The following is a 115,343-nucleotide window of genomic DNA, read 5'->3' as shown; positions in this document are numbered from 1 at the left end:
TGTCGTGGGCGATGGCGGTCGTGCCGAGCAACGCGGCCGCGAGAATGAATGCTTTGAGTGTCGTACGCATGTCCGCCCCCTGTAGGCGAAGATCGATGGAGGCCCAGCCTAAGAACCGCGTCCAGGCCGCGTCCAAGCAATTCGGGGACCAAAGCGGGAACGAATCGGTGCGAACTTGTCGGGCGACACGATCGCGATGTGACTTTATTAGCGGTTTGTTTGTTCGTCATCGCCGCCGACCGCGAAACGTTCCCGCCGCGTCCCGATTCGGTCCCTGAACGTTCCTCGCAAATCGACGCGCGCCGACGCTAAATGACGACGTCGCCGACGCGGTGTCGGCCCGGTCAACGCCGGGCTCGTCCACTGGAAGGACGCACCGCGATCGCGTCGACAGGGCGCGTCGGCATGCGCATCGGGCACGCTCAGTCCCGTTCGCATGCCGACGCGGCCGATCCATCGGCCCGCGCAGGGGCGAGGCGGATCGGCGATGACGATGAACTTCGCGGCCCCCGCGATCGCGCGCGCACGTCCCGCGACTCCAGGCGAGTCTCACGGGCGGGAATGCAGGCAGCGATCCGGTCGGGCCGGTGATGAGGCATAGGGACATGCCGCCCGCCCCGCGTCGGCCACGGACGGTCCGGCGCGGTCGCTGGCGCTGCGCGCAACGCGCGGCGCAGGCGGGTGCGGTCGGTCCGACGGGGGAGCCAACGGGCTGGACGCAGCGGGCTATGGCGGGTCAGGCCGCCATAGCCCGCGTTTGGATCGGTGAGGGGTTCGGCGGGCGAGGGCGGGATTGGAGGGCGGAGGCCGGCGAGCGCCGCAACCGACGGCGATGCCTCAGTGCGACAGCCGCGAACGCAATTGGACGACATCCGCCTGCCAGGCGGCGTAGTCCTCGGTCTCTTCCCATAACTCGCGCAGCTCCGACTCCGGGCCGAGCACGCGGTCGATGGCGCGCAGCGCATCGGCGATGAGCGCGGTATCCGGCGAAGGCTTGCGGTGCGCGATCCAGCGGGTCAGCGTTTCCTGCTTGCGCGCCGCGGCCGAGGGGCGGCCGATCGCGGCGGCGATCAGTTCGCAGGCGGCCAACGCCGTCGAGGCTTCCGGTGCTTCCAGATAATCGTCCGCGTCGAGCGCGGCCGCGATCGTCTCGCGCACCAAGGCCAGGCTTTGGTGGTCCGACAGATCGGCCAGCCAGTCCGCCGCATCGTCGTTGTCGAACGTGCTAATGCCCCAAGCGCCCATCGATTCGCTCCTGCTGATGAAATACGCGAGCCGCCCGGGGGCGCTCGATGTGCTGCCTGGTGTTGCCTGCTGCCGACGATGCGCCCGGCTTATTCCAAGTCCGGAGCCCGGGCGATCAACGACAGCTCGTCGTGCTTGAAACCGTTCGGGTAGTGCACCAGCCCGCCGAAGTCGGTTTCGACCAGTACGCCGCGTTCGAGGTAGGACCATTCGGCTTGCGGGAACTTCGCCGAGTATTCGCCGCGGTCGATCAGGGCCACGATCGTGCCGCGATTGAGTTCGTAGGACAGGACCTGGTCGCCGATCCTGACGTCGAGTCCGTCGCTGTATCGCACCATGGCGGCTCCCATGTCGAAACCTTCCGATCAGCGTTCGCCGAACAGCGCCTTCACCGAAGGCCGGCTCAACACGATCAGGCTGAACACGCCCAGCGCGGTGCCCAGCGGCACCGACAGGCAGGAAATGCAGGCGACGACCATGCACAGCGTGCGGCTGCGGCGCTGGCCGAGGCGGCGCGCGGCGATGAAGGTCAGGCTGCCGCCGATGATCGCCACCAGGAACAGCGCCACCGCGAAGCCGATCAGAACATAGCCGCCGACCTCGTCGCCGGGTTGGCTATGCACGCTGCCGTTGAGGATCGCCGCGCCCATGAAGACGTACAGGAAGGCGACCAGCAGCGGCAGCAGATACAGCGCGGCGAACACGTAGTACAGGATGCTCAGCGTCTTGAGTTGCGAGGCGTCCTGCGGGTTTTCGACTGCCGATGCGGCTGGAACCTGATTCATGGATGGATCTCCTGGGTGGGATGGTGCGGCCGCATTCCGCGCTTGCGGCGACATGGGCGGATCAATCGCGCGCGGCGAACAGCGCCTGCACCGACGGACGCGCCAGGACGATGAAGGTGAACACGCCGAGCAAGGTGCCGAGCGGCACCGACAGACAGCTCAGGCCGGCGACGACCTGGCAGAAGCGAGCGCTGCGGCGTTCGCGCAAACGCCGCGCGGCCATGAACTGCAGCACCGCGCAGACCGCGCTGAAAACGAAGCCGGCCAGGATCATGAGCAGCGCGATCCCGGCCGCCATCGGGGTGTCGCCGGTCGAGGCGGCCGGGCCCGCCGGCTGCCGGGCCGCGATCAGGACGATGGCCCCGATGAACACAACGCCCAGCAACAGCATGAAGGCGTTGAGCCCGCCCAACACGTAATAAAGGATGCTGAGCGTATGCAACTGCGAGGCATCCGCCGCATCGGTCGCGGCGTCGGGGCTGCCGGCGGTGGTGGCTGTGGGATCGAACTCGGACATACCTTCCCCTGGTCTTGGTCGGATCTTGATCGAACACCCCGATCGCGGGCCGGCCGGCGGCGTCAGCGCCGCGCGCGCGGCCAGGCGGCGAGCGCGCCCAGTGTCGCAAGAAACATGTCGGTGTGGGCGTCCCAGACGTCGCCTTGCTGGCCGTTGTAGGACTCGGCGGCTTCCGGCGACATGGTCAGAGCGATCGCCCATTCGATCCATTCGTAGATCAGGCTGGTGCACATGATCGCGGCCACCGCGAGCACGAAGGCCTGGCGCGGCGACAGCGCCGGCCAGCGCTGGCGCAGGTACTCGCGCACCGCCGGGGCGAAGCAGACGCCGTAGAGGAAATGGATCAGCCGGTCGAAGTGGTTGCGTTCGAAGCCGAGCGCGCGATCCAGTGACCAGCCGCCGGTCAGCGACTGGATCCACTGGTCGTAGGGCACGTAGGAATACAGCCAGCGCGCGGCGATGCAGTGCGCGACCATGAAGGCGCAGATCGCGACGTAATGCCCGTCGCGCAGCGGCCAGCGGCGGTCGTGGCGCCACAGCCACAGCAGGCCGAGCACGGTCAGCACGCTGTGCATGCCCTGCTCGAACGGGCTGGTCGGGCCGATCCAGGTCAGGGCGAACACCGCCAGCACCACGGTCAGGGCGAATTTCTTGGCGACGCTCATGCGTCCTGCCGGCGTTGCGGTCATCGGGTCCGGGTTCTGCGAAGTGAGATGCATCGCACGCTACCCGAGCGCTGCAGAGAAAGAAACCGCAATGCAGTCCGCAAAAAAAACGGCGGGCCTTGGCCCGCCGTTCGGTGTGTTGCGCGTGCTCGGCTCAGCCGATGTGCACGCGCTCGCCTTCGGAGTGAGCGACGACTTCGCCGATGCGCCAATGGGCCAGGCCCAGGCGCTGCAGGTCGCGTTCGGTCGCCGCGACCGCTTCATCCGGCACCACCAGCACGAAGCCGATGCCGCAGTTGAAGGTGCGCCACATTTCCTCGCGCGGCACCGCGCCTTCGCGCTGCAGCCAGTCGAACACCGGCGGCAGGGTCCAGGTGGCGGTGCGGATGTCGAGGCCCAGGCCGTCGGGGATCACGCGGATGATGTTCTCGGTCAGGCCGCCGCCGGTGATGTGGGCCATGGCGTGGATCCGGTGCTCGCCGCCGTTGGCGCGCAGCAGTTCCAGCACCGGCTTGACGTACAGCGCGGTGGGTTCCATCAGCGCATCGATCAGGCGCACGCCGCCGACGGCGACGTCGCCGGGGCGGCCGGCGCGATCGAAGATGCGGCGGATCAGCGAATACCCGTTGGAGTGCGGGCCGCTCGAGGCGATGCCGATCAGCACGTCGCCGCGGCGCACGCGCGCGCCGTCGAGCAACTGCGACTTCTCGACCGCGCCGACGGTGAAGCCGGCCAGGTCGTATTCGCCCGGCGGATACATGTCGGGCATTTCCGCGGTCTCGCCGCCGATCAGCGCGCAACCGGCCAGTTCGCAGCCCTTGGCGATGCCGCCGACCACGGCCACGGTGGTGTCGACATCGAGCTTGCCGGTGGCGAAGTAATCGAGGAAGAACAGCGGCTCGGCGCCCTGCACCAGCACGTCGTTGACGCACATGCCGACCAGGTCGATGCCGATGGTGTCGTGGCGGTTGAGCTGCTGGGCGAGCTTGAGCTTGGTGCCGACGCCGTCGGTGCCCGAGACCAGGACCGGCTCGCGGTACTTGCCGGACAGATCGAACAAGGCGCCGAAGCCACCCAGGCCGCCCATCACCTCGGGCCGGAAGCTGCGCTTGACCAAGGGCTTGATGCGTTCGACGACCTGATTGCCGGCGTCGATGTCGACGCCCGCGTCGCGGTAGGTCAGCGGCTTGGGGGAGGTGTCGGAAGGAGATGCGGTCACGGCGGCCCCGGCGGTCGCGGAAGGAAACGTGGGATTTTAGCAGCCATGGGGCGTCCGAACCGGTTTGACCTGCAGCCGCCGCGCGCCAAGGCTGCGAGGGGGCTCCGGCGGCGTTGCCTGAACCGGTCCGTTCAGGCGCGCGAATGGACGTGCAGGCGCCACTACGGCAACATTTCGGACCTTGAGCACCGTCGGCGGAGCGCACCCGCGACCGCCGGACCGAAGCAGGAGGCGAGGGTGGGCGAGGGCACGGCCTTCGCCCGCGGTGGTGGGCCAGCGCTGCGATGCCTGGCCCGCAGCCCGGCTCGCGCCTGCAACGGCGAGCGGGACGCCGGTTTTTCTACATACAGTTAAGGATGGCGATGGTTCGGGCAATCCGGAGTTTTGTGGTCGCAGCGCTGATGCTGGCGAGCTTTGCCGCCGCCGCGCAGCGCGTCGAGGGCGACCGCGCCGAGGCGGCGGGCCCGTTCTCGGCCGAGGTCCAGGTCAACGGCCAGGGCGAAGCCGAGCGCAACGGTGCCATGGCGCGTGCCCTGGCCCAGGTGCTGGGCAAGATGTCCGGCGACCGCGCCGCGGCCAGCCGGCCGGGCGTCGGCCAGGAGCTGCGCCGGGCCAAGGACTACGTCACCGGCTACGACTACCGCCAGGACGAGGGCGTGTCGCGCTCGACCGGCGCGCCGACCTTCCAGACCACCCTGGTGGTCAATTTCGACCAGGCCAAGGTCGAAACCCTGGCCTCGACCCTCGGCCTGCCGATCTGGCCGCAGCCGCGTCCCAAGCCGGTGCTGTGGATGGCGATCGACGACGGCAGCGGCCCGCGTCTGGTCGGCCTGCCCCAGGTCAATGCCGCCCGTTCGGCGCTGAACCGCGCGATCGACCGCGGCTACCGCCTTGGCCTGCCGAGCGGCAACGCCGCCGAACAGGCCAGCGTCGGCGCCATCTGGCGCGGCGACGCCGCGGCGGTGGCCCGCGCTTCGGCGCGCTACAGCCCGCCGATGCAGCTGATCGGCAAGGTTTACCGGGTCAAGACCGGCGGCTGGAAGGGCGACTGGACCTTCGTCGACGGCGGCAAGGTGCTGGGCAGCTGGTCCAACACCGATCCCGATGCGCGCAAGGTCATGGCCGGCGGCGCCGACGGCGCGGCCGACGCGCTGATGAAGCGCTACGCCAAGCGCAGCGCGGCCGGTCCGGCCGGCGTCTACCGGGTGGTGTTCACCAACCTGCACAGCGCCGACGACTACATCCGCCTGTCCGGCTACCTGCAGGGGCTGGCGGTGATCCGCAAGATGACTCCGGTGCGCGCCACGCCCGACAGCGTCGAGTTCGATCTCGACCTGATCTCCGGCCTGTCCGGCCTCAAGCGCATGGCCGATAGCGGCGACACCCTCGAAGCACTGGAAGGCCTCGAAGGCCAGCCGCCCGTGTACCGGCTGCGCTGACATGGAACGCGCCCCGTTGGAAGACATCGCCCTGTTCCTGCGCCGCCTGCAATGGACGGCGCTCGGCGTCGGCGCATGTTGGTTGTTGTGGGTGCTCGCGCCGGTGCTGACGCCGTTCGTGATCGCGGCCATGCTCGGTTGGCTCGGCGACCCCTGGGTCGACCGGCTCGAACGCACCGGCCGCTCGCGCAACGTCGCCGTGTCGCTGGTGTTCGGCCTGATGGCGTTGCTGGTGATCCTGGTGCTGGTGCTGCTGGTGCCGCTGATCGAACGCCAGATCTCGACCTTGATCGTGTCGTTGCCGCGCTACCGCGAGTGGTTCACCGCCACCGCGATTCCGTGGCTGGAACAGCGCAGCGGCTTCGAGATCAGCAGTTGGCTCGACCTCAACCACCTGATCGAGCTGGTGCGCAGCAACTGGGAGCGCGCCGGCGGCGTCGCCACCACGTTGCTCGGCTATCTGTCGCGTTCGGGCTTCGCGATCATGGGCCTGATCGCCAACATCGCCCTGTTGCCGGTGCTGACCTTCTTCTTCCTGCGCGACTGGGACGTCCTGGTCGAGCGCGTCGCCTCGCTGATCCCGCGCGACCACCTCGCCACCGCGAGCCGCCTGGCCAAGGAGTCCAGCGACGTGCTCGGCGCGTTCCTGCGCGGCCAGTTCCTGGTGATGCTGGCGCTCGGCGTGATGTACGGGCTCGGCCTGTGGGCGGTCGGCCTGGACCTGGGCATCCTGATCGGCATCATCGCCGGCCTGCTGACCTTCGTTCCGTATCTCGGCCCGGCCAGCGGCATCATCCTCGGCGTGATCGCCGCGCTGGTGCAGTACGGCGACTGGAAATACGTGGCCGGCGTGCTGGCGGTGTTCGGCGTCGGCCAGGTGGTCGAAAGCTATTGGCTGACGCCCAAGCTAGTCGGCGATCGCATCGGCCTGCACCCGGTCGCGGTGATCTTCGCCGTGCTCGCCGGCGGCACCCTGTTCGGCTTCCTCGGCATGCTGCTGGCCTTGCCGGTCGCCGCCGTCGCCAACGTGCTGTTGCGTTACGCGCAGGAGCGTTACACCCATAGCCGCCTGTATGCGGGCGATCACCCGACCATCCTGCTCGACCCGGCGATCGTGCCGGTCGTGCCGAAGGCCGCGGCCGAGCCCGCGGCGAACAACAACGCGGAGCAAGCCGACCGCGCGGAGCGCGAAACGCAGTGAGCGTCCCGCAGTTGCCGCTGGCCCTGCGCTATCCGCCGGACCAGCGTTTGGATACCTATGTCGACGCGCCCGAAGGCGCGATCGCGCAGTTGCGCGCCCTGGCCACGCAGACCCAGGAGACCGCCGGCTATATCGACCCGACCGGCGCCGATTGGGTATATCTGGCCGGCCCGGCCGGGGTGGGCAAGACCCACCTGCTGCTGGGCGCCTGCGCCGCCGCCGAATCGGCCGGCCGTCGCGCCGCCTATCTGCCCTTGATGGCGGCCGCCGGGCGCCTGCGCGATGCGCTGTACGCCCTCGAAGGCAACGACCTGCTGGCGCTGGACGGCATCGAGGCGATCGCCGGCGATCGCGACGACGAGATCGCCTTGTTCGACACCCACAACCGCGCGCGCGCCGCCGGTGCCTCGTTGATCTATGCCGCGCGCGACAACCCCGACGAACTCCCCTTGAGCCTGCCCGACCTGCGCTCGCGCCTGTCGCAGTGCACCCGCATCGTGCTGACCCCGCTCGACGACGCCGGCCGCGGCGAAGTGCTGCGCCAACGCGCCCAGCGCCGCGGCCTGGCCCTGGACGAAGCCGCGCTGGATTGGCTGCTCAAGCGAGTCGACCGCGACCTGGGCGGCCTGACCGCCCTGCTCGACAAACTCGACCGCGCCTCGCTCGCCGCGCAGCGGCGAATCACCGTGCCGTTCTTGCGGCAGACCTTGGGCGCCGAATAGGGCGCTGCCTTGGGTTGGGCGCGGCTGGCGATGATTTCCGACTCGCTCCGGCCCGATTCGCTCCGATCCGGGAACCCACTGTCGGTTGCGGTTTCGTTTGAATCACATGCGAAGTTGCATCGCGACTGAGCGCGCGTGTTTTGCTTTGCGTCTGCGTCTGCGTCTGCGTCTGCGTCTGCGTCTGCGTCTGCGGTTAGCTTGCTGTTGCTGTTGCTGTGCGTCGCTTGGCACTCGCGAAGGCAACAGAAGACCCGAAGGGCGGCCCGCAGGGATGCGGGCCGTTTTTCATCGGGACAAGGATGTCCCGTATGAAAAATCCCTGCGTATGCATCGCTCGTGCGGGCTTGTGATTCAAAAAGAAGCATTTTTCTTTGGTTACCTTTCTTTTGTTGCTTATGACAAAAGAAAGTAACCCGCCGCTTTAGTGGCGGAAGCTTTTGGCGTTTGATCCTGATCTTGCTTGGTTGATTCGCCGCAAGACCGAAACCACGCGGTCGCGGCTTGCGCCGCTCCTACCCTGACGGGCTGCTGCCGGCATCGACGCGAGATGGTTGCAACCACCGCTAAGGCGCCGGCCGCATCGCCGACGCCGGCATACGGCCGCCAGACACGGCTCAACCCAACAACGCCTCGTACAACGCCCGATCCGCGCCGGAGAAACAACAAAACACCGCCTCCTCGATCGTCGCATCGGCATGCGCCCGCACCGTGTCGATGGCGATTCGCGCGGCCGCATCGGCCGGGTAGCCGAAGATGCCGGTGCTGATGCAGGGAAAGGCGACGCTCGCCAACCCATGCCGCGCCGCCACCGCCAGCGAATTGCGATAACACGCGGCCAATAGCTCGGGCTCGCCGTGCTCGCCGCCGCGCCAGACCGGGCCGACGGTGTGGATGATGTGACGTGCCGGCAATCGATAACCGCGGGTGAGTTTGGCTTCGCCGGTCTTGCAGCCGCCCAGCAGCCGGCATTCGGACACCAGCTCCGGGCCGGCCGCGCGATGGATCGCACCGTCGACGCCGCCACCGCCGAGCAAAGAGGAGTTGGCGGCGTTGACGATCGCGTCGACGCTCAGGCGGGTGATGTCGCCCTGGATCGCCTGCAGCCGCATGGCTTCAAGCCTGGGCCGGCCAGTCGATGAACTCCGGCGCGACCGCGTCGGTCAGCCACACGCCGTTTTCGGATTGGAAGAAGCTCAGGCCGCGTGCGTGCATATCGCCGGCGCGAATCGACAGCACCAGGGCCTTGCCGTGGCGGCTGCCGACCTTGGTCGCGGTGTCCGGGTCGGACGACAGATGCACGTGCTGGCGGCTTTGCTTGACCAGACCAATGTTTCGGATCGACTTGGCGAAGCGGGTCGCGGTGCCGTGGTAGAGGACCGCCGGCGGCTCCAGCGCGGTCAGCGCCAGGTCGACCTCGATCGAGTGCCCCTGGTTGGCGCGGATGCGGGTGCCGTCGGCGCTGATCGCGAAGCGCTGCTTGTCGTTGTCGCGCACGACTTCGTCGATCAGCGCGCGCGTCACCGGCTTGCCGCCGGCATTGGCCAGGCGGATCAGTTCGTCGATGTCGGCCCAGCCGTTGTCGTCCAGGCTCAGGCCGATGGCTTCGGGTTCGTGGCGCAGCACCAGGCTGAGGAACTTGCTGGTCTTGGTGAGGTGTACGGCGGTCATGGGATTCCAGTTCGCAGGGATGAGTGGCTGCGGTGGTTCAGGCCGCGCGGTAAGTTCGGGTGGTGCGTTCAGTAGTGCGCCGCCGCGGTCAGCGCGGCGTCGAGTTGCTGCAGTCGTTCCGGTGTGCCGACGTCGGTCCAGCGGCCGCCGTGATGCGATCCGCTCAAGCGGCCGGCCTCGGCGGCGGCACGCAGCAGCGGCACGGTGCTGAAACGCGGCGGCTGCAGTTGCGCGCCGGCGGCATCGCCGAGTCGCGCGCGCCAATCGTCGAACAAAGACGAACGATACAGGCCGATGCCGGAATAGGTCAGGCGCGGTTCGCCGTGGTTGTGCAGGCGTCCGTCGTCGAGGCGGAAATCGCCATGCGGATGCTGCGGCGGATTATCGACCAGCAACAGATGCGCATCGCCGTCGAATTCGCGCGGCAATGCGGCGAAGTCGTAGTCGGTCCAGATGTCGCCGTTGGCGACCAGGAACGGCGCTTGCGGGCTGGTGTTTTCCTGCAGCAGCGACAACGCATGCAGCATGCCGCCGCCGGTTTCCAGCGGGGTCTGCCCTTCGTAGGAATAGCGCAGGCGCAGGCCCCAGCGTGCGCCGTCGCCGAGTGTCTCGGGGAACTGCGGCGCGAGCCAGCTGGTGTTGACCACGACCTCGTCGATGCCGAGCGCGGCGAATTTTTCCAGGTGCCATTCGATCAGGCGCTTGCCGCCCGCGCTCAACAAAGGCTTGGGTGTGTGCAGGGTCAGCGGGCGCATGCGCTCGCCGAGACCGGCGGCGAAGATCAGCGCCTTCATGCCGGGTCGGCCGCAGTGAGGGCCGGGCGCACGTAGCGTTCGACGATGTCGGCCAGCGGCGCGAGTTCCGGGTAACGCGACAGGACCACGTCGAGGTAGCCGAGGAAGCGCGGCGCGTCGGCCAGGTACTTCGGCTTGCCGTCGCGATGGTGCAGGCGCGCGAACAGGCCGAGGATCTTGATATGGCGCTGCAGGCCGGCGAAGTCGGCGTCGCGGCGGAACCGCGCGAACTCCGGCAGCGGGATGCCGGCGGCGGTGGCGCGCGCGTGATAGCGCGCGAGCCAGGCCTCGACGCGCGCTTCCGGCCAACTCAGGAAGGCGTCGCGGAACAGGCTGATCGGGTCGTAGGCGATCGGCCCGCGCAGCGCACCCTGGAAATCGATCACCGCCACCCCGCCGGGCACCGGCATCAGGTTGCGCGGCATGAAATCGCGGTGCACGAAGATCTGAGTCTGGGCGAGCACGTTGTCGAGGATGCGGCGATAAGCCAGGTCGAGCTGTTCCAGGTCCTCGCAGCTCAACTCGATGCCGAGATGGCGGCCGAGGAACCATTCGTCGAACAGACGCAGTTCGCGGGCGAGGAAGGCCTCGTCGTAAGGCGGCAAGTCGTCGGGGCAGGGCAGGGCCTGGATCTTCAGCAACTCAGTGAAGGCGTCGTCGAACAGCGCGTCGGCGTTGTTCTCGTCGATCACCTGCAGATAAGTGTCGCGGCCGAGGTCTTCGAGCAGCAGGAAACCGTGTTCGAGATCCTGGGCCCGTACCTCCGGCACGCGCACGCCGCCAGCGAGCAGGACCTCGCGCATGCGCAGCCAAGGGCGCGCGTCCTCGAGCTCGGGCGGGGAGTCCATGACGATGACGGTGCCCGATGCGGCGCCGTCGGCGGCGGTGGTGGCGCCGCGCCAGTAGCTGCGGAAACCGGCGTCGAACGAAGCGCGTACGAGTTCGAGGCGGTCGTCGCCGGTCGCGGCGCGGGCCCACTCCAGGCGGGCGAGGTCGCGATCGGTAGGGTGGGACTGGGTCATGCCTGCTCCGCGCGGCGGGTGCCGCAAGCGCACAGGGTAAACGTCCGCGGTCCGGGGGTGAATCCGTGTGGCCTTCCATTACCAGCGGCGGCACAGCCGACCGCGCAGCTTCAAGCCCCTCTTCGCTGCTGGCGACCGCAGGAAGTGCAGAGCAGGGAGGGGCTGAGGGCTCCGGCCTCGTCGCCGCACCATCCCACAAAGATGTAGGGCGAAGCCCACGCCGCCGTCTTCCGGATGCAGTCGCCACCGCTGCTTCCGGCGTCTCGCCGTCGTGAGCCCCGCCCTACGGGTGCCCGGTTACCGCTAATGCTCGTTACTGAATAGAAGAAGCGCGGGGCGGGGCCGGCGCGAAAGCCGATCCCGACGCGGCGGCACGTGCGCGCCAGAGGGCCGCGCTCGGCTCCGCCCCGCCTGTTGCTCAAGCCGCGACCGACTCCTCCCGATCCAGGGAAGCCAGCCACTCGTCGTCGGACCCTTCGGCCACGCCTTCGAACAAGAAGGTCGACAGATAACGCTCGCCGGTGTCCGGCAGCATCGCCAGCAGCACCGAACCTTCCGGCGCCTGTTCGGCGACCTGCAGGGCGGCGGCGACGGTCGCGCCGGCGGAGATGCCGACGAATACGCCTTCCTCGGCGGCCAGACGGCGCGCGGTGTCGCGCGCGACAACATCGTCGACCGGACGGATTTCGTCGGCGATGCCGCGATCGAGCACGCCCGGTACGAAGTCCGGGGTCCAGCCCTGGATCTTGTGCGGCTGCCAGGCGTTGCCGCTCAACAGCGAGGCGCCGGCGGGCTCGGAGGTGACGATCTTCAGGTCGGGGCGCGCCAGCTTCAGCACCTGGCCGGCGCCGCTGAGGGTGCCGCCGGTGCCCCAGCCGGTGACGAAATAGTCGAGCCGCTTGCCGGCGAAGTCGCGCAGGATTTCCGGGCCGGTGGTGTTGCGGTGGTAGGCCGGGTTGGCCGGGTTGTCGAACTGGCGGGCGAGGAACCAGCCGTGTTTCTCGGCCAGTTCGGCGGCCTTGCGGACCATGCCGGTGCCGCGCTCGGCGGCCGGGGTCAGGACCACTTTCGCGCCATACGCGCGCATCAGCTTGCGGCGCTCGATCGAGAAGGTTTCGGTCATCACCGCCACGAACGGATAGCCGCGCGCGGCGGCGACCATCGCCAGGGCGATGCCGGTATTGCCCGAGGTCGCCTCGACGATGGTCTGGCCCGGCTTCAACGCGCCGCTGCGCTCGGCGTCGAGCACGATCGCCAGCGCGAGACGATCCTTGACCGAACCCCCGGGGTTGAAGGATTCGACCTTCGCATACAGCGTCACGTGCTTCGGCGCGATGCGGTGCAGTTTGACGATCGGCGTGTTGCCGATGGTGTCGAGGATGTTGTCGTACAGGGGCATGAGGAGTTCCCGTGGCGTGGGTGCGAATGAGGGGCGGTCAGGCGGCTACGGCGTAGCTTTCGGCCGGCACCGGCGCCGGCATCTCAGTCAGCGGCGCCTCGCCGAACCAGTGCAGGCGTTCGGCCAGCGCCGCGACTTCGCCGACGATCAGCAAGGCCGGCGACTGCACGCGGTGCGATTGCGCGCGTTCGGCCAATTCGGCCAGCGTGCCGGTGACCACGCGCTGTTCCGGGCGCGAGCCGTTTTCGATCAGGGCGAATGGCGTGCTGGCGGCGCGGCCGTGTTCGATCAGTTTGTCGCGCAATACGTCGAGCCCGGACACGCCCATGTAGACCGCGAGCGTCTGTTTTTCCTGGGCGAGCGCGCGCCAGTCGAGGCCGTCGTTGGCGTCCTTGAGGTGGGCAGTGACCAGGCGCAGCGACTGCGCATGCTCGCGATGGGTCAGCGGAATGCCGGCGTAAGCGCCGCAGGCCAGCGCGGCGGTGATGCCGGGCACGACTTCGAAGGCGATGCCGTGATCGCGCAGCACTTCGAGTTCTTCGCCGCCGCGTCCGAACACGAACGGGTCGCCGCCTTTGAGCCGCACCACGCGCTTGCCGGCGCGGGCGTGCTCGAGCATCAGATCGTGGATGCGTTCCTGGGTGCTGTGATGGTTCGCCGGCGACAGCGTGCCGGCGAGCGGCTTGCCGACGTCGATCAGCTCGGCGTCGCGGCGCGCCAGTTGCAGCACCTGCGGGCTGACCAGGCGATCGTGCAGGATCACGTCGGCCTCGTTGAGCACGCGCAGGCCGCGCAGGGTCAGCAGGCCCGGATCGCCGGGGCCGGCGCCGACCAGGGCGACCGAACCGGTTTGCGCGGCGGCCGGGTCGGATTCGACCAGCGCGGCGCCGAATGCGCGTTGCGCTTGTTCGCCGCGGCCCTGGCGCAGCAGCGAGGGAATCGGGCCCGACAGCACGCGGTCGAAGAAGCGACGGCGCGCACCGAGTTCGGGATAGTGCTTGCGGATGCGCTCGCGTTCGCGCGACAGCAGCTGCGCGAGTGCGCCGAGCGATTCGTCGAGTTGGGTTTCCAGAGTTTCGCGCAGATGGCGCGACAGCATCGGCACGCCGCCGCCGCTGGAGATCGCGATCTGCACCGGGCCGCGGACCACGCGCGCCGGGACGTGGAAGCTGGAGGCCTCGACATCGTCGACGACGTTGACCCAGACCCGGCGCGCTTCGCCGGCTTCGGCGACGGCGCGGTTGACCCCGGCATCGTCGGTGGCGGCGATCGCCAACCAGGCGCCGTCCAGCCACTGCGCGACGAACGGCCCCGGCACGTGTTCGATGCGGCCCTCGGCGACCCAGGCCGCCAGGGCCGGGGCCAGTTCGGGTGCGCCGACCCGGACCCGCGCCCCGGCTTCGAGCAGCGCCGCGGCCTTGCGCAGCGCCACCGTCCCGCCACCGACTACGAGCACGGTGCGTCCGCGCAGGTCGGCAAACACAGGGAACAGGGGGCTGGTCATGGCGGCGGGGCGACGATCCGGGGACGATGGGACGACCCTACGGCGCCCGGACCGGGGCCGGAAATGACGTCGCCGCCTTTGCACATGCCGTCACGGCATGAGGCCCGGCCAGGCCGCCCAGGGGGCTGGACAAGGCGACCATACGCCGAATACGCTATAAATCGTTATATCCGAATAGAGAGATAAAGACGTGGGCGCGATCCGCAAACGAATGTCCCGGCCGCACGACCCGGTCCGCCACGGCGCGGGCTGTTGTCGTCGCCTGTGCCGACATTCCGCCGCCGATCTCCCTCTTTTACGGATAGCCACGCCATGACCCTGACCCAGCTCCGCTACCTGGTCGCCATCGCCGACTCGGGCCTCAACATCACCCTGGCCGCCGAGCGCGTCCACGCGACCCAGCCGGGTTTGTCCAAGCAGCTCAAGCAGCTCGAAGACGAACTGGGTTTTTTATTGTTCGTGCGCAAGGGCCGCAGCCTGGAAGCGATCGCGCCGGCCGGCGAGCGCGTGCTCGAGCACGCGCGCCGCATTCTCGAAGAAGCCAGCAACATCCGCGCCTACGCCGCCAACGAGCGCGGCCAGCACGCCGGCCGCCTGGTGCTGTCGACCACCCACACCCAGGCGCGTTACGTGTTGCCGCCGGTGATCGCCCAGGTCAAGCGCGATTTCCCGCAGGTCAGCGTGCATTTGCAGGCGGCCGCCGACGGCGAAGTGCTGTCGCACCTGTCGCACGGCAACGCCGACCTGGCGGTGATCAGCACTGCAGGCGCCGCGCCCGAGGGTGGGCTGGCCGTGCCGCTGTTCCGTTGGCGCCGAGTGGTGCTGGTGCCGCGCACGCACGCGCTGGCCAAGCTCGATCGCGCGCCGACTTTGGCCGAACTGGCCGCGCATCCGTTGATCAGCTACGAATCCTCGACCCGCCCGGAATCCTCGCTGCGCCGCGCCTTCACCGCCGGCGGCCAGGAGCCGCAATTGGCGATGACCGCGCGCGACGCCGACCTGATCAAGACTTATGTGCGCGCCGGCCTCGGCGTCGGCGTGTTGGCCGAGATGGCGGTGACCTCGCGCGACGACGACCTGAAGGCGCTGATCGCGCCCGAGGCGTTCCCGGAGTGCATCACCTGGGCGGTGATTCCGCGAGCGCGGGTGTTGCGCGATTACGCGCTGGAGCTGTTGCACGGCCTTGCGCCGCAGATCGACCGCCGCGACCTGCGCCGCGTGCTCGAAGGCAACCTGGAACCGCAGTGGCCGAAGGCCCCGACCTGGACCGAGCTGACGCAGCCGATCAGCTCGTAAGCGGTCTGCGAGTCGTTCGACGAGTCGTTGCCGAGCTTCGGCCGTTGTGTCGTTGCTGGGACAGAGCAAATCCCCTTCGATCTCTCTTTCCAAAGGGGAGGCTCGTCAGGACGGCATTCGAGTGTGGGAGAGAGGCGAAAGCTCGCCAAGTTCCTCAGGATATCCCGCAAGCATTCCCCCCTTCGGAGAGGGGGGGATTTGCTTTCGGCTACGCGCGCTGCGAAATAGCCGTCAAGCCGCCTGATTCTCCGCCACCGGCTCGCTGTCGAAGTGCAGGCCGCATTCGCGCTTGAGGCCGAAGAAGCGGGTGTCCTCATCGCGCATTCCCGGTTCGAGGCGGCGTGTGGTGTGGATGTCGCCGATCGACACATAGCCGTCGTGCCACAGCGGGTGATACGGCAGGTCGTGCGTATGCAGATACTGCCAGATGTCGCGGTCGCTCCAGTCGGCCAGCGGATGCAGTTTCCAGCGGCCGTCGCGCAACTGCAGGAACTCGATATTGGCGCGGCTGCCCGACTGGCTGCGGCGCAGGCCGGCGATCCAGGTACGCACGCCGAGGTCGTTGAGCGCGCGCTGCATCGGCTCGACCTTGCGCAGACGGTTATAGCGCTCGATGCCGTCCAGGCCCTGTTCCCACAAACGGCCGAAACGCGCTTCCATCCAGGCCACGCCGATCTGCGGGCGATAGACCTTGAGGTTGAGCTTGAGCCGCTCGCCGAGTTCGTCGATGAAGCGGTAGGTCTCCGGGAACAGATAGCCGGTGTCGACCACGATCACCGGGATCTGCGGCGCCTGGCGGGTAACCATGTGTAGCGACACCGCCGATTGGGCGCCGAAGCTCGACGACAGTGCATGTTCGCCGGCGGTGTTTTCCAGGGCCCAGGCGACGCGTTGCTCGGCGCTCTGTGTCGCCAGCCAGGCGTTGAGTTCGGCCAGCGCGCGCGGCGATTCGGCGGCGGTGACGGGATCGGTCGGAGCGCTCATGCGTAGGCCTCTGCAACCAGTGCGATCGGAATACCGGTGGGGGTGGGATAGGGGATCGACACGACCTGGTTGCGTACCAGGTAGTCGCCGAAACCTTCGTCGTCGTTGCGTCCGCTCGCGTAGGCGGCGAACAGGGGGTCGAGCGCGGCGAGGATCTCCGGCTCGGCGATGTTTTCGCGGTACAGGGTGTTCAGGCGCTGGCCGCGGTGGTCGGCGCCGAGCATCAGGTTGTAGCGGCCCGGCGCTTTGCCGACCAGGGCGATCTCGCCGAGATAGGGACGCGAGCAACCGTTCGCGCAGCCGCTGATGCGCAGGTTGATCGACGCATCGGGGATCGCATGGCGCGCCAGCAGGGCTTCGACGTGACTGAGGAAGTCCGGTAGGTAGCGTTCCGCCTCGGCGAAGGCCAAGCCGCAGGTCGGCAGCGCCACGCAGGCCAGGGCGTTGCGGCGCAGCGGGCTGGCCTGGCGATAGGCGTCGAGACCGTGCTGAGCGACCAGCGCGTCGACCTGCGCCCGCAGCGCCGACGGCACGCCGGCGATCACCAGGTTCTGGTTCGGGGTCATGCGGAACTCGGCGCCGTCATGGCCGCTGAGCAGCTGCGCGATCGCGCGCAGGCCGCTGAGGTGGGTCAGCTCGGGGCCGTGGCCGTCGAGCGCGCCGTCGACGATGCGTCCGGCCGGTAGGCGCAGGGTCAGGTGCGCGCGCGCACCGGCGTCGCTGTCGACCCAGCCGAAGCGGTCGCCGTTATGACGGAAGGCGAACGGCCGTGCCGGGAGGAGAGGGAACCCGGCACGGCGTTCGACTTCCGCTTTGAACCAGTCGAGCCCGCGGTCGTCGATGGTGTACTTGAGGCGCGCGCGCTTGCGTACGGCACGATTGCCGAAATCGCGTTGCGCGGTGACCACCGCCTCGCCGACGGCGATGACCTGGTCGGGCGTCACGAAGCCGATCACGTCGGCGACGCGCGGGTAGGTTTCGGCATCGCCGTGGGTCGCGCCCATGCCGCCGCCGACGGTGACGTTGTAGCCGAGCAGTTCGTCGGCGCCGGCGGCGTTCTTGGCGATGATCGCGATGTAGCCCAGGTCCTGGGCGAACACGTCGACATCGTTGTACGGCGGAATGGCGAAGCCGATCTTGAACTTGCGCGGCAGGTAGACGTTGCCGTAGATCGGCTCGTCTTCGCTGCCGCTGCCGTCGACGCGTTCTTCGTCCAGCCAGATTTCGTAATAGGCGCGGGTGTTCGGCAGCAGGTGCTCCGACAGCGCCGCGGCCTGCTTGAACACCTGCGCATGCGAGGCCGACACCTGCGGGTTGGCGGCGACCGCGACATTGCGGTTGACGTCGCCGCAGGCGGCCAGGGTGTCGATCAAGGCAGCGTTGATCGACTGCATGGTCGGCTTCAACTCGGTCTTGATCACGCCATGGAACTGGAACGCCTGGCGGGTGGTGATGCGCAGGCCGCGCTCGGCATAGGTCGTGGCGATGGCGTCGAGCTTGAGCCATTGCTCCGGCGTGACCACGCCGCCGGGCGTGCGGGTGCGGATCATGAAGCTGTAGGCCGGCTCCAGGCGCGCGAGGCGGCGCTCCTCGCGCACGTCGCGGTCGTCCTGCTGATAGCTGCCGTGGTACTTGATCAGGGTCTGGTCGTCGTCGCGCAGGGCGCCGGTGACCGGATCGGCCAGGCTTTCCAGCAGGCTGCCGCGCAGGCGCGCGCTGGAGCGCTTGATGTCTTCGACCGAATGCGCGCTCATGCCGGCGCTCCGGCGGTGGCGGCGAAGCGTAGCGAGTGGGCGCCGGGCGGATGCAGCCCGAATGGAGCGCGGCCCGGGTTCGGCGACGTGCTCTTGTCGGCGCGCGCTACCAACGCGGGAGTGTTTTCTCGTTCCATTCGGGCCGCCGGGGCAAGCAGCGATCCGTCGAGCTCAGATCCGTCTAGCTCAGATCCGTCGAGCGCAGTAGACACGAACCCGGACGCGTCGGCCTGCGACGTGCGACCCGATTCGATGAAGTGGCGATGGCGAAACAGATACATCAGTAAACGTCCCGGGCGTAGCGGCCCTGTCGCTGCAATTCGTTGAGGTAGTCTTCGGCGCCTTCCTCGTCCTTGCCGCCGTGCTTGGCGATCGCCGCCAGCAAGGCGGCGTGCACGTCCTTGGCCATGCGCGAAGCGTCGCCGCAGACGTACAAGTGCGCGCCGCCTTCCAGCCAGTCGTACAGATCGCGGCCCTGCTCGCCGAGGCGATGCTGGACGTAGACCTTCTGCGCCTGGTCGCGCGAGAACGCCAGGTCGAGCTTGTGCAAGTGACCGGCCTTCAGCGCGGCCTGCCATTCGACCTGGTAGAGGAAGTCGGTGCGGAAGTGCGGATTGCCGAACAGCAGCCAGTTACGGCCGCTGGCGCCGTCGGCGACGCGCTCCTGGACGAAGCCGCGGAACGGCGCCACGCCGGTGCCCGGGCCGATCATGATCACGTCGCGGCTGCCGTCGGCCGGCACCCGGAAACGTTCGTTGTGTTCGATGAACACCGGCAGGCGTTCGCCTTCGTCGGCGCTCGCCAGCAGGTGCGAGGCCGCGCCCCAGCGGGTGCCGCCGGCGCTTTGGTACTCGACGTGGGCCACGGTGAGGTGAGCCTCGTCGCCGACCAGCTTCTGGCTGGAGGCGATCGAGTACATGCGCGGGGTCAGCGGTCGCAGGGCGGCGACCAGTTCCTCGGCCGACCACTGGCCGTCGTAGCGCTGCAGCAGGTCGATGACCTGGCTGTTGGCGAGCAGTTCGGCGAACTGGGCGGCGTGGTCGGGGGCGAGCAGGCGGTTGAGTTCGTCGCTGCGCGCATGCGCGGCATGGCTGGCGATGAACGGACGCGCCAGCTTGGTCAGCTCGCGCTTCTCGCTGAGCCACTGCCGCAACGGCAGCGACTGGCCGCCGTGCTCGACGCCGGCGTTGCCGTCGAGTTCGAGCGTGCTCAGCACCGCCTCGACCAGGGCCGGCGGGTTGCGCGGCCAGATGCCGAGCGAGTCGCCGGGCTGGTAGTGCAGACCCGAGCCTTCCAGCGAGATTTCGATGTGGCGGATGTCTTTGTCCGGCACGACACGGTCGGAGCCGCGTGCGATCAGGCGTTGGTTGCTCAGCAACTCGGCGGCGAACGGGGCGTCGCGATGGAAGGCCGGCGCGGCCGCGAGCGGGCGCAGCGGCGTGACCGTGGCCAGGTGCGTCGCGGCCGGCTTCAGCGCCTCCTTGGCCTGGTTCAGCGCTTGCTGCAGCCACGGCGTGGAGACGGTTTCGAAATCGAGGTCGGCGTCGCCGCGGGCGAACAAGCGGGTCGCGCCGAGCTCGCCCAGGCGCGCGTCGACCTTCTGGCCGATCGAGCAGAAATCCGGATAACTGGAATCGCCCAGGCCGAGCACGGCGAAGTTGAGTCCCTTCAGTTCGGGCGCGCGCTTGCCGGCGATGAAGTCGATGAGGCCGCGCGAGTCGTCCGGCGGATCGCCGTCGCCCTGGGTGCTGATGACCACGTAGAGCAGGCGTTCGTTCTTGAGTTCGCGGGTGGGGTAAGCGTCGGCGCGCAGCAGGCGCACGTTGAGGCCGGCGGCCTCGGCCTGGCCGGCGAGCTGCTCGGCCAAGCGCTTGGCGTTGCCGGTCTGGCTGCCGTAGACGATGCTCAGGCGTTCGTTGGTACGGGCCTCGGGCGCGGCGACGGCGGGAGCGCTGGCCGGCACGGCGAGGGCGGCGACGTTGCCGGCGCCGGCGCGGGCCAGGCCGGCGGCATAGCCCGACAACCACCATAGACTGTTGTGGTCCAGACCCTCGGTGAGGCGGACGAGCGAATCGAGCCGGTCCGCGGGCAGCGGAGTGGCGAGCGAGGGCGGAGCGGACAGGGCTGGAGCGGACAGGGCGGCGGCGGGCACGGCGGTCGGCTTCTGACTTCGGGAGACTGCAGGCTACGAGCGGCTCCCGGGCCGCGGAAAGGATGCTCGGTAATGCGCTCATGCCCGGCGCTTATTTCCTCCCCGAAACCGGGGGAATTCTAATGGCCGCAAGCTCAGCCGCCGGTCCGGCCAGGCTTGGACGGTCCGCAAGCCCGGGTCCGCCCGTGCGGTTTCCCGCTGTCGGCGGGGCGCCGCGACCGCTTCGCCTGGCTGGCCGCCCTCCCGGTTCCGGTCGTCCAGCCCGCCTTTTCGCAACGCCCGCCGCCTTGATGAGTCCCTCCGAATGAGTGCGTCACCCGACCTGAGCCCGCCGCTGTCCGCTCCGCCGCCGCTGTCCGCGCGGGCGTTGAGTCATCTGGACCGGCTCGAGGCCGAAAGCATCCACATCCTGCGCGAGGTGGCCTCGGAGTTCCGCAACCCGGTGATGCTGTACTCGGTCGGCAAGGACAGCTCGGTGCTGCTGCACCTGCTGCTCAAGGCCTTCTACCCGGCGCGTCCGCCGATCCCCTTGCTGCACGTCGACACCGGCTGGAAGTTCGGCGAGATGATCGCGTTCCGCGACCGTCGCGCCAGCGAGACCGGCGTCGACCTGCGCGTGCACATCAATCCCGACGGCCTGGCCCAGGGCATCGGCCCGGTCAGCCACGGCGCCAGCGTCCACACCGACGTGATGAAGACCCAGGGCCTCAAGCAGGCGCTGGACTGGAACAAGTTCGATGCCGCGATCGGCGGCGCGCGCCGCGACGAAGAGAAGTCGCGCGCCAAGGAACGGATCTTCTCGTTCCGCAATCCGCAGCACCGTTGGGACCCGAAGAACCAGCGCCCGGAGCTGTGGTCGCTGTTCAACACCCGCATCCATGCCGGCGAGAGCGTGCGCGTGTTCCCCATCTCCAACTGGACCGAGCTCGACGTCTGGCTGTACATCTATCGCGAGAAGATCCCGGTGCCGTCGCTGTATTTCGCCGCCGAACGCCCGGTGGTGGAACGCGACGGCAGCCTGATCCTGGTCGACGACGAGCGCCTGCCGCTGCGCGACGGCGAAGTGCCGCAGACCCGCAAGGTGCGCTTCCGCACGCTCGGCTGCTACCCGTTGACCGGCGCGATCGAATCCGAGGCCGACACGCTTGAGGCGATCATCGCCGAGATGCTGGTCGCGACCACTTCCGAGCGCCAGGGCCGGGTGATCGACCACGATCCCTCCGCTTCGATGGAACGCAAGAAACAAGAGGGCTACTTCTGATGAAGCCGGGATTCGCGAATCGGGAGTCGGGATCGGAGCAGGCGGGTTTGGAGCAGGCGGGTTTGGAGCAGGCGGAGCGCGGCGACGTCGATGCGATCGAGACAATGGGCAGCGTGGTGGCTTTTGCGAGTCCCGAGTCCCGAGTTCCGAGTCCCGCCGGCGACAGCATTGCCGGCTACCTGCAGCAGCACGAGCACAAGAGCCTGCTGCGCTTCATCACCTGCGGCAGCGTCGACGACGGCAAGAGCACCCTGATCGGGCGCCTGCTGCACGACACCCGCCTGCTGTTCGACGACCAACTGGCCGCGCTCGACGCCGACAGCCGCCGTCACGGCACCCAGAACGGCGAGATCGATTTCGCCCTGCTGGTCGACGGGCTGGCCGCCGAGCGCGAGCAAGGCATCACCATCGACGTCGCCTACCGTTTCTTCGGCACCGAGAAGCGCAAGTTCATCGTTGCCGATTGCCCGGGCCACGAGCAGTACACCCGCAACATGGCGACCGGCGCCTCGACCGCCGCGCTGGCGGTGGTGCTGGTCGATGCGCGCAAGGGGCTGCTGACGCAGACGCGCCGGCACAGCTACATCGTGTCCTTGCTGGGCATCCGCCATGTGCTGCTCGCGGTCAACAAGATGGACCTGGTCGATTTCGACCAGGCCGTGTTCGAGCGCATCGCCGGCGAATACCGCGAACTCGCCGCTCAGCTCGGCATCGAACATGTCACCGCCGTGCCCTTGTCGGCTTTGCACGGCCACAACCTGACCGAACGCTCGGCGCAGACGCCGTGGTACCACGGCCCGAGCGTGCTCGAACATCTGGAATCGGTCGACACCGAACGCAGCGCGGCCGAACTCGGTTTCCGCCTGCCGGTGCAGTGGGTCAACCGCCCGAACCAGGACTTCCGCGGTTTCGCCGGCACCATCGCCGCCGGCACGGTGCGGCCGGGCGACGAGATCGTCGCGTTGCCGTCGGGCCGCCGTTCGCAGGTGCAGCGCATCGTCACCGCCGACGGCGATCTCGAGGTCGCCGGCGCCGGCCAGGCGGTCACCCTGACCCTCGCCGACGAACTCGACATCAGCCGCGGCGATGTCATCGCCAATGCCGCGCAGCCGGCCCAGGTCGCCGACCAGTTCGCCGTGCACCTGCTGTGGATGGACACCCAGCCGCTGCTGCCCGGCCGCTCGTACTGGCTGAAGATCGGCGCACGCACGGTCAGCGCCAGCATCACCGAGATCAAGCACAAGGTCGACGTCAACAGCCAGGCCCAGCTCGCGGCCAAGCACCTAGAACTCAACGAGGTCGCTTACTGCAATCTCAGCCTCGACCAGCCGATCGCATTCGAGGCCTATCTCGACAACCGCGAACTCGGCAGCTTCATCCTGATCGACCGCCAGAGCCACGCCACCGTCGCCGCCGGCACCGTGGATTTTGCTCTGCGCCGCGCCGGCAACATCCATTGGCAGCCGGTCGACGTCGACAAGGCCGCACGCGCGCGCAGCAAGCACCAGAAGCCGCGTTGCGTGTGGTTCACCGGTTTGTCGGGGTCGGGCAAGTCGACCATCGCCAACCTGGTCGACAAGCAACTGCATGCGCTCGGCCACCACAGTTTCGTGCTCGACGGCGACAACGTGCGTCACGGCCTCAACAAGGATCTCGGCTTCACCGACGAGGACCGGGTCGAGAACATCCGCCGCGTCGCCGAAGTCGCCAAGCTGATGACCGACGCCGGCCTGATCGTGCTGGTGAGTTTCATCTCGCCGTTCCGCGCCGAACGCCGGCTTGCGCGCGAGTTGTTCGAGGACGGCGAATTCGTCGAGGTGTTCGTCGATACCCCGCTGGCCGAAGCCGAGCGCCGCGACGTCAAGGGCCTGTACGCGAAGGCCCGCGCCGGCAAGATCCCGAACTTCACCGGCATCGATTCGCCGTACGAAGCGCCGGAGGCGGCGGAGCTGCAGCTGGACACCCTGGAACACGATGCCCAGGCCTTGGCGCAGCGGGTGATCGATTACTTGCGCGATTGAGCGTCCGCGACGCGGCCCATGCTGGCCCGGCTACGGAGCCGTCGCTGTGGTGTCGCTTGTCCTGCGGGGTCTAGTCATGCCCCAAACGCGACACCCCGGCCGAAGCCGGGGTGTCGTCGTCAGCGAAGCCTGATGCCGCGGATGCTTCAGGGTTTGGCGGCCTTGCTTCGAATCATCTCGTACAGGAACAACAGCACGATGGCGCAGATGACCGAAACGATCAGGCCGATCAGCCCGCCGCCGGCATAGAGCAGGCTGCCGATGTAGGCGCCGGCGATGCCGAGCAGGATGGTGAGTATCCAGCCCATCGGATCGGCGCCGGGCTTGAAGAAGCGCGCGAGGACGCCGATGACCGCGCCGATGATGATCGTGTAAAAGATGCCGCCTAGCATGGGCTTGCCCTCCTGGGGATGGTGGGTGACGCGGCTGGAGCATGTGGCGGCCAATGTCGCTGCGGCGTGAGGGCGGGGCATGGGGGCGGATGACGCCGCGTCGTGCGGATACGCGGTCGCGGCTTGCGCCGCTCCTACCCGGGTGCAACGCCGGCAAAGGGTAGGAGCGGCGCAAGCCGCGACAGGGGGCTCGCAGAAAACTCCGTTCCGGTGCCATCGACCGAAGCGAACGAACTTCCACCGCACTAGCCGTACCCAGCTAAGCCCGACAGACGCCGCGTCGTGCAGCAACGCGGTCGCGGCTCGCGCCGCTCCTACCCCAGGGCGACGCAGCCAAGGGTAGGAGCGGCGCAAGCCGCGACAGGGGCTCGCAGAAAACTCCGTTCCGGTGCCATCGACCGAAGCGAACGAACTTCTACCGCACTAGCCGTACCCAGCTAAGCCCGACAGACGCCGCGTCGTGCAGCAACGCGGTCGCGGCTCGCGCCGCTCCTACCCCACGGCGACGCAGCCAAGGGTAGGAGCGGCGCAAGCCGCGACCGGGGCCGCGCAGAAAACTCCGTTCCGGTGCCATCGATCGAAGCGAACGAACTTCTACCGCACTAGCCGTACCCAGCTAAGCCCGACAGACGCCGCGTCGTGCAGCAACACGGTCGCGGCTCGCGCCGCTCCTACCCCAGGGCGACGCAGCCAAGGGTAGGAGCGGCGCAAGCCGCGACAGGGGGCTCGCAGAAAACTCCGTTCCGGTGCCATCGACCGAAGCGAACGAACTTCCACCGCACTAACCGTACCCAGCTAAGCCCGACAGACGCCACGTCGTGCAGCAACACGGTCGCGGCTCGCGCCGCTCCGACTCAGGGGCAACGCCGGCACACCTGCGCAACCCGCACCGAAGCGATTCATCCGCAAAAAGAAACGGGCCCGAAGGCCCGTTTCGTTACACCATCGAATCACCGCGAGATCAGCAGCAACCGTGCCCGCCATGACGATCGCCGCTGTCGGCGACCGCGGCCACGCCGGTGGTCTCGCCGCGCTGGCTCGCCAGGTGATGCTCGGCGACCACGCGGGCGACGCAGGCGGTCACCCGCTTGCCCATCGGGATGTGCAGGAACTCGTTCGGGCCGTGCGCGTTGGAGTGCGGGCCGAGCACGCCGGTGATCATGAACTGCGCGCCGGGGAACTTCTCGCCGAGCATGCCCATGAACGGAATCGAGCCGCCTTCGCCCATGTACATCGCCGGCTGGCCGAAGAAGTCGCGGCTCGATGCATCGATGGCGTTCGACAGCCATGACGACATCGCCGGGGCGTTCCAACCGCTCGAGGATTTTTCCAACTCCAAGGTGACCTGTGCGCCGTTCGGCGGATCGCGCAGCAGCACTTCCTTGAGCAGCTCGCCGGCGCGCTTGCCGTCGAGGGTCGGCGGCAGGCGCAGCGACAGCTTCACCGAGGTGTGCGGGCGCAGCACGTTGCCGGCCGAGGCCAGCGCCGGCATGCCGTCGACGCCGGTGACCGACAAAGCCGGGCGCCAGGTGCGGTTGAGCACCAATTCGGCCAGGTCATCCGCCATCGGCTTCATTCCGGGCAGGAACGGGAACTTGTCGTAGACCGCGGTGCCGAGCACCTTGGCGGCCTGGCGCGCCTGCTCCAGGCGCTCGGGCGGCACCTCGGCGTACAGGCCTTCGATCAGGATCTTGCCGTTGCTCTCGTCTTCCAGGCGCGACAGCAGCTGGCGCAGCAGGCGGAAGCTCGACGGCACCACGCCGGAGGCATCGCCCGAATGCACGCCTTCGCTGAGCACCTTGACGGTGAAATTGCCGCCGGCCAGGCCGCGCAGCGAGGTCGTGCACCACAGTTGGTCGTAGTTGCCGCAACCCGAATCCAGACAGACCACCAGCGATGGCTTGCCGATGCGGTCGGCGAGGTGATCGACGTAGGCGGGCAGGTCGTAGCTGCCGGACTCTTCGCAGGCCTCGATCAGGATCACGCAGCGCGCATGCGGCTGCTGCTGTTCCTGCAGGGCCAGGATCGCCGCCAGCGAACCGAAGATGGCGTAGCCGTCGTCGGCGCCGCCGCGGCCGTAAAGCTTGTCGCCCTTGATCACCGGCTTCCACGGGCCGAGGTCGTCGTCCCAGCCGGTCATCTCCGGCTGCTTGTCGAGGTGGCCGTAGAGCAGCACGCAATCTGAATCGCTGCCGCCGTGCGCGGCGGGAATATCGATGAAGATCAACGGCGTGCGGCCTTCCAGGCGCACTACCTCGACCTGCATGCCCGGGATCGACTGGGCGCGGGCCCAGGTCTCCATGAGCTTGACGGCATCGTCCATGTAGCCGTGCTGGACCCAGTCGGCGTCGAACATCGGCGACTTGTTGGGAATGCGGATGTATTCGACCAGTTGCGGGACGATTTCGTCGTCCCACTTCTCGCTGACGTAGCGATCGACCTTGCTGGCGTCCATTGACGGACCTCTGGAGCGGGGAAGGGGGCATTTTACGCCTCCTGGGCCGTGTAGGACTTTTCCTACCCTGCGCTGCGGCATCCCCCGGCTTCGCACAGGCGCCTGCGGCGATAACCTGTGCCGGTCGAGACATGGAGACTGTCTCCACCGGCGGACACAAGGACTCAGGGACGTAAGGCCGCCGGCCAGGAACGGAATCCACTCTCAGGAGCTTTAACCATGAAATCGTTTGCCCTCATCGCAAAGTCGCTGGTCCTGTCGCTGATGCTCGCCGGCAGTGCCTTCGCCTCGGAAAAGGTCAATATCAACAGCGCCGACGCGGCCACGTTGGACCGCGTACTGCTCAACATCGGGGCCTCCAAGGCCGAAGCCATCGTCGCTTATCGCAAGGCCAACGGGGCCTTCCGCAGCGTCGAGCAGCTGGCCCTGGTCAAGGGAATCGGTCTGAAGACGGTCGAAAAGAATCGGGAACGCATCGTGGTCGGCGGCGCCGCTCAGGTCCGCCCGACCAACACCGCCGGAGCCATCGCGGCCCCGCGCGCTGCCAGCAAGCGCTGAACAAGTCTGCCGATGCCGTAAGGACGCGGGGTCGGCAGCTAATCGGGCAAGGACGCTCGAAAGGATTCGGGGGGAGGTCCCTGGACACGGAAGTACGTTGCCCCGCCCCAGAGGGATCTGCGGCGGGGCACACCCTTGTTCGGGGCTCGGGAATCGGGAATCGGGAAGGGCTTCGGATTCATCGGGGTAGGAGCGGCGCAAGCCGCGACCGCCATCCATCGGCCTCGGCCGATCCCCCTGCAATCCCGTGCTCGCTCCTTGTAGGAGCGGCGTGAGCCGCGACCCGACCCGACGCTGGACCCATCGCGCGGCTCGGCCGCGCCTGCCTCGTGTCGTGCCTCGTCTACGACCTGGGCGCGCCTTCGTCCGCCGTCGTTGTTGCCTCGAATCCGCTTGGGCCAACCCGGCCCAAGCACTAGACTGCGCCTTCGTTCAGCCGCAGCCACGCCCATGCCCGACCGCCTGACCTGGTCCATCCCCGCCAACGAATACCGCCGCGAACGCTGGCGCAACCAGTTCGGCTGGACCCGCGAGATCGTCCGCATGAGCCGTCAGAACGAGGCGGGGCTCGATCGCCCGATCCCCGGCGAGGACTGGGACTGGCGCCTGTCGATCGCCGAGATCGAGCGCGATGCGCCGTTCTCGGCGTTCCCGGGGATCGACCGCGAACTGGTCCTGCTCAGCGGCAACGGCCTGCGCCTGCGTTTCGACGACGGCGAGGTCCACGAACTGCTGCCGCCGCACGACAAACTGCGTTTCGCCGGCGAACGCGCGGTGCAGGGCGAATTGCTCGACGGCCTGACCCACGATTTCAACCTGATGTGGCGTCGCGACCGGGTCCGTGCCGAGCTCTGGCACCGCCCGCTGGTCGGGCCGATGGTGATCTTCGCCGAGCCGGGCCAGACCTGGGCCGTGCATCTGCTGGCCGGCCAGGCGCGGTTCGCCGACGACTCCGGCCTGCCGCCGCTGCAAGCCGGCGACACCGCCATCCTCGCGGCCGGCAGCGAACGCCTGCGCAACGTGCTCGAAGGCGGCGGCGAGGTGCTGTTGGTGCGGGTGGCCCCGCTCGATTGACTCCGCGTAGGGCGGTCTGCGCCTCACACCGAGAGCCATCACTCCCAAGAGCCGTCATCCCCAAGAGCCGTCATCCCCAAGAGCCGTCATCCCCGCGCAGGCGGGGATCGAGAGATCTCGGCGATTTCCTCCATCCGTTGCGCCCTCGTTCGGCTGAGGCCTGGCTGTAAGCGAAGCCAAAGCAAATCCCCCACGCTCCGAACCTCACCCAGCAGCGATGCGCGCGCCGGCCTCAGCCGCTCAATACACGTCGCGCCGATAACGGCCGTCCGCGGCCATGGCTTCCAACGCGTCCACGCCGACCGCTTCATGCAGCACCGCTTCCACGCCCGGCGCCATGCCTTCCAGGCTGCCGCAGACATAGACCGCGGCGTCTTGCGCGATCCATTCGCGTACCGCATCCAGGTGCGCGCGCAACACGTCCTGCACATAGGTGCGCGACTCGCCGTCGCGCGAGAACGCGTAGTCGACGCGTTCGATCGCGCCTGCGGCCTGCCAGGCTTCGATTTCTGCGCGGTAGTGCAGGTCGCAGGTGGCGTTGCGTTCGCCGAACAACAGCCAGTTGCGGGTATGTCCCGCGGCGATCCGGGTCTTGAGCAGCGCGCGCAGGCCGGCCAGGCCGGTGCCGTTGCCGATCAATACCACCGGGCGAGCATCGCTCGGTGCATGGAAGGAAGGGTTGCTGCGGATGCGCAGGTCGATCGACGTACCCGGCGCGGCATGTTCGGTCAGCCAGCCGCTGCCACTGCCGTAGCGGCCGTCCTCGTAACGCATCTGCCGGACCAAGAGTTGCAGCGAACCGTCCGCGGGCACCGAAGCGATCGAGTACTCGCGATGCGACAACAGTTTGAGCGTGTCGGCGATGGCCTGCGCGCTGTGCCCCCGCCACGCGCCGGGGTCGGGCAGGCGCGTGCGTGCCAACAATGCCGAAAGCGTTTCTTGCGCATCTTCGTAGCGCACGCTGGTTTCGCCATCCAGGCCCAGCGTCGCCAGCCACTGCGCGACATCGGCGGCGCTGTTGCGCGGACCGATCTCGGCGATATCGCCGGCGCGCCAATCGAGCGCGTCGCCGTCGGCCGGCACCAGGCCCAATCGGAACACCGGGCCGCCGACGCTGCCGGGGTTGGACAGCAGACGTTCCTGCAGGCGCCAAGGGCGGTACGAGGGCGTGCTCCAATCGGGCAGTTCGGTGTGTCCGGCCAAGAGGCCCAGATGGTGCTGCCAATGGCGCAGGGCGCCCGGTTCGCTGTTGTCGACCTCGACCAGATCGAACAGGGACTGGGCGCCGGAATGCCGCAACCAATGGTCGAGACGATGGCCGAACGCGCAGTACTCGGTGTACTCGCGGTCGCCGAGGGCGAGCACGCCGTAGCGCGTCGCCGACAGGTCGCCGGTCTGTGCCATCGTCCGGCGGACGAAGCCGGCGGCGCTGTCGGGCGCATCGCCTTCGCCGGTGGTGCTGACGATGAACAACACGCGCGGATACAGCGCCAGCTGCGACGCGTCGAGGGTGCCGAGCACGGCGAGGTCGGCGCGCAGGCCGGCACCGCACAAAGCCTCGTGGCTGCGGCGCGCGAGTTGCTCGGCGAAACCGGTCTGGCTGGCGAAGGCGACCAGCCAATCGCCGCGTTGTTGCGCGGAGATCGCCGGCAAGGCCTGCGCGCGCGCGCTTCGCGTCCGCGAGACGGCGATGGCGGCGACGAAGCCGGCATACAGTGCGGCGACCGCGCCCGCGGCCCACAGCCGGCCACGGCCAGGGAAGCTCCAACGCAACGGCTCGGCCTGCCATTGCGACAAACCGATCGCGAGCGCGACCAGCGCCAGCACGACCAGCAGATTGCCGAGGACGCCGAGGTCGAAGCGCCGGCGGGGTGCGGACGGCACGGTACTCATGCGCTGCGCTGCCGGGCGACGAAAGCCGGCGTGGTGCGAGTGACGAAGCCCTCGCCCTCGCGCAGCACGAACAAGGCGGCCAGGCCGTGACGATTCGCGTAGGCCATGCCAGCCTGCGCGCCGAGCACGGTGAGGGCGGTGGCGAGCGCATCGGCCTGCATGCACTGCGCATGCAGCACTGTGACCGAAGCCAGCGGATGCGCGATCGGCTGGCCGCTGCGCGGATCGAGGGTGTGCGAATAACGCCGGCCGTCGGCGTCGAAAAAACGGCGATAGTCGCCGGAGGTCGCGATGGCAAGGCCGTCGAGTGCGATCACAGCGGCCGCTTCGTCTTCGCTGCCGCCGGGTCGTTCGACCGCGACGCGCCACGGCGTCGCATCGGGTTTGCGCCCGTGCCCGCGCAGCTCGCCGCCGACTTCGACCAGGCAATCGGCGATGCCTTGTTCGAGCAGGTAGTCGGCGACGCGGTCGACACCGTAGCCCTTGGCGATCGAGGACAGATCGACATAGGCGCCGCCGGGTTGTTCTAGCGTGCGCGCGGCCGCGTCGAAACGCAGCCGGCGCCAGCCCACGCGCGTTTGCGCGTCGGCGAGCGTGCGCGCGTCGGGCGCGGATGCGCGAGCGCCGGCGGGGCCGAAACCCCACAGGTCGACCAAGGGGCCGACGGTCGGGTCGTAGGCGCCGTCGCTGTCGGCGGCGAGCGCGAGCGCCGCCGCCATCACCTCGGCGAATTCGGCCGGCAGCGTCTGCACGCTGCCGGCGGCGGAACGGTTGTAACGGCTGAGGTCGGAGCCCGCTTCCCAGGTGCTCATCTGGGCGACGACTTGATCGAGCCGCGCCTGGATGCCGCGTTCCAACATCGGCAGCGCGCTGGCGCGGGCGATCAACTTGACCGACCAGCGCGTGCCCATGGTGATGCCGTCGAGCGCGTGCAGCGACGCGGCCTCGGGCGCATCCCATGCGCCCGACCACGACCACGTCGCCTGCGGCGTCGGCACCGGCATCGGTTTACTGCGGCAGCACTTCGAACACGGCAACGTAGCTCAGGCGACGCTGCTTGGCTTCGGGCAGAGTGGTCTTGGCGTCTTCGCTGGTGGTTTCCAGCCAGTACATGCCGGCCTGCGGCCACTTGACCTCGAACTTGCCGTCGTTGCCGGTGGTGACGTTGATTTCGTTCTGCTGGTCGCGGTAACGGGTCGAGCCCGGCACGATTTCGACCTTGAGCCCGGCCGCCGGCTTGCCGTCGACGAGCAACTGGAAGCTCGCGGTTTCGCCTGCGAACAGGTCGTTCGGATGGGTCACCGGCACCAGTTCGATGCCCTTGCCGGTGGTCTTGAACACATTCGTGCTCGGCTTGCCGACGGTGGCGAAGGTCTCGACGCGGCCGAGGCTTTCGGAGGCGTTGACCTCGGTGGCGCCGGCCGGGATGCCGCTCTTGAACTCGCTCGCCTTGCCGCGCCAGCGCTTGGCTTCGCCGCCGAGCTTGTAGTTGGCGAACAGGCCTTCGTTATTCATCGCGACCTTGTAGGTGCCTTCCTGCGACAGCTCGACGTCGAACACGCTGCGCAGTTTGCCGGTCGCGCCGTTCTGCGGCTGCACGCTGCTGCCGTCCGGCGCGGTGATCTGCAAACGCTCCAGCGGCAACGGCACGTGGTTGAAATAGAACAGGTCGTTGGACACCGCGGCGTCGACGGTCAGCCACGAGCCCTTGTCGGAGAACACGGTTTGCGAAGGCTGCAGCCAGGCCTTGTGCGCCTGGGCGGTGCCGGCGAGCGCGAAAGTGGCGACGACGGCGGCGGCGAGAAGTTTGAGGTTCATTTTTTTGTCCGGGAATGGGGAATCGGGAATCGGGAATCGTCAAGGCAAGAGCCGGGATGGACAGGAGCCGGAGATCGCTCGTGCGATTCCCGATTCCCCATTCCCGATTCTCAAGGCTTCACCACCACCTTCACCTTGCCGAGTTCGGTCTTGCCCTGCGCCGACAGGTTCTGCGCCTTGGCCGGCCACTCGAACGGGATCGTCAGCATTTCGCGGCCGCCGACTTCGCGCGCGGCTTCGACCACCAGGGTGTAGCGGCCCGGCGCGAGGCCGGCGAGGGCTTTGCTGTTGCCCTTGAACGAAACCGCATGCTGGCCGACCGGACGGGTCGCGCCGCTGACGCCGTCGACCGGCATCTGCAGGGTGCGGCCGCTGCGCCGCCACCACTGGCGCATGTCCTTGAGCCACTTGGTGCCTTCGCCGTTCTTCATGTCGAGGTCGTACCAGACCGCGAGATTGCTGGCGACGCTGTTGTCGGCCTTTTCGATCCAGGCCGCGACGTAGGGCCGGTGGTACTCGGCGGCGTTGATGCGCGGGATCTCGATGTTGAGTTCGAGATCGGCCGCGAGCGCCGGCATCGGCAGCACCATCGCCGGGACCAGCACTTTGAAAGACGACAGCTTCATGGATCGCTCCTGGGTGTAAAGCGGGGAATGCGTAAAGCGGCGAATGCGTAAGGGGAATGGGTCAGTGCATGAACAGGATGATCAGCAGTAGCGGCACCGCCAGGCCCGCCGCGACCAGCGGCCAGGTCTTGCCGCGCTGGCGCGCATGCAGTTGCAGCAGCCACAGGCCGGTCGAAGCGAACAGCAGGCAGGCCACCGCGAACAGGTCGATGAACCAGCGCCAGGCTGCGCCGGTGTTGCGGCCCTTGTGCAGATCGTTGAGCCAGGCGATCCAGCCGCGGTCGGTGCGTTCGTATTCGATCGCGCCGCTCTCGCGGTCGATGCTCAGCCAGGCGTCGCCGCCGGGACGCGGCAGCGAGACGTAGACGTCGGCCTCGGACCACTCGCCCTTGCGCCCGTCGGTGCGCACGTCCAACGCATCGGCGAGCCAGTCGTTGACAGCGCCGGGCAAGGGCGCGTCGGCGGCATGCTCGCGTTGGATGCCGCGCAGCAGGCTCGCCGGCAGGGTTTCCTTGACATTGGCCACGACCGGTTCGGATTCGATCTGGGCGGCGTGGTTGAGGGTGATGCCGGTGACCGCGAACAGCAGCAGCGCGACCAGGCTCACCGCGGCGCTGATCCAGTGCCAGCGATGCAGGGTCTTGAGCCAAAAGGAGCGACGATTAGGATCGATCGTCGCCGAAGCGGCCTTGACCGGTCCGGCTTTGATCGAGTCGGCCTTGATCGAGCCGGCCTTGACCGCGCGATCGTCGCTGGCCGCGCTCACGTCTGGCTCCAGCGCCGCAACAGGTTGTGATACACGCCGGTCAGCTGGACCAGCGCCGGATGGTCGGGCACGTCGGCGGTCAGGCGCCGGATCGACACATCCAGCTCGAACATCAGCCGGCGCTGCGAATCTTCGGCGAGCAGGCTCTGGATCCAGAAGAACGAGGCAAGGCGTTCGCCGCGGGTCACCGGGGTGACCTTGTGCAGGCTGGTGCCGGGATACAGCACCAGGTCGCCGGCGGCCAGCTTCACCGGGTGGGTGCCGTAGGTGTCTTCGATGACGAGCTCGCCGCCGTCGTAGTCCTCCGGCGCGCTCAGGAACAGGGTCGCCGACAGGTCGGTGCGCACCGCTTCCATGCCGCCGCGGCTGCGGTCGTAGCGGATCGCGTTGTCGACGTGGAAGCCGAACGACTGGCCGCCGGCGTAGCGATTGAACAGGGGCGGGTACACCCGCTGCGGCAGCGCCGCGGAAAAGAAGGTCGGGTTGCGCGACAGGGCGTCGAGGATCATCGGGCCGAGCTCGCGCGCGACCGGATCGTTCTCGGGCAGTTGCGCGTTGTCCTTGGCCTTGGCCGACTGGTGGCCCGCGGTGATCCGGCCGTCGCTCCAGCCGGCCTGGGCCAGGCGTTCGCGGCAATGGCCGACCTGTTCGGCGGTGAGCACCTTGGGCACGTGCAGCAGCATGGGTTTCCTCAATGCGGCCGCCCGGGAGGACCCGGGCGGCGCGCCTGGACGATGGAAGTCCGATTAGAACGTGAACTCGAGGTTCGATACCACTTAGAAGGCGAAGTTGGCGCTCAGCACCACCTGGCGTCCGTCGCCCGGGGTGGCCCAGCCGTTGTTGCGGATGCGGGTGAAGTACTCCTCGTCCGTGAGGTTGTTGATGTTGAGCTGCAGCGAGGCCTGGCGGTTGATCTTGTAGTTGACCATCGCGCGGTGGGTCCAGTAGCTGCCGTAGGTCGTCAGCGGGCCGTTGAGGTTGGTCGCGCTGTGCTGGGTCAGCCAGATCTTGCCCTGGAAGGTCGCGCCGTAACCGACCTGCCAGCGCGGGCTGATGTCGTAGGTGGTCCACAGGCTGAAGGAATCTTCCGGCACCTGGGTCAGGCGGTCGCCCTTGGTGTAGTCCCGGCCCTGGTTGGCCTGGAAGTCGGACACGCCCTGCAGCACTTCGCTGTCCAGACGCGCGTAGTTGGCATAGACCGCCCATTGGTCGGTGATCAGGCCGGACAGGCCGATCATGAAGCCGTCGACGCGCGCGCTGCCGTCGAGCTGCTGCATGCCGGACAAGTTGGCCGGGTTGTCGAGCTCGGCGACCTTGTAGTTCTCGCGCTCGTTGCGGAACACCGAGCCGGTCAGGGCGAGGCGGCCGTCGAGGAAGTCCCACTTGGTGCCGATTTCGTAATTGACCGCGGTTTCCGGGTCGACCGAGCAGGTCTGCGCGGTGCACGAACCGTTGACCGAAGCCTTCGACGGCGTCTTCGAGTTGCCGTAGGCGATGTAGATGCTGCCGTTCTCGACCGGCTTGTAGACCAGGCCGGCGCGGTAGGAGAACAGATCGTCGTTGCTCTTGAACGGCACGCCATAGCCGGTGATGGTGCCGATCGGCTGGGGCGGCAGCGGCTGGTTGGCCGCGGTCGGCGCCTGCACCACCACCGCATTGATGGTCTCGCCTTCGTTGCGCTCGTAGCGCGCGCCCAGGCTCAACTGCCACTGCTCGTTGAACTTCAGCGTGTCGAACACGTAGATCGCGCGGTTGTCGAGCTCGCCTTCGGTGCGGCCGGTCAGGGTGCGGTTGAGCGGGCCGCGGTAGGTGTGGTCCGGACGCGCGATGTTCATCTGCGGCAGGCCCGACAGGAACGGGTTGGTGCCGTTGGGGTTGCGGAAATCGCTGGTGACGTCGAGGTCGAATTCTTCGTGCAGCACCGAGAAGCCGGCGACCAGGTTGTGCTCGATCGCGCCGGTGTTGAAGTTCACCGTCAGGTCGGTCTGGTTGTACAGCGTGGTGTTGCGGGTGTCGCGGCCGTAGCCGCGCGGGCCGCTCGGGCTGTAGTTGCCGGGGCGGGTGCTGCCGCAGCTGGTGCCGGTTGGGGTGAGGTTGTTGGCCAGGCACCAGGTGCCCTGGACCGCATCGACCAGCGAGAACTGGTCGGCCTGCTGCCAGCGGGTCAGGTTACGGATCTTGAAATTGTCGTTGAAGGCGTGGTCGACGATCGAGGTGACCGAATCGAGCTGGATGTCCTGACGGTCGATGTTGCTGTAACCGTAGTAGTTGCCGCGGTCGATGCCCGGCAGCACGTCGCCGTTGAAGAACGGCAGGCCGTATTGCGGGGTGTTGTCGTCTTCCTGGTGCAGGTAGTTCAAGGTCCAGCTGGTGTCGCTGCCGAGGCCGAAGGCGAGCGAGGCGGCCACGCCCCAGCGCTCGTTCTGCTCGACGTCGCGGCCCGGCACGTCGTTCTGGTGCGCCATCGCGTTGAGGCGCAGCGCCGTGCCTTCGCCGAGCACGAAGTTGCTGTCGGTGGTGACGCGGGCATAGCTGTCGGTGCCGGCGGCGATCGAGGCCTTGTGGAATTCGTTGAGGCCGGCGCTCTTGCTGACCAGGTTGACGGTGCCGCCGACCGAGCCGGCGCCGGAGTAGACCGAGTTGGCGCCATTGACGACTTCCACCGCTTCCAGGTTGAAGGGGTCGGTGCGGCTGTACAGACCGCTGTCGCGCACGCCGTCGACGGTGATGTCGCTGCTGGCGTCGAAGCCGCGCAGGTTGATCTTGTCGCCGAAGCCGCCGCCGCCTTCGCCGGCGCCGAAGGTGATGCCCGGCAGGGTGCTGAGGATGTCGCTCAGCGACAGCAGGTTCTGGCCGTCGATGGTGGTGCGGTCGATCACGCTGATCGTCTGCGGGGTGTCGCGCAGGTTCGCGGTGTACTTGCCGCTGCTGGCCTTCTGCACGCGATGGCCGTGTACCGCCACGCCGTTGAGGTCCTTGGCCTGGGGTTCGGGCGCCGGGGCGGCGAGCACGGGCAGGCTGAGGGCGAGGGCAAGCGCACCGGCGAGCGGCGACACGACGAACTTCGTGGTCATGTGGGATCTCTGGATTGCGGATAAACGGCGCGGGGCCGCGTCAGTCCGCGATCTTAATGAGATGGATTCTCATTTGCAACGAATTGTGAACAATTCGAGGGTCTTGTAACCGTTTCCGGTGTAAATGCATGCGCAAACGGGCACTTGGCAGGCGGAAGCGGGGCGTAGGGGCCGCGATGCGAGCGCTCGGCATCGGTGCTTCAAAGGGTAGGAGCGGCGCAAGCCGCGACCGTGAAGCACCGGATTCGCGCCGTAGCCCATCGCAGCGTTCGACCGTCGCCCCTTTGACGAAGAGGGCGAGCGCCCCAGGCAGGCACGAAGCCCGATGTGGTTTCGGCGCGGGGGATTTGCTCTTCGGCGCATCAGGAAGAAGCGAAAAGCAAATCTTCCCAGCCCCCCTTTTCAAAGAGGGGGGACAACTTCCACGGGGAACAGCAACAGCCGACGACAACGATCGAAACGAGGCGGCGCTTACTCGCGGTCGTCGCGGGTCCAGACCCCGCCGTCTTCGACCTTGACCGGGAACTTCACCACCGGTTCGTAGGCCGGCGCGCACAAGGGGCGGCCGTCGCGTACGTCGAAGCGGGCGCCGTGCAGGACGCATTCGACCGTGGCTTCTTCGCCGTCGAAGGCGCCCGCGGACAGCTCGAAGTCCTCGTGCGAGCAACGGTCTTCGAGGGCGTAGAAATCGCCGTCGTAGTTGCACACGAAGATCGCGGTGTCGCCGTCCCAGGCGACGGTCGATTCGCCGGGCAGCAATTGCGAGGTGGCGCAGACGAAAACCCAGTCGCCCATGGCGTGCTTTCCTGAAGAGCTGGCAGTGCGTTGCGAGGCATTGTAGAAGCGGGCAGGGCCGGTGTGCACGGCGCGCTTTCCTGGCCCTGCCGATGAATGCGACCGGCCGAGGGATGCGGGCCGGATCGTAAAGCGGGCGAAGTGGAAGCGAGGGCGACAAGGCCCCGGCGTAGCAATCCCGACGTCTCGACCCTGGCCTCAGCCCCCGGACATCAATCAGCCCTCGGACATTAAAACGTCTTTTCGAGCACTTCGAAGCGCAGATCGTCGCGCTTGGGCAGGCCGAAACGCTCGTCGCCGTAGGGGAAGGGCTTGTAGTGACCGGTGCGGACGTAGCCGCGGCGTTCGTAGAAGGCGATCAGTTCGTCGCGGATGTCGATCACGGTCATGCGCATGGCCGGCAGCTTCCAGTCTTCGCGGGCGATGCGCTCGGCTTCGTCGATCACGCGCTTACCGATGCCGCCGCCCTGCAAGGTCGGCTTGACCGAGAACATGCCGAAATAACCCGCGCCGTCCTCGGCCGCGACATGCGCGCAGGCGAGCAGTTCGGGCGCGGCGTCGGCGCCGTTGCGCTCGACGATCAGGATCACGCTCTGCGGACGGTCGAGGCAGGCCTTGATGTCGTCGGCGCCGGTGCGGCGGCCGTCGAGGAAGTCGGCTTCGGTGGTCCAGCCGGCGCGGCTGGAATCGCCGCGATACGCCGACTCGACCAGGTCGACGAGGGCATCGGTGTCGGCCAGGGTGGCGGCGCGGAAGCTCAGGGAGTCTTGGGTCATGCGAGCAATTTGCGGACTTTGTTCAGGGCGGCCACGAACGCGTCGATCTCGTCGTGGGTGTTGTAGAACGCGAGCGAGGCGCGGCAGGTCGCCGGCACGCCGAAGTGTTGCATGAGCGGGTGCGCGCAGTGGTGGCCGGAACGGATCGCCACGCCTTCCAGGTCGAGCAGGGTCGCCAGGTCGTGCGCGTGCGCGCCTTCGACCAGGAAGCTGATCACCGCGGCTTTCTCCTGCGCCTGACCGAAGATGCGCAGGCCGGGCACCTGCGACAAGGCTTCGTTGGCGTAGGCCAGCAAGGCCTGCTCGCGCGCGTCGATGTGTGCCATGCCGAGCGCCGACAGGTAATCGACCGCCGCGCCAAGGCCGACGAAGCCGGCGATGTTCGGCGTGCCGGCCTCGAACTTGCGCGGGCCGTCGGCGAACACGGTGCCTTCGAAACGCACTTCCTTGATCATCTCGCCGCCGCCGATGAAGGGCGGCATCGCATCGAGGTGCTCGCGTCGCGCCCACAGCGCGCCGGTGCCGGTCGGGCCGCTCATCTTGTGGCCGGTGACCGCATAGAAATCGCAGCCGATCGCGGCGATGTCGAGCGGCCGGTGCGGCGCCGCCTGCGAGCCGTCGACGAGTGTGGCGATGCCGCGCTTGCGCGCCTCGCGGCAGATCTCCCGCACCGGGTTGACGGTGCCGAGCACGTTGGAGACGTGGGTCAGTGCGAGCAGCTTCACTTCCGGCGTCAGCAACGAGTACAGCTGGTTCAGGTCGAGCTGGCCGCGCGCGTCGATCTCGGCGACCTTGATGGTCGCGCCGGTGCGCTGGGCGACCAACTGCCAGGGCACGATATTGGCGTGGTGCTCCATGCGCGTGAGCACGATCGCATCGCCGGCGCGCAGCCGCGGCAGCGCCCAGGAATAGGCGACCAGATTGATCGCGAAGGTCGTGCCGCTGCACAGCACCAGTTCGTCGACGCGCACGTTGAGGAAGCGCGCGAGCTTGGCGCGTGCGCCTTCGTAGGCCTCGGTGGCTTCGCTGCCGAGCGCGTGCACGGCGCGGCTGACGTTGGCGTTATGGTTGCGATAGAAATCGTCGACTGCCTCGATCACCGCGGCCGGCTTCTGGCCGGTGTTGGCCGAGTCGAAATAGATCAACGGCTTGCCATGGACCTCGCGGGTCAGCACCGGGAAGTCGGCGCGGACGGCGGTCCAGTCGGGAGCGGCGGTGGGTTGGGCGACGGTCATCGGGCAGGTCCGGTGGAGCCAGCAGCGAGTGGAGAGGAACGAGGAACGAGGAACGAGTGGAGAGGAGCGAGAAACGAGTAAAAGCACGCTGAACTCGTTACCCGTTCCTCCTCAACTGGTTTCCAGCTTCAAACGATCTGCAAACGCTCCAGGGCGAGATTCACGCGCACTTCCAGGATCGCGCGCACGTCGTCGTCCTCGATCACCGACAAGGTCTCGCGACAGAACGCGGCGGTCAGCAGCGAACGCGCCTGTTCGGCCGGCAAACCGCGCGAACGCAGATAGAACATCGCCTGGGGGTCGAGTTGGCCGACGGTGGCGCCGTGGGCGGCCTGGACTTCGTCGGCGTGGATCTCGAGCACCGGTTGGGTGTCGATCTCGGCGCCTTCGTTGAGCAGCAGGTTCTTGTTCGACAGCGCGGCGTTGCTGCCGTCGGCGCCTTCGCGGATCAGGATGCCGCCGTGGAAGGCGGTGCGCGAACGGCCGGCGCCGAGCCCGCGCCAGGTCAGCTGGCACTGGCTGTCGCGGCCGACGTGATCGATGCCCAGACGCGTGTCGAGATGGCGACGGCCGGTCGCGAGCAGCACGCCGTTGGCGTGCACCTGCGCGGCTTCGCCATGCAGGGCGGCGTTGAGTTCGTGACGCGACAGCGCCGCGCCGAGTTCGAGATCGATGCGGCGGTACTGCGCGGCGCGCGCGAGCACCGCGTCGGTGCGTGCGACCACGGTCGCGCCGGTCGCCTCGTCTTGCACGCGCGCATGCGACAGCGATGCGTTCGGCGCCAGGTGCACGTGGGTCAGGCTGTTGGACAGGTGGGTGTGGCTGTCGGCCGCGAGCTGGTGCTCGACCAGGGTCAGCGACGCGCCTTCGCGCAACTCGACCAGGTGGCGCAGATGCCAGGCGCGGTCGCCGGCGACCGGGCTGCCGACGAAGACGAAATGGATCGCGCTTTCGACCTGCACACCGGCGTCGACGCGCAGCACCGCGCCTTCGTCGGCCAGGGCCGCGTTGAGGCGGGCGAAGATCTCGTCGCTGCGATCGAAGCGGCGGGCGAGGAAATTGGTTTCGCGGGCGTCGTCGATCGCCAGAACCTGCGACAGCGGCTGCAGCGAAACGCCCTGCGGCAGGCCGCTGAGATCGCTGTGCACGGCGTCGTAGCGGCCGTTGTGGAAGACGATGCGCGGGGTCGGGATGCCGGCGATGGCCGAGGCGTCGAAGCCGCCCGGGGCGAGATCGGCGGCGGCGAACGCGCGCCGGTCGAGCGCGCGCAGCGGCGTGTACTTCCAGGCTTCGTTGCGCGGGCCGGGCAGGCCGTCGCGCAGCACCGCGTCGAGCGCGGCGCGGCGGGTCGGGCCGAGCCCGGCGGCTTCGCGTGCCGACAATTGCTCGAACGAAGCGGCGAATCCTTCGAGTAGCAGACTCATGTCAGTGTCCTCGCGCGGGCGCGGCGGAACGTGTCGGGGTCCGGGCCGAGGCCCGGTCCTGCGTATGCAAGCCGATGGCGGTGCGGCGGGGCGGGGTCACGCCGCGCTCTCCGGTGCGACGCGGTCCTTGAGCCACTCGTAACCGTGCGCTTCCAGTTCCAGGGCCAGCTCCGGGCCGCCGCTCTCGACGATGCGGCCGTCGGCCAGCACGTGCACGACGTCGGGCTTGATGTAGTCGAGCAGGCGCTGGTAGTGGGTGATCACCAGGAAGGCGCGGTCGGGCGAACGCAGTGCGTTGACGCCGTCGGCGACTGCCTTGAGCGCGTCGATGTCGAGGCCGGAGTCGGTCTCGTCGAGGATCGCCAGCTTGGGTTCGAGCAGGGCGAGCTGGAAGATTTCGTTGCGCTTCTTCTCGCCGCCGCTGAAGCCTTCGTTGACGCCGCGGTGCAGCAACTCGTCCTTCAGGTGCAGCACGGCGAGCTTCTCGCGCACCAACTTGAGGAACTGCATCGAGTCGAGCTCGGTCTCGCCGCGCGCCTTGCGCTGGGCGTTGAGCGCGGCGCGCAGGAAGTAGGTGTTGTTGACGCCGGCGATCTCGACCGGGTACTGGAAGGCCAGGAACACGCCGGCGGCGGCGCGTTCTTCCGGCTCCAGTTCGAGCAAGTTGCGGCCCTCGAATTCGACCGTGCCTTCGGTCACCTCATAGCCCTCGCGGCCGGCCAGGATGTTGCCGAGCGTCGATTTGCCGGCGCCGTTCGGCCCCATGATCGCGTGCACCTGGCCCGGCTGCAGGTCGAGCGAGAGGCCCTTGAGGATGTCCTTGCCGGCTACGGAGACGTGGAGTTGTTTTATTTTCAGCATTTTATTTCAACGTAGCACGGGTGAGATGGGAAAGTAGGCGCCGCCCTAAAAAAACATAAAAAGCGCCGATGGCGAAAAGCATCAATGCCAGATATATAGCGCTACTATCTGCGAAGTTAACTGGGTCGGGAAGTTCCTTTAAATCTATCTTTTTGGAGCCAAGAGCTAGTACGTGCTCAGTCAGTATTGCGATTTGTCGTTGGTGCATCGCTGCGAGATCAAGCTGGATATCTACGATTCTCATGAAGATATCCACAAATAAAAAAACAAGGCCGGCGAGAATTGAGGAGCACCCTATTACGACATCAGATACCGCGCGAGCGGACGCAGCGGTCCTGTAAGAAGTATTATTTTTTACTTGTTGCGCCTCAGTTTCATCGAATAGCTTAAAAAGTCGCCACGATCTTGTTGCGCCGTATCCAAGTGCAATGATGACGGGCCAAGCAATGACGTTAGCTACTACATTGGTAGTGACATCATCCATAGTCATCCGACCGAACCTTCCAGCGAGACTTCGAGCAGCTTCTTGGCTTCGACCGCGAACTCCATCGGCAGCTCGCGGAACACCGACTTGCAGAAGCCGTCGACGATCATCGACACCGCGTCTTCCTCGCCGATGCCGCGCGAACGGCAATAGAACAGCTGGTCGTCGCTGATCTTCGAGGTGGTCGCCTCGTGCTCGACGGTCGCATCGGGGTGCTTGACCTCGATGTAGGGGAAGGTATGGGCGCCGCACTTCTTGCCGATCAACAGGCTGTCGCACTGGGTGTGGTTGCGCGCGCCGGCGGCGTTCTTCTCGATCTTGACCAGGCCGCGGTAGGTGTTCTGGCCGCGGCCGGCGCTGATGCCCTTGCTGATGATCTTCGACTTGGTGCGCTTGCCGATGTGGATCATCTTGGTGCCGGTGTCGGCCTGCTGGCGGTGATGGGTCAGCGCGACCGAATAGAACTCGCCGCTGGAATCGTCGCCGAGCAGCACGCAGCTGGGGTACTTCCAGGTGATCGCCGAACCGGTCTCGACCTGGGTCCAGCTGATCTTGCTGCGCGCGCCGCGGCATTCGCCGCGCTTGGTCACGAAGTTGTAGATGCCGCCGACCCCGTTCTCGTCGCCGGGGTACCAGTTCTGCACCGTCGAGTACTTGATCTCGGCGTCTTCCAGCGCGACCAGCTCGACCACCGCCGCATGCAGCTGGTTCTCGTCGCGCATCGGCGCGGTGCAACCTTCCAGGTACGAGACGTAGGCCTTGTCCTCGCAGATGATCAGGGTGCGCTCGAACTGGCCGGTGTGGCCGGCGTTGATGCGGAAATAGGTGCTCAGCTCCATCGGGCAACGCACGCCCTTGGGGATGAAGACGAAGCTGCCGTCGGAGAACACCGCCGAATTGAGCGCGGCGAAGAAGTTGTCGCCGGTCGGCACGACGCTGCCGAGGTACTTCTTCACCAACTCGGGCTGCTCGCGGATCGCTTCCGACATCGAGCAGAAGATCACGCCCTTCTCGGCCAGTTCCTTGCGGAAAGTGGTGCCGACCGAGACCGAGTCGAACACCGCGTCGACCGCCACGCCGGCCAGCCGCGCGCGTTCGTGTAGCGGCACGCCGAGCTTGTCGTAGGTGGCGATGAGCTCTTCGGGCACTTCGTCGAGCGACTTGTACTTGGCCTTCGGCGCGCTGTAGTAGCTGAGCGCCTGGAAGTCGATCGCGGCGATGTTGAGCTTGGCCCAATGCGGCATCGGCATAGTCAGCCAATGGCGATAGGCTTGCAGGCGCCACTCGGTCATCCACTCGGGCTCTTCCTTCTTGGCCGAGAGGGCACGGATGGTGTCCTCGTCGAGGCCCGGAGGCAGGCTGTCAGATTCGATGTCGGTGATGAAACCGGCCTCGTAGCGACGCCCGAGCTGCTCGTGGATCGCCTCGTTCTGCAGCGGACGATTAGCGGTGTCGCCCGAGGGGGCGGGCGTCTTGATGATGTCGGTGGCCATGGCGGCTGCCTACTGTCTAAGCGCCGGCCAGGCGCAGATCGATGCGCCGGCCGGCTGGTTCGGGTGAAAAGGAAGGAGTGGGGGCGAGCATCTGGGCGAGGGTGACGTTGCTCAGGGCCTCGATGACCACGTCGTTGATGCGGCGCCAGTTGGCGCGCACGCCGCACTGGTGTTCGAGGCCGCAATTGCCTTCGTGGACGCTGCATTCGGTCATGCCGAGCGGGCCTTCCATTGCCTCGACGATCTCGATCAGACCGATTTCGTCGGCGGGGCGGGCCAGACGATAGCCGCCGTTGGCGCCGCGGAACCCCTCGACCAGGCCGGCCTGGGCCAGCGGCTTGAGCAACTTGCTGACCGTCGGCGCCTCCAGACCCGCCCGCTCGGCCAGCTCCGACGCGCTCAGGACGCGGTCGGACTGGGCCGCCAGGACGGTCAGGACGACCGTGGCGTAGTCGGTGAGTTTGGTGACGCGGAGCATCGGCGGGGCCGCTCGGGGGTAATTCGTACCGAAATTGTACGTTTTTCTCCGGGCGCGGCCAAGCCGGGGGTTTTGCGCGATTCAGGCGTATCGCAGGGGCGGCCCCGGCCGCGTGGCTGCGGCCGGGAGTCGGGACCGGGTAGGGGCCGATGCGCACAGACCGTCGGCGATGCGGAGGGGCCTGGATAGCGAAGGCCGTTCAAGCACGTCAGAATGCCGGTTCGTCATTTTGGGATTCGCTATGCCGCGCAAGATCGCCGCCCGTCGTTCCGCCATTCACGGCAATGGTGTGTTCGCCATTGCCCCGATCGCCAAGGGCGAGCGGGTCGTCGAATACAAGGGCAGCCGCCGCACCCACGAAGAGGTCGATGCGGGCGAGACCGGCGACGCCGACTCCGGCCATACCTTCCTGTTCACGCTCAACGACGAGTACGTGATCGACGCCAACCACGAAGGCAATACGGCGCGCTGGATCAACCACAGCTGCTCGCCGAACTGCGAAGCGGTGCTGGAAGAGGACGACGGCGACGACCGCCGTCGCGACCGCGTCTTCATCGAGGCGGTCCGCGACATCGCCGCGGGCGAGGAGCTGTCCTACAACTACGGCATCACCCTGGCCGAGAAGCACACCAAGGAACTCAAGAAGATCTGGGAGTGCCGCTGCGGCTCGGCGAACTGCACCGGGACGATGCTGCAGCCGAAGAAGGACAAGAAGGCGAAGAAGGACAAGGACAAGAAGAAAGACAAGAAAAAGAAGAAAGACAAAAAGAAGGGCAAGAAGAAGGATTGAGGCGTTTCCGGCCCGGCGCAGCTCCGGGCCGATGGATCGCGCCGCGGGCGTCGAGGTGGTCCTCGGTAGCCCGCCATGCAGTCCTAAGGCGGCGTAACGCTGGGATCTTGCCCCTGTAGGAGCGGCGTCCTACTGGATTTCCTTCGGTCATAAGCCGCGACCGCGGGACGCGCAGAAGCCACAGCGCCGATGCCGTCCATCGAAGCGGCGTGCTATCGCGGGGTAGGAGCGGCGCGAGCCGCGACCGCGCTGTGACGGGTTTGCTGCGTTTCGCCAAGCAAGATCAGGATCAGGATCAAACGCCAAAAGCTTCCGCCACTAAAGCGGCGGGTTACTTTCTTTTGTCATAAGCAACAAAAGTCCGTCTGGATTCCCTTCGGTCAAAGGTAACCAAAGAAGTTGCTTTTCTTTGAATCACAGGCCCGCACGTTCGATGCATTCGCAGGGATTTTTCATACGGGACATCCCTGTCCCGATGAAAAACGGCCCGCATCCATGCGGGCCGCCCTCCGGGTCTTCGATGGCCTTCGCTAGTGCGAGGCGACGCACAGCAAAAGCGACAGCAGAATCTATGCTGCCCTTGCCCTTGCCCTTGCCCTTGCCGTGATGAGCTTGGCGCAATACCGAACTTGCGATGCGACCGTAGACCCGGAGGGCGCCGCACAGGACGTGCGGCCAGCTTTCATTGAAATGACCCGATAAAACAGGGACGTCTTATCGGAAAATCCCGGCGCGCGCATCGCACTCGTGGCCTGTGCCCTTGCAAGGAAAGCCCTTTTCTTTGGTTACCTTTGACCGAAGGGAATCCAGACGGACTTTTGGGCCAGCAAAAGAAAGTAACCCGGCCGCTTTAGCGGAAGGAAGCTTTGCACTTGCTCGACCGATGCAGCGCCGCGAATCGATCCCTGTAGGAGCGGCGCAAGCCGCGACCGCGCGACTTCGGCGCGCGACGCGACCACCCTGAAATCCAGGGGCGCACGATAGGCCGGCCTCCAACGCCGCGCCGCCGCTGCGGCCAACGGCCGGTCGATTGCTCGCCTCGTTCGTTCCCGCCCGATCCCGCAAAGCCCCCTAGCCGGGTACGAAGGTCCGATAGCCGCTTCACCGCCTGGACGGGACACTGCGGTGCGCCGGCCGCCACGCCGCGATAACCTGCGGCGACGACAATGGTCGCCGGTTCGCGCATCGCGCGGCGCAACGCTTTCTTCCCTTCGCACCGTATCCAGGAGTCGCCATGAGTTCGATCCAAGGCAAGGTCGCCGTCGTCACCGGGGCCGCCAGCGGCATCGGCAAGGAAATCGCCCACGAGCTGGCCCGCGCCGGCGCCGCGATCGCGATCGCCGATCTCAACCAGGCCGGGGCCCAGGCCGTCGCCGACGAGATCGCCGGCAACGGCGGGCGCGCGATCGGCGTGGCCATGGACGTCACCGACGAGGCCGCGGTCAACGCCGGCATCGAACGCGTGGTCGCCGAGCTCGGCGGCATCGATATCCTGGTGTCGAACGCCGGCATCCAGATCGTCAATCCGATCGAAAACTACGCCTTCGCCGATTGGAAGAAGATGCTCGCGATTCATCTCGACGGCGCTTTCCTGACCACCAAGGCGGCGCTGCCGCATATGTACAAGGACAACAAAGGCGGCACCGTGATCTACATGGGGTCGGTGCATTCGCACGAGGCCTCGCCGCTGAAGTCGGCCTACGTCACCGCCAAGCACGGCCTGCTGGGCCTGTCGCGGGTGCTGGCGAAGGAAGGCGCCAAGCACGGTGTGCGCAGCCACGTGGTCTGCCCGGGCTTCGTGCGCACCCCGCTGGTCGACAAGCAGATCCCCGAGCAGGCCAAGGAGCTCGGCATCAGCGAGGACGAGGTGATCAAGAAAGTCATGCTCGGCAACACCGTCGACGGCGTGTTCACCACCGTCGAGGACGTCGCCCAGACCGTGCGCTTCCTCGCCGAGTTCCCGAGCGCGGCCCTGACCGGGCAGAGCTTCGTGGTCAGCCATGGTTGGTATATGCAGTAAGCCGGGCGCCATCCCTACCGTCGTTCCCGCGAAGGCGGGAAGCCTGGGGCCGTAGCGAGGCATGAGGCCGTAGCGAAGCATGAAGCCATAGCGAGGCATGTCGCTGAAGTCTCTGGATCCCCGCCGTCGCGGGGATGACGGCGGGGAGACTGCGTTCCCCTTTTGAGGGCAGGGCGGGGGACTTGTTGTTGTTGCCGCTTCGCCATCCAAGCCGTCTTCACGAAACAGGCGACGAACGCGAAGCACCATGGGGCCTGACCGCCGCGACGTTTCCGAAGAGGCAATCGCAATGCCCAGCAGCAAGCGCTCCACCGCCCGCACCGTTTCCCGTGCTCCACGCGCAGCCGCCGAACCGCCGCAGCGCGAACCCGCGCCGCGGACCCCGGCCAAGCGCGACCCCAAGCCGGCGATACCGGCAAAGAAAGACCCGCCGACGAAAGCCCCGGCCCGCAAGGAGCCGCACAAGCAAGCCTTCAAGCGCGGCAGCGCCGCCGTCGCGCGGGCACCGGCCGCACGCGCGACGGCCAAGCGCGTGCCGAAGCCGGTCACCCCGGCCAAACCCAAGCCGCGGGCGAACCCGCCGGAACTCAAACAGGCACCCAAGCCGCCGCCCAGGCGCGCGGCCAGCAAGCAAGCCGCCTCGCGTGCGGCCAAGGCCGCGGGCGAGCGCATCCGTGCCGAAACCTCGGTGCTGCCCGAGAACATCGCCCTGGTCCTGCAGGGCGGCGGCGCGCTCGGCGCCTATCAGGCCGGCGTCTACCAAGGCTTGTACGAAGCCGGCATCGCGCCGAACTGGATCGCCGGCATTTCGATCGGCGCCTTCAACACCGCGATCATCGCCGGCAATCCGCCGGGCAAACGCATGGATGCGCTGCGCGAGTTCTGGGCGACGATCTCGCAGCCGACCCTGTTGCCCTCGACCACCTTCGGCCAGGAAGCGCGGTTCACCGACCTCGATGCCGACACCCGCGCCTGGCTCGACACCTGGGAGGCCTGGCGCGCCATCGTCGAGGGCCAGCACGGTTTCTACCGCCCGCGCGCCTGGTTCGGGCAAGACCCATTCGCTGCGCCCGGGCCGGCCGCGGCGAGCTGGTACGACACCTCGCCGATGATCGCCACGCTCGAACGCATGGTCGATTTCGACCGCTTGAACGACGGCGGCATCCGGGTCTCGGTCGGTGCGGTCAACGTGCGCACCGGCAATCTGGAATATTTCGACAACACCCGCATGCGCCTGGACGCGCGCCACATCCTCGCCTCGGGCGCGCTGCCGCCGGCGTTTCCGGCCATCGAGATCGACGGCGAGTACTACTGGGACGGCGGCCTGGTCTCGAACACGCCGCTGTCGCACGTGCTGACCTCGTCGCCGCGCAGCGACACCCTGGTGTTCCAGGTCGACCTGTGGAACGCGCGCGGCGACCTGCCGCAGACCCTGCTCGACGTCGCCGAGCGGCAGAAGGAAATCCAATACTCCAGCCGCACCCGCCTGATCACCGACACTCAGCGCGTGTTCCAGCATTATCGGCGTCTGCTGCGTGAGCTGCTCGAGGAAATCCCCGAGGACGTGCGCGCGACCAACCCCTGGGCCCAGCACGCCGCCGAGCTGGCCTGCGACCGCCGCTACAGCGTGATCCACCTGATCTATCGCGATCGCGCCCGCATCGGCCACTTCAAGGACTACCAGTTCGGCCGCGTGGCGATGCGCGAGCACTGGCTGTCCGGCCAGTCCGACATCGCCCGGGCCCTGGCCCATCCGGAGTGGATGCAACTGCCTGCCGGCGAATCGGCCTTCGTCACCCACGACGCCACCGCGCCCTGAGTCGGGCGCATCGCGGCGCAACTGGGGGCGCATTCAGCCCTGCCGGATCGGCCACTGAACTCAAGGATGCGCATCGGCGGCCAAGGGTTGCCATGACTTACGCCATGCGGTGAAAAGCCGCCGCGCCGCTAGTCTGCGCGGCATCGCGACGCCGTTCGTCGCGATCCGTCATCGACGAGGGCCGGGGCAGGCGCTCGCGATGCGGACAATCCGCATCACCGGGGCTGCTGTATGCGCACGAATCTGTTCACCTCTCTGTTCGCGGCCTCGGCCGCGATCGCCTCCCCCTGCGCCTACGGGCTGGAGATCGACGGCCGCATCGACCCGGAGGAATGGCGCGGCGCCCAGCGCATCGACGACTTCCGCCTGACCCAGCCGCTATCGCGCGCGGCCGCCTCGCAGCCGACCGAGGCCTGGTTGCTGGCGACCCCGGACGGGCTCGCCGTGGCCTTCCGCAATCACCAACCGGCCGGGGTGCCGCGCCTGCGCCAGCACACCCAGCGCGACGGCAACGCCACCGTCGACCGGGTCAACCTCTACGTCGATTTCGACGGCGACGGCCGTGCCGGCTACAACTTCACCGTGACCCTGGCCAACAGCATCGTCGACACCACGATTACCAGCGAGAACCAGTTCAACGACGACTGGGACGGCGACTGGCGCCACGCGACCAGCGAGGACGACGGCGGTTGGTCGGCGGAGATGCTGATTCCCTGGCATATCGCGCCGATGCGCGATGTCGCCGACGGCACCCGCACCCTCGGCATCGAACTCGACCGGGTGATCGCCTCGACCGGCGAGCGCACCTCGTGGCCGGCGGTGCACTACACCGAGGCGCGCTTCCTGTCCGCGTTCAACCGCGTCGAAGTGCCGGCCTACAGCCAGTCGCTGTTGGCGATCACGCCGTACGTAGTCGGCGTGGGCGACGCGGTCGGCCACGACAGCGACTTCGACGCCGGCGCCGACCTGTTCTGGAAGCCCAGCGGCAAGTTCCAGCTCAGCGCCACCATCAACCCGGACTTCGGCCAGGTCGAGAGCGACGAGCTGACCGTGAACTTCAGCGCCACCGAAACCTTCTTCAGCGACAAGCGCCCCTTCTTCACCGAGAACCAGGGCTTCTTCGACGTGCCGTTCGGGTCCTACAACACCAACAGCCGGTTGATCTATACGCGCCGGGTCGGCGGCAAGACCGACGACGGCCTGGGGTCGGGCGACGTCATCGCCGCGCTCAAGCTCAACGGCAGCGCGGGCGGCTACAACTACGGCCTGTTCGCCGCCAACGAAGGCGACGAGGTCGGCCGCGATTTCTACGCCGTGCGCGCGACCCGCGACTTCGCCGGTTTCGGCCTCGGCGCGATGGTCACGCGCGTGGATCGTCCGTTCCTGGATCGCCAGGCCGACGTCTACGAGTTCGACCAGCGCTGGACGCCGAACCCGCAGTGGGCGATCCGCGGCACGCTGGTGGCCTCGGACGTCGAGCAGAGCGGTCGTACCCTGCGCGACAGCGGTGGCCAGATCCGGATCGACTACGACATGGGCGGCGGCTGGCGCCAACAGCTGTACGGCCTGCACCTGGGCAAGGATCTGCAGCTCAACGACTTCGGTTATCTGGAGCGCAACAACTTCAACTACCTGCGTTACGACCTGGGCCGCCGCGTTACCGACCTGCCGGCCGATTCGGCCTACGCCTCGCACGATTGGCACTACGCCGCTTCGCGCCGCTACAGCGACGACGGCGTGCATATCGCCGACGCGTTCGCGATCACCCGCCGCGGCGAACTGCGCGACGGCGGCAACGAGTTCGCCGAAGTCGCGCTGTGGACCGCGGGCCACGACGACCTCATCACCCGCGGCAACGGCGTGCTGCGGGTGCCGTCGCGCTTGTTCGTCAACTACGAACGCCTGCTTCCGCGCCAGAACGGCAGCCCGTGGTCGCTGGCCATCGAGGCCGGCTACAGCGCCGACGGCCTGGGCGGCATCGACGAGGGCGAGACGCGGTTGTACCTGGAGCCGAACTACCAATTCAGCGACCGCCTGATCCTGTTCGCCGGCGTCGAATACACCCACGCGCCGGACTGGCTGCTGTGGCGCGGCGGCAACCGCCTCGGCGCCTTCCGCGCCGACAGTCTGGTGCTGGATGCGGGCCTGCAGTGGTTCATCGACGACAAACAGGAACTGCGCGTGCGCCTGGAGACCATCGGCCTGGACGCGCGCCTGAAGCAGGCCTATCGGGTCGACGCCGGCGGTCGTCCGCTCGCGGTGGATGAAGCGATCCCGGATTTCCGCGTGCGCAACCTGGGCTTCCAGATCCGCTACCGCTACGAACTGGCGCCGCTGTCCTATCTCTACATCGCCTACGTGCGCGGCGGCGAGATGTTCGAGGAAGGGCGCATGGACCGCGGAGTCGGCCGCGAATTCCGCGATGCCTTCGACCTGCGCGACAGCGAGCAACTGCTGGTCAAGCTGTCGTATCGGTTCGAGATCTGATCGGGGAGGGCGGCCGCTTCACCGCGACCGCCACTCCAGGCCCAAGTACACCGAGCGGCCGTCGCCGGGCAGGAAGTTGCGACCGTCCTGGCCGCGCGCGTCGGCGATCACGTTGCTGCTGGCGATCCACTTGCGGTCGCCGAGGTTGCGGGCGTCGGCGAACCAGGACCAGTCCTTGGCGAGCTTTCCGCCGATGCGCAGCCCGGCGATGGTGTAGCCCGGGGCCTTGAAGCTGTTGGCGTGGTCGATGTAGTAGTCCTGCGGCGTCCATTCGAGGTTCGGGGCGAGATAGAAGTACTCGCCCGGCGACCAGCGCAGTTCGGCGCGCAGTTGCTGCGGCGGCACCCCGGCCAGGTCGTTATCGCCGTAGACGCGGTCGCGGTCGAAGCGGAAGTCGTTGTAGAGATAGTTGGCCGACAAGGTCCAGTCCTCGGCCGGATGCCAGCCCAGTCCGAGTTCGATGCCTTGGTGGACGGTGCGGTCGGCATTGACGGTGCCGAGCGGATTGCCGTTGCCGTCGCTGAGCGAGAGCAGCTCGCCGTCGATGCGGGCGCGGTACAGGGCGACATCGAGCGACAGCTTGTCGCGATCCAGGCGCAGGCCGATTTCGCCGCTGGTCGCGCGTTGACGATCGACCTGGGTCACGCCGGGGCCGCCGCTGAGCTCGCCGAAACTCGGCGGCTCCAGGCTGCGGCTGACGTTGGCATAGAGCTGGGTATGCGCGTCGAGCAAATAGCGCAGGCCGAGTTTGGGGCTGAGGCCGGAATAGTCGCGGGAGAAACTCTCGTCGCGACCAGCGGTGATGAAGCGGTCCCGCGAGCGGCGCTCCGAACGCAGCGCCTGCGCGCCGATTGCCAGCACCCAGCTCGGCGCGAGCCAAGTCTGGTTCTCGACATACAGCTTGCCGTTGCGCGCGCGCTGATCGAAGCGATTGCTGCGCGCGCCAGCGTGGCCGGCGATGTTGAAGAAACGATCGTCCTCGATGTCGCCCTGGGCGAAGGCGGCGCCGGCGATCAGCACGTTGCGGCGACCGAGCCATTGCGCTTCGCCGCGCCAGCGCAGATCGACGCCGGTGTCGCGGCTTTCCTGGCGCAGTACCTGGAAGATCGGATGATCTAAGGATTTGTCGGCGTAATAGACCGACAAGGTGAGCGTGCCGGTGTCGGACGGGGCCCAGGCCAGCTTTGCGGCGATGCGGTCGAGACGATAGTCGCGGCGTTGGTTCAAGACCAGATTGCCCGGCGCGGCGAGGGTCGGGTCGCGCTGCGACTCGGCGAGAGTCAGATTGCCTGGCAGGGCAGAGCGCGTGTCGACGTGGGTGAAATAGACGCGGCCGTCGAGGGTGTCGCTGAAACGGAAGCCGGCGTTGCCGAACAGACGGTAGTTTTCCTGCTCGGCATGATCGCGGAAGCCGTCCTGGCGCAGGGCGCTCAGGCTCAGGTAACCGTCGCCGCGACCGGATACGCCGGCCAGGGCGACCTGACCGCGGCGATAGCCGAAGTCGCCGGCTTCGACACGCAGACTGATCGGTGCAGCGTCGTAACCGGTGGGCGAGACGAAGTTGATCGCACCGCCGAGGGCGGCGGCGCCGAATTCCAGCGCATTGGCGCCGCGATACACCTCGATGTAGCGCGACGACAGCGGTTCGACCGCCTGGAAATCGAAACCGCCGTCGGCGAGGTTGAGCGGGCTGCCGTCCTGCAGCAGCTCCAGGCCGCGCCCGTGGAAGGTGCGCTGCAGGCCGGAGCCGCGGATCGACAAGCGCGCTTCCTCGGCGCCGAAGCGCGGCTGCACGAACACACCGGCGGCGTAACCGAGCGCATCGGTCAGGGTGCTGACGCGTCCGCCGCGGTAGGACTCGCCGTCGACCAGCCCGGTCGCCCCCGCGCGTTCGTCGAGACGCTCGCGCGCCCGCTCGATGCCGTCGACGGCGAGCGGTTGCCCCCTCAGGCCGAATACACGGACCGAGTCGAGGGTCTTGGCGGACGACCAATGATCGGCCGGGGCCGGATCGCTGACGGCCTGCACCTCAGTCGACTGCGCATGGGCCGAGTAACTGTGGGAGGCGAGGGTGAATATCGTCGCCAGCGCGAGCAGGGAAGGGCGAAATGTGACGGCGCGCATGGCGGGGGCTCGGGTGAGAGCCGGCAAGCGTAGTCAGGCGGTTGTCGGGGTGGATGCGGCATAACGCCGCAGTGGGTGGCGGCCCGCTCTCAGGGTAGGAGCGGCGTCCTACTGGATTTCCCTCGGTCACAAGCCGCGACCGCGCCGGTTCGGTGACCGGCGCCGGCGCCGGCGACAGAGGCGACCGATAGATGATTGTGTTGCTGTTATTGCTGTGCGTCGCTTCAGACTAGCGAAGGCGACATAAGACCCGGAGGGAGGCGCACGGGGGCATGCGCGCCGTTTTCCATCGGGACAGGGATGTCCCGTCTGTAGACCCAGCGCGCGCACCGCTCGTGCAGGCCTGTGATTCAGCGAGGGCGGAGCTTCCCTTGTAGGAGCGACGTAAGTCGCGACCGCCTACCTGGCGGTTGCTGCGTTATTTCCGTAGGGCGGTGAAGCAACATCAATTGCAAAGCTTCCGTCCGCTGACGCGGCCGGGTTACTTTCTTTTGCTAAGCCCAAAAGTCCGTCTGGATTCCCTTCGGTCAAAGGTAACCAAAGAAAAGGGCTCTCCTTGCAAGGGCACAGGCCACGAGTGCGATGCCCGCGCCGGGATTTTCCGATAAGACGTCCCTGTCTTATCGGAAAACGCCGCACGTCCTGTGCGGCGCCCTCCGGGTCTCCAGGCGTTCTCGCGAGTTCGGTACTGCGCCAAGCTGTTCACGGCAACGGCAACATAGATTCTGCTGTCGCTGTCGCTGTCGCTGTCGCTGTCGCTGTCGCTGTCGCTGTGCGTCGCCTCGCACTAGCGAAGGCAATGGAAGACCCGGAGGGCGGCCTGCATGGATGCAGGCCGTTTTTCATCGGGACATGGATGTCCCGTATGAAAAGTCCCTGCGTATGCATCGCTCGTGCGGGCTGGTGATTCAAAAGAAAAGCATTTTTCTTTGGTTACCTTTCTTTTGTTGCTTATGACAAAAGAAAGTAACCCGCCGCTTTAGTGGCGGAAGCTTTTGGCGTTTGATCTAGATCTTGGTCTTACTTGGGAGAAACGCCGCAACAACGCAACAACGCGGTCGCGGCTCGCGCCGCTCCTACCCCTGACGGCCTGCGGCCACCATCGGCGCGAGATTGATGGGTTGCGGTCGCGGCTCACGCCGCTCTTACAGGGGAGGGATTCGCAGCGCTGAGTTCGGTCGAGCAGGAGCAGAGCGCCCGTCCGCTGACGCGACCATCCCTCAATGCGCCGAACAACTCTCCACATTTGCCACCGGCACCGGCTTCACCCGTAATGCCCAGATCACTCCCGCGATCAGCAAGGCGATGCCGATCAAAGTCAGAGGTTCCGGCATCCGGCCGCGCAGGATGAAGGCGTAGCTGAGGGCGGCGATGGTCTCGAATACGATCAGCTGGCCGGCCAGGGCGGTCGGCAGGCGCTGGCTGGCTTCGTTCCAGCACAAGGTGCCGACCCAGGAGGCGAACAGACCGATCGCCACCATCAATCCGATGAAGAAGCCCGGGCGCGGGCCGAACGGCATCGGGAACTCGCGGCCGGTCGCGCTCATGAAGGTCCATAGCGCGATATAGCCGAGCAAAGCCAGCGGCAGGACCGCCAAGCCTTGCGCAGTCGCCCAGGTGCGCGGGCTGCGGCCGGGGTGATCGCGCAGCCAGTCGGCATTGCGCAGGGGGTACCAGGTCCAGCACGCGACTGCGCCGATCGCGAGCACGGCACCGATGGCGTAGCGGCGCACGTCGGCGTTGGCGTCCGCGCGCAGGGCCTGCAATTCGACTTGGTTGACGCAGGCGATCCCGGCCGCGATCAGCGCCAATGACGGCAGCAGGCGCAGCCATGGCAGGCGGCCGTCGCGGCGGGCGTTGCGCAGGTTCGCGCAGACCGCGATCACCACCGGCAAGGTGCCGATGATCATGGTCGGCAAGGGGCCGCCGGCGCGCTGGATGGCGCTGGCCAGGCACAGGTAATAGAGCAGGTTGCCGATCGCCGACAGCTTCAGCGCTTCGATCCAGTCGGCGCGGGTCAGCTGGCGCAAGGCGGTGCGGTCGAACCAGGCGAGGGGCAAGGCGATCAGGCCGAAGGCGAGGTAGCGCCCGACCGACTGCAAGGCGGCCGGGTATTCCGGCAGCAACAGCGGGCCGACGAAGACCAGGCCCCAGATCAGGCCGGCCGCGAGCGCATAGAGGGTTCCTAGCCACATGCGTCCAGCTTGGGCGAACCCGGCGGCGCGGTCTTGTACCAGATTGCTTTCGGCGCGGCCGCGCTCAGCGGCGGACTTGCTTCTGGTAGCGCGCCGGGGTGATGCCGTAGCGGCGCGAGAAGGCCCGGGTCAGATGGGCCTGGTCGGTCAACCCGGTGTCGGCGGCGATGCGCGCGAGCGCAGCGCCGTCGGCCAGCAAGCGCTTGGCCTCGTACAGGCGCAGTGCCATCAGCATTTGCTGCGGGGTGACGTGGTACTGGGCGCGGAAGCGGCGCAGGAAGTGGAACGGGCTGAGGCCGGCGACCGCGGCCAATTCCTCCAGGGTGACGCGCTCGGCCAGGTGCGCGCGCAGGTAGTCGACGACCGGCGCGAACCGCGACGCAGCCTCATCGCGCAGGCGCCGCGGCATGCGCGCGTGATCGCGGAATTCCATCAGCAGGGCGAACAGCTGGCTGTCGAAGGCCAGCGGCTCGCGCGTGTTCCACAGGGCATCCAAGCGCGCGGTGATGCGGCGGGCGCGTTCGGGGTCGTGGCGCACCGCGTCCTCGAACCACCAGCCGGCCTCGCCGGTGATCTTCTCGGCCACGTCGGGATCGACATAGACCATGCGATAGCGCCAGCCGCCTTCGGTCTCGGCGCGGCCGGTATGCAGCACGTCGGGATTCATCAGCACCAGCGAATCCGGCGGCGCGAGGTGATCGCTGCCGCGATAACGGAAACGCTCGACGCCCGATTCGATCGCGCCCAGGCCGAAAGCCTCGTGGGTGTGCGGCTCGAAGGCGTGGCGGACGATGTGCGCGCGGTACAGCTCGACGCCGGCGCGATGCGAAGGCTGCCGGAATTCGGCGGCATCGTGGGCGTGGACGAACTGGGCGGGGACGCCTTGCATGGCCCGAGTATCGCATGGCCTGCGCAGACGATCGGTGGCGCCGTTCAGCCCTCCGGCGCAGCTGCGTGCAGGGCCTGCAATGCGGCCCAGGCGCGCGGAGTCAGCACCTCGAACAAGCCGTCGCGCGCAGTGCGGCGGCCGAGCACCAGCAGGGCATGATCGCGGCTGAGCAGCCAGCGCGCGTTCGCTGCCAGGGCGAGTTCGAGGAACTTCTGGTCGTCGGGATCGGCGCAGCGGGGCAGGGCGCGCGCCGGAACGCCGCCATCGTGTTCGTGCAGACGCAGCAACTCGTCGTAGTCGCGCAGACACCCGGCGCGGACTTCGTCGGTGAGCGCGAGCTTGGGATAGGTCAGCACGCGCTGCCACTCTTCGCGACATGCCGTGTCGGTGACGGCTTCGATGCGGCGCTCGCGCAGCGCAGCGAGCAACGAGGCGGTCAGCGGGTCCTTGAAGGCGAACATGTCCAGGCAGACGTTGCTGTCGAGGACGATGCGCGGGACGGTGCCGGTCATGCTGCGGTGTTCGCGGCGAGCTTCAAAGATCGTCCTCGCCCGGAAACGACACCCGCAGCTCGCCGACCGACAGCAGCTCGCCCTGTTGCGGATAGCGGTTATCGTCGCTGGAGAATTCGCTGTCGCCGGAGGGATAGGGATCCTGCGCGGTCGATGCCTGCGCATTGCGGTCCAGACGCGCATGCCGGATCACCGGGTCGCCGTCCTTCGCGGCGAGACGGCCGCCGTTCCAGTCGGTGATCGCGCCGCCGTAATCCCAGTCCAGGCCGCTGAACCGGATCGGCTTGCCGTTGAGGCGGACCAGCTCGGCCAGGCGCATGCCCATGCTCACGCCGTTGTCGAGGCGCCAACGCGAGTCGGGCTCGCGCACGACCACGTTGGACAGGCCGCGCAGTTGTTGCGAGTCCTGGAAATACAGATAGGCGCGCAGGGTCGAATCCTTGGGATACAGGATCACTCCGCGGAACTCCTCGCCTTCCGCGCCGGGTAGATGATCGGAGATCTCGACCTGATCCGCGCCGAACAGGGCGCGCAACTGGGCCGGGCCGGTGTCGGGGGCGAGCGCGCCGGGCAGGACGTGGTCGAGCTTGGCCGGCGGCGCTGTGTCCAGGCCTTTTTCGACCGCGGGCGTGTTCGTTTGCGGCGTCGTTGCCGGCTGCGGCGCGTGCGCGGCCGGCTTGGCGGCGGCAGGCGCGGACGGCGTGCGTTCGCATGCGCCTAGCAAGGCGACGGCAGCGACCGCGACGAAGGTCTGCCTCGCTACCGCGCACGGGTTCATTGCTTGACCTCGCGGATGTCGGCGCTGCCGATCCGCCATGCGCGTTGTTCGTCGCTGGCGCCGTCGACGACGCTGCGGCGCAGGGTATAGGCGCCGACGTATTTGCGCTGGCTGCCGTCGCGTTGAGTGGCGGTGATCGCGATCGGCACTTCGACATAGCGCTGGCCGGCGCCGGCATCGATCCGGCCCGGCGCCAGCACTTCCACCGACACACCGGCGGTTTCGGTGAAACCGTTGGCGAATTGCTGCGCGTTCTGGCCGCTGGCGTTGCCGCCGTCCGACCACAGCGCATGAGCACGGGCGTAATTGCCGCCATTGATCGCGGCGTAGTAATCGCGCACGACGGCGACGGCGTCTTCCGCAGTCGGTTCGACGGCGAGCGGTGGGGCGCCGGTCTCGGTGCCGGCCTCGGGCGGCGGCAAGGTGCCGTCGATGCCGGTCGCGGGCGTGCCGGCGTCGCTGCCGGGGATCGGGTTGCCGTTTTCGTCGAACAGCGGGCTGGCGGTGCTGCCTTCGACCGGCGCGCCGACCTGGCCGGGCCCGGGCGCGGAGGGCATGCCGGTGACACCGCCGCTACCTGCGCCGGCGGGCGTCGGCAGGGCCTGGGGATCGTCGCCGGCGGCGGTGCCGTCCGCGGGGCGGTCCTTACCGCCGCAGGCGGCGAGCAGGACGGACATCGCGAGTGCGAAGGCCGGGACGACGAGATAGCGATTCGGGCGCATGACGGGGTCCGTAGAGGCATAGACCGCGCGCCGCTCGTTCGAGGGCGCGTCGATGGCCCAGTGTATAAGCCACCCCTTGATTGCGGCGAGATGCCGGAAGTCCGGCACAGCGCGGGCTCAGCTCGCTGGACGCGCGCTGACCGGGGTGGGTGTCGAGTGCGCCGGCGTGGCGCGTGCGGCTTACTGCAACTTCACCGACAGCGAGGTCGCAGTGAGCTCCCAACTGCGGTCGATCGGGTTGCGCCGCATCCGGTACCAGCCGGTGTAACGCCGCGACTCGCCGTCGGCGACGCTGACCCGCAGCTCGACCGGGATTTCCAACGATTCCGGCATGGCTTCCTTGTCGAGCTGTTTCGGCGTGTCGTTCTCGATCCGCATCGCGGTGAACTGCTTGATCGAGCGCAGGTCGGCTTCTTCGTTGCCGCGCGGCGTGCGTTCGTAGGCCCAATGCTTGTCGGCTTCTTCGCGTTTGCCGCTGCTGAGTTGCTGCAGATACAGATGCAACTTGTTGACCGCTTCGTTCATCGCATCCAGGCGCTGCTGGTTTTGCGCGTCGGCGCGTTTGGCGGCATCGACGCGGGCGCGCGCGGCGGCGTCGTCGGTCGCAGGCATCGTCGCTGTGTCGGCGGCGGGAGCGTCGGCCTCGGCCTGGCGTTGGCAGGAGCAGCCGACGAAGGTCAGCGCTAACAAGGCGGGAATCAGCAAACGCATCGGCGAGGGTCCGGTCGATAAGGAGCGCCGCGCGGCTGAGGCGGCGCAGTGATCCTAACGGTTGCCATCGGCGATGAGTGCGCCGCGCCGACCGGCGGCAGCGCCGGCGGCGCGGACGCGCCGTCGCTGCGTCCGCTTGTGACCGAGTTCCGTTCTGCGCGGGGCCCGGGAGCGGATAGGTGGCTTAGGCTTGGGCGTCGCGCAACTGCTGTTCGAGCCGGCTCTTGAGCGCGTCGTCGATCTTGAGCTGGCGCGCCAGTTCGTCCAGATAAGCGCGTTCCATGTAGCTCTGCTCGTCGGCGGCGAGCAGGCTAGCCAGGTACATCTCCGCGGCGATCTCCGGGGTGGTCGCGGCGCGCGCCACTTCGGCGGGATCGAGCGGTTTTTCCAGTTCGTCGTGCAGCCAGCGGCGCAGCTCCGGGTCGCCGTCGATGCGAGTGAATTCGCCCTCGATGGCTTCGCGTTCGCGCGCATCGATATGGCCGTCGGCCTTCGATGCGGCGACCAGCGCCTGCAGGATGGCCTGGCTGTGTTGCTCGGCCTGCGGCGGAGGCAGGCGGTCGACGGTCTGCGGCTCGGCGGCGCCGGCATCCTGCTGCCGCTTGTATTCGCCATAGGCTTTGTAGGCCAGCACGCCGACCGCGGCGACGCCGCCGTACAGGGCGATCTTGCCGGCGCTCTTGCGCAGCTTGCGGTGGCCGAGCAGCAGGCCGAGTGCGCCGCCGGCGAGCGCGCCCTTGCCGAAGTCGGCGTTGAGCAGGCCGCGTTTCTCTTCCGTTTGCTTGGCTCGTGCGTACTTGTCTTGTGCGTATTTGTCTTGATAGGGCACCGGCGGTTTGCCGCCGCCGAGCAAGCCCTCGAGCCCGCCGGCCCCGCCGAGGCTGCTTTGTGCGGTCTTCAGCAATTGGTCGAGAAAACCCTGTGTCTTCATGCGCGGCGCTCCTGGAATCGAGGTCGTGAATCTCCGACCTGTGGGCGCCGGACCGCCGCTTCAAGACGAAGCGCGGCCTGCGCCGGCGGCGCCGTACATCCGCGGTTGGGTCCTTGCCGAAGCGCCCGGGGGTGCGGGCGCTGCGCCTCAGCTGCGCTGCTGCACGGCCAGGCGCAGGCCCAGGGCGATGAACACGCTGCCGGTCAGGCGTTCTTTCCAGCGCCCGCCGCCGGAGAAGCGCCGGCCGATGCGGCGGCCGAAATGGCCGAAGGCGACGCTCAGCAACACGCTGTGCGACAGGCCGATCAGCGACAACAAGGCGCCGAGCACCAGGAACTGCAGCCAGACCATGCCGCGCTCGGGGTGGACGAACTGCGGCAGGAAGGCGAGGAAAAACAGTGCGACCTTCGGATTGAGCACGCCGGTCATCACCGAGCGCAGATAGACGTCACGCGCCGAGGTCGGCGCCACCTGCGGCACGTCGTCGGCCGCGGCAGGGGCGGGCGAGGGGCTACGCCAGGCCTTGATGCCGAGCCAGATCAGATAGGCGGCGCCGGCATATTTGATTGCCTCGAAGGCCAGCGCCGAAGTCGCGAGCAGCGCCGACAGGCCGAGGCCGGCGGCAAGTGCATGGATCAGGGTGGCGGTTTCGAGCCCGAACGCCGCCTGCACGCCGCGCGAGGTTCCGCCGGCTGCGCTCTGGGCGATGATCCAGGCGGTGCCCGGCCCGGGAATCAGGACCAGCACCGCAGCGGCGGCGAGGTAGGCGGCGAGGGTGGCGAAGTCGAACATGGCGGCGTGCGGTCGCGGCGGGTAGAACGGCAGTCTGCTCCGTGCTGGGGCGCAGGCCAAGCATGGCCGTCGCTGCGCGGCGGGAAGCTGTGTTGCGCGGGTGAGGCTGCGGCGGCCCGCTTGGGTAGGAGCGGCGCAAGCCGCGATCAACCGAAGAAGCCGAATACCACGTAGCCCCCGAAGCGGCAGCCCTCCGGGATCGCCCTTGGGCCCCCGTCTTCGGCCACCGCGCTCGCGTACGACACTTCGGTTGGTCGCGGCTTGCGCCGCTCCTACCCCTGGAGCTCTGGAAGCGGGTCCAGCGGAGCCGGCGCCGCGCGCAGTTTCTCGATCGCGGCGACGAAGGCGTCGGTGCCGGGCCACTGGCTGATCCGGCCGAGCTTCTTGGCGCCGCGGAACACGAAGAACGCCGGAATGCCGTGCAGGCCGAAATGGGTGCCCATGCCCGGGTCTTCGTAGACGTTGTCGTGCATCCAGTCGACGTCGGGCCAGACGAAGCGCTCCGGCGTCAGCAGGATCTGGCCCTTGGCGATATCGCAGTTCGGGCAGTCCTTGCCCCACAGGAATAGGATGCGCAGGCGGCCGTCGTCGGGCAGGGCCTCGGCCAATCCCTTCTCGCGGATCGGCCGCATCGGGAACTGCCAGAAGAAGCGCGGGTGGGAACCGTCGTTCATGCCCGAATCCTACTCCTGCCGGAGCGCCCGCAAGGCGGCCTGTCGCCAAGGCGATGGACGGAGTCGGCGTGCCGTGAAGTGCAGTGGCGCCTGGCCTCTGCAGGCATCGTCTGCGCCGTGACCCGCCGCTCGCTCGACGCGGCGGGTGCTTACTGCGCCACCAGCGCGATGCCGTTCTTGCGGAACGACTGCAACACCGAGTCGTAGATGTCGGAGACGACGTTGTGCTGGCCGTTCTCCGGGTCGTTGATCCAGAAGTGGCCGTCGAGCTGGATGCCCTTGTCGTTGACGCCGGTGACGTACATATGCGGCGGCGGTTGCTGCAGGACGCGGTCCTGCGCCTTCATCGCCTCCAGGAACAGCGTGCGTGCGGCCTGGGTGTCGGTGTCGCCCTTGACCAGCACGCCGCAGACCAGGCGCAGATTGCGGTCGGACCAGGACTGATTGACGATCACGTTGCTGGTCAGGCTGTCGTTCGGCACGATCGCCTCGACCCCGTCGCGGGTGCGGATCATGGTGTAGCGCACGGTCATGCGGGTGACCCGGCCGATGATGTTGTTGGTGGCGATGTTGTCGCCGACCCGCACCGACTGTTCGAACAGCACGATCAGGCCGCTGATGTAGCTGGCCGCGAGCCGTTGCAGGCCGAGCCCGAGGCCGATGCCGAGCGCGCCGCTGAATGCGGCCAGGGCGGTGAGGTTGATGCCGCTGATCGAGAAGATCAGCGCCAGCGCGGCGATCCACATCAGCACGCTGAAGATGCGCGACAGGGCGAGGACGAAGTTCGGCTGCAGGGTGCGGTTGCGCCGCAGCAGGTTGCCGATGGCCTTGTCGCCCCATAGCGCGACGATCACGATCACCACGCCGGCGGTGAGGCCGTCGAGGATGTGGCGGGTGGTCAGGCTGAAGCCGAGGACGCTCCATTGGGTCGAGAAGAATTGGCCGATCAGCGGGTTGCGCGTGCCGAAGATCTGCAGCACCACGTAGATCCACAACAGCAGCGTGACCACGCGCAGCATGAAGCGCAGGGTCGCGGTCGGGCGGAACAGCAGTTCGACGATCGCGCCGAGCAGGCGGATGAGGCACAGCAGCGCGATCAAGGTGCCGCCGAGATCGATCAGCGGGTTATCGAACAGGTCGCCGAACAGGCCGAACAGCGACAGTAAGGTCAGCGACAGCACCGGCGTGGCGAGGTAGTCGAGCAGGGTCAGCCAGGCGAAGCGATGCTTGAGGCGCGGCCGGATCCGGCGGACGATCAGCGCCGACGCGAGCACGCTGCCCACGACCACGAACAGGGTCGCGAGCAGGTCGGTGGGATTGGAGACGACCGTCAAGGCATCGGAGACGATCTTGGTCAGCTCCGGATCGGTTTCCAGCGACGGCGGAGCGGGGGCGGTCGGGGCTGCGGTCATGGGCGCGGGACGCTCAGTCCTTGGGTTCCTTGAGTTTCGGGTCGCGCCGGCACTGGGCGAGCGGCTTGCTCTGCGCCGAGGCGATCCGCAGCACCGTCTTGGTCTTGCGCTCCACCTTGACCTTCATGCAGGCGCAGCCATAGCCGTAGCTGCTGCCGTTGGTGACGACCCAGTCTTTCTCGGCGAACTCGGGCCAGTCGCCGTCGGCCTGGTGGCCGCCTTGCAGCGCCACCGTCCAACTGCCGTCGCGATCCTCGAGCCAGGCATTGGCCGGGGTCGGGTTGATGAACCAGCCGCAGCGGTTCTGCAGGGCCGAGCGCGACGATGCGTTGGTCCCGGCGGCCGCGGCGAGCGCGGGCAGCAAGGCGAGGGCGACGAGCAGGCAGGCCAGCGCCGCGGCATGGCCCGGCGTGCTGCGGCGATCGGACGGCGAGGTCGTGGGCATCGTGGCGCTCCTTGGTTCCGATGGTAACGAGGCGGCACGGCGCTTGTGAGCGCCGCCGCAGCGGAGCGGTCGGGACCGCACCCGCTGCGATTGTCCGGCCTCAGGGCGTGACGTCGGCGGGAAAGGCGCGGCTGAATTCCAGCAGGCGCGCCTGCGGATGCGCGCCCAGCCAGTCGTCGAGTACGCCGCGCAGCCGGGCTGCGTCGGTCGCGGCGATGCCTAGGTGGAACCGCGTGTGTGCGGCGGGTTCTTGCGGGTGTTCATGCGCTTGGTCGCCTTCGGAGCAGGCCTGGCACAGATAACGCACCGTGTGGGTCCAGTCCTCTACCTGGCCCCCGCTCTCGCGCACGCGCTCGACCAGGGCCGCCAAGGTGTCCGGCGCCGCGGTTTCGATCAGCGCCTCGTAGGTGACGTAAGCCGAGGCCTGCCATAGCCCGAGGGCATTGAACACCGGATATTCGTGGCCTTGCACCTTGCGCGTGCCTTGCACCGCGCCGTCGTGCAGGACGATGTCGTGATAGCGATGGCCGCTGTCCGGCAGCGGCACGTTGAGGATGCGCGCGCGCGCCGGGTCGATGCGTGCGCCCCAGACCACTTCGCCGCTGCCGTCGAGATCGATCCGCAACGCCACCGCGCCCAGTTCGGCTTCGATCGGGCCCTCGCCCTCCGGCAGGCCGACGCCGTACTTGCGCCAGGCCTCGCGGGCGCTGCTCCAGTCGCTCAGCGCGGTGGCGGCGATGCCGAGGTTCCAACAGGCGCCGGCATGGTCGCCCTGGCGTTCCAGCGCGGCGCGATTGGCCTGCAGGGACTCGGCCCACTCGCCGCGATACTTGTGCGCCAGGCCGAGGTTGAACCACGGTGCGGCCCAGGTCGGATCGGCCTGGGCCGCGCGTCGGTACCAGTGCAGTTCGCGCTCGCCGCCGCGATGGACGAGTCGTTGCGCGTAGCGGTTGAGGATCTCGGAGCGCTCGCGGTCGCTGCGTTGGTCGCTGTGGCGTTTGGGCATGTTCGCGGTTCGGGACGTCGGACCGCGAACGTTAGCAGCCCGGGCCCCGCTCAGTCCTCCTCGTGCTTGGGCTTGTAGGCCTCCATGAGTTTTTGCTGGACGCTGCCGGGCACCGGCTCGTAATGGCTGAAGTCGAGCGAGTAGCGGCCGCGTCCGGCGGTCACCGACTTGAGCTCGGCGGCATAGCCTTCCAGTTCCGACAAGGGCACCTGCGCGCGCACGACGATCTCGCCGCCGCGCAGGCTGTCGGTGCCGTTGATGCGCGCGCGCTTGCTGGCCAGGCCGCCGCTGATGTCGCCCATGTGCTGCTCGGGCGCGTTGACTTCCAGGTCGACGATCGGTTCCAGCACCTGCGGGCGGGCCTTGGTGATCGCATCGAGGAAGGCCTTCTTGCCGGCGGCGACGAAGGCCACTTCCTTGCTGTCGACGGTGTGGTACTTGCCGTCGTAGACGATCACCCGTACGTCCTGGATCGGGTACCCGGCCAGCGCACCGTCGTGCAGCACCTGGCGCACGCCTTTCTCCACCGCCGGCAGGAACTGGCCGGGGATGGTGCCGCCCTTGACCTCGTCGACGAACTCGAAACCGCCGCCGCGCGGCAACGGCTCCACGCGCAGGAACACCTCGCCGAACTGGCCGGCGCCGCCGGTCTGCTTCTTGTGGCGATGATGGCCCTCGGCCTTGCCGCTGACGGTTTCCCGATAGGCGATGCGCGGCGGCCGGGCCGTGACCTCGACCCCGTACTTGTCCTTGAGCCGGTCGATGTTGATGCGCAGGTGCAGGTCGGACAGGCCGCGGATCACGGTCTCGTTGGTCTCGGCCTCGTGTTCGACCTGGAAGCAGGGGTCTTCCTCGGACAGCTTATGCAGGGCGGTAGCGAGTTTCTGTTCCTGGCCCTTGCTCGCCGCCTCGACCGCGAGGCCGAACATCGGCCGCGGAAAGTTCAGCGGCGCGAGGTGGATCTGGTCTTCGTCGTGGCTGTCGTGCAGGACCGCATCGAAATGCAGGTCCTCGACCTTGGCGACGCCGGCGATGTCGCCGGGGATCGCCTGCTCGACTTCGACGTGTTCCTTGCCCTTGAGCTTGAACAGGTGGCCGACCTTGAACGGTTTCTTGCCGTCGTCGACGAACAACTGGGTGTCTTTGCGCACCGTGCCCTGGTAGACGCGGAACACGCCGAGCTTGCCGACGAAGGGGTCGTTGACGATCTTGAACACGTCGGCGATCACGTGCGCGTCCGGATCGGGCGCGGCGACGATGGGCTGGGCGTCTTCGCCGACGCCTTTGACGAACGGCGGCGGATTGGCTTCGCCGGGGTGCGGGAACAGGCGTTCGGCGACGTCGAGCAGCTCCTTGATGCCGACGCCGCTGCGCGCCGAGCAGAACAGCACCGGCACCAAGTGGCCTTCGCGCAGGCATTGCTCGAAGGCGTCGTGCAGCTCGTCGCCGGACAGGCCGCCTTCGCCGAGGTCGAGATAGTGCTCCATCACCGTTTCGTTGACCTCGACCACCTGGTCGATGATCTTCTGGTGCCAGTCGGCGACCGCGCCGAGGTCGCTGCCGCCCGCGTCGTTGCCGGGCGTGGCGAAACAATCGACGACGGCCTTGCCGCCGTCGGCGGGTAGGTTCAGCGGCAGGCATTCGGGGCCGAAACTTTCGCGGATCGCTTCCAGCACGCCGGCCGGGTCCGCGCCCTCGTGGTCGATCTTGTTGACCACCAGCACGCGGCAGAGCCGGCGCGCCTTGGCGTGCTCCATCATCCGGCGGGTGCCGTATTCGACGCCGCTGTCGGCGTCGACCACCACCACGACGGTCTCGACCGCGGCCAGCGCCGACAGGGTCGGGCCGCGGAAGTCGGGATAGCCGGGGGTGTCGATCAGGTTGACGTGGATGCCTGCGTGATCGGTGCTGGCGATGGCGGCGTCGAGCGAGTGGCCGCGTTGTTTCTCGATCGGGTCGAAATCAGAAACCGTGGTGCCGCGTTCGATGCTGCCTGCCGTCTGGACTGCGCCGCCGGCCTGCAGCAGGGCTTCGAAGAGCGTGGTTTTGCCGGCGCCGGGGTGGCCTGCCAAGGCCACGTTGCGAATGGATTGTGTGCTGTAGGACATGAGCGGACTTCTCCCTGAGGCTAGGGTGGGAAGGCCGTCATGGCTGTCCGCGCTGCGCGCCCGAGCGTGGCGCTCGGCGGGCGGTCATGGCGGGTTACTGCCGGCGGGGGCCGGAACCACAGACTCCCGCAGGCGCGAGGGTGGGTCAAGCCCGACGACGGCCGCGAAGCGCCCACCGCGTCGCGATTGCGCGTGCTGCGCTGCGGAAGGAGTCCGCAGCGCCTGCGTTTTCGTGGCCTGCCGCAATACGGAACTAACATCGCCGCGGTTAGGCTGTGCCTCCCTTACTCGTCGGAGTCGCATCATGGGTATCTCGCGCCACGCCACCGCTCACTGGGAAGGCGATCTGAAAAGCGGCCAGGGCCGCCTGAGCACGCCGCAGAGCGGATTGCTCGCCGACACCCGTTACGGTTTCAACAGCCGCTTCGGCGACGAGAAGGGCACCAACCCCGAAGAGTTGATCGCCGCCGCCCACGCCGGCTGCTTCACCATGGCGTTGTCGGCCAAGTTGACCGAGGCCGGGCATCCGCCGGCCAAGCTCGACACCCGCGCCGAAGTCGATCTGTCGATGGAAGGCGGGCCGACCCTGTCGCAGATCCGCCTCAAGCTCACCGCCGAAGTGCCCGGTATCGACGCCGCCAAGTTCCAGGCCATCGCCGAGGACGCGAAGGCCAATTGCCCGGTGTCGAAGGCCCTGAGCGCGGTGCCGATGAGCCTGGAAGCCAAACTGGTCTGAGCCAAGCTGGTCTGAGCCGGGCGGCCGTTCCCGCATCCGGCGGGAGCGGCGCCGGACCTGCCTCGCCGGGCGGGCGCCGAGTCCGGCGTCTCGCCGCACCGGCGAGGCCGTTCTTTACCGCTCTTCGCACCGATCCTTCTTCCGCGCCGCGGACGAGGGGCGGTCGGTCTTGATCGAACCCGATGCCTGATCCCATGACGCCGCGCGCCTGTATCCGCCATGCCTTGCTGATCCATGGCGCCGGGGCCGGCGGCTGGGAGTGGAACCTGTGGCAGGACGTGCTGCGTTCGCGCGGCCTGGGCACGGTCGCGCCGGATCTGCGGCCGGCGCCCGAAGGCCTGGCCGCGACCACGCTCGATCACTACCGCCGCCAGGTTCGCGCCGAACTGGATGCGTTGCCGCGGCCGCGCGCGGTGATCGGCGCCAGCCTCGGCGGCCTGTTGGCCTGGCTGTGCGCGGACCTGGCCGATGCGGTGGTGCTGATCAACCCCGTGCCGCCGGCGCCGTGGGCGGCGCGATTGCCGGCGCGCGACTGGCCGCAGGTGGTGCCGTGGCGGCGCGATGCGCGCCTGGCCTCGACCCGGCGCGCCATGGACGATGCCGACGAAGCGGCCGCACTGTATGCGTTCCGGCGCTGGCGCGACGAGTCCGGCGCGGTGCTGCGCGAGGCGTATGCCGGTGTCGAGGCGGCTGCAGCTGACGTGCTCGCCGTCGAGGCGCCGGTGCTGTGCATCGCCTCGCAGCGCGACGACGACGTCGCGCCGGAATTGTCGGCGCAGTTCGCAGCGGCGATCGGCGCGACTTTGTTAACGTGGCCGTCGCCGAGCCATGTCGGCCCCTTGCTGGGGCGCGACGCCGCCCGGCTGGCCGCGCAGGCGGCCGACTGGCTGTCGGCGAGGTAAACGACACCGGCCCCATCGCCACGCCCCCGGCTGCATTCAGCCCGGGTTGACCGCTGCGGCCCGACGATCCATCCCGCGCCATGTCGGCGCCTGGAGCTCATGATGAACCGCTTGCTAGTCACCGCCCTGGGCCTGGGTCTGGCCGCCACCACCGGCGTCGCGTCGGCCCAGTCGTATGGCCAGCCGTACGGCTCGTCCTATGGCTCATCGCAGCAGGTCGGCGACTACAACAGCAGCCAGGTCGACTACGCGCGGGTGATCCGCGTCGATCCGGTGTTCGACAACTACACCTCGCAGCCGGTCAACCAGGGCCAGCGCTGCTACGAGCGCCCGACCTACGTCCAGGGCGACTCTTATTACGGCAACGAATACGAGCCGCGTCGCGACGACGGCTACTACGACCAATACGGCAACCAGCGCCGCGCGGTCGGCACCGAAGGCGGCCGCACCGCCGCGACCGTAGTCGGCGGCATCGTCGGCGCGGTGCTCGGCAGCAAGGTCGGCGGCGGCAGCGCGCGCTATGCGACCTCGGCGTTGGGCTCGATGGTCGGCGGCATGGCCGGCCGCAGCATCTACGAACAGAGCAAGCGCAGCCAGGAGCCGCGCACGGGCACGGTACGGGTCTGCGACCCGGTGCCGGCCAGCGGCGGCAACTACTACTCGGGCGGCGAGCGTTCGGTCAGCGCCTACGACGTGACCTACGAATACGCCGGCAAGACCTATCGCACCCGCACCAACCACAACCCCGGCGACCGCATCCGCGTGCGCGTGGACGTGCGCCCCGACTGAGTCGGCATCGGCGCGGCGGAAGGAACGGTGTGCCGCGACCGCGAATGAAACGCCGGGACCGAAAGGTTCCGGCGTTTTCGTTTGTGCGGCGCCGATTTCGTGCGCTCCGATCCGCAAGCTGGCAACGGAACTCGCGACGCGGTATCGCGACCGCAACGCATCGAATGTGCGAAAGTCGGCAGCAACCGCCATCGATCATCGTCGGATGAGCCGCGGTCGGTCGTTGCCGCATCGACCACGGCCGCAATGACAGGCGCGCGGACGGACGCGAAAACTCAAGGAGATCGCCATGCAGGACAGCGTGTTGCTCAAGATCGGTCTGCCGATCGCGATCGCCATCATCATGTGCGGCATCGGCCTGACCCTGCGCGGCGAAGATTTCCAGCGCATCGGGCGCAACCCGCGCCCGGTTATGGTCGGCCTGGTCGGCCATTATCTGTTGCTGCCTTTATTGGGCTTCGCCGTCGCCTGGCTGTTCCCGCATTCGCTCGAATTCGCGGTCGGCTTCGTGCTGGTCGCCGCCTGCCCGAGTGGCAGCAGCTCCAATGCGCTGACGTATCTGGCCCGCGGCAATGTCGCGCTGGCGGTGACGCTGACCGTGATCAGCGCGCTGGTGACCTTCCTCAGCGTGCCGCTGTTGGTGAATCTGGCTCTGCAGTGGTTCGGCGGCGAGACCCGCGAGATCCGCCTGCCGGTCGGCCAGACCGTCATGCACCTGGCGGCCTTGGTGTTGGTGCCGGTGTTGCTCGGCATGGCCTTGCGCCGCTACGCGAGCGGTTTCGCCCTGCGCGTGGAGCCCTGGGTCAGCCGCTTCGCCCTGTTGTTGTTGCTGCTGTTGATCGTCGCCATCAGCGTGACCCAACGCGAACTGTTGCTGCGCACCTTGCCGGAACTCGGCCCGGCCGCGCTGGCGATGTGTTCGGCGGCGATCGGCGGCGGTTTCCTGTTGGCGCGGCTGACCGGGCTGGCGCTGCGCGATGCGATCACGGTCGGCATGGAAGTGGGCGTGCAGAACAGCACCCTGGCGATCGTAATCGCGCTGACCCTGCTGCAGTCGCCGCAGATCGCCGTACCGGCGGCGATCTACGGCTTGCTGATGTACCTGCCGGCGTTCATCGCGGTCGCGCTGGGCCGCCGTGCGGTGGCGCGCCGCGAAAAAGCCGAGGCCGCCGGCGCGGCTTGAGCGTGGCTGCCGGGCCAGCGCGAACGGCCCATCGCCGGCACGCGCCCGGCACTTGCCCGGCGCGCACCCGACACGCGTGGCCTGCGCTCAGCGCCAGTCGATCTGGCCGCGCACCACGTTGCTGACGCGGCCGCCCGACCAGACTTCGCCGTCGCCGTCGACACGCAATTGCAGGCGAGCGTCGAAGCCGACTTCGCGGCCCTGGCTGACGGTGTAGCGGCCATCGCGACCGGGCAGGGCGCCGTTGTGATTGAGCCAGGCGGCGAGGGTGGCGTTGGCCGCGCCCGAGGCGGCGTCCTCGAACTGCGCCGGCGCACCGACGAAGGCGCGCACGACCAGGTCGTAGTCCTGGCCGGCGTCGGCGCGCGCGAATGCGCACAGGCCCATGCTTTCGGTGCTTTCGGCCAGGCGCGCGATTGCGGCCCAGTCCGGGGTCGCCGTGCGCAGGGCAGTCTCGTCGCGCAGTTCGGCCAGCCACCAGCGCCGTCCGCCGTCCACCAAGGCCGGCGGCAGCGCGCCGAGCGGCAACTCGCGCAGGGTTTCGGCCAGGCGCGGATCGCCGGCCGAGGCGGTTTCCAGCACCCGCGCGCGCGGCGTGCGCACGGCGATGGTGCGGGCGTCGCCGTCGCCGTCGACCGACAGCGGCAACAGGCCGACTACGCCTTCCTGGACCAGGTGGCCGTCGACCGGCTCGGCCAGGCCGGCCTCGAGCACCACGCAGGCGGTGCCGACGCTCGGGTGGCCGGCGAACGGCACCTCGCGGCGCGGGCTGAACATGCGGATGCGGTAGCTGGCGCCGGGCTGGGTCGGCGGGAACACGAAGGTGGTTTCGGGCAGGCGCGTCCAGCGGGCGATGGCCTGCATGGCGTCGTCGTCCAGGCCCTCGGCGTCGAGGACCACGGCCAGCGGATTGCCGGCGCCGGGGCGGTCGGCGAACACGTCCAGTTGCAGATAGCGGCGTTGCGTCATTTCGGGTGGGGTTCCGAAGAGTCCGTGCAGGTGGCGGTACACAGGCGGTGAGGGGGCCGGGGCCCGGAATACAGCGTCGGGAGCACGCTCGTGAGCCGGCAGGTTTCGACTAGAATCGTCGCTTCGTGCCCGGGCTCCCGGGCGAGCGCGTGATTCTAGGCGCGACGAGCCTGCAAGTGTGGAATCCCGGGCCGGCCATAGGCGGGTCCCGGGGTGGTTATAGCTGCCCCGGCAATGTGCCGGGCCTTACGACAATGGAACGACAACCGAGGAATACGTGGTGGCGCAAGCGACAGGCTGGGTGGTGCTCAAGTTCGGTGGTACTTCGGTATCCCGCCGCAACCGTTGGGACACGATCGGGCGCTTGGCCTCGAAACGTATGCACGAAGAGGGCCGCCGCGTCCTCGTCGTGGTCTCGGCGCTGTCGGGCGTGACCAACGAATTGCAGGCGATCGCCTACGCGCCGGTGGGCCAGGACGAGGGCTTCGCGGCGCGGTTCGCGACCCTGGTCGAGCGTCATCGTGCGTTCTGCGGCGAGCTCGATCTCGACCCCGACGCGGTGCTCGGCGAGCGCCTGGCGAAATTGATTGCATTGGAAACCGATCCGCGCGCGGCGAGCCGTGCGCTGGATTGGCAGGCCGAGGTGCTGGGCCAGGGCGAGTTGCTGTCCTCGACCATCGGCGATGCCTATCTGCGTTCGCAGGGCCACGACTTCGGCTGGTGCGATGCGCGCGACTGGCTCGATGCGGTGTCGCTGCCGAACGCCAGCGACTGGGCGCAGCGGCTGTCGGTGAACTGCCGCCATCTGGGCGATAGCGGTTTCGGCGAGCGCTTCGACGCGCAGCCCACCGCGATGCTGATCACCCAGGGCTTCATCGCCCGCCACGGCGACGGCGGCACCGCGATCCTCGGCCGCGGCGGCTCGGATACTTCGGCGGCGTACTTCGGCGCGTTGCTGAAAGCGCAGCGAGTCGAGATCTGGACCGACGTGCCGGGCATGTTCAGCGCCAATCCGCGCGAAGTGCCGGATGCGCGCCTGCTGGCGCGCCTGGACTACGCCGAAGCGCAGGAAATCGCCACCACCGGCGCCAAGGTGCTGCACCCGCGTTCGATCGCGCCGTGCCGCGACGCCGGCGTGCCGATGGCGATCCTCGACACCGAGCGTTTCGACCTGCCGGGCACGCGCATCGACGCCAGCGCGGTCACCGTGCCGGGGGTCAAGGCGATCAGCCGCCGCAACGGCATCGTGCTGGTGTCGATGGAAAGCATCGGCATGTGGCAGCAGGTCGGCTTCCTCGCCGACGTGTTCGAGCGCTTCAAGCGCCACGGCCTGTCGATCGACTTGATCGGCTCGTCGGAAACCAACGTCACCGTCTCGCTCGACCCGAGCGAGAACCTGGTCAACAGCAACGTCCTGGAAGCGCTGTCGGCGGATCTGGCCGAGGTGTGCCGGGTCAAGGTGATCGCGCCGTGCGCGGCGATCACCCTGGTCGGGCGCGGCATGCGTTCGCTGCTGCACCGCTTGTCCGACATCTGGGCGGCGTTCGGGCGCGAACGCGTACATTTGATCTCGCAGTCGTCGAACGACCTCAACCTGACCTTCGTCATCGACGAGGCCGACGCCGACGGGCTACTGCCGCATCTGCACCACGAGCTGATCCGCAGCGGCGCCATGCCGGTGCGCGACGACAGCGTGTTCGGGCCGAGCTGGCGCGAGATTGCGCACGGCAAGCCGCAGCGCGCGCCGGCCTGGTGGCAGGGCAAGCGTCCGCGCCTGCTCGCCATGGCCGAGGCCGGCACGCCGCGTTATGTCTACGACCTGGCGACGGTGCGCGAGCGCGCCCGTTCGCTGATCGGCACCGAAGCGGTCGACCGCTGCTTCTATGCGATGAAGGCCAACTCGCACCCGGCGATCCTCAAGACCATAGTCGGCGAAGGCTTCGGCCTGGAATGCGTGTCGCTGGCCGAGATTGAACGGGTGTTCGCCGCGGTGCCGCACATGGCGCCCGAGCGGGTGCTGTTCACCCCGAGCTTCGCCCCGCGCCACGAGTACGAAGCGGCCCTGCAGCGCGGGGTCATCGTCACTCTCGACAACATCGAAGCGCTGAAGCGTTGGCCCGAGGTGTTCCGCGGCCGCACCCTGTGGCTGCGCCTGGACCTCGGCCACGGCGAAGGCCACCACGAGAAGGTCCGCACCGGCGGCGTCGCCGCCAAGTTCGGCCTGCCGCTGTCGCGTTTCGACGCCTTCGTCGAAGAAGCGCGCAAGCTCGGCGTGCGCATCAGCGGCCTGCATGCGCACCTGGGCAGCGGCATCGACGACCCGCAGCACTGGCGCGGCGTCTACGCCAGCCTCGCCGGTCTGGCCGACAGCGTCGGCACGATCGAGACCATCGACATCGGCGGCGGTCTGCCGATCGCCTACACGCCGGAAGCGCCGCAGTTCGACCTGGCGCAATGGCGCGCCGGCCTGGAAGAAATCAAAGCCGCGTATCCGCGCTACGGCCTGATCATCGAGCCGGGCCGTTATCTGGTCGCCGAATGCGGCGTGCTGCTGCTCGGCGTGACCCAGGTGATCGAGAAGGACGGCGTGTTGCGCATCGGCTGCGATGCCGGCATGAACGCGCTGATGCGTCCGGCCATGTACGAGGCCTACCACGGCATCCACAACCTCAGCCGCTTCGACGACACCCAGACCGCCACCTTCGATGTGGTCGGCCCGGTCTGCGAAAGCAGCGACGTGCTCGGCCGTGCGCGCCTGTTGCCGGCCGCGACCGCCGAGGGCGACACCCTCCTGGTCGCCGATGCCGGCGCCTACGGCATGGCCATGGCCAACACCTATAACCTGCGCGCGCTGCCGCTCGAGGAGGTGATCGAGTGATCGTCTCCTCGTCGCTGCGCCTACGCGCGTCCGCACCCAAACCCCTGTTCGGATATCTCCCGGCGCTGTCGCAGGCCCGGCGTGTTTTCCGGTTTATCGCTGCAACCGCGCCCGCCGGAGCCGCCGCATGATCCCGACCCAGAGTTCCTTCAAAGCCGACGTGTTCCGCTTCGTGCGTTGCCAGCTCGACGCCGCCACCGGCGTCGCCGAACTCGTCTACGCCTTCGACGACGGTCCGGAACTGATCGAAACCATCACCGTGCCGGGCGCGCCGTTCGCCCTTGCCGGTGCGCGTGCGACCGCGGTCGAGCGCGCGCTGCGCCTGCTGCACCTGATTGCCGGCGTCAGCTATTACAAGGCCGCGGTGCCCGAGACCATCCGCATCGATTCGTATGCGATCGATGCCGAGACCGCGGCGCTGCTGGAGCTGATCTACGTCAACGGCCTGGGCGAGTTCGCTTATCGCAACGGCTTGAACCTGCACGGCAAGATCCGTTTTCCGGTCGACGCTGCGGCGGCCGATACCAAGGCGGGCCCGTTAGGGTTGAAACCGCACGCCCTGGTCGCGATCGGCGGCGGCAAGGATTCGCTGGTCAGCATCGAAGCGCTGCGCACCCTCGGGGTCGAACAGACCGTGACCTGGATCGGCGGCTCGCAACTGATCGCCGCCTGCGCCCAGCGCACGGAACTGCCGACCCTCAACCTCGGCCGCGCGCTGGCGCCGCAGTTGTTCGAACTCAACCGTCAGGGCGCCTACAACGGCCACATCCCGGTGACGGTGGTGAACTCGGCGATCATGGTCCTGGCCGCGCTGCTGCACGGCGTCGACCAGGTGGTGTTCTCCAACGAGCGCTCCGCCAGCTACGGCAGCCTGATCGAAGGCACCGGCGAGGTGAACCACCAGTGGTCGAAGGGCTGGGCCTGCGAGCAGGCGTTCGGCGACTACGTGCAGCACCAGGTCGCCGCCGACCTGCATTACTACTCGTTGCTGCGCCCACTCAGCGAGCTTGCGGTGGCGCGCCAGTTCGCCCGCACCGATCGCTACGACACCCACTTCAGCAGCTGCAACCGCAACTTCCATATCCTCGGCGAGCGTCCCGCCAGCCGTTGGTGCGGGGTATGTCCGAAGTGCCATTTCGTGTTTCTGGCGCTGGCGCCGTTCATGCCCAAGCCGCGCCTGGTCGGCATCTTCGGCCGCAACCTGCTCGACGACGCGGCCCAGACCGACGGCTTCGACGCGCTGCTGGAATACCGCAACCACAAGCCGTTCGAGTGCGTCGGCGAAGGCCGCGAATCGCGCGCGGCGATGGCGGCGCTGGCCGAGCGTCCGGAATGGCGCGAAGACACCCTGGTCGAACGCTTCGCGCGCGAGATCCGTCCGCAACTCGGCGGCGACGATCTGCGCATCGAACCGTTGCTGGTGCTGGACGACGAACAGCGTCTGCCGCCGGCCCTGTGGGAGCGGCTGCGTGCTCATTTCGCAGCTTGACGGGCAGCGCGTCGCGCTGTGGGGCTGGGGCCGCGAAGGCCGCGCGGCCTATCAGGCGATCCGCTCGCGCCTGCCCGAACTGGCGCTGACCCTGTTCTGTTCGGCCGATGAAGCCGCCGATGCGCGTGGCTTGAACGACGCGCGCCTGGCGGTCGAAACCGCCGCCACCGCCGAACGCCTGAGTGCGTTCGACTGGGTGATCAAGTCGCCCGGCATCAGCCCGTATCGCGCCGAGGCCTTGGCCGCGGCCGAGCAGGGCACCCGCTTCATCGGCGGCACCGCGCTGTGGTTCGGCGAGCACGCCGATGCGCGCACGGTGTGCGTGACCGGCACCAAGGGCAAGAGCACCACCACCTCGCTGCTCGCGCATCTGCTGCGCGCCGGCGGTCATCGCACCGCGCTGGCCGGCAATATCGGCTTGCCCTTACTGGAAGTGCTCGACCCGCCACAGCCGCCGGAATTCTGGGCGATCGAACTGTCGAGCTATCAGACCGGCGACGTCGCCGCGGGCGGCGCCCGCCCCGAGGTCGCGATCGCCCTCAACATTTACCCCGAACATCTCGACTGGCACGGCTCGCAAGCGCGCTACGTCGAAGACAAACTGCGCCTGCTGACCGCGGGCAAGCCGAAGATCGCGGTGTTGAACGCCAACGACGCGGTGCTCGCCTGCCTCGATCTGCCCGACAGCGAAATCCGCTGGTTCGGCCGCGAAGACGGCTGGCATTTGCGCGGCGACGTGCTGTGGCGCGGCGAGCGCGAGGTGCTGGACACCTCGGCTCTGCCGCTGCCCGGACGGCACAACCGCGGCAACCTGTGCGCGGTGCTGACCGCGATCGAAGCGCTCGGCGTCGATGCGGCGCCGCTGGCCGCGCATGCGGCGAGCTTCCGTCCCTTGCCGCACCGCTTGCAGCAGCTCGGCGAGCGCGACGGCCTGGTCTACGTCAACGACTCGATCAGCACCACGCCGCACGCCAGCCTGGCCGCGCTCGACTGCTTCGCCGGGCGCCGCATCGCGATCCTGCTCGGCGGCCACGACCGCGGTATCGACTGGCAGGTGTTCGCCGATGCGATGCGCCGGCAGGCGCCGGTCGCGATCGTGACCATGGGCGAGAACGGCCCGCGCATCCACGAATTGCTGGCCTCGATCGCGGCGCAATCCGACTTCCGCCTGTCCGCGGCCAAGGACCTCGCCGAGGCCATGGCCCAGGCCCAGGCCGCGCTGCGCGAGGGCGGCGGCGAGGGCGGGGTGGTGCTGTTGTCGCCGGGCGCGCCGAGCTACGGTCCCTATCGCGATTACGTCGCACGCGGCCGGCATTTCGCCGAGCTGGCCGGCTTCGACCCAGACTCGATCAGTACCATCGCCGGGCTCGGCATAGCCTGAACCTGCGGCTTCGCGCCCGCCGCGGCGGGCGCGACCGGATTCACGCGCACACCGCGGGCGGACGCGCTAAGGTGCGCGCATTCCCAAGCCACCCGGAGTCCGACCATGCGCCGTCTTGCCGCCGCGATGTCTCTCGTACTGTGCGCTTCGCCCGCATTCGCGGCGATGCAGACCAAGCCCGTGGAGTGGAAAGTCGGCGACGACAGCTACAGCGGCGTGCTGGTCTACGACGACGTCAACAAGATCAAGCGCCCGGGCCTGGTGATGGTGCCGAACTGGATGGGCGTCACCGACGACGCCATCAAGCAGGCCAAGAACATCGCCGGCGACGATTACGTCGTGCTGGTCGCCGACGTCTACGGCAAGAGCGTGCGTCCCAAGGACAAGACCGAAGCCAAGGCCGCGGTCGGCAAGGCCTATGCCGACGGCGGCACCAGCCTGCGCAAGCGCGTCGGCGAAGCGGTCGCCGCGCTCAAGGCGCAGGACAAGAGCGCGCCGCTGGACGCCTCGAAGATCGGCGCCCTGGGTTTCTGTTTCGGTGGCTCGGCCGCCCTGGAACTGGCGCGAACCGGCGCCAACCTCGCCGGCGTGGTGAGCTTCCACGGCGGCCTCAAATCGCATTTGCCGAGCAACGGCGTCAAGGTCAACACCCCGCTGCTGGTGCTCAACGGCGCCGCCGACAAATCGGTGCCGCAGGAAGACATCGTCGCCTTCGAGAAGGAAATGAACGAAGCCGGCGCCGACTGGCAGTTCGTCAATTACAGCGGCGCAGTCCATTGCTTCTCGCAGATCGAGGACGCCGACAATCCGGTGGGCGACAATTGCCGCTACGACGAACGCGCCGCCAAGCGCTCGTTCGCGGCGATGCGGGCGTTTTTCGCTGAGCGATTCGGCGCGCACTGAGGTTGTAACCGGCCGCAGGCCCTCCGGGTCTCCAACTGTTCTTGTAAGCTCGCGGCTGCGCCAAGCTCTTCACGGCAACAGCAAGGGCACGCGCTTGCTCTTAGGGTAGGAGCGGCGCAAGCCGCGACCGCGAATCCCGGTCGACGAAAATCTTTCGAAGCCAGTTCGGTTTAAGGCCTTAGCCCTGCCTCTGGCTATGGCTGTGCGCCGCCTCGCACTCGCGAAGGCAACAGAAGACCCGAAGGGCGGCGCGCAGGGATGCGCGCCGTTTTTCATCGGGACAAGGATTTCCCGTATGTAGAGCCCTGCGTCGGCACCGAACGTGCGGGCCGGATTCAAAGAAAAGCAACTTCTTTGGTTAGCTTTGACCGAAGGGAATCCAGATGGACTTTTGTTGCTTTAGACAAAAGAAAGTAACCCGCCGCTTTAGTGGCGGAAGCTCTTAGCGTTTGATCTAGGTTTTGATCCTGTTTGATGGATACGCCGTAAGCAGGTAGCAACGATGTCGCGACTTGCGTCGCTCCTACCCTGGGCTACGGCCGACATCGACGCGATTGAGAGGACGCGGTTGCGGCTCGTGACCGAAGGAAATCCAACAGGACGCCGCGCCTACAGGGGAGGGGCGCCTCCCCAACCAAAATTACCGCGACTCAGTGATCGCGGCTGACCGCGTACCGCGCCAAACCGCGCAGGGCGGCGGTGTAGTCGTTCTCTTCCAGCGCATCCAATGCCGCTTCGGCCGCGGCGGCATAGTCGCAGGCGCGCTTACGGCTGTAGTCGAGGCCGCCGGTGGCGTGGATCGCCGCCAGCACTTCCGGCATCGCTTCGGTGTCGCCGTGCTCGACCGCGGCGCGCAGGCGCGCGCGGGTGGTGTCGTCGCTGTGGGCGATGGCGTGGATCAGCGGCAGGGTGGCCTTGCCTTCGGCGAGGTCGTCGCCGAGGTTCTTGCCCAGGGTCTGCGCATCGGAGGCGTAGTCGAGCACGTCGTCGGCGATCTGGAAGGCATAGCCCAGGGCCATGCCGTAGTCGTGCATGCGTTGCTGCACTTCGGCGTCCGAGCCGGCCAGCACCGCGCCCAGGCGGGTGGCGGCGGCGAACAACACCGCGGTCTTGCGCTCGATCACGCGCAGGTAGGCGGTCTCGTCGGTGTCGGGGTTGCGCACGTGCAGCAGCTGCAGCACTTCGCCTTCGGCGATCTGGTTGGTGGTGTCGGCGAGGATCTTCATCACCTCCAGGCGGTCGAGCTCGACCATCAACTGGAAGCTGCGCGAATACAGGAAATCGCCGACCAGCACGCTGGCGGCGTTGCCCCACACCGCATTGGCGGTCTTGCGCCCGCGGCGCAGGTCGGACTCGTCGACCACGTCGTCGTGCAGCAGGGTGGCGGTGTGGATGAATTCGACCACCGCGGCGAGCTGGTGCGCGTCCGGGCCGCGATGATTCAGGGCGCCGGCGGCGAGCAGCAACAGCATCGGCCGCAGCCGCTTGCCGCCTGCGCCGACGATGTATTCGGCGACCTGGTTGATCAATACCACGTCGGAAGACAGGCGTCGGCGGATCAGCGCATCGACGGCTGCCATGTCGTCACGGGCCAGGGATTGGATGGTCGCCAGATCGGCGACGGACATGGTCGTGGCGCTGGGAGGCATGGGACGGCCGAGTGGTTGGAAACGCGATTATAGAGTGTGAGCGCCGTCGAGCTTAAGCCTGCGTCGCAGGCCGCGAAGTCCCGGCGATCTGGGGCCGTGGCCCGGCGGGCCTTGCCGAATGCCGGGCGTGGCCGGCAGGACCTGGATTCGCCGCGGCCGCGGCGCCGGGGCGAGGCGCCTGGGTGCGCTGCGAGGCTCGCCATTTCGATCGCCGTGGCATTGGATGCCGCGGCGGACCGGGCCTGGCGGGACCGCTTAAGTGCCTGATGGGGCGGGGATCGCGGGGCGAGCGCAGCAGGCCTTGCCGCCGCTTGGCCCCGGGTTACCGGTAGGCGGCATGGCGATGCCCGGGCGCCTGCATTCCTGCGCAGCGCGATCCTCGGCGCGGCCGGCTCAGCGATGAGCCCCTCAGGTCGAACTTCGTTCATCGGGCCCGCCGGCCTGGCCGCCGCCTCGCGGGCCGATGGTGCCGGCGCGCCTGCGACAACCGGACTCAGTACCGGAGCGACCGGATCGGGCCTTGAGCCCGCCGAATGCGCCGATCGCGAACGTGACGGCGGCCACACTGTCGATATTGGCTCCCTGGTTCGGGCCCGTCGCGCAGGCCATTTCTAGGGTCAGCCCTAATGGAACCGGGCCGGGAGCGAGGACTAGGCTGCGTGCATTCGTGGCGAGCCCTCGGGGGCTCGCCTCCCCCGCGTCGGAGAACGATCATGGCCATCGATGGCGTCAAGACCACGCAAGTCCTCGACCGCGACTTCGGTGTGTTCGATACCGCCAGGCAGGGCGACCCGAGCAAGGCCGACGGCAAGATCAGCCAGGAAGACCTGCAGGCGGTCGCCGACAACGTCGACAACAAGTTCACGCCCGAGCAGCAGCAGGCGGCGAAGGACGTGCTCGGCAGCCTGGCCGTGCGCAGTTTCCTCGACGTCGGCGCCGGCAAGGGCGAAGTCGACGGCACCATCGGCCGCGGCGACGTGACCGGCGCGATGGAGTCGATCAAGAACGGCAACTACACCAGCGAATTGCTCGATACCGCGGCCGGCCGCGGGCGCTCGGACGGGTTCGCGAGCAAGGACGACGTCATCGCCGCGCTCAACGACCCGGGCGTGCCGCAGCAGGTCAAGGACACGCTGCAATTGGCGCGTACCGGCGACCCCGGCGAGCTCAACGATCTGATCAAGGGCCTGAAGGAAGACGGCTACAAGGCCGGCAGCGAGCTGTACAACTCCGCCGAGTTCAAGGCCTTGTCGCCCGAAGACAAGAAGCTGGCGGCCGAGGTCTTCCGCGATGCCAAGGGCGATGCCGGGACCACCAACGACCTGCTCAAGCAGATCAAGGACCCTTCGTTCCAGGCGCTGACCGCGCCGCAGAAGAGCGCCAAGCTCGAAGAATTCGCCTTGACCCATTCGGCCGAATTCAAGGCCTTGCCGGCCGCCGACCAGAAGAACATCACCGACGCCCTGGCCGGCCGCAAGTCCACCGACACCGCCTTGCCGAAGGCCTTGCACGACCTGATCGAAGACAAGAAATTCTCCGAACTCTCGGCCGGCGACAAGACCGCGGTATTGAGCCAGGCCAAGAACTATCCGGACTCGCGCTCGGTCTCGAACATGGAGCGGACCCTGCAGAAAGAGTGGTTCCAGGACCAGGACGCCGGCGACAAGCAACGTTCCTTGAAGCTGGTCGCGCACCTGTCGCAGCACGACAGCGGCGATCGCGCGATCATCGACAACACCTTGAACCGTTTCCTGTCGCCCGACTCGGACTACGAGTTGGAGTGGGAAGCCATCCCCGACGAAGGCGGCAACACCACTTACGGCTATGCCGACGACGAGACCCTGACCTTGAACGCCAACAAGGTGCCGGCCGACAACAACCGGGTCAGCGGCGGCGACGCCGAAGCGGTGATCGAGAACACCACCGCGCACGAGGTCAGCCACCTGGTGAACGGCGACGAGACCAACCAGACCTTCGACTACCTCAACGAGGAATACCGCGCCTGGTACGTCGGCTACATGGCCGAGAACGGCAAGCCGCCGAGCAACGAAGAGGCGGCGGACCGTTGGGAATATTTCCTTAACCCGAGCGGCGGCTATGCCGACTATGCTCACGGCATCCAGAGAGACTGGTGGTGGGACACCGACGGCGCGCTCGACAAGCCGGAGGAAGCCGCCAAGATCTTCGATACCCTGAGCCAGCTCACCGGCCTCAAGGTCGATGCGAGCAACTATCAGTCCGTCCTGAGCGATACCAGCAAATGGAAGACCAATCCGTCCGATCCAGCCGCCTCGGTTCCGCCCGGAGACCGGGACAACTGAGTCTGTCCGGTGGCATCCTCCAGGCGTTGTTCCTGGGATGGGTTGCGACCGCTACTTCCGCTTGCAGCAAGGAGATTGCGATGGACGCCAATACTAGCGCCGCCGATGTGGTCGCCGAAGTCAGCGCCGCCGCGGTGCGCGACCACGGCTGGAGCAAGGACCAGATCGAAGTCGGCTCGACCCAGGCCCTCGACCTGGCCGGCTGCCGTTTCTACCGCGTCTCCAACCGGGCCCGCGCCGGCCAGCAGCCGGCCGATTACGCCGTCCTGCCCGACGGCTCGCTGGTCAGCGGCACCCAGGCGGGCGGCGCCAGCGGCGCCGAAGCCGTGCTGCGCAGCTGCGGCCAGAACGCTCCGGCCGAATGGTGGGCCCAGGTCGTATCCCGGTTCGCTCCGGTCGGCGGGGTCATGGTCGACGAAAACGCGCCGTCGGCGATCCGCCGCATCCGCAAGTCCGGCGCCAGCTCGTACGCGCCCACGCTGCGGCCCGACGGCAACGCCAAGGTGCTGACCTTCTACAGCAACGACTACGAGCGCAGCACCACCTATCGCGTCACCGCCACCCTCGACGCCGCCGGCAAGCTCAGCGTCGACAAGGCCGCGTTGGTTTCGGCGCAGACTCAGCCTGCACACTGAGCCGCCTGCCGGCGCGACTGTCCGTGGCCCCTGTAGGAGCGGCGTCCTGCTGGATTTCCTTCAGTCACAAGCCGCGACCGCGCCGCTTAAACCTCGCGGCGCGACGGTCCGTAGCCCCTGTAGGAGCGGCGCCCTGCTGGATTTCCTTCGGTCACAAGCCGCGACCGCGCCGCTTAAACCTCGCGGCGCGACGGTCCGTAGCCCCTGTAGGAGCGGCGTCCTGCTGGATTTCCTTCGGTCACAAGCCGCGACCACGCCGCTTAAACCTCGCGGCGCGACGGTCCGTAGCCCCTGTAGGAGCGGCGCGAGCCGCGACCACGCCGCTTCAACCTCGCGGCGCGACGGTCCGTAGCCCCTGTAGGAGCGGCGCGAGCCGCGACCGCGCCGCTTCAACCTCGCGGCGCGACGGTCCGTAGCCCCTGTAGGAGCGGCGTCCTGCTGGATTTCCTTCGGTCACAAGCCGCGACCGCGCCGCTTCAACCTCGCGGCGCGACTACCCGTAGCCCTTGTAGGAGCGGCGCAAGCCGCGACCGCCATGCTTCGCGTGCCGCGTAAGGAGGATCGGCCTTCAAGGCCAAGACCCGACAGAGCTGTCCCGGCACCTGCGGATGCTTCCCGCCGATCGGGCCGGCGTCAGGCCCCGGATCCCTGCAGCGAGCCGCCGGCCGCCGAACTCCTGGTCGGACCGCGCACCCGGTGTGGCCCCAGACCCAAGCGAGCCAAGGCTCTCGCCCCGATTCGACGGCATCAGACCCGGCCGCACGTCCTCCATCCGGACACCCCGATCGGACAAATCCCACGCCCGGCCGCGCCCGGCGCCGATGGCCGGGGAGGCCGCTATAATCCATCATCCCGGCCGTACCCCCGGCAATATGTAAGGAATCCCATGGCACGCGGCATCAACAAGGTCATCCTGGTCGGCAACCTCGGCAACGATCCTGAGACCAAATACACCCAGGGCGGCATGGCCGTGACCACCCTCAGCCTGGCCACCACCAGCGTGCGCAAGGACAAGGACGGCCAGACCCAGGAACGCACCGAGTGGCACCGGGTCAAGCTGTTCGGCAAGCTCGGCGAGATCGCCGGCGAGTACCTGCGCAAGGGCCGCCAGGTCTACATCGAAGGCTCGATCCGCTACGACAAGTTCACCGGTCAGGACGGCGTCGAGAAGTACTTCACCGACATCATCGCCGACGAGATGCAGATGCTCGGCGGCGGCGATGCAGGCGGCGGTGGCGGCGAACGCCCCGCGCGCTCCTCAGGCGGCGGTGGCGAGCGCTCCGCGCGCCCGTCCGGCGGCGGTCGCCAGGACTCCGCCCCGCGTCGCGAAGCGCCCCCGGCCAAGTCGAACGACTTCGGCGACGACTTCGCGGACGACGACATTCCGTTCTGAGTCGGCGCGCTTGATGCTTTGATCATAAAAACGGGAGGCTTCGGTCTCCCGTTTTTTTGTCTGTGGCGTTAGGGGCTATAGCTCGGCGCTGGAGGTGCTGACACCCTAAGGGCCTGCTTAGTTGCATATGTTGGATGGACGGTCTTGGACATAACGTGGGACTCCGCGAAGTAGTCAAAGCCGCTAGATGCGATTGCTTGCGAGGCCGTCATTGGGGCTGCGCATAGATACACGTTATGTCCGAGATCGCCTCCGTCCCCCAAGCTTTTCGACGCCCGCGCCCGGGAGCCTGCGTACCGTCACCCGGAATGATGGATTTCGGGAGCCCACCCCGATGAAACCGCTGTCCAGGCCACCTTGATTGAGTTCGCTCGCCGGCGCCTACGTGGCTACGCCACGCACGGTCTGAATTGATCCCAGCGATGGCCGAAGTCCGCGCAATCTTGCGCCGTGAGCAGCAGCGAGATCGACTGGGTGATGACCGGGAGCGCTACCATTGGCGTATGCCCTTCACCCTGCCGAGTCTTTGGTCTAGCGCCATTTCGCCAGGGAATACTTTCTGCTTGAACGGGTGCCGAAGCGAGTCTTTGTCGGCCAAGTTCGACGGAACTGGGGCGAGCCGTGAGAAGCCATAGTGGTCCCGCGCCGGGACGACCACCAGCGTCTCAGCGCGCCTGCGGCCAGCCTGCGACAAGGGCAGTATTACGTCGGCCGCTGGTCAACCGCCAACCTCGCCGCGATCGAATCGGAGTGAATCGAGAAGGACTATGACGACAACCGGCCATTTCGTTCTAGAAGGATTGATTCAAGAAGGGTTTCGCAGCCTCACTCGGAAAAAGATCGATCCTTGGCTCAATTTCCGTCAGGGCATTCAGATTATCCGGGCCGATGGCACGGAAATCGGTTATGAAGGAATCGAATTTGAAGGTTCCCCCCGGGATGTGTACTGGGACACCAGCTTCATCGACCCATTCCTTCGGAACGCTGCTGAAATCTGGATCCAGACTGCTGCAAAAACGGCTAGGGAGCAGCAGCACGACGTAATGATTGTTCTCGAATTCGTCCAGGGAGTCTTGATCAGCGAAAGCAGGCGAGTCCTCGTGAGAATGGTCGACGTCGACCAGCGTCTCCGGGGTAAAGGCTTTCCGGCGTCAGTATCCGCAGACTGGACGAGAGCCGAGGCCAAGCTCGTCGCCCTCACCGACTATGTGCAGGCCCTAATGAATGCCGAATTGTCGCAGGAAACGTTCAACGCCAGGGCAATCCTTATTCAAAGCGCCGAAAAGGGGGCGTCGCTCTTCGATACTTATTCCACTTGGCTCACCGCAAGCTACGCAGCATTTGCGGCACTCATTGTGACCAACAAGGACAAGGTCCCCTTGTTCGTCACACCCTCAATTATCACTGGGGTTCTAGTCGTCTTGGCGGTCATGGTGTTGCTCGGTTTGAAGCAGAAGTGGAACGCGGTGACCGTTGCGGCTCGCGCGTCAGGTGAAACGATCGGGCGCAGCATCGCCGAGACTGGACCCTCGCAGTACAGCCTCTCCGTTTTGGCCAAGGCGGCGCTGCAGGGCTCAATTTGGCCAATGCGACACCGAGTTCGCAAGCAAATTGAACGTGCCCAGTCGGGGGATGTCATGAGCGACGCTCAGTCGACATTGCGGGCAGCTCAATGGCAGGCCGTGTACGCCTTCATTCAAACCCTTCTGGTGGTGGGCGTAATAACTTGGATCGCAATTAGCTCAGTAACCCATCGCCCCATGCCCCCGACCAGCCCGCCAGCACAATCGGCACCTCAAGCCACGGCGAAAGCGGCGTCTGCCCCGCCTGTGCCTGCCCAGAAGAGCCAACCATTGCCCTAGGCTTTGGAAATTCAGGTCTGACGATGGGCGGAATCCATCTTGCCGGCGTCGATGAGCAACTAGTCAATGCGCTGATCAGCGTGCTCGCATGCGTAGTGGCCGGCGGCCGAGGCGAAGTCCATGATTGGATCCGCGAGCTTGGCGAACGCGGAAATGAAGTCGCCGTCATTCGGGTAGCATGACTAGGATCTGCGATTAGACGGGCGTTAAATTAGTCGGCTTGTTCGCCGTCTGGGCCACGGCATAAGATGAAATGGAAAGCAGGGCAGAGCGCCCTGTGGCGTTTTGTAATTAATTGTTTAAACGGGCCGCGGCTGCTTACTGGATAGAACTTGACATGAAAATTCAACGAACTTCTGACGTCGCTCTGGTCCAGATTGATGATCTTTATAGAGATCTTCGGCCATACATGAACGTTGAGATTGATTCAGAAGTCGTTGGTTATAAATCCACGGATGCACCATCCTGGATCAAACTGGCTGCGGAACTATCATGGTGGCAACAAGGCCTGTCAGCCTACGCGGCGTTATACATAGCGGAGCTCGTCAAGGAGGCCGCGAAAGAATCGTGGCGCGCTAGGGGTAAAATTGTCTCTGGCATCTTCTCTGGTGCAAACTCGCTGCGTGCAATTGCGCGCGCGATCATGCGCTCGGTTAGCACATACGAGACAAAAGCTGAAATAATTCTGTTTTTGCCAGAGCCAGATCGCTACTTTGGCACTGGGCTTCGGCTCCTTCCTAACTCGTCCGAAGATCTAGAGGTACAGCTAGCTCTGTTTGTACACTATCTGCCTAAAATAAAAGAGGTTATTGACCGCAACTCAGCCGTGAACTGCAGCCCAGCAACTGGGTACTTCTTGCAGATCATTGACGATGGCGGCTTACTTATTGAATGGTTTCATGCGACCACTCTAGAGAAGCAAAGTGAGATCTTGCCGCTTACGGCTAATGCCTAACTCCTTCTAGTCGAAGAAGCTTCGCGGTCGTCGACCGACGACAAGTATGGCTCGGACCTCACGTCGGTGATGGCGCGCTTCTGCTTGGCGACTCAAACGAGTTCGATGCCGATCGTCTCCGGCCGACCGATCTGACAGTAGTACATTGTCTCCAGCAGTGGGGACTCGTTTTCGATCACCGCTGTCACCTCCTCAATGGGCCGGCCAGCGGCCGCGCCGATGCGGCGCAACAGACGGCGGTACCACCTAGGATGCAAAGTATTAATGTCCATGTTCGCTTTAACGCTAATGCGGGCGAATCGGTCGTGCTCCAACCATTGTTTTTCGGTGATGAAAAGGTAGAGAAGATCGGTCGCATAGGCCATGCGCATGAATGCACTGACGAAGGCTCGCCAGGTAATGATCTTGACGCCACTCGCGCGTATTGCCGGTAGAAATTGGTCGAGGCGCAGCAGCAGGCGCGCGACGAACGCGGCCGACCGCTGCGAATTTACCGGCAGGAACGTCCCGAGCACGGTAATTGCGCCAGAGCGCAACAGTCCGTTTGCCACCGACGCATGCGACCCCGCCAATGCGAACGTCGAGCAGGCGCTGAGCACGACGATCGGAGGAACTCGCGCGACGTGCGCCAATTGCCAGACATCGATCTTTTCCTTGCCAATGTGCAGCCAGCCGTGACTGTCGTCGCCGTCGTGGCCTCCGTGGCAGTCGAACACAGCGATTGCGCCTGAGAACTCGTTTAGGCGCGCGATCAACTCCGCGCGGCTTGCTACATCGACGAACGTGACTTTCACAGTGTTGCATTCGCAAATATCGATGGCACGACTTAAGTGCATGCGGATCGGATCGTCCTCCGCAAATGAGCGGATCACCAGAATCTCTTGCAATGCATCTTCAGGCAGAACCTTCATGCCCATCTCGATGCATTGAGAGAGCATTTGATTGCCTGGAGTCATGCCGATACGCGACAGTTCATGTCGGATCATCAACGGGAGACCGTCGATGCGCAGCCATTCTAGCGGCGCGTCGGCCACCAAAGTGATTTGCCCTTGGTGGTGGTGAATGTCGTCGAGGATGTCTGGATGAATCTGCTTGTGCATGCTCCGGGCGAGTTCGAGATAGTTCTTCTGCAGCAACGCGCGGCCGCGCGGATCGGCGCGGTCGGCGTGGCGTTCGATCTCGCGCAGGATCCCACCGTGGAAGTTCACGCCGTTCGGTAGGCGCAACGTTGGCTGCATGCTATTGGCAGAGAGTGCACCGACCCCGGCGCCGGTCAAACGCAACTCGTGCTGCCTCACAGACAGCAGCGCCGCAGCCGCTGGGTCGTCGTAGGGATTCTTCGGTGGCCGACCGTCGCGCAAGGGCATTGAGAAGCCGGAGTAGTGCGGATTGCGGAACAGGCCGTTCTTTATCAATTCGCGTGTCTCGCGGTCAGGGATCTCACGAAAAAGGTTGTTCCAGATCGTGGTTCCGAACGTGTACAAGTGCCGAGCCATCGCCGGCGCGTATAGAATCAAGCCGTTCGAATGGCCGCCCATAAGGCTTCGGGTGCGGTGCGCCGAATGGAGAATGGCGTCGACGTATATCTGGTCGGGCCCGAGAATACCGTTTTGGCCACGGTAGACGTAGCCCAACGACTCGGCGAGGGTTTCGTTCGCGACGGTGACGCCGTTGATGCGCGAGGGCTCGTCGCTCTGCGGAAAGGGGCCGCGCAGCACCGCGCGGTTGGTACGCTCGCGCAGTGACGCGGGGAGGCGCGTTAGTAGCGCCAGGGCCAGCGCGTCATCGAGTAGTTGTGCTGGCAACCCTATATGATCGTGGAAGTTGATCGCACCTTCCACCCGGTCGATGCAGACAAACAGCGCGTTTTCGTCACGGATAGTTGATATCGCAGCGCGAACCTGCGGGGGCTGCCCCAGGATCACGTGGATCCCAGGGGCGTCGCTCAGCTGGGGCCAATGCTCCAGGAACAGTGAAATGTTTACGATCGATGCCCGCTTCGGTGACACCGGTCGCCGCGCCCGCAGCAATTGTTCGGGAGAGGCGAAGACCTCGTAGGCGCTCGCTGGCAAGATCGACATTAAATGAATCAGTTCGTCGAACCCCCGAATCATCAGAAGGTCAGCGCTGAACCCCTGGAAGGTCGTATGCTGCTCGCCGATCTCTGGAGTAATCAGCCAGTAATTCAAGGAGCCAGCGTGCTGCAGGTCCGATGAGACGCCGTCCTCGTGCGAGTCTGTGACTTCGTCCGAGTTGGGGCCGACTTGACCCTCGATCGAGGTTGCCATGATTGTTGGCTCTCCGTAGCCGGCTTTGGAATTACCAGGACATGGATACCCGCCGGTATCCAGGCTGATAGCGGAATGGGCTTTTGTAGAGTGTCAGTTCCCGGGCTCGCCTGTAAGGCCGTGATGTGCAGATGTTACTGGTCAGGAGAGCGTGACAAGGCTGCCGGCCCCAATAGCCCCCAATAGCCCCCATTCGCCCCCAGGAATCCTCACCAGCCCATCAAGAGGGTTTGCTCCGGTCCTGGTGGGCCCACCAACCCCCAATGGCCCTCATTGACCCCCAAGAGCCCCCATTAGCCCCCAGACTGGTAATGGGCAGCGTGAGACAGGGTAGGGCATGCGGAGTAGTCCCGTCTGGAAGCGTCCACCAAACCCTGGTAACTCAGACGAGAGTGTTTATGACGCGTGCAACTAGCGTTCCTTAGGCCGATTTCATGCCGGTGTCCTGATTCAGCCTGCAAACGCGTTATAGCAGTTATCTGCTGGCTGGGGACGGTATCGATGCCATCCAAGATTCGAAAGATTCTTTTCGTTGATACTAATATCTGGCTCGATTTTTACCGCGCTAGAAACGAGGCGGGGTTGCAATTGTTGAAGCGAGTCGAGTCCGTTTCAAGTCAGATTATCGTTACGTTTCAGCTCGAGATTGAATACAAGAAGAATAGACAGGCGGCTATTATTGAGGGGATAACCGAACTGAAGCCTCCTGCAAAAATTATTCATCCTGGATTTGTAACAGATTTGCGTACGACGCAAATGCTTAGCAAAGATGTGGAGACGGCCAAAAGGCGTGTCGCTGAATTAAGGGCCAAGCTGAAGCGCGCGCTCATTGATCCATCCCGGTTTGATCCTGTCTATCAAACGTGCCAGCGAATTTTTCACAAGGATGACTCTCTAGTTTTAGCGAGGTCAAGTCCTGGCAAGTTGGTAATGCGACGTAGGGCAATCCGGCGTTTCTTGCATGGATGTCCGCCCCGAAAGAATGGCGATACGTCATTTGGCGATTGCTTCAACTGGGAGTGGATGGTTGAATGCGCGCGGGTGCAAAACGCGGAGCTAGTCATTGTCAGTCGTGACAATGATTATGGCCGGTCTATAGATGACGATGCGCTCATAAATGATCAGCTCAAACAGGAATTCAGTGAGCGAGTTAGCAAGAAGCGGAAAGTTTTGCTATATCAGAAGTTGTCTGCGGCGCTGAAACATTTTTCTATTCCTGTATCAGCCAAAGAGCAAGATGCTGAGATCGATATCGTCGCGTCTTCTAAGCGCAATTTTGAGCAGGCTTTAAGCATCGCTCCCCCCGAAGAAGTCGCTCGTGCTCGCGCGATTATTCGCGAGCTTCTCTTGGTATCAGGCGCGGCAGATCCGGGCGGCCAGTCAGGTTAAGCAGGGTTCCTAATAGAGGGCGGTGCAAGCGTCATATTCCTCATTGCTACAGCTATCCGCGACCAGCGCGGTGCTAACGTCCACTTCCGACCCAAAGCGGACATTGCCAAGCCTCACCTGATGCTCGCCACGAGCGCTTTAGGTCTAGTCGCTGTGTCTGGTTAAGCGCTTGCTTGTTTGCCGGACCCAGTAGCCCTAAGATCAAGCCGTATCGAGGGGATAGCTCATCATGCGGTGCGCTGTTGATAATTTGTAACCGGGTCCCGAGATCCGGCTATTGCTAGCAGAGGCGCCCTTGCGTAACGCAACCGACGAAGTGATCGATGAAGAAGAGCATCTCTGGCGGTATTTCAAGACGGAGCGATTCATCGATCTTCTAGAATCTGGGCAGCTATACTTTGCTGCGGCCCGCCAGTTTCAAGATCCATTCGAGGGTGCCACTGCCGTACTACCTCCCGGAGCCTACATAGATCCCCGCTACCCGCTCGACGGCGAACTCGGTGAGCGTGCATTTGAAGAGCTCCGGAGACTGACAAAGATCAATTGCTGGCATCGCTCGATCTACGAAAGCGATGCGATGTGGCAGCTGTATGCCGGCGCTTGGAAAGGCGTTGCGATTCGCACAACCCCGGGCCGCTTGTCGGAGGCGGCGACCACCTTTCGACTAGAGCCGCAACATCAAGGCGAAGATCTTTGGTGTGGCAACGTGAAGTACGTTGACTTGCTCCAAGAAAGGCTTCGAGTGAATTCACTGGCAAGATTCTGGCACAAGCACATGGCATTTTCCTGGGAGCGCGAGTTCCGACTCGGTATCTCACTTAGCTTAGCTGAGGAGTTCGGTGTTGCCGTCCCTGAGCAAGGAATCAAGGCTCCTTTTAATCTCGATGTACTGGTGGATCGCATATTCCTTGGCCCGTCTCTCGATCAGCCTGAGATCCAAGCCATAAGGCAAGCAGCAGAGCAGGCTGGCCTTGGTGATCGCATTCGAGTGTCAAGTATGTTGGGAATCCCTAGGTACACGTAATGCTAGCTAATAACTCATTCAAGCTGACACCGCCTCGCATCGAGACTCAATTCAAGCGTTAGACCATACTTGGAGTAGTGATGGAACTCGGACCAATTCCCGGCTACTTGAAGGACTCAATGCGGAAGCACTTCCTTGCTGGATTGAGGGGGCATCGCTCACTGGAAATCTACGAACTGGACCTCTTTCGCTGGTTCAGAAACGAAACCGAAGAGACTTGGACGAAGATGGAGGCGGAGGAGCAGGAATACATTCAGGAGCAGGTTTCCGCAGGCGCTGAAGAGATCAACGACAGTGGTGTCGTTGCAGTTGGCTACTATCGCAAGAGGGCGCGCTACTCACATGTAATCTTTGTTGCCTCTCTTCTTGAGAGCGCAATTAAGCGCGAATGTGACCGACTCTCAACTGCGCTTGGTGACAAGATCCTGTTCAAGCCATCTGAGCTTAAGGGTGACCCTTGGAGCGCTCGTAAGACCTATCTCGAAAGGCATGGCTCCTTTGAAACTCCAGATGATCTGTGGAGCCCTATTAAGAATCTTCTTGCTCTGCGCAACGCACTTGTGCATCACAATGGCGAGAGACTGTCGCTTACAAAAGAGCAAATTTCTGCCCTTGGTAAAATTGCAGGCGTTGACGTTACTCACTCTGAGATTGGAGTTGAAGCGGCGTACTTAGACCAAGCAACGGAATCCGTTGGCAAGTTAATGGAGTTCGTGCATGAAAGAACCAACTCAGTCATTGACCGAGCTGTTAAGCCGCAGGCCGTCAAGTAATGCGGTCTAAGAATTATTTAAGCCGATGCCGCTAGCCGATGCGAGCGGCCTTAGGTGTGGCGATCTGGGCCGGTTCATGGCCTACCCGAAATGCCACCACGTATAGGACTGTAGCGATCAGCGGGTCTATTCCTGGCTGGGCGAGGCCAACGCGAACTTTGCGGGATCCGTGGCACAAAGAAACGCCCAGAGCGCGCAACGCGTCGACGTGCCGCTGCAAGTCTTCGTAGACCTCAAGCTTTTGTGTCTCCGAGTAGAGATCGTGGCAGTCCCGATAGTCGCGGTAGTAGTCCACAAGAACAGCGAATTCCTCGGCCGCTTCGCGTGGCAACTCGAAGGCGGGTTCCGATAAGTCCATTTCGCAGGACGTGACCAGACTGGCGAGCTGACGACCCGACGTCAGGGGAGACATGGCCAGCGTGATGTGCTCACGCTCGAAATCTGCCTGTGCGGCCTGCAACTCCTCAGTGCTGGGTACCGAAAAGGGCTTGTTGAGAGCGTCGATGTCTTCAAACTCAAAGGCACGGGCCAGGGCGCGGCGCGTATCGAAGCTTGCGGAACTGCCCTGTTCTACGCGCTGGATGGTGCGGACATTCAGACCGGAGATCTCGGCTAACTGTTCTTGCGACCAGTGGCGCAACTCGCGAAATAGTCGTACGCAAGCACCGACTTCGGCGGCTGTCAGCTGGCGGGGCGGGGTGGCGATATTCTGGGGGTCCATGAAGCGGTCACTCCTTTGGTATCGAGAATCCCAGACTAGAAACTCATCGGGATCGGCGACACGACAGGACCCCGACAGGCAGCTGACACCGGTCAATTACTCCCTCCGGCTCGACGAGAATGCAGCCTCGGACCGCGGCGTACGAGCGAGGCTTCACTGTTTACGAGACGTTTCTTGAAAGCGGCTTGGGGTGGGGCGCTTTCACGGAATCGGGTAATAGCGGGTAGCGATCGCGCGTACGTTGGTCTCCACCATCACGTCATGCAAGAACTTGCGCTTGCTGACTCGGAGTAGACAGGGTAAACCCGTCTCATCGTAGGTATCGAGGCGCGCCAGCCAGTCTTCCCCGAAGTCGATGTATACAGGGCAAGTTGCGTCTAGCCAGGTGCGGCGTGGGCGGATCCAGACATACTGGTGGTGCCCCCGGTACGCCTCGCGGACTTCTGCTTCGATGTCGGGTAAGAAATGCATCCAGCCGCCTCGCGCCGTCGCCTTTGTGACTGTCGGGTCTTCCTTCAGGCACTCCGACAAACGCACGAAGATGCCGCGGTTGGCCCCCTGCAGGCGTGGTCCGGCAGGAGTCCAGATTAGATCTTGTGCTACGGCCGACTTGGGATCGGGAAGCATGTGGTGAATCTGGAAGTTGTTGTGAAACGCGCTGCCGTCTAGGATCCAGACAAGGTTACCGTAGAAGGCCTCGCGGGAGAGGCGCTCTTGGTCTGTCATTGCCGAGTGCTGCACCTCGATCACGATTCCCGTTGGGGTCTTAATGTCCGCGCGGTGAATCTCCCCGTCGGGAGCCACATGGCTAATCTCGCGACATGTTTCCGGGAACAAGTTCTTCCATGCCCGGTGCCAGGGGGTTTCGTTTTCCCACCATGGATCGCAATTTCGACGGCTGAAATGCGCCCAGTGATGCATTACACGCGGCCCACATTTGGCCACCATCACCGAGCCACAGGTTTCGCATAACCCATGTCCACCAGGAATTGCTTCTTTGCGGCTGCCGTCAACGAGGACGTACTGCATAGGGGGCGTGTGTTGGAGGGGCGGGTGAGGGGCGCATGGAGTTAGATTGGCACAAGCTCGTCGCACGCCGCGAGACTGTTGCCACGGGGAGGGGCTCGTCCGCTATTGGCTGACGGCGGACATCAGTGGGTCGGTCCTAGGGAGCCATGACTAGCCCTGACCAGCCCTCGGAACCCCATTCAGCCCCCGCAATGGCCCTCAATGGCCCCCATTCGCCCATCAAGAGGGTTTGAGCCCGGGTTTGGTTGGCCCAGCCACCGACACAGTCAAACTTTCTCTAGCGGCGCTGTTCATCCCGCGCAGCTTCGTAGCTGCGCTCTCGTGCGCTGATCCATATGGACTCAAACGGCATTGAGCGACGCGTTTCAATCTCTCTGCGCTTCATCCGGTTGCGGGTCGCCTGATCCTATGTCTTCTTTTGCGACATGATTCCCATATCGGATTGTTTGTGCGACCGGCCCCTAATTAGGCGTGCCAGCTAGCGAACAGCGCTGGTCAGCAAGCCATCAACATCGCGCTGCCGATGGATATGTTCGCCTGGCAGGCGAAACGGTTGGGGAGGTAGGGGGCGAGTCAAGCCAACTCGACAGCCTGCCCCGCAACCACCACCCGCATCACCCGCAACTGGGCATCCAACACCACCAGATCGGCGCAGGCACCCGGCTCCAGCCGGCCGCGGTCGGTCAGGCCCAGGTAGTCGGCGGGGAAGGTCGATACACGGCGCGCGGCGTCGGCCAGGTCGAGCCCAACTTCGACCAAGTTGCGTAGTGCTTGATCCATGGTCAGTGCGCTGCCGGCGAGCGAGCCGCTGGCCAGGCGCACGCAGCCGAGGCATTTGTGCACGCGCTGCGAGCCGAGTGCGTATTCGCCGTCGGGCATGCCGGTGGCGGCGGTGGCGTCGGTGACGGCGTACAGGCGCGGGATGGCGCGCACGGCGAGGCGGATGGCGCCGGGGTGCACGTGCTGCAGGTCGGGGATCAGTTCGGCGTATTCGGCGTGGGCGAGGGCAGCCGCGGCGATGCCGGGCTTGTAGTGGTCGACGCCGGTCATGCCGTTGAACAGATGGGTGAAGCCGGCGGCACCGGCGCGCAGTGCGGCCAGGCCTTCTTCGTAAGTGCCGGCGCTGTGGCCGATTTGGACGCGGATGCCCAGTGTGTTCAACAGCGGGATCAGTTCGGTGTGGCGGCCGATTTCCGGCGCCAGGGTCAGTACGCGGATCGGCGCGAGTGCGTGCAGGCGTTGCACGGATTCGAAGGTGGCTTCGACGGTCAGCGGTGGCTGCGCGCCGAGGCGCTGCGGGCTGATGAAGGGGCCTTCGAGGTGCACGCCGAGGATCTGCGCCGCATTCGGGTCGGGTTCGGCGATGGCCGTGGCCAGGCCGCGCAGGGCGTGGACGATGTCGGCCTCGGCGGCGGTCATCGTGGTGCCGAGCAGAGCGGTGGTGCCGTGGCGCACGTGGGTGCGCGCGATGGTGCGCGCGGCGTCGCTGCCTTGCATCAGGTCGACGCCTGCGGCGCCGTGCACGTGCAGGTCGATGAAGCCGGGCAGGACGATGGCTTCGTCGCCGTCGATGCCGTCGATCGAACCTGCCTGGACCGGACCCGCTTTTGCAGAACCCTCCTCGATAACGCGAATCTTGTGATCGAAACTGATGCGTCCGCGGCGCCAACCCTCGGGGGTCAGGATGCGGCCTTGCAAGCTGTGCAATTCGGTCACGGTTGTGGCTCGGCGATGATCAATTCGATGCCCAATTGCTGCAGACCTTCGCGGTAGCGCTCGTCGATGCCGGCGTCGGTGATGATGGCGTGGACCTGGTTGAGGTGAGCGATGCGGTGCAGGCTGACCCGGCCGAACTTGGAGGCGTCGGTCAGCACCACGATGCGGCGCGCGCGTTCGACCATGCGGTGGTTGAGGCGGGCTTCGGCCTCATCGTGGGTGGTCAGGCCGAACTGCAGGTCCAGGCCGTCCACGCCGAGGAACAAGGTGTCGAAGCTGTAGGCAGTGAGGCTGGCCTCGGCCTGGCTGCCCTGCAGCGACAGCGATTGCTTGCGCAGCAGCCCGCCGGTGAGCAGCACGTCCACGCCGGGGGCGTTGGCCAGTTCCCAGGCGATGTTCAGGCCGTTGGTCATCACCGTGACGTCGCGATGGCCGCGCAGATGGCGGGCCAGGGTCATGGTGGTGGAGCCGGAGTCGATGATGATGTTGTCGCCGGCCTGCACCAACTGCGCGGCGCGCGCGCCGATCGATTCCTTCAGCGGCAGGTTCAGCGCGTCCTTCTCGTGGATGTCCTGTTCCTGCGGCGGCGTGCGCACCAGGTTGGCGCCGCCGTGGGTGCGGGTGGCCAGGCCCTGCGATTCGATATGGCTGAGGTCGGCGCGGATGGTCACGGCCGACACGTCGAAGCGCTCGACCAACTCGGCCACCTGCACCGAGCCGCGTTCGATCAGGCACTGCAGGATCTGTTGCCGGCGCGAGCGGGTATTGCGTATGGCCATTTCTCGATCCGCAGGAAAAGCCGAAGATTAGCCGTTCGCCGCAGCGACGGCGCTGGCGGGCGCGCGCTCGCCGGCAGTGTTCGCCGAGCAGGCGCGGGCGTACTCGTCCAGGCACAGGCCGATGCGGTGACGGACCAAGGCCTCGGGAGTGTTGGCCAAGCTGCCGGCGCGCACTGCGCGGTATTGCTCCGGCAGGTATTGGCTGAGCAGGAACGCCGGCGGCGCATGTGCGCGCAGGTTGTCGAACAGGCGCTGCACGGCGGCGACCAGGGCCGGTTCGCCCCAGTAGTAGCGGCAGCGGTCGCTGAGTGCGTACAGGCGCAGCAGGTGCAAGTCGCGCTCGTCGCCGTGATAGTGCTGCTGCCAGTGCTTCGGGTTGTCGAGCATGCAGCGCTCCAACACCTGCGGCAGTTCCGAGCGTTGCTCGGGCGGCAGCAGTTCGGCCTCGATCGCGGCCAGCGCGAACAGCGCCTCGCGGTAGGCGAAGGTGGCGGCCGGGCCGACCTTGAGGATGGCGAAGTGGTCGCGCACCAGCGCGTGCAGGCCGTCTTCGCGCTGGTAATCGGTGGAGTGCGCCTCGAACACGATGCGCGGCTGGCGTTCGAGGAAGTCGGCCAGGGCTTCGGCCGCGACCGGGTCGTAGTCGTGCACGCTGCTGTGGTCGAAATCGACGCCGGGCTGCACCACCATCGCGATTACGCGCTCCCAGGCGGCGGCCAAATCCGGTGCGGCGAAGGCCTGACGATGAATGGCCAGCGTCTGTTCGGCCGCTTGCGGCGTGGTCACCGCGAGGCCGCCTGCGAGCGAGGCCTCGCCGCCGGGCACCGGCACTTCGGTGCCGATCACGTACACCGGCGGCGGCAGGCCGTGTTCGGCGGCGGTGCGTTCGGCAATGCGCGCCAGTTCGGCCGAGCGCGCGGCGACGGTCGCGTCCGCCAGCGGCGTCGGGTCGTCGGCGCAGGACATGCTGCAGTCCAGATGGATCTTGTGGAAGCCGGCGGCCACGTAGGCTTCGATCAGCACGCGCGCATGCGCCATCGCCTCTTCGGCCGGGCGCTTCTGCCAGGCGTTGGGGCCGAGGTGGTCGCCGCCGAGCACCAGGCGGTGGGCCGGGAAGCCTTCTTCGCGCGCCAGTGCCAGCACGTAGTCGCGGTATTGCGGCGGGGTCATGCCGGTGTAGCCGCCGAACTGGTCGACCTGGTTCGAGGTCGCTTCGATCAGCAACAACGTGCCGTGACGATGGGCCACGTCCATCGCGGCGCGCAGCACCAGTTCGTTGCTGCAGCACACGCTGTACAGGCCGACGTTGCGGCCTTGGCGGTGGGAGGCGATCAGCGATTGCACGGGCGACATGGCGTAACTCCAACGCGACTCAGGACGAGGCGGAACTTAGACAAACCGGAACTTAGACAAACAAGAAACTCAGCCAAACAAGAACTCAGGCGAACCAGCACTCAAACCAGCGTGCACTCAGGCAAGCGAGCTCAAGACAATGCCGACGGCCAGGCGAGCAGGGCGGCGCCGCGGGCGCCGCCGGCATCGCCGAAGCGCGGCGGCACGATCGGTGGCACCTGCACTCCGGCGAACAAATGCGCGGCGACCGCAGCCGGCAGCACGTCGTACAGCGGCGCGTGTTGCGACAGGCCGCCGCCGAGCACGATCACATGCGGGTCCAGCGCCAATACCAATGCCGCCAGGCTGTGGCCGAGCAGGTCCAGATGGATGGCCAGCACTTCACGCGCACGTGCATCGCCGGCCTCGGCCTGAGCGATCACCGCGCCGGCATCGACGGCCTCGCCACCGAAGTGGTGGTGCAGTGCGACCAGGCCGCTGCCGGAGACATAGCGCTCCACGCAGCCGCGCAGGCCGCAGGCGCAGTCCAGCACGGGCAGGCCGTGGCGCTGCAGCAGATGCGCCGGCACGCTCCAGTGGCCCCATTCGCCGGCCAGGCCGTTGAAGCCGACCACCAGCCGGCCGTGCAGGCAGTAGCCGCCGCCGGCGCCGGTGCCGAGGATCGCGCCGAACATGCTCGGGTAGCCCTCGGCGGCGCCGCCGTGGGCTTCGGACAAGGCGAAGCACTGCAGGTCGTTGCCGAAGTGCAGCGGTCGGCGCAGCCGCGCCTGCAGGTCGGCGGCGACGCTGTGGCCGGTCAGTGCCGGTACGTTGGCGCTGAGCTGGCGGCCGCTGCGGCGGTCGCGCACGCCGGGCAGGGCGATACCGATCGCGGTATCGACCAGTCCCAGGTCGGCGTCGGCTGCAGCCACCAGCGCTTCCAGCGCGGCCAGGAAGCCGGCGTAGTCGCCTTGCGGCGTGGCGATGCGCCGGCGATGGCGCACCTCCAGCGCGGCATCGCAGGCGACCAGTTCGATCTTGGTGCCGCCGATGTCGATGCCGTAGCAAATCGCGGGGATCGAAGTTTCAGCCATGGGCGCTTCAGCCATGGTGGATGGTGACGCCCTTGACCACCCGGTTGACGGTGCCGTCCGGGAAGGGGTTGTCCGGGGTCAGACCGAGCGAGGCCGAGCGCTGCAGCGCGTACATCTGCGCGAACGTCAGCCACACCGGCGCCAGCCAGGTGTCGTCGAGCGGCGGCACGCGCAAGCTGTGGTCGTCGTCGGCGCCGATGTCGGCATGCGGGCCGATCGCCAGCACTTGTCCGGCGATGCCGTCGCGGCGCAGTTCGTCCAGCAGGTCCTGCTCGTAACGGCGCGCCAAGGCGTGAGCGCTACGCACCACCACCACCAGGGTGTCGCCGTCGAGCGTGGATTTGGGGCCGTGGCGGAAGCCCAGCGGCGTGTTGGCCAAGGCCAGGACACGGCCGGCGGTGAGTTCGAGCAGCTTGAGCGCGGCTTCGCGCGCCAGCGCTTCGAGCGGGCCACTGGCCAGATAGATGACGCGGTTGAACGAGCGTTGCGCCAGCGCGGCGGCGGGCGCGTCCCATTGCGCCAGGCCCTCGTGCGCCAACACGGCCAATTGCGGCAGGCGCTCGATGCGTTGCGGCCAGGGCGCGGTGTCGAACACGCTCAGCGCCGTCAGCAGCATGCAGCTCAGGCTGCTGGTCATGGCGAAGGCGCGGTCGCAACTGTCGGCCGGCATCAGCAGGGTGCAGGTGTCCTCGCGGCCGGCACCGCGACGGGCCAGTTCGCCCTCGGGGTTGCAGGTGATGTCGAGAAAGCGCGAGTGCTCGACTTCGGCGCGCACCAGTTCGACCGCGGCCACGCTCTCCGGGCTGGAGCCGCTGCGGCCGAACGACACCAACAGGGTCGGGCGGTTGCGCTGCAGGTACAGCGCCGGATGGGTGAGCAGGCTGGTGGTGTGCAGGGCGCGCACTTCGGCGGCCCACTGCGCGTTGATGCGGTCGGCGACCAGGTCGGCGATGAAGCCCGAGCTGCCGGCGCCGGTGAACAGCACGCGCTGGCGCGGATCGTTCAAGCAGTCGCCGAGAAAGGCTTGCACGCGTTCGCAGGCCTGCGCCAGATCCTCGGCCAGGCGATTCCACAGGGCCGGTTGCTGGGCGATCTCGGCGGCGGTGTCGGCTCCGCCCAGGCGCTGCCAGGCGGAGGAGTCGGAGAGCGGGGTGACGTCCATGGATGATTCCTGTTGAGCGAGGGCACGATCTGTGTTTTCTTTCGGAAAGTCAATTATCGAAAGTAAAACAAAAGAAATAGACCAAGTTCGCGTAGTGACCGGCGCCACTGAATCAAAACGAAAGATTCGGCTGTATTAGCTTTCGTTGCGGTATTAACAGGGGTTTTCGGCATGTTTGGAAAGTATTGCATTGCACAAACTTTCGTTTTATCAAATAAATTCTTCCTTTTTTCTTTCAATTCATTGACAGCTTTCGAAAGCCTGCCCTAGAGTCGGCCGCAGCACATTTCGAAGCCCGCCGAGCGGGCCTGGGGGCAAGGTGGAATTCCGCGTGTGTCGTCCGCGACTGTCGATAGCGATCCTGGCTGCGCTGATAGCGTCGGCATTGCCGGCCGTGGCCGAGCCGATCGGCAACCTGCGCGCGGTTCGTGCCGGCACCGGCGCGACGCCGAGCTGGGAGCTGAGCACCGACACCGGCAGCCTGCTGCGCATCGAGGTGCTGGCCGACGACATCGTGCGAGTGCAGGCGGGGCGTCGGGGCAAGTTGGCGCCGGCCGGCGACAAGGCCGCGCCGATCGTGTTGCCGCAGCCGGCAACCAAGATCGACGCCACCCTGGAAGAGGACGAGGCTGAAGTGCGCGTGCGCACCGGTGCACTGGTGCTGCATGTGCAGCGGCAACCGCTGAAGCTGCGATTGGAGCGGATCGACGGCGAACGCCGCACGCCGCTGTGGCAGGAATTGCAGCCGCTCGATCTGGACGCAGCGCAAAGCGCGCAAGTGCTGTCTTCGCAGGCCGACGAAGCCTTCTACGGCGGCGGTCAGCAGAACGGCCGCTATCAGTTCAAGGGCCGCGAGCTGGAAGTGTCGTACTCCGGCGGTTGGGAAGAGGGCGACCGCCCCAGCCCGGCGCCGATGCTGCTGAGCTCGCGCGGCTGGGGCATGTTGCGCAATACCTGGAGCGACGGTAGCTACGACCTGCGCCAGCCCGATCAAACCACCCTGTTGCATCGCGAAGACCGCTTCGATGCGTACTACTTCGTCGGCGAGTTGCCGCGCTTGCTTGAGCGCTACACCCGCCTGACCGGCCGCCCCGGCCTGTTGGCGCGCTGGGCTCTGTCGTACGGCGACGCCGATTGCTACAACGATGGCGACAACGGCAAGAAGCCTGGCACCGTGCCCGAAGGCTGGCACGACGGCGCCACCGGCACTACGCCGGACGTGGTCGAAAGCGTGGCGCGGCAGTACCGCGAGCACGACATGCCCGGTGGCTGGATCCTGCCGAACGACGGCTACGGCTGCGGCTACAAGCAACTGCCCGAGACGGTGAAGGGCCTGGCCAAGTACGGTTTCCGCACAGGCCTGTGGACCGAGAACGGCGTCGACAAGATCGCCTGGGAAGTCGGTACCGCCGGCAGCCGGGTGCAGAAGCTCGACGTGGCCTGGACCGGCAAGGGGTATCAGTTCGCCATGGACGCCAATCAATCGGCGTTCAACGGCATCCTGCACAACTCCGATTCGCGTCCGTTCCTGTGGACGGTGATGGGCTGGGCCGGCATCCAGCGTTATGCCGTGGCCTGGACCGGCGACCAGAGCGCGAGCTGGGACTACATTCGCTGGCACGTGCCGACCCTGATCGGCTCGGGCCTGTCGGGCATGGCGTACGCCACCGGCGACGTCGACGCGATCTTCGGCGGCAGCGCCGAGACCTACACCCGCGATCTGCAGTGGAAGGCCTTCACGCCGGTGTTGATGGGCATGTCGGGCTGGTCGTCGAATGCGCGCAAGCATCCGTGGTGGTTCGACGAGCCTTACCGCAGCATCAACCGCGATTACCTGAAGTTGAAGATGCGCCTGACCCCGTACATGTACGGCTTGGCGCAGCAGGCTGCGCAGACCGGCGCGCCGCCGGTGCGCGGGCTGATGTGGGATTACCCGCAGGACCCGCACGCGCAGGACGAGGCCTACAAGTATCAGTTCCTGCTCGGCCGCGACCTGTTGGTGGCGCCGGTCTACCGCAGCCAGGCCGCGAGTCGCGGCTGGCGGCGCGGCATCCATCTGCCGGCCGGGCGCTGGTTCGACTACTGGGACGGGCGCAGCGTGCAGGCCGACGCGGCCGGCCGCGATCTCGATCGCCAGGTCGACCTCGCCACCTTGCCGTTGTTCGTGCGCGCCGGCGCGATCCTGCCGATGTACCCGGCGATGCTGTTCGATGGCGAAAAGCCGCTCGACGAGGTCACCTTCGACCTGTACCCGCAGGGCGACTCGCAATACGTGCTGTACGAGGACGACGGCAACACCCGTCGTCATGAGCAGGGCGAGTCGAGCACGCAACAGATAAAGATGAGTGCGCCGGAGCAAGGCGGCGGGCCGGTGACGGTGCGCATCGATGCAGTGCAGGGGCAGTATCAAGGCCAGTTGCCGCAGCGTCGCTACGCCTTGCGCGTGCTCAGCCGGCAGGCGCCGCGTGCGGTCTCGCTGGACGGCCGCGCGCTGCCGCGACTGGCCGATGCCGCCGCGTTGCAAGCGGCGACGGAGGGTTGGTATTTCGATCCGGCAGAACGCAAGGGCAGCGTGCACGTGCGCAGCGCCGCCGTGGACATTCGCAAGCCGTTGCAGCTGACGCTCGACATCGCGGCCGCCAAGGCCGACGCCGACGACGCTTATCCGGCCGCGCCGGCGCTGGGCCGTGCGCTTCCGGCCGACAGCTTGCTGGTGGTTAACCGTCCGGCCGAAGAACCCGGACATGCGCTGGAAAAAGCATTCGACGACGACGCGAGCACGTGGTTCCGCAGCGTGCGCAACCAGGCCGTGCGCACCGGCGCGCACGAATGGACCATCGGTTTCGGCGAGCGCAAGTTGATCGACGGCATCGAGCTGGCGCCGCGCAACGACAAGAACTGGAAGCACGGCCAGGTGCGCGACTACGAGGTGTACCTGGGCGACAGCAACGGCGAGTGGGGCGAGCCGATTGCGCGCGGCCGTCTGCAACTGAAGCAGGAGTTGCAGCGCATCGACTTCCCCGCCCGTGCAGGCCGACTGCTGCGTTTCCGCGTGCTCAGCGTGCAGAACCCCGAGGGCGACGGAGCGTCGGCCACCGACCCGATGGTCATCGCCGCCCAGGGCGGCGCGGCGCGCGCGGTCGATGCGCTGCAACCGCGCGACGTCGGGCCGATCGCACTGTCGACTTTCCACATTCTCGAACACCAGGAACCGGAGCGGCCGGCACAGCAGCGCTATCTCTCCGAGCTGCCGTTGCCGGCCGCGCTGGCCGGACAGGTGCGCGCCGACCATGCCTTCCGCGGCGACGACGCGCTGCGCATGAACGGCCTGTTGTTCCGCCGTGGCCTTGGCGTCGCTGCGGCCAGCCGCATCGACCTGCGCCTGCAGGGTCAGTGGCGGTTGCTGCGCGCCGACCTCGGCATCGACGATGCCTGCCGCGCCGCCGGCGGCCTGCAATTCCAAGTCTGGGGCGACGACCGCCTGCTCTACGACAGCGGCATGGTCAAGGCGCCCGGTGTGGTCAAGCCGGAGCTGGACATCCGCGGTCTGTCTTCCCTGAGCCTGCGCACGCTGGGCGCGCAAGGTAGCCAACCCACCCAGGTCTGCGCGAACTGGGCCAATGCCGTGCTGATCGGCCAGGAGGGCGATAGCGCCAGCATCCTTCCGCCATGACCCGAGCGAACACCCGACACCCGACACGCACCCGAACACCCGCCGCATAACCCGCATACGTAACGCCGAACACCGAGTGCCGAACACGTAGCACCGCTCCTCCCCCCGCTCCAACCGACTGCGGCCGTCAGGCCGCGGCCCGGGATCGCTGTTGCCTTTCGTCCGCCATCCGCGCCGCAGATCCGCCAGGAGAGTTCCGATGTTGCCCGCAAGCCGCCGCCCGCGCCGTCAACGCGCCAATCGCCCATCCCGCATCACCGCCACCCCGCTGTCGTTGGCCCTGGCCGCCGCGCTGCTGGGTCACGCTTCTTTCGCTGCCGCACAGGATGGCCAGAGCAGCACGAACGGCACCGACAGCGCCGACAAGACCACCGAACTGTCGCGCATCGAAGTGACCGGCTCCAACATCCGCCGCCTGGACGTGGAGACCGCCTCGCCGGTGCAGGTCATCAGCAAGCAGGACATCGAGAACATGGGTGCGCGCACCCTGTTGCAGGTGCTCGACAATCTGCCGGCGGCGCGTCCGGCGCAGCAGGATTCGCGTTCGTTGTTCACCGGCTCCGACGGCGCTTCGCAGGCCAACCTGCGCGGCCTCGGCGCACAGGGCACCCTGGTGTTGTTGAACGGCCGCCGCCTGTCGTACTACGGCGCGCCGGCCGGCTTCCAGACCCAGTTCGTCAACATCGACGCCATTCCCGCCGCGGCGATCGAACGCATGGAGGTGCTGACCGACGGCGCCTCGGCCGTGTACGGCACCGACGCGGTGGCCGGCGTGATCAACGTGATCACCAAGCGCAACTACCAGGGCGCGGAGGTCAGCGTGACCACCGACAAGTCCTCGCGCATCGATTCCTACGGCGAGCACCAGGCCAGCATCACCGCCGGTTTCGGCGACCTCGATAAAGACCGTTACAACGTCTACGCCTCGGTCAACCTGTATCGCCGCGATGCGATTCCGCTGAGCGATTTCTACGACAAGCGGCCCGATCAGTACTACGTCAACAACCCGAACTATCTGAAGAACCTGCGTCTGGGCACCGGCAGCAAGCCGGGCGTGTTCAATCCCGGCAGTTACTTCGCCATCAACCCCAGGACCGGCGCGCGCGTGCAGGAAGCCGCACCGGGCTGCAACAACGTGCTGACCGGCGAAGCCGCCGGCCCGCGTTGCATCTGGCAGACCTGGATGAACAACGAGATCGACGCCGGCGCCGAGACCGAGCGCATGACCGGCTACGTCAACGCTCACTTCCTGGTCGGCGAGAACACCGAGGCGTTCGCCGAGCTGACCTATACCGACATCGACCTGCGCGCCAACGGCGGCACGCCGCGTTCGTTCGGCACCACCACCGGCAACCCGACCAGCTGGTTCTCGCGCAACACCGGCAATACGGTCAACCAGTTCCGCTATCCGTTCCTCGGGCCGAACAACGAGTACAACCACGCCAGCCCCGAGCTCCGGGCGATCAATGGAGGGGTGGTGGGTCTGCAGTATCTGTTGCAGGACGTCGGCGACAACTACTTCGGTCAGCGCAACACCGACAAGAGTTACCGCGGACTGTTCGGCCTGCGCGGCGCCATCGGCGACTGGAACTGGGAAACCGCTTTCGCCACCGCCGGTACGCACTCGGTCACTTACCAGACCATCAACGTCAACCTCGACGGCTTCCGCAAAGCCTTCGGCCCGTTTACCGTCGACCCGGGCACCGGCCGCGTGATCATCTCCGATCATCCCGCGTACAAGTTCGGCGAGATCAGCGAGGCCAACGCGGCCTTGTTGCGCGAGGCTTATCCAACCTTCGACATCCAGTCCTGGACCCGCCTGCACACCCTGGACGGCAAGATCGAAGGTCCGCTGTTCAACCTGCCGGCCGGCGAAATGCGCGCGGCGTTCGGCTTCAACATCAGCCGCGAGACCTTCTACACCCCGGGCAACGAAGACGCGGCCAACGGCCTGATCACCCAGCAGGGCGGTTCGTGGTTCGACGGCAAGCGCAACACCTACGCCCTGTTCGCCGAGACCGTGGCGCCGTTGACCGAGAAGTTGGAGCTCGACGCTGCGTTGCGCGTGGACAAGTACCCGAACTTCAGCGCCAACCTGGCGCCGAAGATCGGCTTGAAGTATCAGGTGCTGCCGCAGTTGCTGTTGCGCGGTACTTACTCGGAAGGCTTCCGCGCTCCCAGCCTGGCCGAGGCCGGCACCGGCGGCGTGTTCGCCCAGCTCGGCGGTTTCCGCGACGAGTTGCGCTGCGCCGAGACCAACGCCATCGCCAACCTGCTGCGCCAGTCGCGCCGCGGCGGCGACGTCGACCTCGGCAACTCGCTGCTCAATGCCGACTGCAGCCGCACCGTGGCGCGCATGACCCAGCCCAACCAGGACCTGGAGCCGGAGAAGGCCAAGATCGCTACCCTGGGCTTCGTGTTCGAACCGCTCGACTGGCTGTCGGTGTCGGCCGATTACTGGTTCATCTATCGCCGCAACGAGATCGCCGCACCGGACTTCAGCAAGGAACAGGACATCGTCTCGATGGCCCGTTCGCCGATCACCGATTCCGACCGCGCCGCGCAGGCGGCGTTGGCGGCGATGTGCGCCGACCCGGCCAGCGGCGTGAGCTGCCCGGGCACCTTGCCGGGCTACAGCGCCGGCAACGTGGCCAGCGTCGTCGGCCAGTACAAGAACCGCGGCCGCACCCTGGTCGACGGCTTCGACATCGATGCTCGCAGCCGCTTCTCGCTGGGCGAGTGGGGCAGCCTGAACGTCGGTGTGGCTGCCACCATCGCGCGCCGCAAGGAGGCCTACCTCGACGACGAAAACGGCTGGTACTACGGCAACACCGTGGGCTATCACAGCAATCCGCGTTTGCGCGCCACCATCAACGCCGATTGGAACTACCGCCAGTTCACCACCAGCTTCTTCGTCAACTACGTCGGCCACACCAAGTGGGCGTGGGACCGCGTCGATGCCGAGGACAACAACCCGGAGACCTGCACCGCCGGCTTCCTGCCGGTGCCTGAAGCGCAGTGCGACGGCGTGCCGTCGTGGTGGACGGCCAACCTGAGCCTGGCCTGGCGTCCGACCGACAAGCTCAACGTCGGTCTCACCGTCAAGAACCTGTTCGATCGTCAGCCGTTCTACGACCCGAACAGCTTCCTCGGCGACTCCAGCGACTACGCCAGCATCCTCGGCCGCAGCTACAGCGTCACGGTCGGTTACAAGTTCTGACGGAAAAAGTTAGGACGAAAGAACGCGCCGGTACTGCCGGCGCGTTTTTTCTTGGTCGGCCCGATCCCGATAGCCTGGTCGCCCCGAAGCAGTTCCTGCCGGAGGGCTGCTTCGCGGCGGCGTGACCTTCGCGGCCTAGCGGGCCTTGCCGGGGGCCGTCATGGAGTTGGCGCCAGGGTCGGTCGAAAACACGAAGCGGCTCTCGTACTCGCCCTCGCTCAGCTTCTTGGTCATCTCCATGAAGCTATAGGTCGGTGCGCCGGTGTCCTTGGCGAAGCGTTCGGACCAGGCGGTGTAGTCGTCGGCGGACTTCGTGCGCATCGAGCCGATGCACAAGCTCAAGCCGCAGGAGAAATCCCGCAGCGCCTCCTTGTTGCTGAGGCCTCGCGCGATAGCGGCCTTGTAGTGCGCCGCCAGGTCGTGAGCCTCGGGGCTGTTCGCCGCGCCCTGATCGAACGCGCGGGCCGCTTGTTGAAACTGTTTGTCGGACTGAAGGAGCGCGACGGCCCTTTCGGTGGCCAGGCCGCCATCGGCCAACAGCTTGCTTTCAGCAGGAAGGTAGGCCGAGGGAGGAGGAGCCGATGGCGATGCATTTACGACCGCGCTGTTCGTGCCGCCGGCGCTATCGGTCGAGACCGGCGCGCTGGTCGCCTGGGTCGGATTGTTCGAGTCGGGCGCGACCTGCGCTGCCGGGACTTGGGAGGAGGGGGCTGGGGACTGGCTTTGCTTGTCGGAACAGCCGACGAGAAAAGTAGCCGTCAAGACGACGAATGCCGGATGAAGTTTCACGCTCGACCTCTGGATGAGTGCCGGACTCCCAAGAGAGCCCGGCGGGATGCTTCACGTCAGGGTGTCGAACACCCCAGTGAAGTTACGGCTCACTCCGGCGGCAAGGTCGGTTCGATCGTCATCGAAACCCGGCCACCGCAACAATCGGTGACACGGTAGCCAGTGGAGGTCGTGGTCACGCTGCAGGTGTTCGTGCAGGTGTACTTGCGTCCATTGAGGATTACCGAATCCCCCGCGATTGCGGCCGTTGCGGCCGCGGCAATAAATCCGCCAACTAACATCGGACCGACGATCATCTTCGACTTCACTGTGCGCTCCTTGATACTGGTTTGATGGGCTGGCTTCTTGCCAGCCGCGGAACACTAGCAAGGGGCTATTTGGAGCGTCAATTCAAATATGTGTTTCTGCTTAGGCGGTTGAAAACGAAATTTATCTCGCGAGTTTTGCTCTAAAACGAAAGAAAAATTTGGTTGAACTGCGTTTGCTTCCCTCACATGATAGGCGCGGGCGCTACGTGCCCGTCGGTGCGGGCGTCAACAGGGAATCCCTTCTTGCTCATGAAGAGCTGCATACTCGTGACCGGCGGCGCCGGGTACATCGGAAGCCACGTAGTTCTCCAGCTCGTGGAAAGAGGCGAGCGAGTCGTCGTTCTGGACGACCTGAGCACGGGCTTCGCCGACGCGGTCATCGGCGCCGAACTCGTCGTGGGCGATATCGGCGATACCGGCAGCGTCCTGCGCTTGTTGCGCGAGCGCCGGGTCGATACTGTCCTCCACCTGGCTGCCCGGACCGTCGTGTCGGAATCGGTCAGCGACCCTTTGCGCTACTACGCCGGCAATGCCTGCGCCACACGCAACCTGTTGTGGAGTTGCGCGCAAGCCGGGGTGGCGAATTTCGTCTTCTCTTCGTCCGCGGCGGTATACGGAATGCCGGCCTCCGGCGTCGCCGACGAACTGGCGCCGACCGTACCGATCAATCCCTACGGGGCATCGAAGTTGATGGGCGAATGGATGCTGCGCGATCATGCGGCGGCCAGCGGTCTACGGTTTGCGGTGCTGCGCTACTTCAATGTCGCCGGAAGCGATGTGCGCGGGCGTATCGGCCCTGTTACCCGCAATGCCACTTTGCTGACCAAAGTCGCCTGTGAAGTCGCCACCGGAAAGCGCAAGCACCTTGCGATTTACGGCACCGATTTCGCTACGCCCGACGGCACCGGCGTGAGGGACTATGTCCACGTCGACGATCTCGCCCGCGCGCATTTCGATGCACTGACTTATCTCAGGGGCGGCGGCGAATCGGTCGTGCTGAATTGCGGTTACGGGCGCGGCTATTCGGTTCGCGACGTGTTGCGCGCCGTCGAGCGGGCCAATGGCGGCCCGATCCCGGTCGTCGACGCGCCGCGGCGGGCCGGGGATGTGCCGCTGCTGATCGCGGATGCGACAAAGATCCGTCGGGTGCTTGGCTGGGTTCCGCGTTACGACGATATCGATGCGATCATCGGCAGCGCACTCGCGTGGGAACATCGCATCGACGCGAGAACGCCTCGCCCGACATCGAGTCGCGTGCTCGAGGGGGCGGCGCTGCCGCGGCCGGACTCCCCTCACGCGATGGTCGTGTAGGCCATACCGCGCCATCACAAACGACTGCCGTCAGCGAGCGTGGTCGCATGTCGATCGCCCGGCCGACGGCGGCTTCCGGATTCGAACCTGCAGAAGTAAGAATATGGATATCCAGAGAAAGATCTTCGTGCAAGTGCCGAGCTACCGCGACAGGCAGCTCATCCCGACATTGACGGATCTCGTGGGGAATGCGTCGGACCCGGGTGGGCTTCGGATCGTGGTCTGTTGGCAGCACGACACCGACGAGAGCCTGGACGATTTCGTCGCTTCCGGCTTCCGCCACTCGGGCAGCACCCGCAGGAACGGGCACCTCGTCCATCTGATGGACAAGGACGGAGCGATCGTCGAAGTGATCGATGTCCACTTCCTCGACACCAAAGGTTGCGGCTGGGCGCGCAACGCGAGCCAGGGGCATTACGACGGCGAGCGCTACAACCTGCAGATAGATGCGCATCACCGCTTCATCGCGCACTGGGATACGGCCATGATCGACATGCTCGAGTCTTTGCGCGGTCGATACGAGAAACCCTTGCTGACCGGTTATCCCCCTTCGTTCGATCCGGCCGTCTTCCCGGAAGGCCGGCAGAATCATGTCGGGCAAATGCTGGTCCGGAAGTTTTCCACCTTGGGCATCGTGAGTTATCGAGCGGCCAGGATGCCCGGCTGGGAGGAGCGCACCGAGCCGATGAGAGCCCGTTTCATGAGCGGTGGCTTCGTTTTCTCGGACGGCCGGTTCGTCGAGGAGGTCATGAACGATGCCGAGCATTTCTTCTCGACCGAGGAGATCGTCATGGCCGTCAGGGCGTTTACCCACGGCTACGATTTCTTTCACCCGCATCGTCCCTTGCTGTGGCATCAGTACAACTCGGGGGCCAGGAAGGTCTGGGACGATCACACCGACGAACGGAAATCGAGCGGCGAAATAGAAGGAAGCGCCACCGACCGGGCAGTTCTGGCACTGGAGCGATCTCTGTCGCTCCTGGGTATTTCCGAAGGTCACGAGGCCGTCGATTTCGGCCGGTACGGTCTGGGACGACATCGCTCGGTCCAGCAGTTCGAGCGATACGCGGGGCTGAGTTTCAGGCACCGGGGGCTCAGGAGCGAGGCGGCGGAGCCCACCGAGCCCGACGAGTCCTACTACGATCTACCTGTCAACGAGTGGGAAGACGGGTTGATCTGTAAAAGAGCGTTCCGGGTACGCATCGGCAACACCCGGCCGCTTCCCGGGTCCGTCGATCTGGATTCGGTGGTGGTGGTCGCCTATGCGGCGGATGGATCGGAACTCGTCGCGCGCAATTTGTCGCCGGGCGATCTGGAGGTTCTGGCTGCAAAAGGGTGTTTCGAGTACATCGATAGATTCGAGGCTTGCCCTTCGCGACTCCCAGCTCAGTACGATGTGCGGGCCACGAGCAAGTCGCCGGAACTCAGTGAAGCATTCGCCATCATGGTGCATGAGCTTGGCGAAGATGCGATATCGGCGGCTTCTTGAGATGCGGTGCAGCCGGTAAGGCGCGATGCTGCGGCGGCTGCGAGGCATCGCAGCCGCGCGGTTGGCCTGCCTTGCGGCGCTGAAGGGAGACGTCGCAGGCTGAAGCGGGTCGTCGATGGTTCGATGCCGTTGCGGGCGAACGCCGGGCCCGGAGCGGTACCTTGGCGACCCGCAAGCTGCCCGCCGAGGGCATAGTCCTCTCGGTTGACATAGACAGACCTGTCTGTATATTTCCGACCATGAAATCCGCCGAGCCGGTACCGCCCCCTCCGCGCGAGCGCATCCTCGCGGTCGCCTCGCAGTTGTTCTACGCGCACGGCATCCGTGCGGTGGGTATCGACACGATCATCGACCAGTCCGGCGTCGCCAAGGCCAGCTTCTACAAGCATTTCCCTTCCAAGAACGATCTGGTCGCCGAAGTTCTGACTCAACTCGGTTCGGCCTGGCGGCAATGGTTGGCCGATGCGGTCGATCGGTTGTCCGGCGACCCCGGCACGCGCCCGTTGGCGGTCTTCGATGCGCTGAGCGAACGCTTGAACAGCAGCGGTTTCCGCGGCTGCATCTTCATCAACTCGATCGTCGAACTGGCCGACCGCGATCACGCCGGCCATGCGGTCGCCAACGACCACAAGCAACAAGTCACCGCCTATCTCGAACGCCTGCTCGTGGATGCGCAGATACGCCCGGCCGGCGATCTGGCGAACCAATTGATGATGCTGATCGACGGTGCGATCGTCACTGCGCTGCGCACCGGCTCGGCGGCGGCGTCCTCGTCCGCGAAAGAAGTCGCCCGGATGCTGATCGAACAAAGGCAGGCCAAGCGCGGTCGACGCGCCTGACGCGCAAGGGCCGCTTTCACCGCATAACCCAAACCCGTCGTCTCATTCGGATCAACGTCATGACCTCGTTGCTGAAGCGCTTTGTGTTGCCGGTCGTATTGTCCGCTGTGTTCTCGCAAGCCCAGGCGGCCGAGCCCGCCGTCAAGCTCTACGCCATGGATTGCGGCCGCGCGCAGTTCGCGGATCTCGCGCCGTTCGCCGATACCGGAGAGTACGACGGCCACCCCGGTACCCTGATGACGCCGTGTTTTCTGATTCGCCACCCGAAGGGCGACCTGCTGTGGGAGGCGGGCCTGGGCGACCGCTACGCCGAACCCGCCGGCGGGACCCAGCTTCCCCTCTACCGAGCCATCGTCGAGACCCCGGTTGCGGCGCAGCTCCAACAACTGGGGCTGAGTTTCGACGACGTCGACTATTTCGCCTTCTCGCACGGCCATGGCGATCATCTCGGCAACGCGAATGCATTGAAGCGGGCGACCTGGATCGTGAATCGTAAAGAATTGGAATGGATCCAGTCCGTGCCGGCGCCGCCGCGCACCAACCTCAAATTGATCGAAACCCTGGCGCAGGCCGCCACCGTGCTCATCGACGGCGATCACGACGTGTTCGGCGACGGCAGCGTGCGCTTGCTGAAGGCGCCGGGCCACACGCCGGGGCACCAGGTGCTGATGCTTCGGCTACCGCGTTCGGGTCATGTCCTGCTGACCGGCGATCTGTTTCACTCGCACGAGAACCGCGCCGAGAAGCGCATGCCGGTGTTCAATGTCAGCCGTAGCGAGACTCTGGCGTCGATGGATCGCATCGAGCGCATCGTGAAGAACCAGCAGGCCCGCGTGGTGATCCAGCATTCGGTCGACGACTTCCGGGCGCTGCCGGTGTTCCCGGCCTACCTGGACTGAATAGGGTGCGATCGGCGCGATTTGCCCGCACCGCTAAAAGAAAAGGCAGGAAGCGCGCTTCCTGTGCGGTGGGTCGTGCCGTGCGGTGGGCAGACTCAGCGCTTGCCCTTGGACTCGACATAGTCCTTGCCATCGGCCGGAAGATGGAAGTCCGTACCTTGGTCCACGATCCAGCCCAGGCCGTTCTTGGCTTCGAGATTGAACGTGCCCATCGGCGTCTCGAACACCCCGAGCACGTACTGGTCGATCATGGTCTGACTGATCGAGAAGCTGCTCTGGGTCGAGTTGAAGTCTTCGAAGCGTCCGGACCAACGGATGATGTCGCCGTTGACTTCGATGTTGTCGATCACGCCGTGCGCGGTCAGGCCGATGTTTGGTAGATAGATCTCGATATCGTCGCCGACCGCCTTGGACTCGATGACGTAGGGGTCATAGGCGATGAATTGGCGCCCATCGGAGATCTGTTTGGCTGATGGGCGAAGGCTGCCTGCAATCACCTTGTCGGGGTCGGCCAGTTGCAGGACGGCCTTCTTGCTGAGCGCGGCCTGCAGTTTCGTCCTGTCCAGGGAGAACGTGCTGCGCCTGGAAACGAGGCGTTCGATATCGTCGTTGCGATGCGAGGCGGACGCGCCGCTTTGCTCCGACCCAGCGATGCCGGGTGGGGCATAACTCGAGTCCTGCAGGCTGCCGCTCGCGGTCGACGGATCCGCCCGGAAGTGCAACAACAGGCCGACCGTCGCTGCGCCGGTCAGGACGAGCCCCATGATCAGAGCCTGGTTTCGTTGAACGTGCATGGCTGTCCTCGCGATTGACTGGCGGACCTGCCCGGCAGGCCACGATGGCCTGCCGGGCGGTTCGTGATCGAAACGGTCAATAGAACTCGGAAACGGTCTTGGAGCGCTCGTTCATGGCGCGCACCGCATCGATTTCGTTCTCGATGCCCATCGCGACACCATAGTCGGGCGTGTAGATACGCGGGTTCGAGTAATACGGAATCACGTTGTCGTTCATGATTTCCTTGGTCATGTGATAGCCCTTCGCGTAGGCCGTGGCGCCGTTGTTCTCGTTGGCATGGGCGATGCCCATGTTGTGGGCCAGCTCATGACGCAGGATGGTCGTGCCGCATTCCAGGGCGCCGATGCCTACCATGGCTTCTCGTTGCGTCACCGACAGGACGCCGAGCCCACACGACGCCGCGGTCGCGTTGTAGTAGTCCTCGTAGTAGAAGGCATCGGCGCCGAGTTGCTGGCGGGCAGCCAGGACCGTCTGATCGGTCTGCGCCGCGTTAAGGGCATCCGACAGGCTGGTTTCCGCGAGCTGGTGCTTAAGGAAGCCGACCGATTTGGCGTAGAAATTCGCCTTGGAGTTCTCCAATGCCTCGTTGGTCAATCGCAGGCCTTCGAGCAGGCGCATTTTTTCCCCGATCTCGCCGACCCGCGCAACGGCCCGGTCGCTATAGGTCAACAGTATGGTGATGATGCGCGTGTCCTGGGCCCAGCGCCCGGCGCTGTCGCGGACGAATCGCACGGTCTCGCCGGTGCTGACCGGTAGCGTGCCGAAGGCGGTGCTTTGCCCGGTCACCTCGAAGCCGAACGTGGCGTCGCTCTTGACGATCACTTCATCGCCCGCTTGCGCGTTGACCGGCAGGAAGATCTTCTTCGACCAGTTTCCGTCGAGCGTATTGAAACGCACGAGCGGTGTGCGCATGTCGGGTAACTGGTCGCTGCCGAGGGTGTTGGGCGTTAGCAGGACATTCGGGCTCGACTGCAGTGCCCAGTGATTATTTTCCTTGATGAAAATAAAGTCGTAGCGCGCACCCGGAAACAACTTCAACGTACCGGTCGTGGCCAGGTTCTGGTTGCCGATGGTCGCCAACCAGGTGGCATCGGAAATGACGCTGATGCGGTCGCGATCGCCCGCGGTCGCCGGCAGGGTGAGGTTCGGCGTCCAGTTGCCGTTGGCGAACTTGACCTCGGTGTTCGGCACCACCGGAGCAGGCATCTGCGTGCCGATGCTGCCGGCGTTCAAGGCCGTGACCGGCGTCTTGACGCTGAACCAGCGCTGGAACTTCGTCTGGTAGACGAATACGTACTGGTCGCCTGCGCGCAGGTTGAACGTACTGGCGAACTGCAGGTTCTGCGAACTGATCTTGCTGCCCCAACTGGCGGTGGATCCCACGGCGAGCACGCTGTTGTCGGGTGCGCTGGCCGGAAGCGTGATGGCCTGTGCCCAGTCGCCGTCGGCGATGTCGAAGCGAGTGTACTTGCCGACCGCGGGCGAGGGTATGCTGCCGCTGCCACCGTTGGAATTAGGCGTGTAGCTAGGCGCGGTTACCACCCAGCGTTGTTTGGCCGCCTGATAAACGAAAGTGACGTGATCGTCCTTATAGATCGTCATCGACGTCAGCGGGTAATCGGTATTGCCGGCGATCAGATTACTGGTCTTGCCAGTGCTGGAGTGGATGGTCACGGTGGACTGATCGGCGGCGCTGTTCGACAGCGTCAGCGTGGAGGCCCAATCGTCCTTCGAGATATAGAAATCGATAGAAGCATAGTCGCCCGGGATGTCCCCGCCACCGACGGCGCTGGGGCTGAGGTCGGTGGCGGCGGCGTTGATGGCGAACAGCGTCGCGAACAAGCCGATACACAATCTCTTCATTTCATCGTTCTCCACTGCGGGGATTCCAGGGCGCTATCTGGCATTTCGCCATGCTGCGCATGTTCCTGGTTCTGGTGCATCCAGCCTCCCTGCCGTGCGTGTGTCCGTTCCTTCGACGACTATTGCGTGCGGGTTTCGGGCGCATTGGGTAAGCGACCGGACCCTTGCCCTGAAAACGATTGCATCCAATGGGTATGCGGACGTTTCGTCGTCAAGCCTGATCTTCGATCCGCCTGGCGTAGAGCTGCCAGGCGGATCGGGCCGACGATCAGTAGTACTGCGAGACTTCCAGCGAGCGTTCGTTCAAGGCGCGGGCCGAATCGGTGACGTCGGCGATGCCCATCGGCACGCCCATCGCGACGGTGTAGTCGGAGGTGTACAGGTTCGGGTTCGAGTAGTAGGCGATACCGTTACCGCCCATGATGTCCCCGATCAGGCTGTAACCCTTGGCGTAGGGCGCCGAGCCTCCAGTCGAAGCGTCGCCGTGGTTGAGGCCCATGTTGTGACCGAACTCGTGGCGCATCACGGTGGTGCCGCAGG

Annotated in this window: 95 protein-coding genes and 1 pseudogene (2 of these 96 running past the window's edge); 34 read left to right on the top strand and 62 right to left on the bottom strand. The window is 66.4% G+C overall.

What is annotated here, in order from left to right; translation table 11 throughout:
- From GLA29479_RS03010 to purM, 7 genes are all read right to left on the bottom strand, one after another.
- Positions 1-70: the start of a hypothetical protein gene (locus GLA29479_RS03010; RefSeq protein ID WP_057970738.1), read on the bottom strand. 392 nt of this gene lie to the left of the window's left edge; the window shows 70 of its 462 coding nt (coding positions 1-70); its start codon is at positions 68-70; the stop codon falls past the left edge of the window.
- A gap of 767 nt (positions 71-837) precedes the next feature.
- On the bottom strand, positions 838-1,245 hold the full coding sequence (locus tag GLA29479_RS03005; RefSeq protein WP_057917253.1) for a DUF4259 domain-containing protein: 408 nt from the start codon (positions 1,243-1,245) through the stop codon (positions 838-840).
- 89 nt (positions 1,246-1,334) lie between these two features.
- Positions 1,335-1,595, bottom strand: coding sequence for a hypothetical protein (locus tag GLA29479_RS25150; RefSeq protein ID WP_169795605.1), 261 nt, complete (start codon positions 1,593-1,595; stop codon positions 1,335-1,337).
- Between the two features lie 15 nt (positions 1,596-1,610).
- Positions 1,611-2,030 (bottom strand): hypothetical protein, encoded by a 420-nt coding sequence (locus GLA29479_RS02995; protein WP_057970736.1) that lies wholly within the window; start codon positions 2,028-2,030, stop codon positions 1,611-1,613.
- 61 nt (positions 2,031-2,091) lie between these two features.
- Entirely contained in the window at positions 2,092-2,547 is a 456-nt protein-coding gene (locus GLA29479_RS02990; protein ID WP_057970735.1) for a hypothetical protein, read from the bottom strand.
- A 62-nt stretch (positions 2,548-2,609) separates the two neighbouring features.
- Positions 2,610-3,212, bottom strand: coding sequence for a DUF2238 domain-containing protein (locus tag GLA29479_RS02985; RefSeq protein ID WP_057917257.1), 603 nt, complete (start codon positions 3,210-3,212; stop codon positions 2,610-2,612).
- Between the two features lie 154 nt (positions 3,213-3,366).
- Positions 3,367-4,395, bottom strand: coding sequence for a phosphoribosylformylglycinamidine cyclo-ligase (gene purM, locus GLA29479_RS02980; protein WP_057973044.1), 1,029 nt, complete (start codon positions 4,393-4,395; stop codon positions 3,367-3,369).
- A 392-nt stretch (positions 4,396-4,787) separates the two neighbouring features.
- Between purM and GLA29479_RS02975 the strand changes: the two genes are divergently transcribed.
- Genes GLA29479_RS02975 through hda form a run of 3 tightly spaced genes read left to right on the top strand, consistent with a single transcriptional unit; the run spans position 4,788 to position 7,793 of the window.
- Positions 4,788-5,870, top strand: a complete 1,083-nt coding sequence (locus tag GLA29479_RS02975) for a DUF2066 domain-containing protein (RefSeq protein ID WP_057970734.1) — start codon at positions 4,788-4,790, stop codon at positions 5,868-5,870.
- Between the two features lies 1 nt (position 5,871).
- Complete coding sequence (locus tag GLA29479_RS02970; RefSeq protein WP_057970733.1) at positions 5,872-7,071, top strand: AI-2E family transporter; 1,200 nt, start codon at positions 5,872-5,874, stop codon at positions 7,069-7,071.
- Positions 7,068-7,793, top strand: coding sequence for a DnaA regulatory inactivator Hda (hda, locus tag GLA29479_RS02965; RefSeq protein WP_057970732.1), 726 nt, complete (start codon positions 7,068-7,070; stop codon positions 7,791-7,793). Before GLA29479_RS02970 ends, hda begins: the two co-directional genes overlap by 4 nt.
- 614 nt (positions 7,794-8,407) lie before the next feature.
- On the opposite strand, the gene GLA29479_RS02960 is transcribed toward hda, so the two are convergent.
- The 6 genes from GLA29479_RS02960 to cysG form a co-directional block, all read right to left on the bottom strand.
- Positions 8,408-8,902 (bottom strand): O-acetyl-ADP-ribose deacetylase, encoded by a 495-nt coding sequence (locus tag GLA29479_RS02960; RefSeq protein ID WP_057970731.1) that lies wholly within the window; start codon positions 8,900-8,902, stop codon positions 8,408-8,410.
- Between the two features lie 4 nt (positions 8,903-8,906).
- Positions 8,907-9,461: an RNA 2'-phosphotransferase gene (locus tag GLA29479_RS02955; RefSeq protein ID WP_057970730.1), complete on the bottom strand. Its 555-nt coding sequence runs from the start codon at positions 9,459-9,461 to the stop codon at positions 8,907-8,909.
- Positions 9,462-9,529: 68 nt separating this feature from the next.
- Complete coding sequence (gene murU, locus GLA29479_RS02950) at positions 9,530-10,255, bottom strand: N-acetylmuramate alpha-1-phosphate uridylyltransferase MurU (RefSeq protein ID WP_057970729.1); 726 nt, start codon at positions 10,253-10,255, stop codon at positions 9,530-9,532.
- On the bottom strand, positions 10,252-11,277 hold the full coding sequence (locus GLA29479_RS02945; protein WP_057970728.1) for an aminoglycoside phosphotransferase family protein: 1,026 nt from the start codon (positions 11,275-11,277) through the stop codon (positions 10,252-10,254). The genes murU and GLA29479_RS02945 overlap by 4 nt, the downstream gene beginning before the upstream one ends.
- Before the next feature lie 418 nt (positions 11,278-11,695).
- A complete protein-coding gene (gene cysK, locus GLA29479_RS02940) occupies positions 11,696-12,676 on the bottom strand; it encodes a cysteine synthase A (protein WP_057970727.1) in 981 nt (326 codons plus the stop codon).
- Positions 12,677-12,713: 37 nt separating this feature from the next.
- Positions 12,714-14,180 carry a siroheme synthase CysG gene (cysG, locus tag GLA29479_RS02935; protein ID WP_057917266.1) on the bottom strand — a complete coding sequence of 489 codons (1,467 nt, stop codon included), beginning with the start codon at positions 14,178-14,180 and terminating at the stop codon, positions 12,714-12,716.
- Positions 14,181-14,492: 312 nt separating this feature from the next.
- Here cysG and GLA29479_RS02930 point away from each other — a divergent pair, with 312 nt between their 5' ends.
- Positions 14,493-15,476, top strand: coding sequence for a LysR family transcriptional regulator (locus GLA29479_RS02930; protein WP_057917267.1), 984 nt, complete (start codon positions 14,493-14,495; stop codon positions 15,474-15,476).
- Positions 15,477-15,707: 231 nt separating this feature from the next.
- Here GLA29479_RS02930 and GLA29479_RS02925 read toward each other — a convergent pair whose 3' ends face one another.
- The 3 genes from GLA29479_RS02925 to GLA29479_RS02915 form a co-directional block, all read right to left on the bottom strand.
- Entirely contained in the window at positions 15,708-16,460 is a 753-nt protein-coding gene (locus GLA29479_RS02925; protein WP_057970726.1) for a phosphoadenylyl-sulfate reductase, read from the bottom strand.
- Positions 16,457-18,214 carry an assimilatory sulfite reductase (NADPH) hemoprotein subunit gene (gene cysI / locus GLA29479_RS02920; RefSeq protein WP_057970725.1) on the bottom strand — a complete coding sequence of 586 codons (1,758 nt, stop codon included), beginning with the start codon at positions 18,212-18,214 and terminating at the stop codon, positions 16,457-16,459. Before cysI ends, GLA29479_RS02925 begins: the two co-directional genes overlap by 4 nt.
- A gap of 280 nt (positions 18,215-18,494) precedes the next feature.
- Entirely contained in the window at positions 18,495-20,351 is a 1,857-nt protein-coding gene (locus GLA29479_RS02915) for an assimilatory sulfite reductase (NADPH) flavoprotein subunit (protein ID WP_057973043.1), read from the bottom strand.
- A gap of 319 nt (positions 20,352-20,670) precedes the next feature.
- Here GLA29479_RS02915 and cysD point away from each other — a divergent pair, with 319 nt between their 5' ends.
- Together cysD and cysN are read left to right on the top strand one after the other, a co-directional pair.
- Positions 20,671-21,627, top strand: coding sequence for a sulfate adenylyltransferase subunit CysD (cysD, locus tag GLA29479_RS02910; RefSeq protein WP_082638240.1), 957 nt, complete (start codon positions 20,671-20,673; stop codon positions 21,625-21,627).
- A gap of 104 nt (positions 21,628-21,731) precedes the next feature.
- Complete coding sequence (cysN, locus tag GLA29479_RS02905) at positions 21,732-23,648, top strand: sulfate adenylyltransferase subunit CysN (RefSeq protein WP_082638961.1); 1,917 nt, start codon at positions 21,732-21,734, stop codon at positions 23,646-23,648.
- Between the two features lie 146 nt (positions 23,649-23,794).
- On the opposite strand, the gene GLA29479_RS02900 is transcribed toward cysN, so the two are convergent.
- Positions 23,795-24,040 carry a GlsB/YeaQ/YmgE family stress response membrane protein gene (locus GLA29479_RS02900; RefSeq protein WP_057917270.1) on the bottom strand — a complete coding sequence of 82 codons (246 nt, stop codon included), beginning with the start codon at positions 24,038-24,040 and terminating at the stop codon, positions 23,795-23,797.
- Between the two features lie 961 nt (positions 24,041-25,001).
- Positions 25,002-26,495, bottom strand: coding sequence for a M20 family metallopeptidase (locus GLA29479_RS02895; RefSeq protein WP_057917271.1), 1,494 nt, complete (start codon positions 26,493-26,495; stop codon positions 25,002-25,004).
- 219 nt (positions 26,496-26,714) lie between these two features.
- On the opposite strand from GLA29479_RS02895, the gene GLA29479_RS02890 reads away from it, so the two are divergent.
- A complete protein-coding gene (locus GLA29479_RS02890) occupies positions 26,715-27,053 on the top strand; it encodes a ComEA family DNA-binding protein (RefSeq protein ID WP_036149553.1) in 339 nt (112 codons plus the stop codon).
- A 450-nt stretch (positions 27,054-27,503) separates the two neighbouring features.
- Positions 27,504-28,127, top strand: coding sequence for a HutD/Ves family protein (locus GLA29479_RS02885; protein WP_057970724.1), 624 nt, complete (start codon positions 27,504-27,506; stop codon positions 28,125-28,127).
- A 240-nt stretch (positions 28,128-28,367) separates the two neighbouring features.
- Here the strand turns inward: GLA29479_RS02885 and GLA29479_RS02880 are convergent, their stop codons facing one another.
- The 15 genes from GLA29479_RS02880 to GLA29479_RS02815 all read right to left on the bottom strand — a co-directional run bounded on the left by GLA29479_RS02880 (position 28,368) and on the right by GLA29479_RS02815 (position 43,850).
- Positions 28,368-30,020 carry a sulfite reductase subunit alpha gene (locus GLA29479_RS02880; RefSeq protein ID WP_057970723.1) on the bottom strand — a complete coding sequence of 551 codons (1,653 nt, stop codon included), beginning with the start codon at positions 30,018-30,020 and terminating at the stop codon, positions 28,368-28,370.
- On the bottom strand, positions 30,017-30,931 hold the full coding sequence (locus tag GLA29479_RS02875) for an FAD:protein FMN transferase (RefSeq protein WP_425599968.1): 915 nt from the start codon (positions 30,929-30,931) through the stop codon (positions 30,017-30,019). Before GLA29479_RS02875 ends, GLA29479_RS02880 begins: the two co-directional genes overlap by 4 nt.
- Positions 30,932-31,028: 97 nt before the next feature.
- Positions 31,029-31,838: a DUF4198 domain-containing protein gene (locus GLA29479_RS02870; RefSeq protein ID WP_057917275.1), complete on the bottom strand. Its 810-nt coding sequence runs from the start codon at positions 31,836-31,838 to the stop codon at positions 31,029-31,031.
- 110 nt (positions 31,839-31,948) lie between these two features.
- Positions 31,949-32,464 carry a DUF2271 domain-containing protein gene (locus GLA29479_RS02865; RefSeq protein ID WP_057970721.1) on the bottom strand — a complete coding sequence of 172 codons (516 nt, stop codon included), beginning with the start codon at positions 32,462-32,464 and terminating at the stop codon, positions 31,949-31,951.
- 61 nt (positions 32,465-32,525) lie between these two features.
- The gene (locus GLA29479_RS02860; RefSeq protein ID WP_211265064.1) at positions 32,526-33,137 is read right to left on the bottom strand and encodes a PepSY-associated TM helix domain-containing protein; all 612 of its coding nucleotides are present in this window, start codon (positions 33,135-33,137) and stop codon (positions 32,526-32,528) included.
- An 89-nt stretch (positions 33,138-33,226) separates the two neighbouring features.
- A complete protein-coding gene (locus GLA29479_RS02855) occupies positions 33,227-33,913 on the bottom strand; it encodes a Fe2+-dependent dioxygenase (RefSeq protein WP_057917277.1) in 687 nt (228 codons plus the stop codon).
- Between the two features lie 93 nt (positions 33,914-34,006).
- Positions 34,007-36,304 (bottom strand): TonB-dependent receptor, encoded by a 2,298-nt coding sequence (locus tag GLA29479_RS02850; protein WP_057970720.1) that lies wholly within the window; start codon positions 36,302-36,304, stop codon positions 34,007-34,009.
- A 471-nt stretch (positions 36,305-36,775) separates the two neighbouring features.
- Complete coding sequence (locus GLA29479_RS02845; RefSeq protein ID WP_031373861.1) at positions 36,776-37,099, bottom strand: Rieske (2Fe-2S) protein; 324 nt, start codon at positions 37,097-37,099, stop codon at positions 36,776-36,778.
- 230 nt (positions 37,100-37,329) lie between these two features.
- On the bottom strand, positions 37,330-37,875 hold the full coding sequence (locus tag GLA29479_RS02840; protein WP_057917279.1) for a GNAT family N-acetyltransferase: 546 nt from the start codon (positions 37,873-37,875) through the stop codon (positions 37,330-37,332).
- Positions 37,872-39,110: a cysteine desulfurase gene (locus GLA29479_RS02835; protein WP_057970719.1), complete on the bottom strand. Its 1,239-nt coding sequence runs from the start codon at positions 39,108-39,110 to the stop codon at positions 37,872-37,874. The genes GLA29479_RS02840 and GLA29479_RS02835 overlap by 4 nt, the downstream gene beginning before the upstream one ends.
- A 128-nt stretch (positions 39,111-39,238) precedes the next feature.
- Positions 39,239-40,534 (bottom strand): Fe-S cluster assembly protein SufD, encoded by a 1,296-nt coding sequence (gene sufD / locus GLA29479_RS02830; RefSeq protein ID WP_057970718.1) that lies wholly within the window; start codon positions 40,532-40,534, stop codon positions 39,239-39,241.
- Positions 40,535-40,630: 96 nt separating this feature from the next.
- Entirely contained in the window at positions 40,631-41,395 is a 765-nt protein-coding gene (gene sufC / locus GLA29479_RS02825) for a Fe-S cluster assembly ATPase SufC (protein ID WP_057970717.1), read from the bottom strand.
- 1 nt (position 41,396) lies between these two features.
- Entirely contained in the window at positions 41,397-41,885 is a 489-nt protein-coding gene (locus GLA29479_RS24275) for a hypothetical protein (RefSeq protein ID WP_144436325.1), read from the bottom strand.
- Positions 41,882-43,372, bottom strand: a complete 1,491-nt coding sequence (sufB, locus tag GLA29479_RS02820) for a Fe-S cluster assembly protein SufB (RefSeq protein ID WP_057917284.1) — start codon at positions 43,370-43,372, stop codon at positions 41,882-41,884. Before sufB ends, GLA29479_RS24275 begins: the two co-directional genes overlap by 4 nt.
- Before the next feature lie 16 nt (positions 43,373-43,388).
- Positions 43,389-43,850 carry an SUF system Fe-S cluster assembly regulator gene (locus GLA29479_RS02815; RefSeq protein ID WP_031373854.1) on the bottom strand — a complete coding sequence of 154 codons (462 nt, stop codon included), beginning with the start codon at positions 43,848-43,850 and terminating at the stop codon, positions 43,389-43,391.
- A gap of 241 nt (positions 43,851-44,091) precedes the next feature.
- Here GLA29479_RS02815 and GLA29479_RS02810 point away from each other — a divergent pair.
- The 4 genes and pseudogenes from GLA29479_RS02810 to GLA29479_RS02795 all read left to right on the top strand — a co-directional run.
- Positions 44,092-44,556: pseudogene (locus GLA29479_RS02810) on the top strand (SET domain-containing protein); the annotation flags it as partial.
- A gap of 1,318 nt (positions 44,557-45,874) precedes the next feature.
- Positions 45,875-46,660 carry a 3-hydroxybutyrate dehydrogenase gene (locus GLA29479_RS02805; RefSeq protein ID WP_057917286.1) on the top strand — a complete coding sequence of 262 codons (786 nt, stop codon included), beginning with the start codon at positions 45,875-45,877 and terminating at the stop codon, positions 46,658-46,660.
- 289 nt (positions 46,661-46,949) lie between these two features.
- Positions 46,950-48,479, top strand: a complete 1,530-nt coding sequence (locus GLA29479_RS02800) for a DUF3734 domain-containing protein (protein ID WP_082638239.1) — start codon at positions 46,950-46,952, stop codon at positions 48,477-48,479.
- 231 nt (positions 48,480-48,710) lie between these two features.
- Positions 48,711-50,966, top strand: coding sequence for a DUF5916 domain-containing protein (locus tag GLA29479_RS02795; RefSeq protein WP_057970716.1), 2,256 nt, complete (start codon positions 48,711-48,713; stop codon positions 50,964-50,966).
- An 18-nt stretch (positions 50,967-50,984) separates the two neighbouring features.
- Here the strand turns inward: GLA29479_RS02795 and GLA29479_RS02790 are convergent, their stop codons facing one another.
- The 14 genes from GLA29479_RS02790 to fusA all read right to left on the bottom strand — a co-directional run bounded on the left by GLA29479_RS02790 (position 50,985) and on the right by fusA (position 66,265).
- Positions 50,985-53,090: a TonB-dependent receptor family protein gene (locus GLA29479_RS02790; RefSeq protein WP_057970715.1), complete on the bottom strand. Its 2,106-nt coding sequence runs from the start codon at positions 53,088-53,090 to the stop codon at positions 50,985-50,987.
- A 1,220-nt stretch (positions 53,091-54,310) separates the two neighbouring features.
- Positions 54,311-55,285, bottom strand: coding sequence for a DMT family transporter (locus tag GLA29479_RS02785; protein ID WP_057917289.1), 975 nt, complete (start codon positions 55,283-55,285; stop codon positions 54,311-54,313).
- Positions 55,286-55,349: 64 nt separating this feature from the next.
- Entirely contained in the window at positions 55,350-56,174 is an 825-nt protein-coding gene (locus tag GLA29479_RS02780; protein WP_057970714.1) for an AraC family transcriptional regulator, read from the bottom strand.
- 44 nt (positions 56,175-56,218) lie between these two features.
- Positions 56,219-56,686, bottom strand: a complete 468-nt coding sequence (locus GLA29479_RS02775; RefSeq protein WP_057970713.1) for a putative toxin-antitoxin system toxin component, PIN family — start codon at positions 56,684-56,686, stop codon at positions 56,219-56,221.
- Positions 56,687-56,708: 22 nt separating this feature from the next.
- Positions 56,709-57,464 carry a hypothetical protein gene (locus GLA29479_RS02770; protein ID WP_057970712.1) on the bottom strand — a complete coding sequence of 252 codons (756 nt, stop codon included), beginning with the start codon at positions 57,462-57,464 and terminating at the stop codon, positions 56,709-56,711.
- Positions 57,461-58,186, bottom strand: a complete 726-nt coding sequence (locus GLA29479_RS02765; protein ID WP_057970711.1) for a hypothetical protein — start codon at positions 58,184-58,186, stop codon at positions 57,461-57,463. Before GLA29479_RS02765 ends, GLA29479_RS02770 begins: the two co-directional genes overlap by 4 nt.
- A gap of 180 nt (positions 58,187-58,366) precedes the next feature.
- Complete coding sequence (locus GLA29479_RS02760) at positions 58,367-58,897, bottom strand: hypothetical protein (protein ID WP_057970710.1); 531 nt, start codon at positions 58,895-58,897, stop codon at positions 58,367-58,369.
- A 184-nt stretch (positions 58,898-59,081) separates the two neighbouring features.
- Positions 59,082-59,828 (bottom strand): tellurite resistance TerB family protein, encoded by a 747-nt coding sequence (locus GLA29479_RS02755; protein WP_057970709.1) that lies wholly within the window; start codon positions 59,826-59,828, stop codon positions 59,082-59,084.
- A gap of 147 nt (positions 59,829-59,975) precedes the next feature.
- Positions 59,976-60,620 carry a LysE family translocator gene (locus GLA29479_RS02750; RefSeq protein WP_057970708.1) on the bottom strand — a complete coding sequence of 215 codons (645 nt, stop codon included), beginning with the start codon at positions 60,618-60,620 and terminating at the stop codon, positions 59,976-59,978.
- 272 nt (positions 60,621-60,892) lie between these two features.
- On the bottom strand, positions 60,893-61,294 hold the full coding sequence (locus GLA29479_RS02745) for a thioredoxin domain-containing protein (RefSeq protein ID WP_057970707.1): 402 nt from the start codon (positions 61,292-61,294) through the stop codon (positions 60,893-60,895).
- 149 nt (positions 61,295-61,443) lie between these two features.
- Complete coding sequence (locus GLA29479_RS02740) at positions 61,444-62,706, bottom strand: mechanosensitive ion channel family protein (RefSeq protein WP_057970706.1); 1,263 nt, start codon at positions 62,704-62,706, stop codon at positions 61,444-61,446.
- Between the two features lie 13 nt (positions 62,707-62,719).
- Positions 62,720-63,151, bottom strand: coding sequence for a DUF4087 domain-containing protein (locus tag GLA29479_RS02735; protein ID WP_082638238.1), 432 nt, complete (start codon positions 63,149-63,151; stop codon positions 62,720-62,722).
- A 100-nt stretch (positions 63,152-63,251) separates the two neighbouring features.
- On the bottom strand, positions 63,252-64,157 hold the full coding sequence (locus GLA29479_RS02730) for a hypothetical protein (RefSeq protein ID WP_057970705.1): 906 nt from the start codon (positions 64,155-64,157) through the stop codon (positions 63,252-63,254).
- Positions 64,158-64,207: 50 nt separating this feature from the next.
- Entirely contained in the window at positions 64,208-66,265 is a 2,058-nt protein-coding gene (fusA, locus tag GLA29479_RS02725; protein ID WP_057917300.1) for an elongation factor G, read from the bottom strand.
- Between the two features lie 304 nt (positions 66,266-66,569).
- Between fusA and GLA29479_RS02720 the strand changes: the two genes are divergently transcribed.
- From GLA29479_RS02720 to GLA29479_RS02705, 4 genes are all read left to right on the top strand, one after another.
- Complete coding sequence (locus GLA29479_RS02720; protein WP_057917301.1) at positions 66,570-67,001, top strand: OsmC family protein; 432 nt, start codon at positions 66,570-66,572, stop codon at positions 66,999-67,001.
- Positions 67,002-67,183: 182 nt separating this feature from the next.
- Positions 67,184-67,903, top strand: a complete 720-nt coding sequence (locus tag GLA29479_RS02715) for an alpha/beta fold hydrolase (RefSeq protein WP_082638237.1) — start codon at positions 67,184-67,186, stop codon at positions 67,901-67,903.
- A gap of 102 nt (positions 67,904-68,005) precedes the next feature.
- The gene (locus GLA29479_RS02710; RefSeq protein WP_057917303.1) at positions 68,006-68,692 is read left to right on the top strand and encodes a glycine zipper 2TM domain-containing protein; all 687 of its coding nucleotides are present in this window, start codon (positions 68,006-68,008) and stop codon (positions 68,690-68,692) included.
- A 289-nt stretch (positions 68,693-68,981) separates the two neighbouring features.
- Entirely contained in the window at positions 68,982-69,875 is an 894-nt protein-coding gene (locus tag GLA29479_RS02705) for a bile acid:sodium symporter family protein (RefSeq protein WP_057917304.1), read from the top strand.
- Between the two features lie 87 nt (positions 69,876-69,962).
- Here GLA29479_RS02705 and GLA29479_RS02700 read toward each other — a convergent pair whose 3' ends face one another.
- Positions 69,963-70,844, bottom strand: coding sequence for a PhzF family phenazine biosynthesis protein (locus GLA29479_RS02700; protein WP_057970703.1), 882 nt, complete (start codon positions 70,842-70,844; stop codon positions 69,963-69,965).
- A gap of 277 nt (positions 70,845-71,121) precedes the next feature.
- Here GLA29479_RS02700 and GLA29479_RS02695 point away from each other — a divergent pair, with 277 nt between their 5' ends.
- From GLA29479_RS02695 to GLA29479_RS02680, 4 genes are all read left to right on the top strand, one after another.
- On the top strand, positions 71,122-73,722 hold the full coding sequence (locus tag GLA29479_RS02695) for a bifunctional aspartate kinase/diaminopimelate decarboxylase (protein WP_057970702.1): 2,601 nt from the start codon (positions 71,122-71,124) through the stop codon (positions 73,720-73,722).
- A 127-nt stretch (positions 73,723-73,849) separates the two neighbouring features.
- A complete protein-coding gene (gene murL, locus GLA29479_RS02690) occupies positions 73,850-75,211 on the top strand; it encodes a UDP-N-acetyl-alpha-D-muramoyl-L-alanyl-L-glutamate epimerase (protein ID WP_057970701.1) in 1,362 nt (453 codons plus the stop codon).
- Positions 75,192-76,592: a UDP-N-acetylmuramoyl-L-alanine--D-glutamate ligase gene (gene murD / locus GLA29479_RS02685; RefSeq protein WP_057970700.1), complete on the top strand. Its 1,401-nt coding sequence runs from the start codon at positions 75,192-75,194 to the stop codon at positions 76,590-76,592. The genes murL and murD overlap by 20 nt, the downstream gene beginning before the upstream one ends.
- Before the next feature lie 105 nt (positions 76,593-76,697).
- Positions 76,698-77,495 carry a dienelactone hydrolase family protein gene (locus GLA29479_RS02680; protein ID WP_057970699.1) on the top strand — a complete coding sequence of 266 codons (798 nt, stop codon included), beginning with the start codon at positions 76,698-76,700 and terminating at the stop codon, positions 77,493-77,495.
- Positions 77,496-78,145: 650 nt separating this feature from the next.
- On the opposite strand, the gene GLA29479_RS02675 is transcribed toward GLA29479_RS02680, so the two are convergent.
- Positions 78,146-79,144 carry a polyprenyl synthetase family protein gene (locus GLA29479_RS02675; protein WP_057917310.1) on the bottom strand — a complete coding sequence of 333 codons (999 nt, stop codon included), beginning with the start codon at positions 79,142-79,144 and terminating at the stop codon, positions 78,146-78,148.
- Between the two features lie 713 nt (positions 79,145-79,857).
- Here GLA29479_RS02675 and GLA29479_RS02670 point away from each other — a divergent pair.
- From GLA29479_RS02670 to GLA29479_RS24270, 5 genes are all read left to right on the top strand, one after another.
- On the top strand, positions 79,858-81,465 hold the full coding sequence (locus GLA29479_RS02670) for a hypothetical protein (protein ID WP_057970698.1): 1,608 nt from the start codon (positions 79,858-79,860) through the stop codon (positions 81,463-81,465).
- A gap of 80 nt (positions 81,466-81,545) precedes the next feature.
- On the top strand, positions 81,546-82,100 hold the full coding sequence (locus GLA29479_RS02665) for a hypothetical protein (protein WP_057970697.1): 555 nt from the start codon (positions 81,546-81,548) through the stop codon (positions 82,098-82,100).
- Between the two features lie 886 nt (positions 82,101-82,986).
- A complete protein-coding gene (gene ssb, locus GLA29479_RS02660; RefSeq protein ID WP_057970696.1) occupies positions 82,987-83,493 on the top strand; it encodes a single-stranded DNA-binding protein in 507 nt (168 codons plus the stop codon).
- Positions 83,494-84,260: 767 nt separating this feature from the next.
- Positions 84,261-85,355, top strand: a complete 1,095-nt coding sequence (locus GLA29479_RS02655; RefSeq protein WP_057970695.1) for a hypothetical protein — start codon at positions 84,261-84,263, stop codon at positions 85,353-85,355.
- 337 nt (positions 85,356-85,692) lie between these two features.
- Positions 85,693-86,310, top strand: a complete 618-nt coding sequence (locus GLA29479_RS24270) for a hypothetical protein (protein ID WP_144436323.1) — start codon at positions 85,693-85,695, stop codon at positions 86,308-86,310.
- Positions 86,311-86,402: 92 nt separating this feature from the next.
- On the opposite strand, the gene GLA29479_RS02650 is transcribed toward GLA29479_RS24270, so the two are convergent.
- Positions 86,403-88,598 (bottom strand): CHAT domain-containing protein, encoded by a 2,196-nt coding sequence (locus GLA29479_RS02650; protein WP_057970694.1) that lies wholly within the window; start codon positions 88,596-88,598, stop codon positions 86,403-86,405.
- 501 nt (positions 88,599-89,099) lie between these two features.
- Here GLA29479_RS02650 and GLA29479_RS24265 point away from each other — a divergent pair.
- From GLA29479_RS24265 to GLA29479_RS02645, 3 genes are all read left to right on the top strand, one after another.
- Positions 89,100-89,987: a PIN domain-containing protein gene (locus tag GLA29479_RS24265; protein WP_144436322.1), complete on the top strand. Its 888-nt coding sequence runs from the start codon at positions 89,100-89,102 to the stop codon at positions 89,985-89,987.
- 295 nt (positions 89,988-90,282) lie between these two features.
- Positions 90,283-91,011, top strand: a complete 729-nt coding sequence (locus GLA29479_RS23460) for a DUF2971 domain-containing protein (protein WP_082638960.1) — start codon at positions 90,283-90,285, stop codon at positions 91,009-91,011.
- 80 nt (positions 91,012-91,091) lie between these two features.
- Complete coding sequence (locus GLA29479_RS02645) at positions 91,092-91,784, top strand: hypothetical protein (protein ID WP_057970693.1); 693 nt, start codon at positions 91,092-91,094, stop codon at positions 91,782-91,784.
- A gap of 31 nt (positions 91,785-91,815) precedes the next feature.
- Here GLA29479_RS02645 and GLA29479_RS02640 read toward each other — a convergent pair whose 3' ends face one another.
- From GLA29479_RS02640 to GLA29479_RS02610, 7 genes are all read right to left on the bottom strand, one after another.
- Entirely contained in the window at positions 91,816-92,505 is a 690-nt protein-coding gene (locus tag GLA29479_RS02640) for a helix-turn-helix domain-containing protein (RefSeq protein ID WP_057970692.1), read from the bottom strand.
- 201 nt (positions 92,506-92,706) lie between these two features.
- The gene (locus tag GLA29479_RS02635; RefSeq protein WP_057970691.1) at positions 92,707-93,534 is read right to left on the bottom strand and encodes a competence protein CoiA; all 828 of its coding nucleotides are present in this window, start codon (positions 93,532-93,534) and stop codon (positions 92,707-92,709) included.
- Between the two features lie 573 nt (positions 93,535-94,107).
- The gene (gene nagA / locus GLA29479_RS02630) at positions 94,108-95,250 is read right to left on the bottom strand and encodes an N-acetylglucosamine-6-phosphate deacetylase (protein ID WP_057970690.1); all 1,143 of its coding nucleotides are present in this window, start codon (positions 95,248-95,250) and stop codon (positions 94,108-94,110) included.
- Positions 95,247-96,023, bottom strand: a complete 777-nt coding sequence (locus tag GLA29479_RS02625; protein WP_057919972.1) for a DeoR family transcriptional regulator — start codon at positions 96,021-96,023, stop codon at positions 95,247-95,249. The genes nagA and GLA29479_RS02625 overlap by 4 nt, the downstream gene beginning before the upstream one ends.
- A gap of 33 nt (positions 96,024-96,056) precedes the next feature.
- The gene (locus GLA29479_RS02620; protein WP_057970689.1) at positions 96,057-97,382 is read right to left on the bottom strand and encodes a D-tagatose-bisphosphate aldolase, class II, non-catalytic subunit; all 1,326 of its coding nucleotides are present in this window, start codon (positions 97,380-97,382) and stop codon (positions 96,057-96,059) included.
- A 131-nt stretch (positions 97,383-97,513) separates the two neighbouring features.
- Complete coding sequence (locus GLA29479_RS02615; RefSeq protein ID WP_057970688.1) at positions 97,514-98,455, bottom strand: ROK family protein; 942 nt, start codon at positions 98,453-98,455, stop codon at positions 97,514-97,516.
- Between the two features lie 7 nt (positions 98,456-98,462).
- Positions 98,463-99,617, bottom strand: a complete 1,155-nt coding sequence (locus tag GLA29479_RS02610) for an SIS domain-containing protein (RefSeq protein WP_057970687.1) — start codon at positions 99,615-99,617, stop codon at positions 98,463-98,465.
- A 331-nt stretch (positions 99,618-99,948) separates the two neighbouring features.
- Here GLA29479_RS02610 and GLA29479_RS02605 point away from each other — a divergent pair, with 331 nt between their 5' ends.
- Both GLA29479_RS02605 and GLA29479_RS02600 read left to right on the top strand, forming a co-directional pair.
- Complete coding sequence (locus GLA29479_RS02605) at positions 99,949-103,290, top strand: TIM-barrel domain-containing protein (RefSeq protein WP_248842787.1); 3,342 nt, start codon at positions 99,949-99,951, stop codon at positions 103,288-103,290.
- Positions 103,291-103,558: 268 nt separating this feature from the next.
- Entirely contained in the window at positions 103,559-106,510 is a 2,952-nt protein-coding gene (locus GLA29479_RS02600) for a TonB-dependent receptor domain-containing protein (protein ID WP_237051798.1), read from the top strand.
- Between the two features lie 135 nt (positions 106,511-106,645).
- Here GLA29479_RS02600 and GLA29479_RS24260 read toward each other — a convergent pair whose 3' ends face one another.
- Positions 106,646-107,299, bottom strand: coding sequence for a hypothetical protein (locus GLA29479_RS24260; RefSeq protein ID WP_144436321.1), 654 nt, complete (start codon positions 107,297-107,299; stop codon positions 106,646-106,648).
- Between the two features lie 89 nt (positions 107,300-107,388).
- Positions 107,389-107,607 carry a hypothetical protein gene (locus GLA29479_RS24255; RefSeq protein ID WP_144436320.1) on the bottom strand — a complete coding sequence of 73 codons (219 nt, stop codon included), beginning with the start codon at positions 107,605-107,607 and terminating at the stop codon, positions 107,389-107,391.
- 249 nt (positions 107,608-107,856) lie between these two features.
- On the opposite strand from GLA29479_RS24255, the gene galE reads away from it, so the two are divergent.
- From galE to GLA29479_RS02575, 4 genes are all read left to right on the top strand, one after another.
- A complete protein-coding gene (gene galE, locus GLA29479_RS02590) occupies positions 107,857-108,918 on the top strand; it encodes a UDP-glucose 4-epimerase GalE (RefSeq protein WP_057970685.1) in 1,062 nt (353 codons plus the stop codon).
- 103 nt (positions 108,919-109,021) lie between these two features.
- Positions 109,022-110,407 (top strand): GlcNAc-transferase family protein, encoded by a 1,386-nt coding sequence (locus tag GLA29479_RS02585; RefSeq protein ID WP_057970684.1) that lies wholly within the window; start codon positions 109,022-109,024, stop codon positions 110,405-110,407.
- 161 nt (positions 110,408-110,568) lie between these two features.
- Positions 110,569-111,246, top strand: coding sequence for a TetR/AcrR family transcriptional regulator (locus tag GLA29479_RS02580; protein ID WP_211265026.1), 678 nt, complete (start codon positions 110,569-110,571; stop codon positions 111,244-111,246).
- 59 nt (positions 111,247-111,305) lie between these two features.
- Entirely contained in the window at positions 111,306-112,145 is an 840-nt protein-coding gene (locus GLA29479_RS02575; RefSeq protein WP_057970682.1) for an N-acyl homoserine lactonase family protein, read from the top strand.
- Positions 112,146-112,240: 95 nt separating this feature from the next.
- Here GLA29479_RS02575 and cpaB read toward each other — a convergent pair whose 3' ends face one another.
- The 3 genes from cpaB to cpaA (GLA29479_RS02560) all read right to left on the bottom strand — a co-directional run.
- On the bottom strand, positions 112,241-112,939 hold the full coding sequence (gene cpaB, locus GLA29479_RS02570) for a metalloprotease secretion chaperone CpaB (protein WP_057970681.1): 699 nt from the start codon (positions 112,937-112,939) through the stop codon (positions 112,241-112,243).
- Positions 112,940-113,015: 76 nt separating this feature from the next.
- Positions 113,016-114,803 carry a metalloendopeptidase CpaA gene (gene cpaA / locus GLA29479_RS02565; RefSeq protein ID WP_057970680.1) on the bottom strand — a complete coding sequence of 596 codons (1,788 nt, stop codon included), beginning with the start codon at positions 114,801-114,803 and terminating at the stop codon, positions 113,016-113,018.
- Positions 114,804-115,071: 268 nt separating this feature from the next.
- A protein-coding gene (gene cpaA / locus GLA29479_RS02560) for a metalloendopeptidase CpaA (protein WP_082638236.1) crosses the window boundary here: on the bottom strand, positions 115,072-115,343 show its final stretch. Its footprint extends 1,516 nt past the window's final position; the window shows 272 of its 1,788 coding nt (coding positions 1,517-1,788); its start codon lies beyond the right edge, outside the window — the gene reads right to left on this strand; its stop codon occupies positions 115,072-115,074.

This window comes from Lysobacter antibioticus (genome assembly GCF_001442535.1).
Taxonomy (GTDB): domain Bacteria; phylum Pseudomonadota; class Gammaproteobacteria; order Xanthomonadales; family Xanthomonadaceae; genus Lysobacter; species Lysobacter antibioticus.
This window is presented reverse-complemented; position numbering and strand designations above follow the sequence as displayed.

What these genes read in the sequence shown, in the direction of transcription:
- GLA29479_RS02790 (WP_057970715.1), bottom strand. Translation starts at nt 53,090, where the DNA reads ATGCGCGCCGTCACATTTCGCCCTTCCCTGCTCGCGCTGGCGACGATA.
- GLA29479_RS02680 (WP_057970699.1), top strand. Translation starts at nt 76,698, where the DNA reads ATGCGCCGTCTTGCCGCCGCGATGTCTCTCGTACTGTGCGCTTCGCCC.
- GLA29479_RS02670 (WP_057970698.1), top strand. Translation starts at nt 79,858, where the DNA reads ATGGCCATCGATGGCGTCAAGACCACGCAAGTCCTCGACCGCGACTTC.
- GLA29479_RS24275 (WP_144436325.1), bottom strand. Translation starts at nt 41,885, where the DNA reads ATGACTATGGATGATGTCACTACCAATGTAGTAGCTAACGTCATTGCT.
- GLA29479_RS02700 (WP_057970703.1), bottom strand. Translation starts at nt 70,844, where the DNA reads ATGACGCAACGCCGCTATCTGCAACTGGACGTGTTCGCCGACCGCCCC.
- GLA29479_RS02610 (WP_057970687.1), bottom strand. Translation starts at nt 99,617, where the DNA reads ATGGACGTCACCCCGCTCTCCGACTCCTCCGCCTGGCAGCGCCTGGGC.
- GLA29479_RS02970 (WP_057970733.1), top strand. Translation starts at nt 5,872, where the DNA reads ATGGAACGCGCCCCGTTGGAAGACATCGCCCTGTTCCTGCGCCGCCTG.
- GLA29479_RS02785 (WP_057917289.1), bottom strand. Translation starts at nt 55,285, where the DNA reads ATGTGGCTAGGAACCCTCTATGCGCTCGCGGCCGGCCTGATCTGGGGC.
- GLA29479_RS02835 (WP_057970719.1), bottom strand. Translation starts at nt 39,110, where the DNA reads ATGACCGTCGCCCAACCCACCGCCGCTCCCGACTGGACCGCCGTCCGC.
- GLA29479_RS02815 (WP_031373854.1), bottom strand. Translation starts at nt 43,850, where the DNA reads ATGCTCCGCGTCACCAAACTCACCGACTACGCCACGGTCGTCCTGACC.
- GLA29479_RS02995 (WP_057970736.1), bottom strand. Translation starts at nt 2,030, where the DNA reads ATGAATCAGGTTCCAGCCGCATCGGCAGTCGAAAACCCGCAGGACGCC.
- cysG (WP_057917266.1), bottom strand. Translation starts at nt 14,180, where the DNA reads ATGACCAGCCCCCTGTTCCCTGTGTTTGCCGACCTGCGCGGACGCACC.
- GLA29479_RS03005 (WP_057917253.1), bottom strand. Translation starts at nt 1,245, where the DNA reads ATGGGCGCTTGGGGCATTAGCACGTTCGACAACGACGATGCGGCGGAC.
- GLA29479_RS02755 (WP_057970709.1), bottom strand. Translation starts at nt 59,828, where the DNA reads ATGAAGACACAGGGTTTTCTCGACCAATTGCTGAAGACCGCACAAAGC.
- GLA29479_RS02945 (WP_057970728.1), bottom strand. Translation starts at nt 11,277, where the DNA reads ATGACCCAGTCCCACCCTACCGATCGCGACCTCGCCCGCCTGGAGTGG.
- cysI (WP_057970725.1), bottom strand. Translation starts at nt 18,214, where the DNA reads ATGAGCGCGCATTCGGTCGAAGACATCAAGCGCTCCAGCGCGCGCCTG.
- GLA29479_RS02925 (WP_057970726.1), bottom strand. Translation starts at nt 16,460, where the DNA reads ATGAGCGCTCCGACCGATCCCGTCACCGCCGCCGAATCGCCGCGCGCG.
- GLA29479_RS02775 (WP_057970713.1), bottom strand. Translation starts at nt 56,686, where the DNA reads ATGACCGGCACCGTCCCGCGCATCGTCCTCGACAGCAACGTCTGCCTG.
- murL (WP_057970701.1), top strand. Translation starts at nt 73,850, where the DNA reads ATGATCCCGACCCAGAGTTCCTTCAAAGCCGACGTGTTCCGCTTCGTG.
- GLA29479_RS02780 (WP_057970714.1), bottom strand. Translation starts at nt 56,174, where the DNA reads ATGCAAGGCGTCCCCGCCCAGTTCGTCCACGCCCACGATGCCGCCGAA.
- GLA29479_RS02880 (WP_057970723.1), bottom strand. Translation starts at nt 30,020, where the DNA reads ATGAGTACCGTGCCGTCCGCACCCCGCCGGCGCTTCGACCTCGGCGTC.
- GLA29479_RS25150 (WP_169795605.1), bottom strand. Translation starts at nt 1,595, where the DNA reads ATGGGAGCCGCCATGGTGCGATACAGCGACGGACTCGACGTCAGGATC.
- GLA29479_RS02645 (WP_057970693.1), top strand. Translation starts at nt 91,092, where the DNA reads ATGGAACTCGGACCAATTCCCGGCTACTTGAAGGACTCAATGCGGAAG.
- fusA (WP_057917300.1), bottom strand. Translation starts at nt 66,265, where the DNA reads ATGTCCTACAGCACACAATCCATTCGCAACGTGGCCTTGGCAGGCCAC.
- cpaA (WP_057970680.1), bottom strand. Translation starts at nt 114,803, where the DNA reads ATGAAGAGATTGTGTATCGGCTTGTTCGCGACGCTGTTCGCCATCAAC.
- GLA29479_RS24270 (WP_144436323.1), top strand. Translation starts at nt 85,693, where the DNA reads ATGAAAATTCAACGAACTTCTGACGTCGCTCTGGTCCAGATTGATGAT.
- GLA29479_RS02900 (WP_057917270.1), bottom strand. Translation starts at nt 24,040, where the DNA reads ATGCTAGGCGGCATCTTTTACACGATCATCATCGGCGCGGTCATCGGC.
- GLA29479_RS02585 (WP_057970684.1), top strand. Translation starts at nt 109,022, where the DNA reads ATGGATATCCAGAGAAAGATCTTCGTGCAAGTGCCGAGCTACCGCGAC.
- GLA29479_RS02990 (WP_057970735.1), bottom strand. Translation starts at nt 2,547, where the DNA reads ATGTCCGAGTTCGATCCCACAGCCACCACCGCCGGCAGCCCCGACGCC.
- GLA29479_RS02885 (WP_057970724.1), top strand. Translation starts at nt 27,504, where the DNA reads ATGCCCGACCGCCTGACCTGGTCCATCCCCGCCAACGAATACCGCCGC.
- GLA29479_RS02635 (WP_057970691.1), bottom strand. Translation starts at nt 93,534, where the DNA reads ATGCAGTACGTCCTCGTTGACGGCAGCCGCAAAGAAGCAATTCCTGGT.
- GLA29479_RS02665 (WP_057970697.1), top strand. Translation starts at nt 81,546, where the DNA reads ATGGACGCCAATACTAGCGCCGCCGATGTGGTCGCCGAAGTCAGCGCC.
- GLA29479_RS02575 (WP_057970682.1), top strand. Translation starts at nt 111,306, where the DNA reads ATGACCTCGTTGCTGAAGCGCTTTGTGTTGCCGGTCGTATTGTCCGCT.
- GLA29479_RS02745 (WP_057970707.1), bottom strand. Translation starts at nt 61,294, where the DNA reads ATGAACGACGGTTCCCACCCGCGCTTCTTCTGGCAGTTCCCGATGCGG.
- GLA29479_RS02710 (WP_057917303.1), top strand. Translation starts at nt 68,006, where the DNA reads ATGAACCGCTTGCTAGTCACCGCCCTGGGCCTGGGTCTGGCCGCCACC.
- GLA29479_RS02840 (WP_057917279.1), bottom strand. Translation starts at nt 37,875, where the DNA reads ATGACCCAAGACTCCCTGAGCTTCCGCGCCGCCACCCTGGCCGACACC.
- GLA29479_RS02675 (WP_057917310.1), bottom strand. Translation starts at nt 79,144, where the DNA reads ATGCCTCCCAGCGCCACGACCATGTCCGTCGCCGATCTGGCGACCATC.
- GLA29479_RS02720 (WP_057917301.1), top strand. Translation starts at nt 66,570, where the DNA reads ATGGGTATCTCGCGCCACGCCACCGCTCACTGGGAAGGCGATCTGAAA.
- GLA29479_RS02640 (WP_057970692.1), bottom strand. Translation starts at nt 92,505, where the DNA reads ATGGACCCCCAGAATATCGCCACCCCGCCCCGCCAGCTGACAGCCGCC.
- sufC (WP_057970717.1), bottom strand. Translation starts at nt 41,395, where the DNA reads ATGCTGAAAATAAAACAACTCCACGTCTCCGTAGCCGGCAAGGACATC.
- GLA29479_RS02650 (WP_057970694.1), bottom strand. Translation starts at nt 88,598, where the DNA reads ATGGCAACCTCGATCGAGGGTCAAGTCGGCCCCAACTCGGACGAAGTC.
- cysK (WP_057970727.1), bottom strand. Translation starts at nt 12,676, where the DNA reads ATGCCCCTGTACGACAACATCCTCGACACCATCGGCAACACGCCGATC.
- GLA29479_RS02770 (WP_057970712.1), bottom strand. Translation starts at nt 57,464, where the DNA reads ATGAACCCGTGCGCGGTAGCGAGGCAGACCTTCGTCGCGGTCGCTGCC.
- GLA29479_RS02870 (WP_057917275.1), bottom strand. Translation starts at nt 31,838, where the DNA reads ATGAACCTCAAACTTCTCGCCGCCGCCGTCGTCGCCACTTTCGCGCTC.
- GLA29479_RS24265 (WP_144436322.1), top strand. Translation starts at nt 89,100, where the DNA reads ATGCCATCCAAGATTCGAAAGATTCTTTTCGTTGATACTAATATCTGG.
- GLA29479_RS02805 (WP_057917286.1), top strand. Translation starts at nt 45,875, where the DNA reads ATGAGTTCGATCCAAGGCAAGGTCGCCGTCGTCACCGGGGCCGCCAGC.
- GLA29479_RS02620 (WP_057970689.1), bottom strand. Translation starts at nt 97,382, where the DNA reads ATGTCGCCCGTGCAATCGCTGATCGCCTCCCACCGCCAAGGCCGCAAC.
- GLA29479_RS02930 (WP_057917267.1), top strand. Translation starts at nt 14,493, where the DNA reads ATGACCCTGACCCAGCTCCGCTACCTGGTCGCCATCGCCGACTCGGGC.
- GLA29479_RS02760 (WP_057970710.1), bottom strand. Translation starts at nt 58,897, where the DNA reads ATGCGTTTGCTGATTCCCGCCTTGTTAGCGCTGACCTTCGTCGGCTGC.
- GLA29479_RS02960 (WP_057970731.1), bottom strand. Translation starts at nt 8,902, where the DNA reads ATGCGGCTGCAGGCGATCCAGGGCGACATCACCCGCCTGAGCGTCGAC.
- GLA29479_RS02730 (WP_057970705.1), bottom strand. Translation starts at nt 64,157, where the DNA reads ATGCCCAAACGCCACAGCGACCAACGCAGCGACCGCGAGCGCTCCGAG.
- GLA29479_RS02750 (WP_057970708.1), bottom strand. Translation starts at nt 60,620, where the DNA reads ATGTTCGACTTCGCCACCCTCGCCGCCTACCTCGCCGCCGCTGCGGTG.
- cysD (WP_082638240.1), top strand. Translation starts at nt 20,671, where the DNA reads ATGAGTGCGTCACCCGACCTGAGCCCGCCGCTGTCCGCTCCGCCGCCG.
- GLA29479_RS02875 (WP_425599968.1), bottom strand. Translation starts at nt 30,931, where the DNA reads ATGGGCACGCGCTGGTCGGTCAAGTTGATCGCCCGCGCCAGCGCGCTG.
- GLA29479_RS02615 (WP_057970688.1), bottom strand. Translation starts at nt 98,455, where the DNA reads ATGGCTGAAACTTCGATCCCCGCGATTTGCTACGGCATCGACATCGGC.
- GLA29479_RS02765 (WP_057970711.1), bottom strand. Translation starts at nt 58,186, where the DNA reads ATGCGCCCGAATCGCTATCTCGTCGTCCCGGCCTTCGCACTCGCGATG.
- sufB (WP_057917284.1), bottom strand. Translation starts at nt 43,372, where the DNA reads ATGGCCACCGACATCATCAAGACGCCCGCCCCCTCGGGCGACACCGCT.
- GLA29479_RS02855 (WP_057917277.1), bottom strand. Translation starts at nt 33,913, where the DNA reads ATGCTGCTGCACGTGCCCAAGGTGCTCACCGCCGAACAGGTCGGCCAT.
- GLA29479_RS02955 (WP_057970730.1), bottom strand. Translation starts at nt 9,461, where the DNA reads ATGACCGCCGTACACCTCACCAAGACCAGCAAGTTCCTCAGCCTGGTG.
- GLA29479_RS02705 (WP_057917304.1), top strand. Translation starts at nt 68,982, where the DNA reads ATGCAGGACAGCGTGTTGCTCAAGATCGGTCTGCCGATCGCGATCGCC.
- GLA29479_RS02715 (WP_082638237.1), top strand. Translation starts at nt 67,184, where the DNA reads ATGCCTGATCCCATGACGCCGCGCGCCTGTATCCGCCATGCCTTGCTG.
- GLA29479_RS02865 (WP_057970721.1), bottom strand. Translation starts at nt 32,464, where the DNA reads ATGAAGCTGTCGTCTTTCAAAGTGCTGGTCCCGGCGATGGTGCTGCCG.
- GLA29479_RS02740 (WP_057970706.1), bottom strand. Translation starts at nt 62,706, where the DNA reads ATGACCGCAGCCCCGACCGCCCCCGCTCCGCCGTCGCTGGAAACCGAT.
- murU (WP_057970729.1), bottom strand. Translation starts at nt 10,255, where the DNA reads ATGAAGGCGCTGATCTTCGCCGCCGGTCTCGGCGAGCGCATGCGCCCG.
- GLA29479_RS02800 (WP_082638239.1), top strand. Translation starts at nt 46,950, where the DNA reads ATGCCCAGCAGCAAGCGCTCCACCGCCCGCACCGTTTCCCGTGCTCCA.
- GLA29479_RS02895 (WP_057917271.1), bottom strand. Translation starts at nt 26,495, where the DNA reads ATGGACGCCAGCAAGGTCGATCGCTACGTCAGCGAGAAGTGGGACGAC.
- galE (WP_057970685.1), top strand. Translation starts at nt 107,857, where the DNA reads ATGAAGAGCTGCATACTCGTGACCGGCGGCGCCGGGTACATCGGAAGC.
- ssb (WP_057970696.1), top strand. Translation starts at nt 82,987, where the DNA reads ATGGCACGCGGCATCAACAAGGTCATCCTGGTCGGCAACCTCGGCAAC.
- GLA29479_RS02850 (WP_057970720.1), bottom strand. Translation starts at nt 36,304, where the DNA reads ATGACCACGAAGTTCGTCGTGTCGCCGCTCGCCGGTGCGCTTGCCCTC.
- GLA29479_RS02985 (WP_057917257.1), bottom strand. Translation starts at nt 3,212, where the DNA reads ATGAGCGTCGCCAAGAAATTCGCCCTGACCGTGGTGCTGGCGGTGTTC.
- GLA29479_RS02845 (WP_031373861.1), bottom strand. Translation starts at nt 37,099, where the DNA reads ATGGGCGACTGGGTTTTCGTCTGCGCCACCTCGCAATTGCTGCCCGGC.
- GLA29479_RS02890 (WP_036149553.1), top strand. Translation starts at nt 26,715, where the DNA reads ATGAAATCGTTTGCCCTCATCGCAAAGTCGCTGGTCCTGTCGCTGATG.
- sufD (WP_057970718.1), bottom strand. Translation starts at nt 40,534, where the DNA reads ATGAGTCTGCTACTCGAAGGATTCGCCGCTTCGTTCGAGCAATTGTCG.
- GLA29479_RS02795 (WP_057970716.1), top strand. Translation starts at nt 48,711, where the DNA reads ATGCGCACGAATCTGTTCACCTCTCTGTTCGCGGCCTCGGCCGCGATC.
- cysN (WP_082638961.1), top strand. Translation starts at nt 21,732, where the DNA reads ATGGGCAGCGTGGTGGCTTTTGCGAGTCCCGAGTCCCGAGTTCCGAGT.
- cpaB (WP_057970681.1), bottom strand. Translation starts at nt 112,939, where the DNA reads ATGCACGTTCAACGAAACCAGGCTCTGATCATGGGGCTCGTCCTGACC.
- GLA29479_RS02975 (WP_057970734.1), top strand. Translation starts at nt 4,788, where the DNA reads ATGGCGATGGTTCGGGCAATCCGGAGTTTTGTGGTCGCAGCGCTGATG.
- GLA29479_RS02655 (WP_057970695.1), top strand. Translation starts at nt 84,261, where the DNA reads ATGACGACAACCGGCCATTTCGTTCTAGAAGGATTGATTCAAGAAGGG.
- GLA29479_RS02735 (WP_082638238.1), bottom strand. Translation starts at nt 63,151, where the DNA reads ATGCCCACGACCTCGCCGTCCGATCGCCGCAGCACGCCGGGCCATGCC.